Origin of the sequence: Streptomyces sp. ISL-96 (assembly GCF_018614035.1) — a bacterium.
Taxonomy (GTDB): domain Bacteria; phylum Actinomycetota; class Actinomycetes; order Streptomycetales; family Streptomycetaceae; genus Streptomyces.
In genome coordinates, this window is record NZ_JAGGPA010000025.1 from 1 (window position 1) to 112,835 (window position 112,835).

The following is a 112,835-nucleotide window of genomic DNA, read 5'->3' on the forward strand; positions in this document are numbered from 1 at the left end:
GGCACGGGCAGGGGGGACAGGAGGATTCCGGTGAGGAGTGGGTCCGCGGCGATGGCCACCCGCGCGGTGAGGGCGGCGAGGTCCGTGTCGGGAGCGTGGGACTTGGCGACGACATCGTGGTGGCGTACGACCGTGCCGTCCGGCCTGTCGGCCAGGATGTGAGGGTGGGCGCAGGGGCAGGGGGTGGGTGTTGCGCTGCGCGGGGGGCGGGGTGCGGCGTCGTGCGCGGCTGCGCTCAGTGCTTGCGCGACGAGTACGGTCACGGTCCCCCCAGGGTGCGCGGTGCGGTGCGCCCGGGAGCCTACGCGCTGCGCTGGGCCTCTTCCCCACCCCGGGACGGGAAAAGGCGTTGCCCGGACAGCTCCCCAGCTGTCCGGGCAAACGCAGTCGTCCGCCGCACCCCCGTCCCCACGGGGTATTGAAATGGCCGGATGTCCTGGACCGGTCCGCTCTACCGGGCCGTGGGCGCCGCTCAGCGCCCGAGCATCACGCCCACGGACGACGCCTGTGTGACCACTGCTTCCCAGCCTCCGAAGAGGACGACGAGCAGCGCCGCGAGGGGAAGAGCCATGGCCGTCGCCACCAGGGGGTGGCGCGTGCCTGACGGACGGTTGCCGAACGAGGCGAATGCTCTGCGTCCCTGCGTACGGATCATCGTTCGTGATGCCGTGTCCGCCATGGCCCCTCTCCTTTCGTTGTTGGCAGCGGCGGGTGTCTGACCTCGGGGGACGAGTGCTCCACCCGCCGCTTGACCTCAACATTAGGGGCCCGTCGGGACCCGGTCGTCATGCCCGCGTACTGATTGCCGGGCCTCCCGGAGGATGAGCGAGCGCCTTGCGGCGTACTCCCCAGGGTGGAGAGAGCGCCCTACGTCTGGGGGTCTTCCCGGAGGGGACGCTTGCTCGTCGCACGTTCGGAGTGCTCCGAGGCGTCCTCCCTGGGGACCGGCTGTTCGACCAGGGCGAGCACCCTGGTCGCCATGAAGCGCGCGGTGCGCACCACGGAGCCGCTGCGGGTGACTTCGCTCACTTCCACCACACCCCTGCGGACCGCCGTTTCCACCCGCCGGCCGGCCCGGGAAGCCACCACCTCGTACGTACGGGTCGTGTCTCCCGCGTCGACCACTATCTCCACGCGATCGCCCTTCATTGATCCAATCCCCCTTCTGCGACGGACCATTGAGATCTCGCACGGGCCGGAGGCGACGGATCGGCCGCCCCCTGACCACTCTTCAAGTTTCCCACCCGGCACTGACAATCGATCGATTCGCGAGGGCGCGGCCTATGAGCACACCGGGCCGCAGGTACGTAAGCTGTGCGACGTCGGACGGACCGGTCAGCAGCGGGGTGGGGGAGGCCTCACCAGAGGTAGGGGACGGACATGGCGATGATGCGGCTCCGGCGCGAGGACCCGCGTGTCGTCGGCTCGTTCAGGCTTCACCGGCGGCTCGGGGCGGGTGGCATGGGAGTCGTCTATCTCGGCTCCGACCGGCGCGGCCAGCGTGTCGCCCTGAAGGTGATCCGGCCGGACCTGGCGGAGGACCAGGAGTTCCGGTCGCGATTCGCGCGCGAGGTGTCCGCCGCGCGGCGGATCCGCGGCGGGTGCACGGCGCGGCTGGTGGCGGCCGATCTGGAGGCGGACCGGCCGTGGTTCGCGACGCAGTACGTTCCGGGACCGTCACTGCACGACAAGGTTGTCGACGAGGGGCCGCTGGTTGCCTCGGAGGTGGCCTCGATCGGGGCGGCGCTGTCCGAAGGGCTGGTGGCTGTGCACGAGGCGGGTGTCGTCCACCGCGATCTGAAGCCGTCCAACATCCTGCTGTCGCCCAAGGGGCCGCGGATCATCGACTTCGGCATCGCCTGGGCGACCGGCGCGAGCACCCTCACCCATGTCGGTACGGCGGTCGGCTCCCCCGGTTTCCTCGCCCCCGAGCAGGTGCGCGGGGCTGCGGTCACACCGGCCACGGACGTGTTCGCGCTGGGGGCCACGCTGGCGTACGCCGCGACCGCCGACTCCCCCTTCGGGCAGGGCAGTTCCGAGGTCATGCTGTACCGCGTGGTGCATGAGGAGCCGCAGCTGTACGGCGTACCCGACGCGCTCGCACCGCTGGTGCGGGCCTGCCTCGCCAAGGACCCGGAGGAGCGGCCCAGCACGCTTCAGTTGTCCATGCGGCTCAAGGAGATCGCGGCGCGGGAGGCGCAGGGAGTCAGCGAGGCCAGGCCTTCCGCTCCCCGCGGCGATCATGAGCGGCCCACCGGGCGGCTCTCGGAGCGGTACATCGAGCGGTACGTCGAGGAGTACGTCGAACAGGACACAGAGCGGGGGCGCGCGGCGGGTACGCCCGCGCCGCGCGCGCAGGCCCCGCGCGCCTCTACCCCGCGAACGGGTTCGCGCCCCCCGGGCGCGCGCAACACGACCCGTTCCGGCGGCCGTACGGGCGGCCGTACGAACGGGCGCCCCGGGACCAGGCCGGGGACCAGGACGACATCGAGCGGGCGGCGTCCGGCCAACCCGAGGCTACTGCGGCAGCGCCTTGTCGTCTTCGTCGTGGTGACGCTGCTGGTGGCGCTGGGGATCGCGGCGGCGCAGGGGTGTCAGGGCCCGGCCAGGAGTCTCGGCGTATCGCTCGAGGTGGAGACGCGGCCGGGGCCGCAGGGCCCGGTGGCTCTTTGAGCGACAGCCGCTCAGGGGTCAGGGGTCAGGCCGGCCGTACCCGCGTCGCGTAGAAGGCGACGGCTGAGGCGGCAGCCACGTTGAGGGAGTCGACTCCCGCGCCCATCGGGATGCGGACATGCTCGTCGGCCGCCATCAGCGCCTCAGGGGTGAGCCCCACCCCTTCGGTGCCGAAGATGAGGGCCAGCTTCTCGTGCTGCCGCTGGACGAGCTCGTCGAGGGTGATCGACTGCTCGCTCAGGCAGAGCGCGGCGGTCGTGAACCCGGCGGACCGCAGGAGCTCGACGTCCTTCGGCCAGGACGCCAGCCGGGTCCACGGGACCTGGAAGACGGCTCCCATCGAGACCTTCACCGACCTCCTGTAGAGCGGGTCGGCACAACGCGGGCTGAGCAGGATCGCGTCGATCCCCAGGGCTGCCGCGTTGCGGAAGGCGGCCCCGAGATTGGCGTGATCGACGATGTCTTCGAACACCGCTACCCGGCCGCTTCCGCCGAGCAGGTCCTCGGCGGCCGGGAGCGGCTTGCGCTGCATCGAGGCGAGGGCGCCGCGGTGGACGTGGTAACCGGTGACGCGTTCGGCGAGGTCCGGGCTCACGGCGTACACCGGGGCCGGGACCTCGTCGATCACGTCGCGCATGACGTCCAGCCACTTGGCGGACAGCAGCATCGACCGCATCTCGTAACCGGCGTGCCTGGCCCGCCTGATGACCTTCTCGCCCTCGGCGATGAAGAGGCCCTCGGCGGGTTCGCGCTTGCGCCGGAGTTCGACGTCGGTCAGGCCCGCGTAGTCGCTCAGACGCGGGTCTTCGGGGTCGTCGATGGTGATGAGATCGGCCACAGGGTGATACTGCCTTGTCGTGGGTGTGGTGCCAATGGGTGGGCGGCGGGGTTGGGTTACCTCGGGTTACCGTTCCCGTTGGCTCCCGCTTGCCTTGGTTACTTCGCTCGGTTCGGGCCTACGGTGACCACTTCGCCGATGACGATGACCGCCGGCGGGCGTACGTCCTCGGTCCTGGCCTTCTCGGCGACGGTCGCGAGCGTCGCGTCCACGCGGCGCTGGGCCGCCATCGTGCCCTCCTGGATGATCGCCACGGGCGTCTCGGGCGAGCGGCCGTACGCCGTCAGGGCCTCGGCGATCGCGCCGATCCGCTCGACGGCCATGAGGAGTACGAGCGTGCCGCGCAGGCCCGCGACCGCCTTCCAGTCGACGAGGGACCGCGGGTCCTCGGGGGCGACGTGGCCGCTGATCACCGTGAACTCGTGGGCCACGCCTCGGTGCGTGACCGGGATGCCCGCCGCGCCGGGGACGCTGATGGAGCTGGAGATGCCGGGGACCACGGTGCACGGGATGCCGGCCTCGGCGAGGGCTTGCGCCTCCTCCATGCCCCGGCCGAAGACGAACGGGTCGCCGCCCTTGAGACGTACGACCGCCTTGCCTGCCTTCGCGTGCTCGATGAGCGCGTTGTTGATGGCCTCCTGGGCCATGAAACGGCCGTACGGGATCTTCGCGGCGTCGATCACCTCGACGTGCGGCGGGAGTTCGTCGAGGAGGTCGCGCGGGCCGAGGCGGTCGGCGATGACGACGTCCGCCTCGGCGAGGAGGCGGCGGCCGCGGACCGTGATCAGGTCCGGGTCGCCGGGGCCGCCGCCGACGAGGGCGACGCCGGGGGTGCGGGTGCGGTGGTGGGGGGCGACGAGGGTGCCGTCGCGCAGGCCCTCGACGATGGCGTCGCGTACGGCGGCTGTGCGGCGGGGGTCCGGGCCTCCGCTGGTGAGGACGGCCACGGTCACGCCCTCGGAGCGGCCGGTGGCCGGGGTCCAGGCGGTGGCGGCGTCGGCGTCGTCGGAGCGGACGCACCAGGTGCGGGTACGTTCCGCTTCGGCGGAGGCGGCCGTGTTGGCGGCGGTGTCGCTGGACGCGACCAGGGCGTACCAGGCCTCTGCCAGGTCCCCTTCCGCGTACGGGCGGCGCTCCCAGCGGATCTCGCCCGCTTCTGCCATCGCTTCTACGGAGGGCGTGGCGGTCGGCGATACGAGGACGATGTCGGCGCCGGTCGCGATGAGTGCGGGGAGGCGTCGCTGGGCGACCTGGCCGCCGCCGATGACGACTACGCGCCGGCCGGCGAGGCGGAGTCCTACGGGGTAGGCGGGGTGGGGGTCGCTGGCGGCGGCGTGCGGCGCGGTCATGGCGTGCGGCTCCTCGGGGCGGGGAGGTGGGTGCGGCGGCTCGGGGCCTGGCGCCGCTGCGACGGTGAAGCGGCTGGTGGGGGCGGGGGCGGGCCCCAGCGAATACCTTACGGGCCGGGAGCGAGGAGGTCACCGGCGGCCGGGACCGGTCGCGGTGGCGGATCCTGCCCGGCCGGTCGCTCGGGCCCCGGACTTGGGGCCCGGACTTGGGGCCCGGACTTGGGGCCCAAGTCCGGGGCCAGCCCCACTCTCCGCCTCTGGGCACATCCAGTCCCGCCTCTGGCCGCATTCAGCCCGTCCGGCGTTTGAGGACCGGGGTCTGGGGCTGGCCCCAGTTACGGGAAGGGGCGGGGCGGGGAAAAACGCTCCGCCGGGGGCGTCTCCGCTCTTCCGGCCCCGCACAGGGGTCGGTGCCGCGTCGGGGCGTCTCCTCGGGTGCCGAACGTTCCGGTACTCGGCAAGTTCGGGCGCGTTGCGTTCGACACCCTGCGGGGAGCGCCCCGACACGGCCCCTCCTGGCACCGTGGCCGTGTCAGGGCGGCCCTGCTTACCCCGAGGGGCACCGCCGGGCGGGCTACTTTTCGGTTACTCCGGCGGAGTCGAAAGTAGCCACCTCGTGCATCGCCCTTGCCGCACTCTGGACCACCGGCAGTGCCAGCAGGGCGCCCGTGCCCTCGCCGAGGCGGAGGTCCAGGTCGACCAGGGGGCGCAGGCCCAGCTTGTTGAGGGCGGCCACATGGCCCGGTTCCGCGCTGCGGTGGCCCGCGATGCACGCCGCGAGTGCTTCGGGGGCGATAGCCCTGGCTACCAGCGCCGCCGCTCCCGCGCTCACCCCGTCCAGGATGACCGGTGTGCGCAGGGACGCGCCGCCCAGCAGGAAGCCGACCAGTGCCGCGTGCTCCAGGCCGCCGACCGCCGCCAGGACACCGATCGGGTCCGCCGGGTCCGGCTGGTGGAGTTCCAGGGCGCGGCGTACGACGTCTACCTTGCGGGCGTGCATCTCGTCGTTGATGCCCGTACCGCGGCCGGTGATCTCGCCCGGGTCCTGGCCTGTGTAGACGGCGATGAGCGCGGCCGAGACCGTGGTGTTCGCGATGCCCATCTCACCGGTGATCAGCGCCTTGTTGCCCGCCGCCACCAGATCGCGCGCCGTTTCGATGCCCACCTCGATCGCGGCGAGCACCTCCTCGTGGGTGAGGGCGGGGCCCGTGGTGAAGTCCGCCGTGCCCGCGCGTACCTTCCGGGGCAACAGGCCCGGGGTCGAGGGCAGTTCGCCCGCCACGCCGACGTCGACGACGCAGACCTCCGCGCCGACCTGGCTCGCGAAGGCGTTGCAGACCGCGCCGCCGCCGAGGATGTTGGCGACCATCTGGGAGGTCACTTCCTGGGGCCAGGCCGTGACGCCCTGGGCGTGTACGCCGTGGTCGCCCGCGAAGATCGCGACCGCCGCCGGCTCCGGGATCGGGGGCGGGCACATCCGGGACAGGCCGCTCAGCTGCGCGGAGATGATCTCCAGCATGCCCAGCGCGCCTGCCGGCTTCGTCATGCGCTTCTGGCGTTCCCACGCCTCACCGAGCGCCTTGGCGTCGAGGGGGCGGATGTTGGAGACGGTCTCCTGGAGGAGGTCGTGCGGCTCCTCGCCGGGCAGGGCACGGCGGCCGTACGTCTCCTCGTGGACGACCCAGGAGAGCGGGCGGCGCTTCGACCAGCCCGCCTGCATCAGCTCGGGTTCCTCCGGGAACTCGTCTACGTAGCCGACACAGAGGTACGCGACCACTTCGAGGTGCTCGGGCAGGCCCAGGGCGCGGACCATCTCCCGCTCGTCGAAGAAGCTGACCCAGCCGACGCCCAGTCCTTCGGCGCGGGCCGCGAGCCAGAGGTTCTCGACCGCGAGGGCGGAGGAGTACGGCGCCATCTGCGGCTGCGTGTGACGGCCCAGGGTGTGGCGGCCGCCGCGGGTCGGGTCGGCGGTGACGACGATGTTCACCGGGGTGTCGAGGATGGCCTCGATCTTCAGTTCCTTGAACTGCTTCGCCCGGCCCTTGGGCAGCGACTTGGCGTACGCGTCGCGCTGGCGGACGGCGAGTTCGTGCATCGTCCGGCGGGTCTCGGCGGAGCGGATGACCACGAAGTCCCAGGGCTGGGAGTGGCCGACGCTCGGCGCGGTGTGTGCGGCTTCGAGGACGCGCAGGAGGACCTCGTGCGGGATGGGGTCGCTGCGGAAACCGTTGCGGATGTCGCGGCGCTCGCGCATCACGCGCAGGACCGCATCGCGCTCGGCGTCGTCGTAGCCGGGAGCGCGGGGGGTTTCGGTTGCGACTACCACTGGTTCGGGTTCGGGTTCGGGTTCGGGTTCGGGTTCGGGCTCGGGAGCCGCTGCGGGCTCGGCCTCCGGGGCCTGCGGCGCCGGCAGTTCCGCCCCACCGTCGCGCGGGGCCGGAACGGTGACGGAGACCGGGGCAGCGATGGCGGGTTCGGCGAGCTGCTCGGGGGCGGGGTCCGGCTCGGGGGCGGGCTCCGGTTCCGGCTCGGGGGCGGGCTCCGGTTCCATTACTGCGGCGGCCGGTTCGGCCACGGGCTCTTCCGGGGCCGCGACCGCTACAGGCGCCGGTTCCGGCGCCGGAGTCTCGGCGGGTTCCGGAAGGGGTACGGGCATGGGGGCGGGCGCGGGTGCGGCCTCCGCTTCCGGCGCCGCTTCGGGTTCGGGCGCTTCGGCGGCAACTGCGACCGGTTCCGGCAGCGGCTCGGGCGCCGCCTCCGGCTCCGGCTCGGGCTCCGGTTCCGGCTCTTCTGCCGACGCCGGCGCCAGGTGTGGCGTGGTCGGGAGGGAGCCCTCGACCTGGACAAACTGGCCGACGGGCTGGGGCTGGGGTTCGGGGTGCTCCGGTTCGGGAGTGGGCGGCGTCGGTTCGACCGGCTCGGCAGCCACCGGCTCCGGCTCGGCCACCACGCTCACGGCCTCCTCCGCAACCGGCGCAGGCGCCGGAGCGGGCTCCGGCTCCGGCTCCGGCTCCGGCTCCGGGACAGCCTGGGGCTGCGGTTCCGGAGTTACAGCCTCCGGAACGACCGTTTCTGCAGGGGTCTCCTGAGGCGCCTGAGACTCCTGAGGCTGAGGCCACGGCATGGCAGCCTGTGACGGGATCGCGCCGAGCTGCGGCCCGGGCAGCGCAGCCACCTCGTCGCTCGGAATGTCCAGGTACTCAGGGCCAGTGACCGCCGGACTCGGCTGCCGTACGGACACCGGATTCTGCGGCGGCATCGCCACCCCGCCGCCGGCACCACCCGCGGGCCCACGGTCGGCCAGCGAGCGTACGACACCACCTGTCGCCTCCGGCATCGGCGGGCCGAGGTGCAGCGGGCGGCGCGGCGGGGGCGGTGTGTGGACCGCGGTCGGCGCCGGCTGCGGAGTGCGTACGACGCTGAGGTCCAAGGAACCGGAATCGCGGCCACCGGCCTCGTGCGCGCCGGGCTGCCCCGTCTCAGCCTGCGGCTGCGGCTGCGACTGTGCCTGCGGTTGCGGCTGGGCGGCCGGCTCAGGGGCCTCCGGGACGGAGGCCGGCTGCGGCTCCGGAGCCTCTGCCGCCTGGTGCGCCGGCTGCATCTGCGGCAGCGCCTGCGGCTGCTCGGGCGGCTGCTGCTGTGGCTGCGCCTGCGGCATTTCATTTATCTGCTGCTGCGCCTGCGGCGCCGGCACGACCTGAGGGTCGCTCCACGCGCCCTGCGCGCCCGGCATCAGCAGCAGGTCGTCGTCCTCGGCTGCGCTCTCGGAGGGTTCGAGGAAGGTGTACGCGCCCGGAGCTGAGATACCCGGCTGCGCCACCATGCCTGCGTCCTCCGGCAGTCCCTCGCCCGGGACCCGGCCGGTGTCAGTCATGCGTACCCCTCGCCCATCGCTTGTGCTCCTTCGGCCCTTCGCACGGGACGCCCGCTCGCGGCACGTTCGGCACCCGCTTGAAACAACAACGAGCGTCCCCGTCACGCGGCACGAAAGCCCCGCGGACACCATGCATTCTCGCGGCTGTTCGCCGCCAGGGCAGGAAGTCCCGCCACGGTTTGTTGTGGGCTGCGCCACGTTGCGCGCCCCCCGGCTGCGCCGTACCACATAGAGCTCCAAAAGGGGCCCCTTTTCCGAACATTGACGAACGAAGCGCCGAACGCCCGGCTGCGGTACAACGATCGGCCAGCCTACCCCGCGCCGCGCAGCGGCATGGTCACGGGGCGCTGTCCGGACACCCTCACACGCGCCGCTCCTGTACGCCGGAGAGCAGGAAGACCACCGAGCGGTCGCGCTCCGACCAGGCGGCGGTGTCGAGTTCGACGGACTGGAGCAGCGCGCATTCGACGGTGTACCCGCCCTCGGCGAGCGCCCGGCCGATCGCCTCCGCCTCGTCGCGCGTGGATGCGTGCGTCACGATCCGCTCGGGCCTGCGGTCGGCGCACGCGGAGACGACGGGCACTCCCCCGCCCCCGATGCGTACGACATCGGGCTCCGGCAGGTCCTCCAGGATGTACGGCGCACGCCCGTGCACGACATGGAGCTGTACGCCGAAACGCCGTGCGGCGGCCGCCGTACGGTCGCACGCGTCCGGGTCGGCGTCCACGGCGATGACCGCCGCGCCGAACCTGGCCGCCTCTACTGCCAGTGCCCCGCTGCCCGAGCCGATGTCCCAGACCAGGTCGCCCGTACGCGGTCCCAGCCGGGCCAGCTGGGCGGCCCGCAGGTCCGCGGACTCGCCCTCCCCGAGCCCCTGCCCGGGTCCCTGACCAGGTCGCTCGCTCGGCCCGTCGCCGTACTCCCGCGCGGGCAGCGCCCAGCCCCGTACGGCGGGCGGATAGCCGGGATCGCGGCCGCCGATCCAGCCGCCGCCCGGACCGCCCGGGCCGGCGACGGGAGCGGGGGAAGCGGGTCCGGCGCTGCCGCCGATGACTATGACGACATTGGGGTCCCGCCAGGCGTGGTCGGCGGCCTTGTCGGAAGTAAGGACGGTGACCTGCTCGCGGGCCGTGCCCAGTTCCTCGCAGATGACGAAGGTGCGGTGGACTCCTTCGAGGAGGAGCGCGAGTTCGGCGGGCCCGGCGCCCGGGGAGGTGAGCACGGCGACCTTGGTGTGCGCCCGGCACACATTGACGGCGCGGCGCAGCGTGCGGCGGTGGGCGACGACGATCTGGGCGTCGTCCCAGGGCATCCCGGCGCGGGCGAAGGCGGTGGCCACCGATGAGACGGCGGGCACCACTTCGACCTCCAGGCCGTGCTGGGGCGCGCGGAGCGTCCGTACGACGCCGAAGAAGCCGGGGTCTCCGTCGGCGAGGACGACGGCGGTGCCCCGGTGCCCCGCGATGCGGCGGGCGGCGAGGTCGACGCTGCCGAGGCGGATGCGCTCGGCGCCCGGCGGTACCTCGGGGAGCGCCAGGTGGTGTGCGGCGCCCGCGACGAGCGTCGCGGCCGCGAGGGCGGACCTGGCCGCAGCGGTGAGCGGCGAACCGTCCCAGCCGATCACCGTGACCCGGTCGGCCATCCTGTCAGTCTCCTGGAGTCGTCGCTGGTTGGTGCGTGGTCAGTACGGTAGTCGCGGCCGCTGAGGCGTGCGGCGCCGGCAGGGGGGTGACAGTACCTGGTACAGATCAGGACGGCCCTCGGGCGGGCGGTCAGTTCCAGTCGTTGTACGAGCCGTAGCCGCCGGCGTCGGCCATCTGGTCGGCGACGCCTTCCAGATCCTCGGGCAGCAGGCTCCATACGATCAAATCGGTGCGGATGTCGGTCCAGCCGCCGTCCGTGCCGTTCTCGGTCCGTGTACGCGCTATCCAGGCGTTGCGCAGGACACCCTCGCTGATACAGCCGATCTTCTGCGCGACCTGCTGGGAGGCGGTGTTGTCGGCGGCGGTGCGCAGTTCCAGGCGCTCGAACCGCAGGTCGCGGAAGATCCACTGGGCGACGGCGAGCACCGCCTCGGTGGCGTAACCCTCGCCGCGCGCCCACGAGGCCGTCACATAGGCGACCTCGGTGGCACGGGTGCGCCAGTCGGTGTTCTGGAGGTGAACGGTCCCGACGAGCCGCTGGGTGAGGAATTCAGTGACGGCGAGGGCGATTCCGCGGCCCTGGGTGCGCTCCGCAGGAGCGATCCTGCGCACCCAGCGCTCGGCGTCGCGCGTCGTGTACGGGTGGGGAGCCGACGTCCAGGCGGTGACCATCTCGTCGTTCATCATCTCGGTGAGCGCCGGGATGTCCGATTCGTCGAAGGGCCGCAGCACCAGCCGGTCCGTGCTGATGGAGATGTCCGGGAAGGTGGTAGTCATGCTCAGCTCCATGCCGTGGACCGTCGTAAAGGACGTAAAGGCTAAAGGCACAGCATGCAGCATCATCCCCGCCGTGCGCATGGTCGGGTTGCGGCGCCCCGGGCACCCGAAGGCCCCGCGCAGCCTGCGGCGGCTGGCGGGGCCTCGGCTCACAAGGACCGTACGGGCGTCAGGACTTGACGGCGCCGAAGGCCGGCACGATCGAGCCGGCGTACTTGTCCTCGATGAACTTCTTCACCTCGTCGGAGTTGAGGAGCTTGGCGAGCTTCTGCACGCGCGCGTCCGTCTCGTTGCCCTTCTTGACCGCGAGGAAGTTGGCGTACGGGTTGCCTTCGGCCTTCTCGATCGCCAGCGAGTCCTTGGCGGGTTCGAGATCGGCCTCGATGGCGTAGTTGCCATTGATGACCGCCGCGTCGACGTCGTTCAGGGCGCGGGGCAGCGTGGCCGCCTCCAGCTCCTTGAACTCAAGGCCCTTCTTGTCCTTGATGTCGGTCAGCTTGGCGTCCTGGCCCGCGCCGTCCTTCAGCGTGATGAGGCCGTTGTCCGCGAGCAGCTTGAGCGCGCGGCCCTCGTTGGTGGTGTCGTTGGGCACCGCGACCGTCTGGCCGGGCTTGATGTCCTTGATGTCCTTGGCCTTCTTGGAGAAGAGGGCCAGCGGCTCGAGGTGGACGTTGGCGACGGGCACGATGGTCGTGCCCTTCTTCTTGTTGAAGTCGTCGAGGTACGGCTTGTGCTGGAAGAAGTTGGCGTCGACCTCGCCGCTCTGGGTGGCGGTGTTCGGCAGGACGTAGTCCGTGAACTCCTTCACCTCCAGCTTCAGTCCGGCCTTCGCCGCCAGGTTGTCCTTGACGTAGCCCAGGATGTCGGCGTGCGGCGTCGGGGACGCGGCGACGACGAGCGCCTTGGAGGCATCCGCCTTGCCGCCGGACTCGGTCTTGGCGCCCGGGTCGGAGGCGGTGCCACAGGCGGTGAGGCCGAGGGCGAGGGCGGCGGAGGCGGCGGCAGCCGCGGTGATCTTGATGTTCTTACGCACGAAAAGTGCCTCTTTCTGGTGTTGCGGTGGTGGTCGCCCGGACAAGGAGTGCGGGCTTCTTGGGGAGAGGAAGAATCAGGAGGCGGTACGTCCGCGACGGGCCAGCAGCCGGATCGCGCCGTCGCCGACGATCTGCACGATGGTCACGATCGCGATCAGGACGACCACGGTGACCAGCATGAACTCGGTCTCGAAGCGCTGGTATCCGTACGTGACGGCCTTGCTGCCGAGGCCTTCGCCGCCGACCGCGCCCGCCATCGCCGAGTAGCCGACGAGCACGATGACCGTGGTGGTGACGGCCGAGATCAGGGACGGCAGGGCCTGCGGCAGCAGCACCTTGAAGACGACGGTCGGTACGCCGCCGCCCATCGCCTGGACCGCCTCGACCAGGCCGTGGTCGACCTCGCGGATCGCGGTCTCGACGAGCCGGGCGAAGAACGGGATGGCGCCGATGGCGAGCGGCACGATCATCGCGCTGGGGCCGATGAACGTACCGACGACCAGCGTCGTGAAGGGGATCAGTGCGATCAGCAGGATGATGAACGGCAGCGAGCGGCCGATGTTCACGATCACGCCGATGACCTTGTTGACGGCCACGTTCTGGAGCAGTCCGCCCTTGTCCGTGAGGACGAGCAGGATGCCGAGCGGCAGGCCGCCGATGATCGAGACGACGGTGGACCACAGGACCATGTAAAGGGTGTCGATGGTGCCCTGCGTCAGCAGCGGCTGCATCTCCGACCAGTTCACTTGGCACCTTCCTTGACCAGCAGGGGGATCTCCACGGGGGTCTCCGCGAGCCCGCCCTCGTCGACGACTTCCACCTGAAGCCCCTGCTCGCGCAGGAAGCCGACCGGGACGACGTTCTCCTCGTACCGTCCGGGCAGCTCGATGCGCATCCGGCCGATCTGGTTGCCGCCGACGGTGTCCATCGCGGCGCCCAGGATCGAGATGTCGATGTTGTACGTACGCGAGAGCTGGGAGATCACCGGCTGCGTCGCGGCCTCACCGTGGAAGGTGACGTCGATGACGGTGCGGCCGGGGCCCGATGCCTGGCCGCCCACCGGGAACAGCTCATGAGCCAGCTCGGATCCCGGCGTCGCCAGCAGCCCGCTCACCGTGCCGGACTCGATGATCCGGCCCTTCCTCATCAGCGCGGCCGAGTCGCAGATCGTCTTGACGACGTCCATCTCGTGCGTGATGAGCAGGACGGTCAGGCCGAGCTGCTGGTTGAGGTCGCGCAGGAGCTGGAGGATCGAGCGGGTGGTCTCGGGGTCGAGGGCCGAGGTGGCCTCGTCGGAGAGCAGCACCTTGGGGTCGCCGGCCAGGGCGCGGGCGATGCCGACGCGCTGCTTCTGGCCGCCGGAGAGCTGGGCGGGGTAGACCTTCGCCTTGTCGGCGAGGCCGACGAGGTCGAGCAGTTCGAGCGCCTTGCGGGAGCGCGCCTGTCCGGATACGCCGAGGATTTCCAGCGGCAGCTCGACGTTGTCCTTCACCGTGCGCGAGGAGAGGAGGTTGAAGTGCTGGAAGACCATGCCGATGCGGCTGCGCGCCTCGCGCAGCTCCTTGCCGGCGCGCCGGCCGCGGCCGGCGAGTGCGGTGAGGTCCTGGCCGTCGACGGTGACCGTGCCGGCGGTGGGGCGCTCCAGCAGGTTGACGCAGCGGATGAGGGAGGACTTCCCGGCGCCGCTCTGGCCGATGACTCCGTACACCTCGCCCTCACGGACGTGCAGGTCGACGCCGTCCAGGGCGGTGACTTCGCGGCCACGCGATGGGTAGACCTTGGTGAGGCCCGTAGTGGTGATCACAGGGGTTTCCGTCACTGTCGAGTGCGCGGCGAAGTGTCCGCCGGGCACGGGGCATTCGTCTTGTGGACGTGGCACGGCTGGGGCGGCGGGTACCGGAGGCAACGCGTGCGCGGGGCAGGCGGGCCCGGTCCTTCGAGTGAGTACGCACTCGGGTGGACGCGGGGCGCGGCTGTCGGGTCTCGCTTCGGGGCGCGAGGCTCAGGCAGGGGCCCTCAGAAGGCGCACATTCGACACATACAACGAGCACCGGGCGTCATCGTCGCCTCGGTCGCAAGGGTGCGGCTGCTCGTCGTGGTCATGCGATGAGTAAACCAGACGTGCGTACGCATCGATCTACCGTGTCCGAATAGCGGACACTTCTGTCTCGCCTGCGGATACCGGCCGGTCGCGGTCAGTCCGCTACAACGATGTCCACGCCGTCGTGCGTGGCCTGCGCCGACACCGCCGAGAGGTCGTTCACGACGATGTCCGCGACCAGCTCCGAGCGGTCGTGGGTTGTGGCCAATGCCACGGTTTTCATGCCGGCCGCGCGGCCGGCCTGGAGCCCGGCGGGAGCGTCCTCGAAGACCACGCAGCGCGCCGGGTCGACGCCCAGCCTGCGGGCCGCCAGGAGGTAGGGCTCCGGGTCGGGCTTGCCGCGCGTGATGTCGTCCGCGGAGATCATCGCCTTGGGGCGGATGCCGACCGCGTCCAGGCGGGCCTCGGCGAGCCTGCGGCCGGCGGAGGTGACGACGGCCCAGCGATCGGCGGGAACGCTCGCGAGCAGCTCGGCGGTGCCGGGGAGCAGCACGGCGCCCCCGGGCCGGGTCACGTCCTCGACCTCGAGCTGTTCGATACGGGCCACCGCGCCCGGCACCTGATCGGCGGGCAGCAGATCCGCGGCGATCTCGGCGGCGGGGCGTCCGTGCAGTTCTACGGCCGCGAATTCCTCCGCCGATATGCCGTACTCCCCGGCCCAGCGGGTCCAGCAGCGGATCACCGACTCCAGGGAGGAGAGGAGCGTTCCGTCGTTGTCGAACAGGAGGGCTTCGGCGTGGATCTTCATGGGGACCGACCCTAAGCCCACCCGTTGTCGCGGACGTAAACGGCCGTAATACGCTCGTCGTCATGCTTGACGCCCTGACGGTCGCGGTCTCCGTGGCCGCGCTCGTACTCGCCGCGTGGTGCGGTTACGCCGCGTATCGCGATCAGCCCACCAAGGACTGGCACTTCATCGGCATGGCCGTGGTGAGCGTGCTCGCGCTCGCCCAGGTGGTGGTCGGCGTCGTGCAGCTGGCCCGCGGCGAGGAGCCGCACGACGGTGCGGTGATCTTCGTTTCGTACCTCGTCGGGGCGCTCGCGGCGGTACCCGCGGCCGGCTTCCTCTCGCTGGCCGAGCGGACTCGCTGGGGTTCGGTGACGGTCGCGTCCGGCGCGGTCGTGCTGGCCGTGCTCGAAGTCCGGCTCCACGACATCTGGGGAGGCTGACGATGAGGCTGGTGAAGGGGCCGGTGCTGCTGCTGGTGTGGCTGTACGGCGTCATGTCGGTCGGCGCGGTTTCCCGGTCGATCTACCAGATCGCCACGGAGTACGACCGGGCGCCGCTGGCGTACACGCTGTCGGGCGTGGCCGCGGTGGTGTACGCGTTCATTACGTACACCCTGGTACGGGGCGGGGAGGCGGCTCGGCGGGCGGCGCTGGTGTGCTGTGCGGGTGAGCTTGTGGGGGTGCTGGTGGTGGGGACGTGGACGGTGATCGAACCGTCGGCGTTTCCGGATGCGACGGTGTGGTCGGCGTTCGGGATGGGCTACCTGTTCATCCCGGTACTGCTTCCCGTCACCGGGATGGTGTGGTTGCGGAAGGCGCGACAGGGCTGAGTCGCCTGCGGCGGGCTTTCCCCGACCCGCCCCTGCCCGAACTGGGGCAAGCCCCAGACCCCGAACGCCCTACGGGCGTGTCCTCAAACGCCGGACGGGCTGAATTCTGCGGCTAGGGCAGGAAACCCGCCCCTGCCCGCACCATCCAGCCGCCTGCCGGGCACATCCAGCCCCTCCGGCGTTTGAGGAGCGGGGTCTGGGGCGGAGCCCCAGTTCGGGCACCGCCTACGCGCTCGCCGCGTACGCCTCCGCCTCCACCGTCTCCTTCTGGAGGGTGACCACGGCGAAGCCAGGGGCGATCTGCTCCGTGGCGACCGGGGCGTAACCGTGGCTCCGGTAGAGGCGCAGATTGCCCTCGCTCCGGTGCCCCGTGAAGAGCTGGAAGCGCTTCGCAGCCGGCTCCCCCGCGAAGTACTCCTCGATCGCGTCGAGCAGCCGCCCACCGAGCCCGTGCCGCTGCATCCGGGGATGCACGATGAGCTTGGCGATCCTCGCGGTCCCTGCCTCGTCGACCGCCGCGCGCACCGACGCGACCACCTCGTCCCCGAGCCGCGCCACCAGCGCGTGGCTGCGTGCGAGTTCGGCACGCAGGTCGTCGAGGGTCTGGGTGAGCGGCTCGATGCTGTAGTCGCCGTACAGCTCGGCCTCGCTCTGGTAGCACAGGTACTGCAACTTCAGGATCTGCTCGGCATCCTGCGCCGTTGCCGCTGAGATGGTCACGCTCATGCCCATGTGTGCATGCCTCCCGCTCGCCTGATACGCCGGTTGCTTATCGCTCCTTTCCCCTTTGCCCAGGAGCCGCAACCTCCGCCGCCAGCATTCTGCGCAGGCATCCCAGGCAACGGGAACGCATGGGCCCCAAACTGCCTTGTGACATTCCCAACTCCCCTGCGATTTCCCGGTACGTGGGATCAGCCGGCGACAGCATCGCGGCCAGCAGCCGTGGACACCTGCCGGGCAGCCTGCGCACCGCCGCGCGCAGCACGCGCCGCCGCTCGGCGCTCAGCGCGGCGCGTTCGGGGCAGGCGGTGTCCGTCGTCGCGGCCGGCGGGGCGGGGTGGGGCAGTTCGCGCCGCGTCGCACGCCGGGCCAGGTTCGCCTCGGTCCGTACGGCGTGCAGCAGCCAGCCCGACGGGTCGGGCGGCGGGCCCGAACCGTCGAGGAGCTCAAGAAGGCGCAGCCATACGGCCTGTTCGAGGTCGCCTGGCTCGACTCCCCCGCCCGCGGCCTCGGCCACGGCTTCGGCGGCGAGCAGGGGGCGCAGCGTACTGAACAGGGTGTACGACGTGGGCGGGGTGGCCCGGGGCGGGGCGGCAGGTACGGGGTAGGTCATGCCAGGCGGGACGTGGCGCCGGCGGTCGGCGGTTGCCGCGCGGCGCCACAGTCACCCGTCCGTGGCAACCGGCCCCCTCACCATGGTCAACGGCGTGTGAAGTCCGCCGCCGCCAGCAGCGCCGTGTCCGGGTTGTCGGAGAAGATCCCGTCGATGCCCTGCTCGAAGTACATCTGGAAGGCACCGAAGGCGTCTCCGTACGCCGCCGGGTCGGTGCCGCGCCTGAAGTCCGCGGGCAGGAAGGTGTTCTCGTTGCGCATCGTGTACGGGTGCAGGATCAGGCCCTGCGCGTGCGCGTCACGTACCAGCGTCGTCGGCGTGCCCAGCTTGCCCGCCGCGTCCTTGGGGATGATCAGGTCGAGGGTGGGGCCGAGCCCCTGGGCGAAGCCGGCTATCCACTTCAGGCCCTCGGGCTTGACCAGGTCGGCGACCTTGCGCGGGTCGCCCGCGACCTCGAAGTCCCAGGGCCGGGTGCCGGCTCCGGACAGCAGGACGACGCGGGGCGCCGCGACGAGCTCGGCGAGGCGCTGCATGCTGCTGGGCTCGAACGACTGGAGGAAGTTCGGGGAGTTCTTCCTGTGCCGGCCGTACTTGCGCAGGAGCTTGGCGAGCGGCTCTTCGAGCCCCAGGCCGAGGCCGCGGAAGTACGTGGGGTGCTTGGTCTCGATGTGGAGCCAGACCCGCCGGCCGCGGGCCCGTCCCTGCTGCTCGGCCCAGCGCAGTACCTCTTCGAAGGTGGGAATCGTCCAGCGGCCGTCGTAGAGGGTGTTCTCCTGCCGGGTGCCGGGGATGCGCTCCTTGGCGCGCAGCGTCTTGAGCTCGGCGAGGGTGAAGTCCTCGGTGAACCAGCCGGTGAGGGAGACGCCGTCGACGGACTTCGTCGTCCTGCGGGACGCGAACTCAGGGTGCGCCGCCACATCCGTGGTCCCCGTGATGTCGTTCTCGTGGCGGCAGACGAGGTGCCCGTCCTTGGTGGGGACGAGGTCCTGCTCGATGACGTGCGCGCCCATGTCGAGGGCGAGCTGGTACGAGCCGAGCGTGTGTTCGGGGCGGTAGCCACTGGCTCCGCGGTGCGCGACGACGGTCGGTACGGGAAGATCCCGGTACGACGAGGAGCCCTCGGCGGCGCTCGCCGTACCCGGCAGGCCGACGGTGACTCCGCCCGCCCCGAGTACGGCCGCGCCAAGAACCGTGCGCCGCCCGGGGTTTCGCTGTCCGCCCTGTGTCATGAACGCTCCTCTGTCATGTCCCGCACCTGCCAAGGATGAAGGGCCCGATCGTAGGCGCCTACGTCTTACGCGGGCGAGGCCGTGGACGGAACACAGTGGAAACACACGTCAACACTGCGTATCGAAGTGATGAACCCGATGTGCGGTCGGGCGGACACCGCGAGTATCGTCCTCACCTGCACAGACTTCATCCAGAACAGGCCGCCAGCCCGACCCGGCCACGACACCGGAGGAACCGTTGTCCCGTCTCGCGCTCATCAAGGCAGTGCTCGGACCGATCCTGCGCCTGATGTTCCGCCCACAGGTGGAGGGCGCCCAGAACATTCCCGGGACCGGTCCGGTCATCCTGGCGGGCAACCATCTGACGTTCATCGACTCGATGATCATGCCGATCTGCTGCGACCGGCAGGTCTACTACATCGGCAAGGACGAGTACGTCACCGGTAAGGGGCTCAAGGGCCGGCTGATGGCCTGGTTCTTCACCAGCTGCGGCATGATCCCGGTCGACCGGGACGGCGGTCGCGGCGGTGTCGCGGCGCTGATGACCGGCCGCCGGGTCCTCGAAGAGGGCAAGATCTTCTCGATCTACCCGGAGGGCACCCGCTCCCCCGACGGCCGCCTGTACCGCGGCCGTACGGGCATCGCCCGCCTGACGCTGATGACCGGCGCGCCGGTGGTGCCGTTCGCGATGATCGGTACGGACAAGCTCCAGCCGGGCGGCGCGGGCCTCCCGCGCCCCGGCAAGGTGACGGTGCGCTTCGGTGAGCCGATGGAGTTCTCGCGCTACGAGGGCATGGACCGCGACCGCTATGTGCTGCGCGCCGTGACGGACTCGGTGATGGCCGAGGTCATGCGGCTGTCCGGTCAGGAGTACGTCGACATGTACGCCACCAAGGCGAAGGCTGCCTGAGGCAGCGGCTCGTACGTACGTCAGTCCAGGTCCTCCACGATGCCCACCGCCAGCTTCTGGCCCCGCAGCATGAACCACGCGGCAACCGCCGTCGCGAACAACACCACCGATCCCACCCACGCCGCCGCCTGGAAGCCGTCGGTGAAGGCGTCCTGTGCGACGGAGATCAGCGCGGCGGCCCGGTCGGCCGGCAGCGCCGCCGCCGACTCCACGGCTCCGCCGAGCGAGTCGTGCGCCGCGTCCGCCACCTCGGCGGGGATGCCCGGGGGCACCTCGAAACCGCGGTAGATGCCGGTCACGATCGAGCCGAGCAGGGCGATTCCGAGCGCCGCGCCCAGTTCGTACGCCGTCTCGGAGACGGCCGAGGCGGCTCCGGCCTGCTCCTTCGGGACGCTGGACAGGATGACGTCCGCCGTCACGGTGAAGGCCAGGCCCGCGCCGATGCCGCCGACGATCATGGCCGCGACCAGCATGGGTACGCCGGTGTCCGCCGTGGCGATGGTGCAGGTCAACAGACCGAGCCCGAGCGCTATCAGACCGCCGGTCACCGCGGTGCGGACCGAGAGCCTGCGCGCGACATAGCCGGCCGCCAGACCTGCGACCACCGCACCGGCCGCGGCGGGCAGTTCGATGAGGCCCGATTCCAGGGGCGAGCGCTCCTGGACGAGTTGCAGGAACTGCGAGAGGAAGAAGACCAGGCCCGACAGGCCCAGGATGGTCAGCAGGTCGGCGAGGACCGCGCCGGAGAACCCGCGGTGGTGGAACAGGCGCATGTCCAGCAGCGGCGACGGAAGCGTGAGCTGGCGCCGTACGAACCAGAAGAGCCCCGCCACACCGACCGCCGCCGCGAGCCCGATGTCCCAGCGGAAACCGTGCGCCGCCGCCTCCTTGACGGCGTACACGACACACACCATGCCGACGAGTGAGAGCGCGACGCTGAGCAGGTCCCACGGACCCGGCGACGGGTCCTTCGACTCGGGCAGCAGCTTGATGCCGACGATGACCAGGATCACCATCACGGGCACGTTGATGAGGAAGACCGAGCCCCACCAGAAGTTCTCGAGGAGGAAGCCGCCGACTACCGGGCCGACGGCCGCGCCCGCCGAGGCCGCGGCGCCCCAGACACCGATGGCGAAGCTGCGTTCCTCGGCGTCGTGGAAGATGTTGCGGATCAGCGCGAGCGTGGAAGGCATCAGCGTCGCACCGGCCACACCGAGCAGCGCGCGGGCGAGGATCATCATCTCGGGGCTGGTGGCGTAGGCGTTCAGCACGGAGACCGCGCCGAACGCGACCGCGCCGGTCAGCAGCAGTTTCTTGCGGCCGATGCGGTCGCCGAGGCTGCCCATCGAGACGAGCAGGCCGGCGATGACGAACGAGTAGACGTCGCCGATCCACAGCAGCTGGGTGCCGGAGGGCTGGAGGTCCTCGCTGAGGAAGGGCGTCGCGAGGCCGAGTACGGTCGCGTCGACGGCGACCAGCAGCACAGCGAGGACGAGGACCCCGAGCGCGAGCCAGCGGCCGGGATGGTGGACGGCGTTCCGCGCCATCTGATGCCGGCCGCTACTGGTCATTGCTCCACGTTCCGACGCGCTCCGCCGAGCAGCAACTCGACGATCATGTACTGGAAGTCCTTGGCCGCGACCCGGCCGTCCTGGACGGCCCACGCGCCGGTGCCGATGAGCCCGTACAGGGCCTCTGTCAGCCAGGCCGGGGTGAGGTCGATCCTGAACGTGCCCTGCTGCTGTCCGCGCCGGAAATGCGCGGAGACGCGCGCGTCCAGACGGCCCCATCCCTCGTTGACATGGGCGCCCTCGAAGAGCTGGTTCTCGGTGACGAGGAAGGCGAGCAGACCGGCGGCGGGCTCGATCTCGGCGACGAGGCGGCGCAGGCCTTCCTCGGCGGGTCCTTCGTCGAGCCGGGCGGCGTCGAGCGCGGCCTCGAACTCGCGGATGCCGAGTTCTTCGAGCGCCTTGACGAGGGCGTCACGCCCGGCGAAGTGGCGATGCAGGGTGGCCCGGCCGATGCCGGCCGCCTTGGCGACCTCGTCCATGGTCGCGGTCGCCTTGCGGGAGAGGAGGGCGGCCGCGGTGCGGAGCACCTGGTCGCGATCGACAGTCATGAGACAACCATAACCCGAATGAGACATTCATGTCTCGAAATTGGACGCGCACGGCTTCCGCCCCTTCCGGGCCCGTGCGCGTCGCCGGATCTTCCTGCCTCGCACCTACGGTCTATTAGAACGCCCTGCGCTCGCAGTTGGCGGCTATGCGGTCGCCGGGGTTGCCGATGGCGGTGTCGCTGCCACCGCCGCCGCAGCTCGCGGAGTCATTGCCGCCCACACCGTCGCGGAGGTCGATCGTGTCATTGCCGCCCGAGGTCTCCACGATATCGGCGCCGGTTCCCGCGTTGACCGTACTGGCGGTGCTGACCTCGATGAACGCGGTGTCCGTGCCGTCTCGCAGCTGGGCACTGATGCGCGTGACCGTACCGGCCAGATCGCACACGGCGACATTGGGACCATCCTGCTGACAGCCGAAGCCGGCGTCGATGCCCTCCAAGTCCTCGACAACAAGGACCAGGTTGCCGTTCACGTCCGCCTCGGCCCTGACCCTGAGCTTGTTGTCTTCACCGCTGTACGCGGAGTACGCGACCGTCCCGCCGGATCGGGTGACGGTGGAGGCGGGGCCCGGCTGCTGCGCGGCAGACGACGTGGCGAGGGCCAGGGGCAGTGCCATACCCGCGACGAGAGCCGGGACGGCCACGCGCTTCAGGACGCCGCTCGTGATCTTCATTCTGCTTCTGTCTCCTTCGTGCGAAGAGGGCGCTGCGATCTGGCGCCCGGCGACAGTGAAACAGAGAGTGACCAAATATGAGCGTATTGTGATAATGTGTCCGATTTTGACTTCTGGGTCAGTCAGCTCCAGGGCAGCTCCGAGCGGTGCTTCCAGTACGTCGCAGGCTCCTCCACCAGCTCCCCCAGCCGGGCGAGGTGCCCTTCGTCGAGGTCCACCACGGGGGCGTGCAGATTCGACACCAGCTGGACCGCTGTGGCCGCGCCCGACAGGACGACACCGGCCCACGGCAGCCGGAGGATCGCCGCGATGGCGACGGCGTCGCAGGTGGCTTCCGTTTCACCGGCGACGGCCCGCAGCGCGGGTGGCGCGGCGGGACCGGCGAGCCTGCCGTTCGCCAGGGCCTCTTTCACGATCACGGTCAGGCCCGCATCGTGGGCCTCGGCCAGCGCTGGGGCCGCCGACGTCTCCAGCAGGTTGTACGTCGCCTGGACCGTACGGAACAGCGGCTCGCCGTCCACCGTGACGGCGAGCGCCGCCCGGATCGCCTCCGCCTGGGCTGGGCCGCTCGTGGAGATGCCGACGGTGACACCGCCGACGGCCAGCTCCGCCAGCCGGGCATGGAGCGCGGGGTCGGTCAGCGCCGGGCTGTCGGGCGTGACGGAGTGGATCTGGTAGAGGTCGAGGCGGTCGCCCAACAGGGCGGCGGTCTCGGCGTACTGCCGTTCGAAGGCCGCCACGCTGTGCTCCTTGACCTCGTGGACCTCGGCGTCGGTGCGCCAGTCACCGGTGTACGTGTAGCCCCACTTGCTGCCGATCACCACGTCCTGGACGTCGGGATGGGCGCGCAGCCACTCCGCGAGGAATTCCTCCGCCCGGCCGTACGAGCGCGCGACGTCGAAATAGCGCACGCCCTGCGCGTAGGCGGCGTCCAGCAGTTCGTGGGCGCGCTCGCGCAGGGCGTCAGGGGTGCGGCCGCCGGGCAGATCGCGGTCCCGGTCGGGCGTGATGTACGCCGGACGGCCGACGGCCGCGAGGCCGAGTCCGATGTGGGCGGTGGCAGTGGTCGCCGTCGCCAGACGGGCAAAGGGCATCGTGGGCCTCCGCGCGTGTTCGGTCGAGTACGGTTCCTCACCACCGTACTCAACCGGACCGCGCGGTTCAGCTCTTGGCGGTCGCCCAGGCGTGCTGGGTCGCCAAGTCGGCCTTCACCTCGGCGAGCTGGACCGCGACCGCCGACGGCGCGGTGCCGCCGCGTCCGTTGCGGGAGGCGAGAGCGCCGGCGACGTTCAGGACCGTACGCACCTCGGGGGTGAGGTGCGGGGAGATCTTCGCGAACTGCTCGTCGGTGAGCTGGTCGAGCTCGATGCCGTGCAGCTCGCACTCCTTGACGCACTCACCGGCGACCTCGTGCGCGACCCGGAACGGCACACCCTGACGGACCAGCCACTCCGCGATGTCGGTGGCGAGCGAGAAGCCGGCCGGCGCCAGCTCCTCCATGCGCTCGCGGTTGACGGTGAGCGTGGCCATCATGCCGGTGAAGGCGGGCAGCAGGACTTCGAGCGTGTCGCAGGAGTCAAAGACCGGCTCCTTGTCCTCCTGGAGGTCGCGGTTGTACGCGAGGGGCAGCGCCTTCAGGGTCGCCATCAGGCCGGTGAGGTTGCCGATGAGGCGGCCGGACTTGCCGCGCGCGAGCTCGGCGATGTCCGGGTTCTTCTTCTGCGGCATGATCGACGAGCCGGTGGAGAAGGCGTCGTGCAGGGTGACGAAGGAGAACTCCTTCGTGTTCCAGATGATGATCTCTTCCGCGATCCGGGAGAGGTTGACGCCGATCATCGCGGTGATGAACGCGAATTCGGCGACGAAGTCGCGCGACGCCGTGCCGTCGATGGAGTTGCCCGAGGAGCCGTGCTCGAAGCCGAGGTCGGCGGCGACCGCCTCCGGGTCCAGGCCGAGGGAAGACCCCGCCAGGGCGCCCGATCCGTACGGCGAGACGGCCGTTCGCTCGTCCCACTGCCGAAGCCGCTCCGCGTCCCGGGACAGGGACTGGACGTGGGCCAGGACGTGGTGGGCGAAGAGGACCGGCTGGGCGTGCTGGAGGTGCGTACGGCCGGGCATGGCGACGTCCGGGTGCGCCTCGGCGAGGCCGACGAGCGCGTCCTGGAGCTCGGCGACGAGGCCGCCGATGATGCGGGCGTGGTCGCGCAGGTACATCCGGAAGAGGGTGGCGACCTGGTCGTTGCGGGACCGGCCGGCGCGCAGCTTGCCGCCGAGGTCGGCGCCGAGGCGCTCCAGGAGGCCGCGTTCCAGGGCGGTGTGGACGTCCTCGTCGGCGATGGTGCCGACGAACGAGCCGTCCGCGACGTCGGCCTCCAGCTGGTCGAGACCGGCCTGCATGCGCTCCAGCTCGTCCTTGGTGAGCAGCCCCGCCTTGTGGAGTACGCGGGCGTGGGCTCGGGAGCCGGCGATGTCGTACGGCGCGAGACGCCAGTCGAAGTGGACGGACGCGGACAGCTTGGCCAGGGCCTCGGCCGGTCCGTCGGCGAAACGGCCGCCCCAGAGCCGGACGTCACCGTTGTTGCTGCTCACAGCTACTGCTCCTCAAGGGTGGGGATGTGCGACCGCCTCCGCGCCGCGGAGGACGGGGAGGCGGTTGTCGAACGAGTCTTGGTGGCGCGAGGTCACGTCGGGCTAGGCCCTCAGATCACGCCGTGCCGCGATCTTCGACGACAGGCCGAAGATCTCGATGAAGCCCTGCGCCTTGGACTGGTCGAACGTGTCGCCCGAGTCGTACGTCGCCAGGTTGAAGTCGTACAGCGACTCGTCGGACTTCCGGCCGGTGACGACGGCCCGGCCGCCGTGCAGGGTCATCCGGATGTCGCCGGTGACGTACTGGTTGGCCTCGTTGATGAAGCCGTCCAGCGCCCGCTTGAGCGGCGAGAACCACAGGCCGTCGTAGACCATTTCGCCCCAGCGCTGCTCAACCTGCCGCTTGTAGCGGGCGAGTTCACGCTCGACGGTGACGTTCTCCAGCTCCTGGTGGGCGGTGATCAGTGCGATCGCGCCCGGAGCCTCGTACACCTCACGGGACTTGATGCCCACGAGCCGGTCCTCGACCATGTCGATCCGGCCGATGCCCTGCGCGCCCGCTCGCTCGTTGAGCTGCTGGATCGCCTGGAGGACGGTGACGGGCTTGCCGTCGACGGCGACCGGGACGCCCTCCTTGAAGGAGATGACGACCTCGTCGGCCTCGCGCGGGAGCGCCGGGTTCGCGGTGTACTCGTAGATGTCCTCGATCGGGGCGTTCCAGATGTCTTCCAGGAAGCCCGTCTCGACGGCGCGCCCGAAGACGTTCTGGTCGATGGAGTACGGGGACTTCTTGGTGGTCGCGATCGGGAGGTTCTTCTCCTCGCAGAAGGCGATCGCCTTGTCACGGGTCATCGCGTAGTCGCGGACCGGGGCGATGCACTTCAGGTCGGGGCCGAGCGCGGAGATGCCGGCCTCGAAGCGGACCTGGTCGTTGCCCTTGCCGGTGCAGCCGTGGGCGACGATCGAGGCGCCGTGCTTTTTGGCGGCGGCGACGAGGTGCTTGACGATGGCCGGCCGCGAGAGGGCGGAGACCAGCGGGTAGCGGTCCATGTAGAGGGCGTTGGCCTTGATCGCCGGGAGGCAGTACTCCTCGGCGAACTCGTCCTTGGCGTCCGCGACCTCGGCTTCGACGGCACCGCAGGCGAGCGCGCGCTTGCGGATGACGTCCAGGTCCTCGCCGCCCTGGCCGACGTCCACGGCAACGGCGATGACCTCGGCGCCCGTCTCCTCGGCGATCCAGCCGATGGCGACGGAGGTGTCCAGTCCGCCTGAGTAGGCGAGTACGACGCGCTCGGTCACGGGCTTCTCCTTACGATGCATGCGGTGGTGGGTATAAGTATGCAGGCCACCGTATGTTTCGTCAATGCAGACCTGGGGCGCCCGGCCGCACCTCCTCCGGATGACCGGCCGCGGAGGAGGGTCTAGCCTGGAAATGCACGGGGTCATCGCGCCCAACTCCATGTGGCTGGACCGTCCTTGCCGGTGTGAGGGGTCCCTGGTCGGAGAGAAGCCGCTTGACCGGATTGCGAGCAAGGTCTGTCATGTCTGCCGCGTCCGGATTCCGTGAACATTCCAGTACGTCCTTTGCGGCCTGTCGGTGCGTGGCCGCTCCCGCCGATCCGGGAGAAGGAAGGAGGTGTACTGAGATGCGCGCATACGAGCGTCCGACGCTGACTCGGCTCGGCTCCTTTGCGAAGGAGACCGGTAACCCGTTCAGGAAGGGCAAAGGTCCGCCCGACATCCTCATCAAGGGCAACCTCCTCTGAGGTCTGAGGAACGGGGAAATCCGAGAAAAACCGGCGACAGGCGCGTGAGCACCCGTCGCCGGCTTGGATGGAAGGGCGGTGCGCGGTGCCGGAATATTCCGAACCTTCTGCCATTCCCTCCTGGTTCGTGGTTCTTCCGGACTGCCCGTCAGCTGTCGGTGCTGACGAGGCGCTGCGCAGCCGCGCGGAACTGATCGTGCGTCACCCCTCCGGGCGCCCCTGGCTGATGGGGCGTTGGCCCGGTCAACAGCCGGCCGTCGGGCAGGCTGGCGCCAACAAACTGGCGGTGTCTGGGGAGTCGACGCAACCAACGGCCGGCTCGCCGGCGCGGCGGCACACGTGCGTACGGTCGCCGACGCCGACGCGGCCCGCGAACTCGCCGGAAGTTTCCATCTCGTCGCGTCGGTGGACGGGCGGGTACGCGCGCAGGGCTCGGTCACCGGTTTCCGGCGGCTGTTCCGGGCGGAGATCGACGGCATCACGGTGGCGTCCGACCGGGCCGACGTACTGGCCCTGCTCGGTGGGAAGGGACTGGACGAGCAGCGGCTCGCCCTCCATCTCCTGGACCCGCCCGTACTCCATCCGCTCACGTACCGCCCGGTGTGGCGGGATGTGGGCTTCGTGGCGCCCGACAGCTACCTGGTGCTCGACACCGACGGAAGGGCGCGCGAGGTCCGGTGGTGGGCTCCGCCCGCACCCGAACTGCCGCTGGCCGAAGGCGCCGCAGCGCTCAGACAGGCGCTGACAGCGGCCGTGGACGTGCGGGTCGGTGGACGCGAGCTGGTCAGCAGCGACCTGAGCGGTCTCGACTCGACGTCGCTGTGCTGCCTGGCTGCGGCTGCCCGGGCCGGCCCCAAGGTGATCGCGTGCACCGCCGCCAGCCCGGATCCGCTCGACGACGACGTGCAGTGGGCTCGGATCACAGCGGCCGCGATCGGCCGTATCGAGCACCACGTCATCCCGGCCGACGAGATGCCGCTGATCTATCACGGTCTGCTGGACATGAACGAGCCGCTGGACGAACCCTGCGGGGGCATGGCCGACTACGCCCGGGCTCACCATCGCCGGCCGGGCCGCCGGTCACGGATCGCGGCTGCACCTGACCGGCTTCGGCGGTGACGAGACGCTGGGCTGCGCCACATCTCATCTGCGTACGCTGCTGCGCCACCGCCCGCTGACGGCCCTGCTCCAGCTGCGCGGGTTCGCCGCCAAGTACGGGTGGCCGCGCGGCCAGATGCTCAGGCAGCTGTGCGACGGTACTTCGTACAGCAGGTGGCTGAACGGAGCGGCGGACCGGCTCACCCCACCCCCACCGCCCGACACGGCACCCGCGCTCGACTGGGGCCCGACGCCGCGGCTGGCACCGTGGGTCACCCCGGACGCGGCCGACGCCGTACGGGAACTGATCCGGACCGAGGCGGCGGCCGCGCGGCCTCTCGGGCCGCGGGGGCTGCACGACGACCTGGTCGGAATACGTGACTCCGCCCGTCCCGTCCGCCAGATCAGCCGGCTCGCCGCCCGCATCGGACTCACCCTCTCGGCGCCCTACTACGACGACCGGGTGCTCGAAGCGGCGCTCGCGGTGCGGCGCGAGGAGAAGCGCCCCCCATGGGGGTACAAGCCGCTGATCCAGGAGGCGATGCGCGGCGTGGTTCCCGCACAGGTCCTCGGCCGGTAGGTCAAGGCCGGTGGCACCTGCGACCTGGACGCCGCGCTGCGACGCAATCGCGCGCAGCTGCTGGCCCTGTTCGAGGACTCCCGCCTGGGCCGGACGGGGCTGATCGATGCGGCCGCGCTGCGCAAGCTGTGCACCGGACCGCTGCGGCAGCACCCATACGACCTGCACGACGCGCTCTACCAGGCCGTGGCCTGCGAAATCTGGCTGCGCACCTGGGAGCGGGCCGCCACCCACCCGAAAGCGGGAGCGATGCCATGACACTCAAGCTGCGTACGGGCGTTTTCTGCGCCGACACCGAGTACGGGATCGCGCTGCTCGACGAGGACAGCGGCGAGTACTGGGAACTGAACCCCACCGGCGCCCAGGTCGTACGAACGCTGCTGGCCGACGGCACCTCCGAGGAGGCGGTGCGGCAGCTGACCGGTGCCTGCGACGTCGATGCCGAGAGCGCGCGTGAGGACGTACAGGGTCTGATCGAGGCGCTCGACTCGTCCGGGCTGGTGGAACGGTAGACCTCAGAAACCGCCGAAAACCGCAGTAACCGCAGTAACCGCAAAGGAGATTTCCGGTGCCCCTCCCCCAAGCTGTCGCCCACAAGCCGCGTGCGGTGCCGCCCGCGCGCCGGGTCCAGGCGCTCCTTGTCGTGGGCCTTGCCCGGCTGTTGGCCCGCAGGCCCCCGCGGCGTATCCGCGCGGTGCTCGGCCGGGTGAGCAGCGGCGCCCGGCCGGCGAGTTACGGCGAGACCGAGGCGGCCCGCGAGGCGGTGGTCGCGGTCAGCCTCACCTGCGCGGCGCCCGAGGGTTGCCTGCCCCGGTCGCTGGCCACCGCCATGCTGTGCCGCCTGCACGGGCAGTGGCCCACCTGGTGCGTGGGGGCGCGGCGGATACCGCCGTTCGCGGCGCACGCCTGGGTGGAGGCCGAGGGCGTACCGGTCGGTGAGGGCCATCCGCCCGACTACTTCCGGGCCTTCTTCACCGTGCCGTGAGCCGCGAAACGAGCCGCGAAACGATCGGCGACGCGGGCCGCCTCACCGGACCCCGCCAGGTTCTGCGCGTGCTGCGCGGGCACCGGCGGTGGATCGCCGGCGCCGTGGGGCTCACGCTGGTCGCCTCGGCCCTGGGCCTGGCCCAGCCGCTGGTGGTCAGGCGAGTGGTCGAGTCGTCCGGAGCGGGATCGGGCATCGTGGGATCCGTCGGCCTGCTGATCACGCTCTTCCTCGCGCAGGCACTGGTCCAGGCAGTGGCGGGCTACGTCCTCGCGCGCACCGGCGAAGGAGTGGTGCTCGGCATCCGCCTCAACCTCATCGACCGCCTGCTCCGGAAGAGCCGGACTCCGCGCCCCTGCGCGGCGTCGCCCCGTCGGCGGAGGGCGGCCCCCGCCCACCGGTTCTGGAGTTCAGGGACGTGTGGTTCGGATACGACCCGCGCAGGCCGGTGCTGCGCGGCGTTTCCTTTCAGGTGCCGGAGCGCGGCCATGTCGCCCTGATCGGCAGCTCCGGCGTCGGCAAATCCACCGTCTTCGCGCTCGCTGAGCGCTTCTACGACCCCGACCACGGCCTGGTCCTGTTCGAAGGCGGCGACGTACGGACCCTCAGCCGTGCCCAGCACCGCGCCCGGATCGGGCTCGTCGAGCAGCACGCCCCGGTGCTGTACGGCACGCTGCGGGAGAACCTGCTGTACGCCGCACCGGAGGCCGGGGCGGACGAGCTCGCCCGGGTCGTGGAGCTGGCCCAGCTGACGGAGCTGGCGTCCCGGCTGCCACGCGGTCTCGACACGGATGCCGGGGAGCACGGCATGGCGCTCTCGGGCGGCGAGCGCATGCGCATCGACATAGCCCGGTCCCTGCTGACCCGCCCCAGCCTGCTGCTGCTCGACGAGCCGACCGCCCACCTCGACGCCGTCAATGAGGCGGCTCTGCGCCGGTCGATCCGGCAGACCTCCACGGAATGCGCGCTGCTGGTCATCGCTCACCGGTTCTCGACCATCCGGGCCGCGGACCTGATCGTCGTGCTCGACGCGGGTGAGGTGGTCGCCGCGGGAAGCCATGCGCAGCTGATGGAAACCAGCGACCACTACCGGTTCCTGTGCCGCGCCCAGCAGGCGGAGGGCTCCGTCGTCCGCGCAGGCCGCCGCGGCTGACGGCCCCCGAATGCCCTCGTCGGCGCGCGGCTGCCGGCTCCGCCATCGAAGGTGGGACGAGCAGCTGTCGGTAGCCGAGGGAGCAGTGTTCACCATGACGCGACCGAAGATCCTCGTGGTCGGCGCGGGTTTCGCCGGGGTCGAGTGCCTCCAGCGGCTGGAACGCAAGCTGTCTCCCGCCGAGGCCGAGCTGGTACTGGTGTCCCCGTCCGACTACCAGCTCTACCTCCCGCTGCTGCCGCATGTGGCGGCCGGAGTCCTCACCCCGCAGTCGGTCGCGGTGTCCCTGCGCCGCCGGCTGCGCCGCACCAGGATCTGCCCCGGCGGTGCCATCGGCATCGACGCCGAGGCGAAGGTGTGCGTCATCAGGAAGATCACGGGCGAAGTGATCGCGGAGCCGTACGACCAGCTCGTCCTCGCCGCCGGAAGCACCACCCGCACCTTCGACATCCCCGGCCTGCGCGACCACGGGCGCGGCATGAAGTCCCTGGCCGAGGCGGCGCATCTGCGCGACCACGTCATCGCCCAGCTCGACATCGCCGCCGCCACGACCGACACCGCTGAGCGCGAGGCGCGGTTGCGGTTCGTGGTGGTGGGCGGCGGCTACGCCGGCACCGAGACCGCCGCCTGCCTGCAACGCCTCACCTCCGCCGCCGTCGGGCGCTACCCGAATCTGGACCGCGCGCAGATCAAGTGGCATCTGCTGGACGTGGCCCCGCGGCTGCTGCCCGAACTCGGCGAGAAGCTGGGCGAGAAGGCCATGGCAATGCTCCGCTACCGGGGCATCGAGTTCTCCCTGGGCACCTCGGTCGCCTCCGTCGACGCGACAGCCGTCAAGCTCACCGACGGCCGTACGCTGCCGTCGCACACCCTGATCTGGACCGCCGGAGTCGCCGCGAGCCCCCTGGTGGCCACGCTGGGAGCGGAGACGGTACGCGGCCGGCTCGCCGCCACGCCCCGGCTGACGGTCCCCGGCTTCGACGGCCTGTTCGCGGCGGGCGACGCGGCCGCCGTCCCCGACGTCGCGAAGGGCGGCGACGCGCTGTGCCCGCCGACCGCGCAGCACGCCCAGCGCCAGGGCAAGGTCCTCGCCGACAACATCGTCGCCCGGCTGCGCGGCATGCCGCTGAAGCCGTACGTCCACAAGGACCTCGGCCTGGTCGTGGACCTCGGCGGCCGGGACGCGGTCTCCAAACCCCTGGGCCTGGAACTGCACGGCCTCCCCGCCCAGGCCGTGGCCCGCGGTTACCACCTGCTGGCCCTGCCCACCATGACCGCCAGGACCCGGGTCATGACCAACTGGACGCTCAACGCGGTCGCGGGCGACGACTTCGTCCGTACGGACTTCCAGGCCCGCCGGGCAGGCACGCTCCAGGACTTCGAGAACACTTCGGTGTACCTGACGCCGGAGCAGGTCCGGGAACACAGCAGGCCGTTGGCGGCCAAGGCTTAAACCGGTCCGCCACCTGAAACACCCGCACGCCGATAGTAGTTGGGCGCATAATCGTTAGCATGGGCGTCGACGGGCCCGGCGCCCGCTGCATCATCGTGATCCACGCCTGGCGCATCAGTGACGCCTGCGGTTTCGCGGTCCCCTCCATGGAGTACCAGGAGGAGCGCACTCAGCACGCCGAGCACTACGGCCGCAAGACGGACGAGGAGTTCGCGGAGTACTGCGAGAAGAAGGAGTACGTCGGCGTAAGCCTGGACCGCCTGCTGGCGCTGCCCTTGCCGACGCGCACGGACGTCCATTAGTCATCCGGCCACGTCCGTTTGTGAATCCGTGCCGGTCTGGGCGATGCCGCGGACCCTTCGGTGGACGGACCCGACGCGCTCGATACCGCCCCCGCTGCTCACACAGTGGGATCATAACGATGAACGACGGGGGGATACATGGAGCGGGCGCGTACGGCTCTGTTGATTGGGGTCGGCACCACACCGGAGGCGTCGGAGCACTTCGAGTCGCTCGAAGAACCGGTCGCAGCCGACCTGCGCAATCTGGCGGCCGCCTTGAGGGGCTCCGGTTACGAGGTGGAGACCCTCCCCAATCCCACTCGCCGCGACATCACGGCGAGTCTGGCCCGGGCGTCCGGAGATGTGCCGCCTGACGGGACGCTACTTTTGTACTTCTCCGGGCATGGCGTACGCATCGATGACACCGACTACCTGGTCCCGCACGACGCCTCCGCGCCGGTCGGCGAGACCGGCGATTGGCAGCAGCCGCACGTCCTCGAAAGCCTGCTGCCTGCCGACATCAGCCGCTACCTGACGGGTTGTTCGGCGGGAACCGTGCTGTGGCTGGTGGACGCCTGCCGGAGCGGGACGGAAGAGAGCCGGGAGGCGTTCGGCAGCGGCATCCTCAAGGGCCCGCCCAGCGGCCGTTTCGCGGTAATGACCGGTTGCGCCGCCAGGCAGTTGTCCGGTCACACCGCGGAGGGAAGCTTCTTCACGTCCGGGCTGGCGGAGGCGCTGGGCCCAATGACGAACGCGCAGACCGTGCAGGAGGTCTTCGAAGCGGCGAGAGCCCACACCACGAAGTTGGCCCACCGGCACGGTCTCGCCCAACGCGCCACGATCCGTTACGGCAGTGATCACGAGCCCGAGACCCGCACCACGGTCGTCTGCAACGGGCGGCGGCTGCTCGAGACCTGGCGGGCCGCAGTGGTGGGTAGCGGGCTTTGGGACCGCGCGCCGCAGACCGGGGCGGGCGACCTGGAGCGGATACGCGAGGCCCTGCTGGGAGTGGTCGACGAGTGCGCGCGAACGGTCCACCGCGCCCAGGAGCGGCTTCCCGACCCGTGGGCCGACGACGAACTTCCGGTGCGGCTGCTGCGGGACCGGCTGCCGCGGCTGATCGGCGAGTCCGTAGAAATCTCCGCAGTGGAGGCGGCGGCGCTGCTTGCGGCCCCCTTCCTGCACGAAGCGGCCTGGGCGGGCCGGCTCAGCGCTGCCCCGGAGATCCATCCGCAGGCGCTGTTCCGGTGGGAGAACGGTGGTGCGGCACGCCGTCACTACGAGCAGGTGGCCGAGCACCGCCCGGACATCTCCCGAAAACTGCGGGACGCCCGGTCGGACGACGCGGACGCCGTCACCCTGTGGCTGGTGCATCGCTGGATCGCCGAGCAGATGGAGTTGGATGAGCACCCCGTCCCTCTCGCGCTCACCCGCCGGCTGGCCGCCGAGCTGCTGGGCCAGGGGGCCGGGGAGGGTCGCGCCGCCGAGCTGGCGGAGGCACTCGCGGGCATCGCCGCCGGCGTCGCCCTGGGAGAACAGGGTCTGTCGACGACGACGGTCCGGCTGCCGGGCCAGGAAAGAGCGCATCCTCTGCGCGTACGGCCGCTCGCCGCACTGCTGCGCCTCGCTGGACTCCTCGCCCTCGACGTCCGTACGTTCCCCGACGTCCTGGCCGAGCATCTGGCCGTGCCCGACCGGATCATCCCCCCGGACGTGGTCTACGTCGTGCGCCACGCGCAGTGGAACGAGGACGCGGAGCAGCTCCATCTCGACGTGATCTGCCCGCATCCGGCGGTGCACGCCGCGCTGGCCGCGACGGTCGAGCACGCCGACGAGCTCGCCCGCACCCTGAGGGACACGGCCGAGAAACTCGCTCCCCGGGAGGCGGAGCTGCTGGCGGCGGTGCCGACGCGGATCACCGGCCGGCTGCTGCGCCCCGCCGAGGAGCGGGGACGCCGGGTGTACGACGTACCGCTGCTGCGCTTCCAGCTGTCCCAGACCGAAGTCCGCAACCTCCTCATGGGCGAGAAGCTGTACGACGGCGAACCCGAGCTGGCGCTGCGGGAGCTGTACCAGAACGCGATGGACGCATGCCGCTACCGAGCGATGCGGAAGCGGTTCCTGGAGTCCACCGGCCGCCGGCAGCGCGACTGGACCGGGCAGATCCGATTCGTCCAGGGAGAGGACGAGCGCGGTCGCTACGTGGAGTGCCGGGACAACGGTGTGGGGATGGGGGTCGAACAGCTCAAGAACACGTTCACCCGCGCCGGACGCCGTTTCGAGCAGTCTCGGTCCTTCCGTCGGGAGCAGCAGGCGTGGCTGCGGCACGACCGGTCACTGCGGCTGTACCCCAACAGCCGCTTCGGCATCGGTGTGTTCAGCTACTTCATGCTGGCGAAGGAAATGGCCATCGTGACCCGTCCGGTGGACGCGGACGGGAGCGTCGCGAGCAAGGCGCTGCTCGTCCAGATCTCGAGCAGTGGCAGCCTGTTCCGCATCCAGGAGTTCGACGAGCCGGGCGACGGTATGCCGGAGGGCGGCACGCGCGTCCGCCTCTACCTGCGCGACGACATCGCGGATGCCGGGCTCAGTTGCGTGGACACGCTGGGCAACCTAGTTCTGATCAGCGAGTTCGCGCTCGCAGCGCACGATGCGAAGGGTGCGGTGCGGACGTGGACAGCCGGCGAGCTATGGCCGGGCTCGCCCACAGTGTCGTCGGTTGAAGCGGTGCCTGGGGTGCTCTGGTGGGTGAACGGTACTGGTGCGATCGTGTGCGACGGCATTGCCACGGACAAGCGACCCGACGGCTACGTCCTCAACCTCACGGGAGCCCAGGCCGGGGACCTCAGCGTGAACCGGAAGAGGCTCAAGTACTACGACTCCGCGTGGGAAGCGGAGCAATGGCAGAAGGGCGCGAACGCGCTCGCCGGCTGGCCTGAGCTCACCATGGGTTGGCTCTGGCGGCTGGAGTCGAGGAACCTCCGGGCGGCCCGGACGGTCTGGCCAGTGCTCACGGGGCGCGATCTGGTCGTACGGCATGAGCTCGAGTCGCGGTCGCGCACCGTGCGGCTCGACGCCATCGGATGCTTCTCCCTGGACTCCGGCCTTACGAAACTGCGCCCCCTCAAACCCAACGAGTCCCACACCGTCCCATGGCGGGCCTCCGCGCTTGGCATGCCCCGCCTCAGACGGGAGGAGGACAAGCACGTCCGCCCTGCCTCCCTGGCCGGGCACCCCGTGCCGGAGCCGGGATGGGCCGAGGTCGCCACACGGGTGACCCGAGACTGGCGTGATCTCATGCTCATTGCGTACCAGCACGACATAACGGTGAGTGAGGCCATGCGGGTTGCCCGCGCTCTGCGACTCACGCACCCGCAGTTCTCCCCGCCCGCTTCGCGCGCCGGTGATCTGGACTGGACGCCCGACTATCAGGACTTCGCCATCCTGCGGGGACTGGTCGGCGACGAACGGCAGGAGTGGGAAGCGGACATCACGCTCAAGAACGGCTACCGGCACGCACATGACGATCTGGGTGGACTGGTCCGGGCGTCGGCGGCGACTGACTCTTCCCTGGGAGAGCTCGTGGACGCGTGCCGTCGGTACGCGCCTCTGCTGGCCAAGCCGCTGCCGGACGTGCCGGAGCAGATGCGCGACCACGTCTGCGACGAGTTGGATCTCGCTGCGCTCTACGTACGGGAGGCCCGTACCTGGCGCCGCGCCCACCGGTACTGGGACTCGTTCACCAACGCCGATCGCCAGGGCCTATCCCCCCGCGAGGTGCACACGCGGCTGAGCCGGTTCACTTGGTTGGGCTGGAACGTGCCCGATTGGGAGACCGCAATCCTGTGGGGGACTCTTCCCACCGAAGTCGGCGCGACGATCCGGCACTTCGTCTTCCGAGCCGCCGACGGACACCTCACACTGCCTTGGGCCGCCACCCTGGACTACGCGGCCAACGAGGAGATTCCGCTGCGGAAGGCGGAGAGGGATCTCCACCACTGGGCGAACCGGCTCGGGCTTGTCCAGCGTCGCCGCTACACCGAGAAGTCCGGATCGGGCCGCCTGATACCCAGCGGCGGGACTTCCCAGTTCGTCAGCGTGGCGCACAGCGAGGGCATCCAGATCGAGGACGGGATCACCATGCGCGACCTCGCCTGCGCGGAGCCCCGGGGCGTTAACCGCACCGACATGGGCGACGTCCTCGATGAACTGCGCGCCGCCGGTGTCGACGCACCTGACGCGTCCGCACTGCTCCGCTCCTGGAACGAGCTTCCCGTCCCCCACCGCTATTCCTTTTCCGGGCGCGACAACCTCTGGGACGGTTCCAACTACCCCCTGCTGCCGACTTCGGAGGTCCTCTTCGGAGCCAGCCTGGAGCTGAAGCAGTCATTGGCGAAGACCTGGAAGAACGCACGCCGCCGGGCGAAGCCGTTCGGCCTGAATGTCCCTGAGCTGCCGGTCTCCCTCGCGGGCCGGCAGTACGGCCAGGCGGAGGGGGCGGCACTGATCGACTGGGGGTACGACGAGGAGTCCGACAGCGAATGGATGGAGCCTCCCCATTGGACTCCTTTCACCCCCACTCAGCTTGTCGCCTACTCCCGCAGGATGCACACAAGCCCGCGCGCCGCCTACCTCCTTCTCGCCCCTCTGCGGGCCATCGGCGCGCTCGTCCCCGAGCTCTCCGAGGCCGAGGTCAACGCTCTGCCCGATCAGGAGCCGAGTGCCCAGGACTGGGTCGCGGTCAGCGGCGAGTTCCGCGTGTCGGCGCCCGGAGAGCCCCTCGGGCCGCTGGACCTGGTGAGCGTCGCCGGGCGACTGGGCGAGGAGGTGAGCCGTACGTGGAGCCGGATCGCCCCGTACCTTCCGCTGGAACCCGAGACGGGCCTCGTCGCGGTGCCCCTGCCGGACGTACTGCCGTTGTGGCAGGACCTGAGTCTGCTGTCCGTGCACGCCGACGGGCAGCTGCCCGCCCGGCACGGGCGGGTGACGGCGGACGACGCCGCCTTCGCCGCCCAGGCGGTGGGCGAGAGCGAGAGCTGGGTCGTCGACCGCCTGCACCGGTATGCGGAGCTGTTCGAGTTGAATCTGAAGGATCTGGAGCACCATGACTGACCCCGCCGTACCCCAGCATCGCGTGGATCTCGATTACGCCGAGACCTCGCTCGGCGAGACGGACACCCGACCGACCGTGCAGACGTCGCCCGACGGGGCCGGACTGGTCGTATCGGCGATCTGTCCGCGGTGTTTCGGGCCGACCGAGACCGAGTACCGCTACGGCAGTCCGGGGACGGGGGTGAAGAGGAACATCAGATCCCGGTTGGCCGCGCGGCGCACGCGCCGGCCAGCCGGACCGGAGCCGGACCCGGTCGGCTCCGAGGCGCACTACTGCGAGTGCGGGCACATCCATCCCGGTCAGCCGGCGGACCTCGTCTTCTTTGGCTGCGGGGCGAGTTGGCGCGTACGCGGCGCCGTCGGCCGGCCTGGGAGTGGTGGCGTGTGACGGCCCGTTCGGACCGTTCGGACCGCCGATGGGCGGAACTGGCGCGGGAGCTGGAGTTCACCCAGTTGTCGGAATTGCGCCGCCAGGCCGAGGGCTGGCGCAGTGGGCTGACCGGGCTTGCGGGTCTGCTCGCGGTGCTCGCCGTGGTCAAGGGGCCGGACACGGTCGCGAACGCGCCCGAACCGATCGGGACCGTTGCCCTGACGCTGGTGGGCGCCGCCTTCGCGGCACTGGTCTGGGGCGTACTACTCGCCGCGCGGGCGGCGCACGGGCGGCCCGGCGAGAAAATCCTGCTCGCCGGTCAGGCGCTGCGTCGCTGGACGGAGTCGGAGGCCGTACGGATCGCCCGTGCCCTGCGCCGGGCAACCGTTGCCTGCGTCACCGGTGTGCTGTTTGCCGCCGGATCGCTGGTGCTGCTGTGGAGCACCGCGGAGGCCGCATCCACCCACCTGGTGAAGGTGGTGACGGCGGACGCGGCCGAGATCTGCGGCGAGCTGGGCGGCAGCGGACGAGCAGGCGTGATCGTCCGGACCGGCAAGGGGGACGTGAGGAAACGTCATGTCGTACCGCTCGACCGGGTCGTTTCGCTGACTCCGGTTCCCTCCTGCTGACGCCACCGGCGGCGGCTAGCGGTCGTTCTGGGCCAGGCGCAGGAGGTGGTCGGCCAAGGCCTGGCCGCCCGCCGGGTCGCGGCTGATCAGGAGCAGCGTGTCGTCGCCCGCGATCGTGCCGAGGATGGCGTTCAGCTCGGCCTGGTCGATGGCCGAGGCCAGGAACTGGGCGGCCCCCGGCGGCGTACGCAGTACAACGAGGTTGGCCGAGGCCTCCGCGGAGATCAGCAGCTCGCCGGAGAGGCGCCGCATGCGTTCCTCCTTGGCGGACTCGCCCAGCGGCGCGTGAGGCGTGCGGAAGCCGCCCTCGCTCGGTACGGCGTAGATCAGCTCGCCGCCGGTGTTGCGGATCTTCACCGCGCCCAGTTCGTCGAGGTCGCGGGAGAGCGTCGCCTGGGTGACGCTCAGCCCGTCGTCGGCGAGGAGCTTCGCGAGCTGGCTCTGCGAGCGCACCGGCTGCCGGTTCAGGATGTCCACGATCCGGCGGTGCCTGGCAGTGCGGGTCTGCGGCACTGCCTGGCCGCCGTGCTCGTTGTCCTGCGCCTGCGCCTCGGTCATCGGTGTCATTCTCCGGATCGTTGGTCCCCGTGTGCGGTGTCGAGAACGCCGGGCAGGGCCCGGAGGAACGTTTCCACCTCTTCGTCTCCGATGACATACGCCGGCATGAGCCGTACGACATCGGGGGCGGGCGCGTTCACCAGGAGACCGGCGTCCTGAGCCGCCTGCTGCACCTGGGGAGCAAGGGACTCGGTGAGCACGATACCCAGGAGCAGACCCGCACCACGGACGTGGGAGACAAGCGGGTGCCCGAGTGACTCGATTCCGTCGCGCAGCTTCTCCCCGATCCGCTTCACGCGGTCGAGGAGTCCGTCGGCCGCGATGGTGTCCAGTACGGCGAGTCCGGCGGCGCACGCGACGGGGTTCCCGCCGAAGGTCGTGCCGTGCTGGCCGGGCTTGAGCAGGTCGGCGGCGTCGCCGAAGGCGATCGTCGCGCCGATCGGGAGGCCGCCGCCGAGTCCCTTGGCGAGGGTGACGATGTCGGGGTCGACGCCGTCGTGCCCCTGGTGCTCGAACCAGCGGCCCGTGCGCCCGATGCCCGTCTGGATCTCGTCGAGGACGAGCAGGGTGCCGGTGGCGCGGGTGATCTCGCGGGCGGCCTTCAGGTAGTCCTCGGGCGGGACGACGACGCCCAGCTCGCCCTGGATCGGCTCGATGATCAGCAGCGCGGTGTCGGTGGTGACGGCGGCCCGCAGGGCCTCGACGTCTCCGAACGGCACGTGCGTGACGTCACCGGGCAGCGGCAGGAAGGGTGCCTGCTTGGCGGGCTGTCCGGTGAGGGCGAGGGCGCCCATGGTGCGGCCGTGGAAGCCGCCCTCGGTGGCGACCATGTGCGTACGGCCGGTGAGGCGCCCGATCTTGAAGGCGGCTTCGTTGGCCTCGGCGCCGGAGTTGCAGAAGAACACGCGTCCGGGGCGGCCGGAGAGCTGGATCAGCCGCTCGGCGAGTGCGACGGGCGGCTCGGCGATGAACAGGTTCGAGACGTGGCCGAGGGAGGCGACCTGGCGGGAGACGGCTTCGACGATCGCGGGGTGCGCGTGGCCGAGGGCGTTCACGGCGATGCCTCCGACGAAGTCGGCGTACTCCTTGCCGTCGGCGTCCCACACCTTCGCACCCTGGCCGCGTACGAGCGACAGCTTGGGCGTGCCGTAGTTGTCCGTCATGACGGACTGCCAGCGCTGTGTCAGCTCCTGGTTCGCGGTCACTTCGCCGTTCCCCCTTCGTGCTCGTCGGGCACGACCATCGTGCCGATGCCCTCGTCGGTGAAGATCTCCAGCAGGATCGAGTGCTGCACGCGGCCGTCGATCACGCGGGCGGTGTTGACCCCGTTGCGTACGGCGTGCAGGCAGCCCTTCATTTTGGGGACCATGCCGCTGGAGAGGTCGGGCAGCAGCTTCTCCAGCTCCCTGGCGGTGAGCCGGCTGATCACGTCGTCGCTGTTCGGCCAGTCTTCGTACAGACCCTCGACGTCGGTCAGCACCATCAGCGTCTCCGCGCCGAGCGCGGCGGCGAGCGCGGCTGCCGCCGTGTCGGCGTTGACGTTGAACACGTGGTGGTCGTCGGCGCTGCGGGCGATGGACGAGACGACCGGGATGCGTCCGTCGTCGAGCAGGGCCTGGATGGCGCCGGTGTCGATGGCGGTGATCTCGCCGACCCGCCCGATGTCGACGGACTCGCCGTCGATCTGCGGGTAGTGCTGGGTGGCGGTGATGGTGTGCGCGTCCTCGCCGGTCATGCCGACGGCGAGCGGGCCGTGCTGGTTGAGCAGCCCGACGAGCTCGCGCTGCACCTGGCCGGCCAGGACCATGCGTACGACGTCCATGGCCTCGGGCGTGGTGACCCGCAGCCCGGCCTTGAACTCGCTCACCAGACCGTGCCGGTCGAGCTGCGCGCTGATCTGCGGCCCGCCGCCGTGCACGACGACCGGCTTGAGGCCGGCGTGCCGCAGGAAGACGACGTCCTGGGCGAATGCGGCCTTCAGGTCCTCGTCGATCATGGCGTTGCCACCGAACTTGATGACGACGGTCCGGCCGTGGTGGCGCGTGAGCCAGGGCAGCGCCTCGACGAGGATCTGCGCCTTTGGCAGTGCGGTGTGCTTGCGTGTGCTCATGAGCTGTACGCGCTGTTCTCGTGGACGTAGTCCGCGGTGAGGTCGTTGGCCCAGATGACGGCCGACTCGCTGCCGGCGGCCAGGTCCGCGGTGATCTTGACCTCGCGGTAGCGCATGTCGACGAGGTCGCGGTCGTCGCCGACCGAGCCATTGCGGCAGACCCAGACGCCGTTGATGGCAACGTTGAGCTCGTCGGGCTCGAAGGTGGCCCGCGTGGTGCCGATGGCGGACAGCACCCGGCCCCAGTTCGGGTCCTCGCCGTGGATGGCGCACTTGAGGAGGTTGTTACGGGCGATGGAGCGGCCCACCTCGACGGCGTCGTCCTCGGTCGCGGCGTTGATGACCTCGATCCGGATGTCCTTGCTGGCGCCCTCGGCGTCGCCGATGAGCTGGCGGGCGAGGTCGTCGCAGACGGTGCGTACGGCGGCGGCGAAGTCGTCGTACGCCGGTGTCACCCCGGCCGCGCCGGAGGCCAGCAGCAGCACGGTGTCGTTCGTCGACATGCAGCCGTCGGAGTCGACGCGGTCGAAGGTGACGCGGGTCGCCTCGCGCAGCGCCCTGTCGAGTACACCCGCTTCGACGTCTGCGTCGGTGGTCAGGACGACGAGCATGGTGGCGAGGCCGGGTGCGAGCATGCCCGCGCCCTTGGCCATGCCGCCGACGGTCCAGCCTTCGCCGCCCGCCACAGCCGTCTTGTGGACGGTGTCGGTGGTCTTGATGGCGATGGCGGCCTTCTCCCCGCCGTGCGCGGAGAGCTCGGTGGCGGCCTTCTCGATGCCGGGCAGGAGCTTGTCCATGGGGAGGTTGATGCCGATGAGGCCGGTGGAGGCGATGGCGATCTCACCCGCGCTGTGGCCTTCGAGGACCTGCGCGGCCTTCTCGGCGGTCGCGTGGGCGTCCTGGAAGCCCTTGGGGCCCGTACAGGCGTTGGCGCCGCCGGAGTTGAGGACGACGGCGGAGATCCGGCCGCCCTTGACGACCTGCTCGGACCACAGGACCGGGGCGGCCTTCACGCGGTTGGAGGTGAAGACGCCCGCGGCGGCCAGGCGGGGCCCGTTGTTGACCACGAGGGCCAGGTCGGGGTTGCCGCTGTCCTTGATCCCCGCGGCGATGCCCGCCGCGGTGAATCCCTTCGGTGCCGTGACGCTCACGGTGCCACTCCTGTCGTGGAAAGACCTGTGTCCTCGGGAAGTCCGAGGGCGATGTTCATACTCTGCACCGCGCCGCCGGCGGTGCCTTTGGTGAGGTTGTCGATGGCGCTGATCACGATGACACGGCCGGCGCTCTCGTCGTACGCGACCTGGATCTGGACGGCGTTGGACCCGTACACGGAGGCGGTCGCCGGCCACTGTCCCTCCGGGAGGAGGTGCACGAACAGCTCGTCGGCGTACGCCTTCTCATAAGCTTCCCGCACGCCGGCCGTCGTCGCGCCCGGCTTCGCCTTCGCGCTGCAGGTGGCGAGGATGCCGCGGGACATGGGCGCCAGCGTCGGGGTGAAGGAGACGGTGACGCGGTCCCCGGCGGCGGCGCTGAGGTTCTGGATCATCTCGGGGGTGTGGCGGTGGCCGCCGCCGACGCCGTACGGCGACATGGAGCCCATCACCTCGCTGCCGAGCAGATGCGGCTTGAGCGCCTTGCCAGCGCCGGAGGTGCCGGTGGCGGCGACGATCACGGCGTCGGGCTCCACGAGCCGGTCGGCGTACGCCGGGAAGAGCGCGAGCGAGACGGCGGTCGGGTAGCAGCCCGGCACCGCGATGCGCTTCGCGCCTTCGAGCGCGGCGCGGGCGCCGGGGAGCTCGGGGAGGCCGTACGGCCAGGTCCCGGCGTGGGGCGAACCGTAGAACCGGTCCCAGTCGGCCGCGTTCTGGAGCCGGAAGTCGGCGCCCATGTCGACGACGAGCACGTCGTCGCCGAGCTGCTCTGCCACGGCGGCGGACTGGCCGTGCGGGAGCGCCAGGAACACGACGTCGTGCCCGGCGAGTACCTCGGCGGTGGTCGGCTCCAGCACGCGGCCGGCCAGCGGCAGCAGATGCGGCTGGAGAGAGCCCAGTCGCTGCCCCGCGTTGGAATGGCCGGTCAGGGCGCCGATCTCCACGCCGGGGTGGGCGAGGAGCAGACGGAGCAATTCCCCGCCCGCGTATCCACTCGCCCCTGCGACTGCTGCACGTACCACCATCGAGTCCTCCTCGTCGATGGCATGACTATACGCACTACCGCAGTTTTATGCAACGAGTTGAGGGTTGCTGGGATGACGAAGTGAGACTGAGCGGCTGAGTTGGCCCTTTAGCGCTTGAGTTGGCCCCGCTGAGCGTTGTTGTTGGCACGCAGGGTAGCGGTTGGAGCGCTGACCTGCTGGGACTTCGAGAGAAGCCGTACGGGAAGCGGTGCAAGCGCGCTGTTCTGGGGGCATGACGGTTACGGTCCATGCTCCGGAGATCGAATCCCGGCCGATCTGGTCGCACAGCTGCGTTTTGGATGACCTCGTCGCGCCGTACGCCATCGATCCGGCGGTGGCGGAGATGCTGGACACAGAGTCCGGGTGGGCCCGGCGGTGGACGGCGAGGTGGAAGACCGCGCAGGCGGAGGTGATCTGCCCGGTCCAAGAGCTGGCCAGTGTCCCGGCCATTGCGTCGGTGCCAGTTCGCGGGTTCACCTGGCGGGCGGGACAGCGGCACCGTCCCGGACTGCAGTACCTGCTGGCCACGGGTCGAATGCATGGCTTCGAGAGCCTGGCCGAGCGGAATCTGCTGCTTGCCCTGGACTTCGCCGGCGAGGTGGTGGAGGTGTTGTCGCAACCGTTCAAGCTGCGGTTCACCACTGCGGACGGCAGTGAGGACCACACGCCGGACTTCCTGGTGCTCTTGCCCGATACGGCTGTGCTGATCGATGTCCGACCCGGTCATTTGGTCAAGGACAAGGATCTGGTGAAGTTCGCCGCAACGGAGTGGGCGGCCGGTGCGGTGGGGTGGCGCTACCTAGTGGCGTCCGGCTGGCGCCGCCAGGTCCTGACCGGCCTTGATGCGCTGTCCGCACGGAGGCGCCCGATGTCCGACCGCCTCGGGCTTCAGGGAGAACTGCTGGGGCTGGTACGGGAGCGCCCTCGGCGGTTCGGAGAGCTGGCGGAGGAGACGTCGCTGCCTGCGGTGGCCCGCGTACATGCGGTTCACCTGCTCTGGCACCGCCGACTGGCGATGGACCTGACTCAGCCGCTGGACGATGTCACGTGGGTTTACCCGGTGGGGAGGGCCTGATGGCCGCTGCGCGGCAGCGGCCTCGGAATGAGGATCTTGAAGAGCACGACCTGACGCGGGCCCGGATCCGGATGGCGCATCTGCTGGAGGTGGAGACGGGCTACCGCAGTGGCAGCCGGTCATGGGCCAGGCCCGGTGAGCCCAGGGTCGAGTACGACCCGGAGCGGACCACGCTGACCGAGCGCCGACGCGCGAAGGTGGCCGAGCTGAAGGATCTGGACCGCCAGGAGGCCAAACAGCTGGGGCTGGAGTGGATCAGTGAGCGCACGCTGAAACGCATGGCCGCTCAGTACGACGAGAACGGGTTGATGGGGCTGGCGGACGGAAGGTGGACGCCACCCCTGCGAGGCCGCCGGGCGATCGGGGACGAAGTCGCCGAGGCGATCCGTGCTGTTCATGCCGAGTCGCTGCATCGCTCCAAGCTGAGCATGAAGACGAAGGAGAGGTTGATCCACCAGTACGTGCGGGAGAAGTTCGAGACCGAGGGCAAGAGGGTGGAGGTGCCGCACTACACCACGCTGGCGAAGGTGTGGAAGGAGTGGTTCGGCGCCGCAGGGGCCCGGCAGCGATACATTCACTCCGCCGCGGCGGTGGAGACGGGGAAGGCGAAGGTGGTGATCGTCCGGCCGGGGCAGGTGGTCGCGCTGGACACCACGCCGCTGCCGGTGAAGGTGCTCGACGATGTCTTCGGCGCCCCGATCTCCGTCCATCTCACCCTGGCCCTGGACACCTACTCGCATTCGCTGGTCGCGTTCCGTCTCACGCCGGTATCTGACTCGTCGGTGGAGGTGGCGATGCTGCTGCGGGATGTGCTGTTGCCGCTACCGATGCGCCCGGACTGGGGCGAGGAGATGGAGTGGCCCTACCCCGGCGTCCCGGCCGCCTTGGTGGCCGAGTTCGCTGGGCACCGGGTGGCCGGCCTGCCGTTCTTCGCTCCGGAGACGGTGACCAGCGATCACGGCAGCGTTTACAAAAATCACCAGATCGTCCAGGTCGCGCGCACGTTGGGGATTGAGTTGTTGCCGGCCCGTGCGATGCGTCCGACTGACAAGGCTGCCTGCGAACGTGCTTTCGCCGGGATCCAGTCGCTGCTGCTGGAACTCCTGCTCGGGTTCCGCGGCGTCGATGTCGCTGACCGCGGAGTGGACCCGGAGGGGGACGCGGTCTGGACGCTGGCGGAGATGGAGCACCTGTTGGCAACCTGGGTTGTCGCAGTCTGGCAAAACCGGAGACTTGATCAGTATTCGCCTGCTTGGGACCCGGGCGGGCGACACAGTCCGAACACGCTCTTCGCCGCTGCGGCGGCCCGCGACGGGATCAGTCTGGAGATCCCTGAGTCGAGTCTGTACTACGAGCTTCTGCCCGCACACTTCGTGAAGATCGACCGCCGTCGCGGGGTGAAGATCGGCGGACTCTGGTACGGCGGCACCGACCCGGTTCTGGACCCTTATCGCGGCCAGCGCTCCGGCCGCAGCGGACGGCACGAGGGCAAGTGGGCTATCAGTCGCGATCCGAGGGACTGCCGCGAGGTCTATTTCGAGGACCCCGAGCATCCGGGGCTTTGGCATGCCCTGAGTTGGAACGGCCTGCCGCCGGGAGACGACGTCCCGGCCTTCTCTGATACACGCGTACGCGAAGTGCTCGGCGAGGCGGCCCGCGCCGGCCTCAAGCCGCGCGACGATGGTGAACTGCTGCCCGTGCTGCTGAAGTTGGTGGCCGCACGCACGCCGGTTGCGGCATGGCCCACCCAGATGACCGCCAAGCAGAAGAGCGAGCGGGCCCGTGAGCTGGCACGAGCCCGCGCTGCCGCGTCCGACCGGGCGCCGGTTCCGTTGAGCACTCTTCCTCCACCCGCCCCACCATCTGAGCTGGCCGCCACCACTCGGCGAGCCGTCACTGCAGACCGGCAGCGGCGCCGCGAGGCCGCTGTCTCGCAGCCGCCGACAGCGCCTCCTCTGCTGGGCGAGTCCCTGCGGGCCCGCAGCCTGTTCCTGCTGCCCGACGAGGACGTCGACCAGGCCGATGAGCCGGGATCGGGGACCACATGAGTGCCCCGAGCGGCGGAGGATCTGTCCCTTTCGTCCTGCCGGGCCCTCCGCCGATGCGGGATACGGTTGACGGCTGGGAGCGCTGGCGCAGCACTCGCCACGACTTCGTGCCCGCACCTCGGCTGAGTCCGGCTGAATGGCGACTGCTGAGCCCGAGGAAGAAGACGCTGCACGATCTGCACCGCGCGGCTACGCACGCCAATCTCCCGCTGCTACAGACCCCGATGACCAAAGCCGTCACCAAGCTGCTGCACGGACGGGTCATGACCAATGCGCTCAAGCACAAGCCGACCACCCGGGCCGGAGTCATGGTCACGGGCGGGGGATACCAGGGCAAGACAGAGACGGGATGCGAGATCCTGGCGACGTTCGAGGACACCTGGCTGGAACTGCGGCGCCACCTCAATCCAGATGCCGTCGCCGGGGCCCGCGACCTGCACATTCCTGTCGCCTACGTGCAAACCCCGGTGACGGCGAAGCCGAAGAGCCTTTGCAAGGCCATCCTGAACTTCTACGGCGCCCCGATCCACCCGCGCATGGATCTCCCCGAGCTGATCCGGCAGGTCGCCGCTTCCTTGCATGACCATGGAACGAGGGCGCTTCTACTGGATGACATTTCGAGGCTCCGCCTCCATCGAGCCGATGATCAGGACACGCTCGACCTGATCCGGGCCTTCATGAGCATGCACGTCACCCTCGTCCTCATCGGAGTGGACATCCCCGGCTCGGGCCTGCTCCGAGAGGGCCGGCACGATCCCCGCACAGGCCAGGTGATCTTTCCATCCTCCCGGCAGGCCAAAGTCCACGGACTGGAGGCGACGCAGACCGAGCGGCGTTTCGACCTCGTTGAACTTGATCACTTCCGCTACGACACCGACGAACAGATCACCGCCTGGATTGACCACCTCACCGGCGTCGAAGCCCAGCTCAGGCTGATGAACGCCCCCTCGGACATGCTTACCAGGGGACGTATGCCCGAGTATCTCTTCGAGCGCACCAACGGCGTGGTCGGCCTGCTGGAACGGTTGATCGAAGACGGCTGCCAGGAAGCCATCGATTCGAGTAAGGAGTGCTTGACCGAGAGCCTTCTCGAAGGCATCGCCATCACCGTCGACGGGGACACCGCCCGCGATCCCGGAGCCGGAGAAGTCCCTGCTATCCCGTCGGTCAAGAGCAGATCTGCCGCCGACCCTCGCTCGGCCAAACGTAAGCGCCCCAGGAACACCGTGCTCGACGACCACGGCCCGGCAGCCGCGGACACCGGAAGCTGAATACGCCGGTGCCTCCCCTTCCCCGGAGCCTTGATCCGTTGCCAGACGAGTCCCTGCCCGGTTACCTGTTGCGGCTGTCCTACCGGCTCGGTCTGACCCCCGCCGAGCTCGGGCGCACCTCTGGCCTGGTGTCCACCAACGGCGGCCATCTCCCCCGTCGACTCGTCCTAGACCCGTACTTCGCAGGTCACCCGATCGTGAAGATCAACTGGTCACGACCGATCGCCGCTCAGTCCGGTCCGCAACGGCGATCGCAATGCCGGTCCGATCCGGTCGGGTTCGGACGCCGAAGAGCCGCTGCGGCGAACCTTTTCAGCGACCCGCGAAGTCCGGGCCTAGAGCTCCCCGGTCTGTCACTCAACGAGTTCACCCAAGCTACCCGGCTGTCGCGCGAGGAGGCCAGGTCCCTCACGCTGAGCACGTGGCGTCGCAACTACCCGCCGATCCAACGCTGGTTGCCGCCGCTGCACGGCCAAGTCCCACAGATCGACAAATGGATCCTGGGCGGACTCGACCGTTACTGTCCCCAGTGCCTGGCTGGGGATGACAGCCCAATCCAGCGCGAATACGGCGGTCCCTGGAAGAAGGAATGGCACCTTGGAATCGTCTTCGCCTGTCCACAGCACGAGTGCTTCCTCCGTCACCACTGTCCGCAGGGCGGGCAGCCACCGGACTACGACCGAGCGTCCAGACTGATCCCCTTCGACGGCTTTCGCGGTCTCCACCCCACCGCATGTCGCTATCCATTACCCCCTACCGCTCGAAGGCTCAGACGACCTCCTTGCCGGGCCCGGCTCGACCAGGCTCCACTCCCTGCCTTGCGCCCTGGCCCCCGGCTGCTGGCACTGCAACATCATCTTCTCAGCCTCCTCAAAACCCAGGACGTCAATCACGAAGTCCGCGAGTATTTCAGTGACCTGCATCTACTCACTGCGTTGATCACTATCTCGTGGCCCCATGGCAGTCGTCGAGTCGACTCCATATTCGCCGCGGTTGTCGGCATCGAGGCTGACGCCCGAAGGACCTTTGGCGGCATCCGAGTCCACGACACTTCCCCTATAGACCCCATTGCCTGCGGTGCGGTCCTCGACGCTGCCCACTCCTTGCTACAGATCGACAGTCTTCGTGATGTCCTCGCTGAATTCTTCGATTCGGCCCTCACCGGCACCCCTGCTCGCGCGGGATGGGCCCAGATCTTCACCAAGTACGAAAAATCCTGCTCACAGCGTTTGCGCACTGCCGCAGCACCCCTCATCCGCACCTACTCCCCCTCTCCTGGGTGGGCCGCCCCACGTTCCACCCGCGCCGCCGGCTACCGGGCTGAAAACATTCCCGCCCACCTGGAACCGGACTGGTATGCCCGCCACTTCCAGAAACTCGACGGCCCAACCGACCACAAGATCCTCCGACGGATCGCAGCCGTCCAACTCGTCCAGTGGACCACTCAAGCGTCAATCCCCGAAGCCGCCCGCTACCTCGGCGTCGAAGCCGAGAAGGCGCTTTACACCGAAGACAACACTCACATCTGGTTGAATTCCACCCACGAAGTGCAGGAGTTCCGTATCGCCCTAAGCGGCCTCGCCACAGAACTCAGCGACCGAGCCGACGGACTCATCGACTATCAGTACCGCCGCGAAGCCCTCCGCGACTGGTGCCTCGATCCCAGCACCTGGCAGGAGCTGACCGGTCGACTGGAGCCTCTGCGCGGCAAGCAACCCGCCCTCGACGATCGCAAGCGCCAGGACGCGTCCGTGTTCATCTGGGTCCACGTCACGCGTGGTGAGCACCTGTTCGCCCCTCACCCCATCGAAGCCGAGCAACCACTGGACATCCAGCAAGACTGGGCGCGACGCCGGAACACCACATGGTTCCAACTCACCCGCCCCGATCCGATGCATCACTACGCTGACCTGCGGAAAGCACTCACCGATTACGCTCACCAGCTCGCCGCAGACATCGAAGCCGGAGCCGTTTCCACTCGGAAGGCCAGGACCGATGTGACGTGACGAGGTAGTTGGAATCCGCGGACTATGGTGACCTGGCCGTCTCAGTCGTCCATGACATGCCGGTTGCAACTGAGACCAGGGTGCTTGGCACCGAACGGTCGCTTACCCATCCTCGTCCCCCGGCGGCCAGGGTGGCTGCTCTCCCCGACCTTCAGCGGCGCACAGCCGCACCCGGTGACGCTGAAGATCAACCTCAGCGACCTTGACCGTGATCAGCTCACCTTCGCCGACAACTTGGTCAGGCGTCTCAACCGGCTCACTGGTCAGTTCTGAGAGGTGAAGGAACCCTTCGATGTCCGAGGCAAGCTGCACGAACACACCGAAAGGAATGATCTTGGTGATCGGCCCCGTGACGACTCGGCCGACGTGATCGGCAAGGCGAGTGAGTGGATCTTCCTGCAGAGACTTCAACGACAGCGTGACCTGCCCTGAGCGTGTCTCGGCCACGATCACCTCAGCGGTGATCCGCTGGCCCGCTTCGACGGCCTCGGAGGCATGACTGATCCGGGACCACGTCAGGTCCGGCACACGGATGAAGCCGGTGCACAGGCCGTCAGGCTCGCCATCGAGGTGGGTCGCGCCTGGTAGAGGCGTTCGTGCCGGTGAGGCGACGGACCATGACGTGGGTCATCGCCCAGTAGACGCGAGAGGCGGACGAGGACGGATGGTGCTCGTAGTCGCGGACCATACGCCGGTGCAATATCAAGATCCCGTAGGTCTGCTCGACCCTCCACTCATGCCGCCGCCGGTTACAGGCGGTCGATCCGGTCTCCCCGGCAGCGGTTGCGGGCGTCGAAGACATACGTCGCATGGCGCTCCACCAGACCGTAGTCGAAGTCGTCGTGGTCGGTCAGGACTACGACCGCGTCCGTGGCCGCGATCTCCGCCTCGGTCAGGTCGACGCACAGCACCCCGGGCGGCAGCAACTGTGGATCGGCGTGCGGCTCCACGGCCCGGACCCGCGCGCCGCGCCCCATCAGCAGTTCGGCGACGGTGGCGGCGGGAGACTCCCGTACGTCCCCGGTGTTCTTCTTGTACGCGAGCCCCAACACCAGCACCCGTGCGTCGGCCAGCGGCCGTCCGAGTCCGGCCAGGCCGCCTTCGACGCGCCGCACCACGTACTCGGGCATGTGCTCGTTGATCTCGTGGGCGAGGGAGACGAAGCGCACGTCATGCTGAAGCTTCTGCAGTACCTGCCAGGAGAGATACGAGGGATCCACCGGCAGGCAGTGACCGCCCACCCCGGGCCCCGGGGTGAAGGGCATGTAGCCGAAGGGCTTGGTGGCGGCCGCGTCCACCGCCTCCCAGATGTCGACACCAAGGGGCCGGGCGCACATCGCGAGTTCGTTGACGAGCGCGATGTTCACCTGCCGGAAGGTGTTCTCCAGCAGCTTGGTCAACTCGGCGGTGCGCGGGGAGGAGACCGGCACGGTCCGGGCCACAATCCGGTCGTAGAACTCCGTGACGGCTTCGAGGGAGTCGTCGTCGATGCCGGAGACGACCTTGGGGGTGTTCTCCAGATGCCAACGGGTGTTGCCCGGGTCGATACGTTCCGGGCTGTAACCGAGCCGGAATCCTTTGCCGGCCCGCAGCCCGCTGCCCGCCTCCAGGATCGGCAGGAGGATCTCCTCGGTGGTGCCGGGGTACGTCGTCGACTCCAGCACCACGACGGCGCCGGGACGCATCAGCGGGGCGATCGACCGGCCCGCGCTCTCGACGCACCGCAGGTCCGGGGTGCCGTCGCGCAGCGGGGTCGGCACGCTGATCACGCAGACGTCGAAGCCGGCCGCGTCCGCGTAATCGGTGGTGACGCTCAACTGTCCGGAGTCGAGCAGCGGTAGTAGTCGTTCGTCTGGGATGTCCTCGATATACGAGTCGGCGGCCTCCAGCCGTTTGACGCGCTGCTCGTCGCTGTCCAGGCCGGTTACCTGGAAGCCCGCCTCCGCTGCGCGCACCGCCAACGGCAGTCCGACGTATCCCAACCCGACCACCAGGACGACGTTCTGTGGTGCCGAGGTCGCTGTTGATCCCATGTGTGATGTCTCCGATGTCGATGCGCGATGTGAGCCGTGTTGTTCGCTCTATATTGGGATAAAACAGGTAATTTTGCCTGTGTCACATGCCGGATGCCGCTTTGGCGTCACTCGGATACCGCAACCGGACAGGCGGCGTATGAATCCCACGACGTATTTGGTCACTGGCGGTGCCGGCTTCATCGGCTCACATCTCACCGACGCCCTGCTCGCACAGGGCCATACAGTCGTCGTCCTCGACAACCTCACGACTGGCCGTGAGGAGAACCTGGACCATGCCCGACAGAATCCACGCTTCCGCTTCGTCCACGGCTCCGTGCTCGACCGGTTGCTCGTGGACGAACTGGTCCGGCAGTGCGACACGGTGGCCCATCTCGCCGCAGCCGTCGGCGTCCGGCTGATCGTGGAGCGGCCGCTGCAGTCCTTCACCACCAACATCTGCGGCACCGAGACGGTCATCGAGGCGGCTCACCGCTACCGCCGCAGGGTGCTCCTCGCCTCCACCTCGGAGATCTACGGGAAAAACTCCTCGGGACCGCTCGCCGAGAACTCCGAACGGATCCTGGGCAGTACGAGCGTGGCGCGCTGGTCGTACTCCACCGCCAAGGCCGTCGACGAGATCCTCGCCTTCGCCTACCACCGCGAACTGAACCTGCCCACCATCGTGGTGCGGCTGTTCAATACGGTCGGACCGCGGCAGAGCCCTGCGTACGGGATGGTCGTGCCCCGGCTGGTACGCCAGGCCGTGCACGGGGAACCGCTCACCGTGCACGGCGACGGCAAGCAGCGGCGCTGCTTCGCGCACGTCGCCGACGTCGTCGACGCCCTGCTGCGGCTTCTCGCCCATCCGGACGCGGTCGGCAAGGTCTTCAACATCGGTACGAACGAAGAGACCACCATTGCCGGGCTGGCCGCCCGTGTCATCGCACGCAGCGCCAGCGACTCCGAGATCCGGCTGGTCCCCTACCACCAGGCGTACGGCGAGGGTTTCGAGGACATGGAGCGCCGACTGCCCGACACCGAGCGGATTCGTGCCCTCACCGGCTGGCGGCCGCAGCGCACCCTCGACGACATCCTCGACGCGACCATCGCCGAGGCGCGCGTCGAACGCGCAGCGGTGCCAGCCTGACCCTGGTCTGAGAGGACCTTCACCGTGCCCTACACGCTAGCGGCCGCAGCGGCCGCCCTGCTGCTCACCGCTGTACTGACCGGACTCCTGCGTGCCCTCGCGCTGCGGTGGGGACACACCTGTGCCGGTCTCCTGGACCGTCCCGCCGGTCACAAGGCGCACACTCGCCCCATCCCCCACCTCGGCGGGGTCGCAGTGGTCGTGGGGACCCTCGGCGCGGCCTCCTCGGGGCCGTGGACCGGGCAGGCGTTGCTGGGCCGGGAGGTCGGCACGCTGCTCGTGGCCGGAGCCGCCGTCGCCGTGCTCGGGCTGGTCGACGACTTGCGGCAGCTGGGACCCCGGGCGCGACTCGTCGTCGAGACGGGTGCCGCGGGGACCGTCGCGTACGGCAGCGGACTGGGGCTGGTGACCGGAGCCCTCGCCGTGCTGTGGATCGTCTTCATCACCAATGCCTTCAACCTGCTGGACAACTCGGACGGTGCGATGGGGACAGTCGCGGCCCTCACCGCGCTGGGGCTCGCCATCTGCGCGATCACCGAGGGCCGTACCGGCCTCGCCCTCCTGCTCTGTGTACTGGCCGCCGCCCTCACCGGCTTCCTGTTGCACAACTGGCATCCCGCCCGGATCTTCCTCGGCGACTGCGGCTCGCTGTTCACCGGTTTCGTGCTGTCCTCCGCCGCTGTACTGCTGCACGCCGGCCACACCCCGGCCCGCACCACGGGCGCACTGCTCGCCTTCACCCTCGTCGTCACCGCCGACACCGCGCTCGTCCTCGTCTCCCGTCACCGGCGGGGCCGACCGTTGCTGCTCGGCGGCACCGACCACATCGCGCACCGGCTGCGGCGGCTCGGGCTGACGGCGCCCGGAACGGCTGTGGTACTGGGCGTCATCGCGTTCGTCGAGACGCTCATCGGGCTGCTGATCCACCATGCCTGGCTGCCGCCCTCCGCCGTGCTGCCGGTGGCGGGCGCCGCGGTGCTGGCCTGCGTCAGCATGCTCAGGGTGCCTGTGTACGGACCCGGCCAGCTCGGCCGGCTCAGGCGCCGGGACCGCCGGACTGCTAACAGCCCCCGTGCGGCCAGGGCTATCGATGCGGCACGCGGATGACGGGCAGGGACGTGCGCCTGCCGGCCACAACGCGCAGGGATGTGTCCACCGGCCTGCCTACCGTCCTGTGTGCCGGAGTTCCCGTGGCCGCTGCGACTCCGGAGGCCGCGGCCGCAGCGGTGGTCCGTCTCGCCGCCGAAGGCGTGGCGGCCGACGTCCACCTCTGCAACGCGTACACCCTCGCCCTCGCCGACGGGGATTCGCGACTGGCACAGGCGCTGCGGACGGCGACCCTCAACCTCCCCGACGGGCAAGGGGTGGTCTGGGTCAACCGGATCGTCCACCGGAGCCGCTCCGTGCCGCCGACGCGGGTGTACGGACCCGACCTCTTTCTGGACGTCTTCCGTAACGGTCAGGACGTGGGCATCCGCCATTACCTCCTCGGCTCCACCCCGGCGGTACTGGAACGGCTGGCCGCCGAACTGCGGGCCCGTTTCCCGCGCGCCCGGATCGTAGGCATCGAGTCACCGCCGTTCCGCGAACCGACCGACGCCGAGCGACAGTCGCAGCTGGAACGGATCCGCGCCAGCGGCGCCCAGATCGTCTGGCTCGGCCTCGGCACCCCCAGACAGGACTACGAGGCCGCCCGGCTGGCCACCGCGCACCCCGCGGTGTTCGCCGCCGTCGGCGCCGCCTTCGACTTCGTTTCCGGCAACAAGCCGCAGGCCCCGCTGTGGATGCAGCGGCACGGCCTGGAATGGCTCTTCCGACTCTGCAGCGAACCGCGCCGACTGTGGCGCCGGGTGCTGTGGGGGCATCCCCGTTTCCTCTGGGCAGCATACAAAGGAGCACGACAGTGACCCTCCTTCACCGCGCGCAGCGCCCTGCAGCGCCTGGGCATCGACGTCGCCCGCTATCCGGCGAGCTGGTCCGGGCGGCAACTGGTGCAGCTGTTTCAGAAGTTCGATGTCGGCCTCGTCATCGATGCCGGCGCACACGCCGGTGGATACGGCACGATGCTCCGCCGCTCCGGCTACCGCGGCCGTATGGTCTCCTTCGAGCCGCTCACCGGCCGGCGCGCGGAGCTCCATCGCAGGGCGGCGTCGGACCGGGCCTGGGCGGTCCTGCCGTGCGCGCTCGGCGACCACTCCGGCACGGTGACCGGCGGTTGGCGGCAGTTGCCGCCGTCCGGCGCTCTCCACGCCTCACCGGCCGTCATTAACGTCGCGGACAACGCCGGTGCCAGCAGCTCCGTCCTGCCCATGCTCGGCCGCCACCGCGCGGCCTACCTGAGCGAACAGACCGCATCCGTGCCGGCCGCAGCCCGGGACGCGGTCACGGACGGCGAATCGGCAGGTGTGCGCGAGTGGTACGGGCCGACCGGGCCTTGCTCAGCCGAGCTGGTTGGCCGGCCTGCGGGGCTCCTGCCGTACGGACGCAATGCGTTACACGGTTGAGGGAATGGCCGCCAGGGTCACCCTTGGAGTGGAAGGGCTCTTCCATGGCAGTGCGTGATCTACGCTTCAGACCCTTCCTCTGCGTCGTCGGCCTCGGCGCGACCCTTCTCCTGGCCGTCACAGGCGGCGTCGGCTGGGTCCTCTATCAACGCCTCGACGGCAGTATCCGTACGGACGAAAAGACCGCCCGCGCGCTCGCGACCGACCACGGCTCCCGTCCCCGGGCCGTTGCGCACGGCGCCGAGAACATCCTGCTTCTCGGCTCCGACCGGGAGGGCAACTACGGCGGCGAGCGCAGCGACACAACGATCCTGCTCCATCTCTCGGCAGACCGCCGCAGCGCCTCGCTGGTGAGCGTGCCGCGCGACATGATGGTCGAGATCCCCAGCTGTCTGCAGCCCGACGGGACGCGCAGCCGGGCGCAGTACGCGCAGTTCAACTGGGCCTTCCAGTTCGGCGGGGCTGCCTGTGCGATCCGCACCTTCGAGATGCTCACCGGCGTCCGCGTCGACCACCATCTCGTCGTCGACTTCACCGGCTTCGAGAAGGTCGTGGACGCGGTCGGAGGCGTGGAGGTCGAGGTCCACGAGCCAATGAGCGTGCCGGACTCCACCGTCGAGCTCAGCCCGGGCAGACAACTGCTCCGCGGCGACCAGGCGCTCGTGTTCGTACGCGCGCGAACGGGCGTCGGTGACGGTAGCGATCTGCAGCGCATCGAGCGCCAGAAGGAGTTCATCGACGATCTGCTGCGGGAGCTGCGCGGCAGCGGCACGCTCACCAACCCGGCCCGCCTCTATCCGGTGCTGAACGCGGTCACGTCCTCGCTGGTCGCCGACCGCGGGCTCGACTCGCTCGGTGAGCTGTACGGCCTGGTGGAAGGGGCCCGTGGCATCCCCCCGAAGCGGACTTCGCTGGTCACGATTCCCTGTAACCCCGGCTACAGGGGTGGCTACATGATGGTCGTGGACCAGGCGGAGGAGCTCTTCAAGGCTCTTCGTGACGACAAGCCGCTTCCGAAGCGCCTGTACAACGCGTACGACAAGACGCAGGACGAGCTCTAACAGGCTTGGCCGGGTTCACTCGCTGATGGCGTGCGGGGCTGTCAAAATGAACGGCGGATACTGCTCTGGTCGTTACCGCTGTTCCACACAGAGGTGGGGTTTGGCGATCACCAGTCGGCGGTGCGCGGAGGCCGAACGCATGAACTCCCAGCGATCCTCCCCTCGAATTCCGGAAGACGGAACGTGAAACGCATACTTTCCCCCGCATGACAGTCATTCCAGCGAATCCCTCCATGGGGACGCTCCAAGAGCAGGGGCATGATGCCGGCCACGACTACGCGAAGGGTTCACCGCACATCCGTCACCACAGCGTCCGCGAGCGTGTGATCGCGGGCGTGCACGCCGTGGTAGGTGATGTCATCGAGCGGAACGGCGCATGCCACGTTTTGGAGCTCGGCGCCGGGCACGGCACCTTTACCGATCACGTGGTGGCGGCCGGCGCCGACGTCGAGGTGACGGAGATGAGCATGCCGAGTGCGATGGTCCTCCGGAGCCGCTTCCGAAACAATCCGAAGGTCACTGTGACCTTCGACCGCGACGGGCAAGCGGATCGCAACGGAGGTCCGCTCGGCGCGGCTGTGTGCATCTCCGTACTGCACCATATTCCGGACTATCTTGAGACGGTAAAGTGGCTCGTAGAGCGCATCCAGCCCGGTGGCGGGTTCTTCAGCATTCAGGACCCGCTCTGGTATCCACGGCGGTCTCGGACGTCTATGAGCCTGGACCGCAACGCATATTTGCTCTGGAGACTCGGCCAGGGCGAATTCCGCCGCGGCCTGGCCACCCGGATGCGTCGGCTGCGCGGCGTCTACGACGAGACCAATGAGGCCGACATGGTCGAGTACCACGTAGTACGCAACGGGCTCGACGAACAGGCATTGTGCGCGCTGCTGGAACCCGCCTTCGAGAAGGTGGAGCTGCAGCGCTACTGGTCTACTCAGTCCGGGCTGCTGCAAGCAGTCGGAGACAGGTTCGGCCCGCCGAACACCTTTGGGATCCTGGCCCAGAACCGTCGCTGAGAAGGTGCCGGGCTTCTGAGGAGGGCGCTTTCGTCACGAGGCCGTGACCGCCCGCGCTGCCTACGGCAAGACCATCAGCAGCGGCGCCCACGGTCACGTGTCGCCAGTAAAGCCGTGGCCCCAGTAGGCGTCGGTGCCGACCGTCACCACCTCGGCCCGCCTGGACCGCCTCGGGTGCACCATCGGGGCTGCCCGCGTCGACGAGGTGGATCGGTACCTCGCGGCGATTGTGACTGGCAATCAGCACAGCGATACGGGATGGCGACGCGCAGGACTCTTCCGATCAGACTCCCATCATTGGCGGACAAACAGCGCAAATACGTCTAACCTGGCCGGGCGCTGCCCCGAACGACCGGATGAGGTGTACAGCTTGGAACTCCGCAGCATCCTGAAAGCGCTGGCCCGGAGCTGGCCCGTCGTCCTCGCCTGCATCCTGCTGGGCGTCGCGGCCGGCTGGGGGGCCACCACCCTGTCGACGCCCGTCTACCAGGCGCGCGCCCAGCTGTTCGTCTCCGCGCAGTCCGGTGGCGACACCATGGCGCTCCAGCAGGGCAACAGCTTCTCACTGGCCCGAGTCCAGTCGTACGCATCGATCGTGACCAGTCGTCAGGTCACCCGGCACGTCATCTCCTCCCTCCGCCTCGACACCAAGCCGGACGAACTCGCCGGCCGGATCACCGCGGAAGCCCCGATCGGTACCGTGCTGGTCAACATCACGGTCAGGGACACGGAGCGGCGTCGCGCGGCGGACATCGCCAACGCCGTTGCCTACCGCTTCAGCGACGTCGTTGGGCGCTTGGAGAGCCTCGATCCCGCGCCCCCCGACAAAGTGGCCACGTCCCCGGTGAAGCTGAGCGTCACCCAGACCGCCTCGGCCCCCTCGGCCCCGGTCAGCCCGCGCCCCGCTCTCAACCTCGCCGCGGGCCTGCTCGCCGGGCTGCTGCTGGGCGCAGGCGCCGCCGCCCTCCGGGAGACCCTCGATACAACCCTCAAGACCGCGGACGCCGTGGCTGCCCTCACCAGCCTGCCCGTGCTCAGCTCCATTCCGTTCGACAAGGAGAGTCCACAGCAGCCGCTGGCCTACGGTGCCAAGGCGCACTCGGCGCGAGCCGAGGCCTACCGCCATCTGCGGACGAACTTGCAGTTCGCCCAGATCGGCGACCGGCCCCGGGTCATCGTCGTCACCAGTTCGCTGCCCGGCGAGGGCAAGACCAGCACGGCGGCCAACCTCGCCCTCTCGCTCACCCAGGGCGGCACCTCCACCTGCCTCGTCGAAGCCGATCTGCGCCGCCCCTCCGTGGCCGACACCTTCGGGCTCGTCCAGGACGCCGGCCTGACCAGCGTGCTGATCGGCCACGCGCGGATCGAGGACGTGATGCAGGCCGCTGGCGGACTCTCCGTCCTGACCAGCGGCCCCCTGCCGCCCAACCCCACCGAGCTGCTCGCCTCCGACCGGATGGCCGAGTTGCTGAGCGAACTCGCTGGACGGTACGAGGCCGTGATCGTCGACACCGCCCCGCTGCTGCCCGTCGCCGACACGGTCGGGCTCGCCACCTCCGCCCACGGCGCAATCCTGGTCGTACGGGCCAAAAAGACCCCGCGCGACCAGGTCAGGGCGGCCGCCGAAGCCCTGCACGCGGTGGGAGTGCGGACCCTCGGCACGGTCTTCAACATGAGCCCGATGGCAAGTTACTCAGCATATGGATACGGCTACGGAAACCCGCCGGCCGCGTTGCGGACCCCGGCTCCCGCGCCGCCGCGTCCGCGCACCGGGTCGGTGCTGTCCCGCGGGGCGGCACGGCTGCGAGGTGGCGACAAATGAGGCGCCTCGACCGCTCGGCCCGGGTTCATGTCGCCGGGCACCAAGGACTCGTCGGTTCCGCCGTCGCACGGTATCTCACCGCCGAGGGCTTCACCGATCTTCTCGTGCGCAGTTCCCGCGAGCTCGACCTGCGCGACCGGGAGGCGGTACGGGCCCTGTACGCCGCCGAGCGTCCGCACACCGTCGTCCTGGCCGCCGCCCGCGTCGGCGGCATCGCGGCCAACGCCGGCCGGCCGGTGGAGTTCCTCTCCGACAATCTCCGGATCCAGCTCAATGTCCTCGACGCGGCGCGCGAGTACGGCGTCGAACGGCTGCTGCTGCTCGGCTCCAGCTGTATCTATCCCAAGCACGCCCCGCAGCCGATCCCTGAGAGCGCCCTGCTCACCGGCCCGCTGGAGCCCACCAACGACGCCTACGCCATCGCCAAGATCGCCGGGATCATTCATGTCCAGGCGCTGCGCAGGCAGTACGGGCTCCCGTACATCTCGGCGATGCCCACCAACCTGTACGGGCCGGGCGACAACATCGACCCGCGCACCTCCCACGTCCTGCCGGCCATGCTGCGGCGTACGCACGAGGCACACATGCGCGGCGAGAGCCGGCTCACCCACTGGGGCACCGGCACCCCGCGGCGCGAGTTCCTGCACACCGACGACCTGGCCAGGGCTTGTCTCTTCCTGCTGGAGGAGTACGACGGTGACCAGCCCGTCAATGTCGGTACGGGCGAGGACCTGGAGCTGCGTGAACTGGCCCGGCTGGTGGCCGAGGTGGTCGGCTATCGCGGGACGATCGACTGGGACAGTTCCAAGCCGGACGGCACCCCGCGCAAACTGCTCGACACCACCCTGATCAATTCCCTGGGCTGGAAACCGAAGACTGGACTGCGCGAGGGAATCGAAGAGACCTACGTATGGCTGACGTCGCGGCTCGGCTGACCATCCTCTTCGTCTGCACCGGCAATGTGCACCGCTCCCCGCTGGCCGAGCGACTGCTGGCGGCCAGGCTCCCGGAAGCACGGGTGGGCAGTGCGGGCACCAGGGCCCAGCACATCTCGGGCATGCACCCGGCGACCCGTTCCGTGCTGGAGCAACTGGGCGGAAACGGTGCGGAGTTCACGTCCCGGATGCTGAGGCCGGAACTGGTGGCGGAGGCCGATCTCGTACTGGGTCTTGACCGGGAGCACCGGGAGACGGCCGTACGGCTGTGGCCGGTTGCTCTGCGCAAGTGCTTCACGGTCAGGGAGTTCCTGCGGCTGGCCCACGGGGGGGCGGCACCGCCCCGGGAAGCGATCTCCCGGGCCGCCGCCGCCCGCGGCAGCCTGGCGCCGGTCTCGGGGGCCGCGGACGGGATCGCCGATCCCTGCGGAGCCCCCTACGACGTACTGCTGGCCTGCGGGCAGGAAATCGACGGGGCGGTCGCAACCCTGGCCGCACTGCTGCAGGAGCGGGGTCGCGCACAAGGGACCGAGTGCTGAGCTTCCACAGCCTCCAACCCCCCATCTCGGTGCAGGTCATCATCCGGATCTGGCCCACGCCACCACAACCGCCGACGGACGCCGAGCGCAGCGTTCCGGTGACACTTGCCTTGCCGATGAGCACACTGGAGCGCGGCGGCGGTACTGGTCTTCCCCTCGCCGGACAGCGAGCTGGTGACGATGACGACTTTCGGCCGCTGCCCGGTCTGGGGGAATGCCGCAACGCCTCGGCTCGCGCGGAGTGTCCCAGAGCACCCGCCGCGGGAGGCTGCCCGCCCGTGCTCCTTGTCGAACGGGATGGAGGCGACTGCCTGCCGGTGATCCGGCGGCATCCGCAATAGCTGGATTCCGGTGAACTAGCCGAGGGTCAGGGTGTAGTTGCGGCCTTCTGTCCGGCGGACGACGTATCCGACTGCCTCAAGGCGACCCAGTCGCCGACGCAGGACCCAGGGATTCTCCGGTGCGTCGAACTCCACGCAGAGCACCCGGGGCAGGATTCTCTCTGCCGCGATCCAGTCCAGCACTGCGCCCTCCGCACCTTCGATATCCATCTTCAGCAGGTCGACATGGTCGTGTCCCAGCTTCTCGGTGAACGTCGCCAGCGAATGGCATTGGGCGTCGAACCCCGGACCGCTGCCGCGGACCTCCGTCGCGGAATGGGAGACATGCGCGGAGTCGGCGGGCGGGTGGAAGTGCAGAATGGCGTCCTCCTTCCACAGCCCGAAAGGGAGGAAGTGCCATCGGGGTTCGGTGATTCGGCTCGCGTACTCGATGGAGCGCGGCGTGGGATCCATCGCCCACACCTCACAGCCGAACCGTTCAATGAGGGCGAGGTCGAAACTCGCGTCCTCACCGACCCCTGCCGCGTAGACGACCGAGTCCTCGGCGATCAGGCCGGTGGGGATCCACCAGCCCCCGTAATCACTGCCCAGACGTTCCAGATCGTCGCGAGGCAGAATCCGGGTCAGCCGGGGTACGACAACCTCCGCCGCCTTGAGTTTGATCCGTCGGACTAGAGGTGTCACCGCGGCCCTTTCGATGGCAGTTCTCGACAACAGCCGGACGAAGCTCGTCGTTCCGCGTCACCGCGCACCCGGATACTTCCGAACCTCGGTGCTGAGCGCGCGGAATGCCACTGGAGTGACCGTCATGACCGGAACCCTAAGCAGCGTGCGGAAACCCTCCCGGTATTCAAGAACGCTTCCACGAGGGAATCACACCGTCGGCGTATGAGGTCGCCGGGGCGCCTCGCCGGCCCGGCCACCCGGCTCCGACCGGAGTCGGCCCGGCAAGCGGCGCGGTTTATCGGACTCGGATCAGCGCCCCGGCCCGGTTTGACGCTTACGCACCGTTCGTCTGGTAATGATGGGATGCGCGAGTTGAGGAGTGTTCCGTGCCGTCAGTCCGCATCGCCGTGTTGATGACCAGTCACAATCGACGCGAAAAGACCATGTCGGCGCTTGCCGCGCTCGCAGAACAGCATGGAATGCCGGAGGACACGGCCGTTCGTACCTATCTGGTTGACGCGGGCAGTACCGACGGCACCCCCTGCGCGGTCCGCGCCACCCACCCGGGAGTACAGGTCACCACGGTCGGCAGTGATGTCTTCTGGGGCCACGGCATGCGCATCGCCAGCCGCGGCAGCCGACGGGCCGACGAGCCGGAATGGGACTACCAGCTCTGGCTCAACGACGATGTGACGCTGGACGGCGACGCCCTGGCCGTGCTGCTCGAAACCGCCCGCGCGGTCGGGTCCGGCAAGGTTGTCGTCGGCGCCGTACGGGCGCGGGACGGCCTCCGCACGACGTACTCCGGGCGCCGAGGCCGGGCCCTCGCGCTGGTCGAACCCACTGGACGGCCCGAGCCCTGCGACACGTACAACGGGAACGTGGTGCTCCTGCCCCGCGCCGTGTGGGAAAGGGTCGGGGACATTGACGAGGTCTTCCGCCACGGCATGGGGGACTACGACCACGGACTGCGTGCCCGCCGAGCCGGCATCCCCACCTATGTGACCCCACGCCACGTCGGCAGCTGCGATTACGGCCCGCCCCTGACCGGCTCCCGTGAACCGGGCATCGGGGTGCGGGAGGCGCTGCGCCGTGTCACCTCACAGCGCGAACTGCCGCCCCGCCAATGGTGGGTCTACTGCCTGCGGCACTCGTGGCCGTGGGCCCCGTTGCTGCTGTTCTCGCCTTACGCGAAGACCGCGGCGCGAGCCGCGGTCCGCCGCTCCTACGCGGAGGGCTGATCCCTTGTCCTTCGACCCGACGACACCGCTGTTCGGCTGCACCGCGTTCCTGCTCGGGGCCGCCCTCATCGCGAGCTTCGTCCGCTGGCCCGGCTGGGCCATCGGTTTGTACACCACCATCCAGCTCTGGCAGTCGTATCAATCCATGCCCGGATCCCAGTCGAGCGCGGGCGTGGATCTGCTTCCCACCGACGTGCTGACGATGTGTCTGCTCGCGGCGTCCCTCATCATCCTGGCGAGGAGGAGGGGGTACCGCGCCCCGTTGGCACTCCTCGCCCTGCTGTCCCTGACCGCCTGTGCGCTGCTCCGCGGATTCGGACGCTTCGATGCCCAGACGGTGGGCAACGAGGCCCGGACCCACTTCATCCAACTCCTGTGCGTCGCGTTCTTCGTCGCCGTCCTCTCTCCTGGCCGGCCGCTGGTGCGCACCGTGGCCCGCGTCTGGGTCGCGGCCGCCTGCGTTCTGTCCCTGCTGGCGCTGCTGTGGTGGCTGAAGGCCGGTATCGGCTCCAACTCCGAACAGGTCATGGTCGACGGGGTGCTCACCAACGCCCGTGCGCTGGGCCCGGCCGAAGCCCTGATCATCGGCCAGGCGGCCATTTTCCTGCTGTGCGGCCGGGGCCTCGCGGGCCCCGGCTTCCTGGCCTGGCCGCTGCTGATGGTCGTCGTCCTGATGCAGCACCGCACCGTCTGGCTGGCCGTCGGCATCATGTTCACGGGCTGGCTGCTGTCGCGCCGACATCAGGGGGGATCCCGTCTCGCGGCGCTCACCGTCCTGGGTTCCCTGAGCACGCTCGGCCTGCTGGCTGTCTCCTGGGGTGTTGCCGAAGGGGTTACATCGAGCCTCGGGGCTTCCAGTGCGGACGACACGACGCTCGTGTGGCGCGCGGACGGCTGGCTCGCGCTGCTGCCAAGGCTCGATGGAGTGCTGGACTGGCTGGTGGGGCTGCCGTTCGGCTCGGGCTATGACCGCATGATGAACGGGGTCCTCATCACCTTCTCCCCGCACAACTACTACCTGGAAGTGCTGCTGCGCCTCGGGCTCCTCGGCGTCGCGGCACTCCTGGCGCTGTACGCGACGGCCGGGCGCGCGGCCGGCGCGGACCGCGAGCACGGGCTGCTGATCCGGCTGCTGATCTGCGGCCACCTGATCTTCATGACCACCTACCCGCTCTTCCCCGAACAGGCCGTGATCCTCGGCCTGCTGGCGGCCTGCGCACGGCCGCGCAACGACGCACCCAGTCCCCGTACGACCCAGGAGTCGCCGTGCCCAACAAGACCGCACTCATCACCGGCATCACCGGTCAGGACGGCTCGTATCTAGCCGAGCTCCTGCGCTCCAAGGGCTATCTGGTGCACGGCCTCGTCCGACGCTCGTCCACCATCACGACCCAGCGGATCGACCACCTCTACCAGGACCCGCACGAGCCCGACGCCCGGCTGCAACTGCACTACGGCGATCTCGCCGACGGCTCCCGCATCGCCGCGCTGCTGGAGCGCATTCAGCCCGAGGAGGTGTACCACCTCGCCGCCCAGTCGCACGTCCGGGTCTCCTTCGACGAACCCGAGTTCACCGGCAGCACCACCGGACTGGGCACCACCCGTCTGCTCGAAGCCATCCGGATGACCGGGTTGCCGTGCCGGTTCTACCAGGCATCGAGCTCCGAGATGTTCGGGACGACCGCACCCCCGCAGTCCGAGGGGTCACCCTTCCACCCGCGATCCCCGTACGCGGCCGCCAAGGTGTACGCGTACTGGATCACCCGCAACTACCGTGAGGCGTACGGCATCCACGCCGTCAACGGCATCCTCTTCAACCACGAGTCCCCGCGCCGGGGCGAGACCTTCGTGACCCGCAAGATCGCCCGCGCCGCCGCGAAGATCGCCAGTGGCAAGCAGCAGTTCCTGCATCTGGGCAATCTTGAGGCGCGCCGCGACTGGGGGTACGCGCCTGAGTACGTGGACGCGATGTGGAGGATGCTCCAGCGCGACCAGCCCGACGACTATGTCGTCGCCACCGGTACGAGCTACAGCGTCCGGGACTTCCTCACCTTCTGTTTCGAGCGCGCGGGACTGGACTGGGAGCGCCATGTACGGTTCGACGAACGGTACTTGAGACCGTCCGAGGTCCCCGCCCTCATTGGCGACGCGTCCAAGGCGGAACGCGAGCTTGGCTGGCGGCCGACCGTTCTGGCTCCCGAACTGGCCCGCATCATGACCGACGCCGAGCTGGGCGCCGCGATGCCGGGGGCTCGGACGCTGTGACCCGGCTCGCCGGCCTGGATCCCAGCGACGAGCCCGCGCCACGGCCGACGGGTGCGAGACCGTCCGTGCCGGCGCCAGGCGTCGGCACGGCGCGGACCCTCTCCCCACCGGACTACGGCCCGGCGTCGCTCTTCGCGCGGCGCCCGCTCCCGGCCGGCGAACCCACCGGATGACCACCGCCCACTCCGCCGTGCACAGCCTGCTGTGGAACTTCGCGGGCGCCGCGCAGGCCGTCATCCTCCAGCTCGGCTACACCGCTGTGACCGCACGGCTCGTGGAGCCCGCCGCCTTCGGGGCGTACGCCATCGCGACCGCCGCAGTCGGAATCCTCGCCTACTTCGCCAACGGCGGCGTGTCCGTCTGCCTGCTCCGAGCTCCCCGGCTCACCCGGCCGCTCACCCGCCTTGCCCTGCGCACGACCGCCGTCACCGGCTGCTGCTGCTTCGTGGCCGCGCAGCTCGCCGCACCGGCCGTCGGCCTGCTCTGGGACATGGAAGGGCTGGTATCACTGGTGCGGCTGTTGAGCACTCAGTTCCTCGTCACTCCCATGTCCCTCGCGGCCACGGCCGCCCTGCGGCGCTGCGGACATGCGGCGCGAGTGGTCCGTCTGGAACTGCTGGGCCAGGCCTCGGGGTTCGGCCTCTCCCTCGCACTGCTGGTAGCCGGCTGGAGCCCGTACGCCCTCGCCGTGGCCACACCGCTCGCCGCATCCGTGGTACTCGCCGGATCGCTGCGGCTGCTGGCCGCACAACCGCTGCCGGACGGGCCGCGTCCGCCACTGGCGGAGCTGCTCGGTCCGTCCACCTTCTTCACCGGTTTCAGCCTGGTGCAGTACGGGTGCAACACCGCTCCCCTCTGGCTTGTCGGCGCCATGTTCGGCCCGGCCGCAGCCGGGTACTACTCGCGGGCATCCCTCTTCACCCAGCTTCCGGTGGCGATGCTGGCCCAGGGCATCAACCGTGCGGCCGCGCCCGCCCTCACCGAGTCGCGCGGCAGCAAGGGCGAGTACGACACGCTGTGCGGGGCCTCGGCGATCGGCCTGATCGGGTTCGGCGCCATCGCCGGTGTCGGTCCCGCCCTGCTCGGTGTGCTGCTCGGCCCCGGCTGGGAGTCCGCCGGGCGGCTCGTGCCGCTGCTCGCGGTGGGCGCGGCGTTCTCCCTGCTGGCCTGGGTCGGTGACTCCATCAACCACGTGCGGCAGGCTCCGGGCGCCATGGTGGGTTCCCAGCTCGCTGCCGTGCTGGCGATCGCGTGCGGCCTGGTCGCCGCGTTCCGGCAGGAGAGTCTGTCCGTGCTCCTGGCAGCCGCGGTGGCCGGCCCGGTCGCCGCGCACGCCGTCCAGCTGGTGTGCTGGGGCGGCCCTCTGGCGATCTCCGTGCTGCGGGCGCACGCAGCGCATGCCGCGGTGGGCGGTGCCGTCTTCGGGGTCTGCCACGCGGGCCTCGTCCAGGGCCCGTACCTCGGACTCGTGGCCGCACTGCCGCTCGCCGCCGGGGTCGCGCTCCTTCGGGACCGGCTGCCCGCCTACGCGATGGCGCGCCGACGAGGCCTGATCCGTTTCGGCAGAGGCACCATTGGCTCGCATGCCGTCGCCCGCTCCTCGGACCGGCCGTGAGACGGCCGGCCCGGCCCCACCCTGTGCGCGTGCTTTGTGTCAAGCCGATGGAGGACGTCCGGGTCCGCGCCCGGGAGCTGTTCGCTGTGTCCGGTCACGCACTGCCGTGGACGAGGCATTCCAGACCACGGGCGAACCTGTTGGCCATCGCTTCGACCGTGTAGCGCGTCGCGTCGGCGCGGCAGGCGCGCCGCAGGGAAGCCAACCGGCCGGGATCGGCGAGGAGCGCGGCCACGGCCGCCGCGTAGCAGTCGGCGTCGCCGTCGACCACCAGGGCGTTGCGCCCGTCCTCCAGATACTCGAACTCTGGGCTGTGCAGGGGCCAGACACAGGTCACCAGCGGTGTTCGGAGCGCGAAGGAGTCCACCGCGCAGAGTCCGACGGTTCCCGGCATCAGCATGACGTCGGCGGCGGCGCCGAGCAGCGCCTTGTCCCCGTCATGGGCGTGCCCCACATGGACGACCGGGCCGCCGGCGGCCGCCACCAGATCGCGTTGGGCGCCGTCGCCCGCGACCAGCAGCCGGAAGCCGGGGACACGGTGGGCGATCGCCTCGGCCGCGGCCAGCAGGAAAGGGATTCGCTTGTTCCGGTCGAGCCCGCCGATGTACAGCCCGGTCAGCCCGGGGTTCAGCCCGTACCGCTCACGCAGGGCCGCCACCTCGGCGTCCGTGACCGCGTCGCGCGCCGAGGCCAGCGACCGGCTGTCGAGTGCGTTCTGCACTACCGTGACCCGCTGCGGCGGCATCCCGGCCCGCACCGCGTACTCACCGCCCGCGTCGGTGTACGCGAAGAACCAGTCGGCCCTGCGGGTCAGCGCCGCCTTGGCCCATCGCTCGGGCAAGCGGTGCCGCATGCTGTAGGTCCGCCCGTGCCCCCACAGTGCGACCGGCGTCCTGCGGCGTCGACGGGCGAGCAGCGGGTACGCGTCGATCTGGTGCAGCGCCTGGGGCAGCACGAGCGCGTCACAGGAGCGCGCCAGCGCGCCGAGCGGACGCCACACGATGCGGCGCCCGCCGATCCACAAGTCGCGCTGTGGTAGCTCGATCGCGCCGGGCAGCGTGACACTGTCGCGGCGGTCCACCCAGTAGCCGGTCGGCGTACCGTGGGCGATGGCCAACTCGATGTCGCGCTCGGCCAGTTGATCGGCGAGCCGGGCATAGAAAGGCAGCCGGTACGAGGTCATGTACGGCTGCACGAAGACGACACGAGCCCTTTTCATACCGGCTCCAGGGGCATGGCCGTGCCGCGGAGTTCTTCGTAGAGCCGCACCATCCGTCCGGTCCAGACCTCTTCGCTGTACGCCTCCTCGTACACCCGCCGGCAGTGGGCACGCAGAGCCGGGAAGCTGCTGCCCACCTCGCGCAGCACTCGGTCCAGCGGCTCCTCCCAGCCGGTGACGGCGCCGGTGCCCTCGGCCCGCACCGCGTCGTGCGTCGCGGAACCTTCGAAGGCGAGTACGGGAAGGCCGGCGGCGAGCGCCTCGATGTACACCAGCGGCATGCCCTCGTACCAGCGGCTGGGGAAGACGAGGCCGCGGTAGCCCGGCAGTCTGTGCCGCAGCTCGGTGCGGCCGAGCACGCCGTGGAACCGCACCGAGCGTGGTGCGGCGGCGCGGCAGTCCTCCTCCAGCGGACCGTTGCCGATGACGTCCAGCGGTGCGTCGGCCGGCCAACGGCGGAGGAGGTCGAGGATGCCCTTCTCCGCGGTGAGCTTGCCCGCGTACACCCAGCGTTCCCCGGCCTCGACGGCCGGGCCGTCCACCGACGGCACGAAGTTGGGGATGAGCGCCATGCGCCGCTCGTCCACCCCGGCGCGGGCATAGGTGGTGCGGCCGAGCTCGGAGAGGACCACGATCCGGTCGGCGCGGCGCAGCAGCGGGTCGGCGGCCGCTCCGCCACGTCCCGCCCAGGTCAGCGGCAGTGTGGCGAGCCGGGAACCGCGGTAGCAGCCGGCACGCAGCCCGGCCCAGCGGTCCCCGTCCACGCACCTGGTGCAGATCGCGCCGTCGCGGTAGAGCGTCGCCGCCGCGCAGATCGGGCGGAAGTTGTGCAGCGTCGTCACGAGCGGACCGCGCCATCCGGTCAGCCAGTCGCGGCCGAAGTTGGGGAAGAGGTTGTGTACGTGCACGATGTCCGGGGAGAAGGCCCGCAGTTCGGGAAGGGGGGAGCGGCCGCGCCCGCCGGCCACCGTGACCGCGCACCGGACCGCGTGCAGCGGGCGGGTCCGCAGTTCGTCGGTGTGCGCGGCGACCATCCGTACTTCGTGCCCGGCCCTGCGCAGCGCCTCCGCATGGTCGAGGGGGGCCTCGTTCTCACCCCCGGGGGCGGAGGTGCTGTAGAAGCTGTGGACCAGGGCGATCCGCAGCGGCCTCATACGTGTGCCGCCTCTCGTGCGCGGAAGAACACCACGTCGCACTGGAGCATCTGACCGGACTGCGGGTCGGTGAAGCCGGGGATGACGGACATCGGGGTGAGACCGAGATCCGACTGGAGTAGGTTCAACGCCTCGTTGAAGAGCAGCCCGCCCTCGTACAGCGGAACGAAGGACGTCTCGGTCTGGATGCCGAGGCAGTCCGCCGCGTGGGCGCCCGCACCGCGCAGCACGTGTGCCTCGTATCCCTGGACGTCCATCTTGAGAAAGACCCGCTCGCCCGGGACGACGATCTGCTCCCACAGATCGTCGAGCCGGCGGATCTCGGCCGTCTGCTCGCCGGTGTAACCGGCGTGCGGGGCCGCCTGCGAGTGGCGTTCCAGCATCGGGAGCACCGAACTGCTGGCGCCCGCGTTGCCGGCGACGTTCATCACGATGGTGCCGGTGCGCTCGCCGAGCGCGTACGGCAGCACGGTCCAGGCGGGGTCGGACGCTGCCAGGCGGCGCAGTTCCGCACGCGGCCCGCTCAGCGGCTCGAAGGAGACGATGCGGCCCTGATAGCCGCTGCGACGCAGTATCGTCCCGTATCCACCGCAGTGTGCGCCCGTGTCGATGACCAGGTCGATCCCGAACTGTCCCATGAGCTGGACGAGTTGCGGACCTGACCAGGTCGCCGGGTAGCGGGCGATGTCGATGCCGAGACGCTGTACGGCGCTGCGTACGCGGTGGAGGAGGGTCACGGTCGTACTGCTCCTTTGCATGGCTGCCCAGAGAAGTCGGCGATTTCCCCACAGCACCCGCCGCCGTGGGTGGCCAAGAATGTCGAGGATTCGCGCATCGCCGTGTCGGGCCGAGGTTCGAGTGATGCCGGAGCCGAGCTGGAACGGCATCTCCGTGAATCATCCACACCTTAGTGTCCTTTACTCGCGTGCATGGCACATAACACGACTGGCTTCCCACCCATCCAGAAACCCGTCACGTTCAAACAGGTGGTGAATTGCATCCCCCGGCGGAATCAGGAAGCACCTTGGGGTGACGGCGGCCGGGGAACGTGTGGCGGCCTGAAGGCCATCGAAAGATCGGCCTAGCGTGCTGGGCGTGGCCAATGCGAAGAGCGTCATCAAATCAGTGATCGGTCCGCTGAACCGTCCGGTTGCCCAGTCCCGGCTTGCCCTGGCCGTGAAGTCGCCGAATCCCTTGAAGATCGAAATCGGCAGCCACGCAGCCCGACGTCCGGGCTGGATCTGCACCGATATCTCCTGGCGCACACGGCACTACCTGGATGCCACGAGGAGGTGGCCGGTCCCCACCGCCTCGGCGAGCCATGTCTACGCGGACAACATGATCGAGCACATCCGTCTGGAGCCCAATCGCCGCATGTTCCGTGAGGCGCATCGCGCACTCGTCCCGGGTGGACGCATCAGGTTGTCCACTCCGGACGTGGAGCACGTGGTCCGGCTTTACACGGCACACGACCAGGAGACCCGACTGGAGATGGAGAGGTGGCGCCGGAAAGGCTACGAGATCCATCACCCCATCGATCTGCTGCGCACGACTTTCCAGGATTGCGGCCATCACATCGGATACCTGTGGGACTTTCCCACTCTGACGACCGAACTCGAATCGGCCGGTTTCAAGAATGTCCGCCGCTGTGAGCCAGGAAAGAGCGACGACCCCGATCTCAGGAACCTGGAGGTCCGCCCCGACTTTGCTCTGACCGTGGAGGCGGAGGCGACCGGCTGAGAGCCGGACGAACTCGCCGGCCGGATCACCGCGGAAGCCCCGATCGGTACCGTCCCGGTCAACATCACGGTCAGCGACACGGAGCGGCGTCGCGCGGCGGACATCGCCAACCCACCGGTACCCCGCGGCGCGAGTTCCTGCACACCGACGACCTGGCCCGCTCCAGCGCGGCAACTTCACGCGCGAAGCGGCGCCGGAACTCGTCCTGCGCGGCGAGTTCGGCGTGCACCACTTTGACGGCGACGGTACGTCCGCCGGCGGACCGGGCGAGATTGACGCGGCCCGTGCCGCCGGACCCGAGCGTGCCGTGGAGGCGGAACGGGCCGATCTGGGCCGGATCTTCGGGCGTCAGGGCATTCACGCCCGGATCTCCACACAAAGCCTGGTCTAGACCTTGACAGGTACAGACCATTGCGGTTCGGTATGGGACACCCCCACGAAAGGGCTACCCCCATGAATGCCCCACGCGTGTCCCCGTGCTGCGACGCCTGGCCACCCTGTTCGCCGCGCTCTGTACGGCTGTTGGGCTGGCCGTGTTCCTCCCCGCCACCTCCGCCTTGGCCGCCGAATGCGCGGCCGGGTGGAGCTCGTTGACCGTCTACACGGGCGGCAAGACCGCCTCGTACAACGGCCACAACTGGATGGCCAAGTGGTGGACCCAGAACGAACGCCGCGGTTCCGCGGACGTCTGGTCCGACCAGGGCGCCTGTGGTTGTTGCCACCTGCGCCTGTTTCGCGTGGCGATTGGGCCTCAACTCTTGACGGCCTCTGCGATCTGCAGGGCGGCCTGGGCGGGCGTGAGGTGCGTGGTGTCGACGACCTCGGCCTCGCCGTGTAGCCACGTGCGGGCCGCCTCGGCGTAGGGCTCAAGGTATTTGAGACGGAATGGGGAGGGGCCAAGAAGAGTGTCGCCCTCGATGCGCCCGCGGAGGGTGTCTTGGTCAGCGTGGAGGACGAAGTGCCGTACGGGAATGGCATGTTGGGCGAGGCCCGTGCTGATCTCGCGCCAGTACTGCTCGACCAAGATAGTCATGGGCATCACCAGAGTGCCGCCGGTGTAGTCGAGTACGCGGCGGGCGGTCTCGACTACGAGCGGCCGCCACGGCGGCCAGTGCTGGAAGTTGTCCGTCCCGGGCAGCCCCGGCGTGATGTCCATGAGTGTCTCGCCGACCTTCTCGGCGTCGAACACCCGTGAATCCGGGATCAGCTGCTGCACGAGTGCGCTGGTCGTCGTCTTGCCTGCGCCGTGGGTGCCGTTGAGCCATACGATCACGGGACCCAACGCTAGCGCTGTGCGGGCCGCGGGAACGGGCACAGCAGAAATCCGGTACGGCTTCGGCGTTTCTCAGGGGTGGTGTCAACCACCAAGATCAGGGGTCACCTATCTCGAAAAGTCGCAGGATGGGCCAACCCCGGCGCTCAGACGGGCCAACTCAAGCGCTAAAGGGCCAACTCAGCCGCTCAGTCTCACGAAGTCACGCCTTCCAGGCGCGCGCGGAGCCCTTGCGGGCCGCGACGATGGCCGCAGGCGCAGCCACGAAGGCGAGGCCGGCGCACAGGACGGCGAGGATCGGGTAGCTGGTGATGGCGACGACGATGCCGGAGGCCAGGCCGCCGACGGCGCCCGCGACGGCGATGGCGACGTCGACCAGTCCCTGGACCTTGGCGCGGGTGGCCAGGGGCGTGCTGTTGGTAACGATCGCGGTGCCGGTGACCAAGCCGAAGCTCCAGCCGATGCCGAGCAGGACGAGGGCAAGGGTGATCAGAGTGAAGGAGTGGCCGGGCGCGAGGGCGGCGACTACTCCCGCGGTGAGCAGCGTGCCGGCCGTCGCCACGCTCTTCGGGGAGGCCGGGGTGGAGGTTTTACCGGGCGGGGCGGTCCGGTGGTCATCAGGCGGTGGTCAGGTGTGCGCGGGACGGGAGAGCGCGGGCGAACTGGCCGGTGAAGCCGGCCAGTTGCCGCTCGTCATCGTGGTCGGGGGTCAGCGCGCCGTCCGGGGCGGTCGTGATGTGCCGGTCCAGGACGAACCGGCCCTGGCAGACCTGGGCGCCGAGCGAGGTGAGGACCGGGCGCAGGGCGTAGTCGGGGGCGAGGACGTGGGCCGGGCTGCCGCCGGTGGCCAGGGGAAGCACCGGTTTCCCGGTGAACGCGTGCTGGGGCAGCAGGCCGGAGTAGGCGGCCTTGGAGATGGGGGTGGCCACGACGAGGGCGTCGGCCTGGGCAACCAGGCTCACGGCGCGGGCGAGGGACGCTTCGCGGTGTCCGCGGTGAGCAGCGGGGCCGCAGGCAGGCCACGCAGGGCGAGTACGTGCGTCCGGTGGCCGCGGGCCCGCAGGCCCGCGGCGGTGTGCTCGGCCAGGAGGGCGGTACGGGACGTACGGGAGGGGCTGCCGGACAGGGTGAGGACAGTGGCCAGGGGAACTCCTCGGGAACTCCTGCGGGATCAGGGGGACTTGCCGGTGAAGGGTGGTGGGCGTTGGTGGGCGGAGGTCCGCCCGTCCGACGTCAGCGCGGGCTGTCGGGCATGCCGTAGGCGTCGGCGATCAGCTCGGTGGAACGCAGCCGGGCCTGGAGGGAGTGGCCGACGCTGCCGATCATGAGCTCGTCGGCGCCGGAGTCCCGCTGGACCTGGTTCAGGTGGGCGGTGACCTGCTCGGGGGTGCCGTGCGGGACGTGGTTCAGCCAGCTGTCGACGGCCTGGCGTTCCTGGGCGTCGTAGGTGTAGGCGTCCACTTCCTCGGGGGGCGGCAGCAGGTAGGACTTGCGCTGGAACATGCGGAGCATGGCGTGCGCGAGGGTGCCGGCCTGGCGGCGGGCCTCACGTTCGTCGTCGGATGCCGCGACGGTGAAGCTGACCAGCGCGTACGGCTCGGCCAGGGCCTCGGACGGAGTGAACCGCTCGCGGTACAGACGCAGGGCGGCCACGACATCGCGCGGGTTGAAGTGCGCGGCGAAGGCGAACGGCAGGCCTAGCCGGGCGGCGAGCTGCGCCGAGTAGCCGGACGAGCCGAGCAGCCACACCGGCAGTCGGCCGGTGGGCGGGGTGACGCCGTTGAGCCGGTCCTGGGCGGGCCCCGGCACGGCGTACACGCGGTCGGCGTAGGGGTGCTCGGCCGGGAAGTCGTCGCCGAGGAAGTGCAGCAGCTCGGCCACCTGCTGGGGGAAGTCCTCGTCGCCGCTCGCGCCGCGGCGCAGGGCGGCGGCCGTGGCGTGATCGGTGCCCGGGGCGCGGCCCAGACCCAGGTCGATACGGCCGGGGGCGAGGGCCTCCAGCATGCCGAACTGTTCGGCGACGACCAGCGGCGGATGGTTGGGCAGCATGATCCCGCCCGCGCCGAGCCGCAGCTTGCTGGTCTCCGCGGTGAGCCGGGACAGCAGGACGGGAGGGCTGGAGGTGGAGACGCCGGGCATGGCGTGGTGCTCGTTCATCCAGTAGCGGGTGAAGCCGCGCCGGTCGGCGAGCCGGGCGAGTTCGATACTGCCGGCCAGCGCCTCTGCGGCGGTCTGGCCGGTGCCGGTCATGGCGGAGTCCAGTACGGACAGGGCGGTGGGGGCGGAGCCATGGCGGGTGCCGCGGATCGGGTCGGTCATGGTCGTGCGGTCCTTCAGTTTCGAGGTGCGCGGCGTGCAGTGAGTGGGGGGCCGGGCGCCGGCCGACAGTCGCGGCGGGTCTCTGTCGGTCGGCGCCCGGCCGTGTCCGGCGTACGTTCCCGACGAACGTGGGGTCAGCCGCGGACGCCGAAGTCGACGCGGTCGGCGAGACCGGCGGCGGCAAAGGCGGCGACGAGCTCGTCGCGGCCCTCGGTGAAGTGGGCCCAGCTGTCGTAGTGGACGGGGACCACGCGGCCGGCGTCGAGGATCTTCGCGGCCTCTGCGGCCTGGGGGCTGTCCAGGACGATCAGCCCGCCGTCGAAGACATCGGAGAAGCGGGGCGCTCCGGCGAAGAGGAGGGCCGTGTCCACCGGGGCGAAGCGCTCAGCGATGCCCTTGACCGCCTCGAGCGAGGCGTTGTCGCCGCTGACGTAGACGGTGGGCAGGCCCTCGCCGGTCAGGACGAACCCGACGACCTCACCGCAGATCGGCTCGACCTCCTCGCGCGGGCCGGGGCCGTGGATGGCGGGCACGCCCGTCACAGTGACCGTGCCGGGTCCGCCGTCCCGGCGCTCAAGCTCGACCGACTGCCAGTCGGCGAGGCCGGTGGCCGCCTCCCCGAGACGCTCCCCACCGCCGGGGGTGGTGAGCGTCAGCGGGACGTCGGCGAGCAGGGCCCGGCCGGAGATGTCGAGGTTGTCGGCGTGCTCGTCGTGCGAGAGCAGGACCACGTCGACGCGGCCGAGATCGGCCGGGCTGCCGTCAGCCGCCGCCGTCTTCGTCAGCACGACGGCCGGTGCCTGGTGGTCGCCGGGGCCGTCGAAGGTCGGGTCGGTGAGAATGCGCAGGCCGCCGTACTCGAAGAGGGCAGTCGGGCCGCCGAAAACGCGGACGGGGAAGGGGGCAGTCTGCAGGGTCGGGGAAGGCACGAAAAGAGTTCCTCACGGATAGATTGCGTGTTAACCGTGAATCGACTGTATGCCTCACGGATGAATGCAACCCGTACCATGAGAAGCATGGAAGAGTTCGTGATGGAAGAAGCCGCCCTGTCGTCGGCGCCGGGCGAGGCGGAGCACCCCTCCCTGGCCCTGGCCAACAGCGCCGTCGCGCTGCCCGGCGGGCACACGGCCGACCTCCTGGGAACCCCGGCGCAGGCCGAGCGGTGGCTGGCGCGGCGCGACCTCGCCCCGGACGGTGCCGGCTTGGCGGAGGTATGCGCGACGCAGCTGCGCGCGTTGCGTGAACAGGTCAGGTCGCTGCTGGCCTCCCGTGTCGCCGGGCAGCCCGCCCTGCCCGCCGCCGTCACGGCGGTCAACGACGCGATGACCCGCGTCCCCACCGCATCCCTGCTGCTGTGGGACGAGAAGACCGGGCCTTACCGCGCCACGCCCCACCCCACCACCGCGATCGTCGAGCACGCTCTCGCGGTCATCGCCGCCGACGCCGCCGACCTGCTCACCTCCCCCGACGCCGCCCGCCTGACCGCCTGCGCCTCCCCGCCCTGCAACCGCTTCCTGCTCAAGCACGGCCGCCGCCAGTGGTGCTCCACCCGCTGCGGCGACCGCGCCCGCGCCGCCCGCGCCTACGCCCGCCGCACCACGACGGAGTGATGCGTCGTCGCCGAGCGTTCTATCTGGCGCTTCATGCGAGTACTGGTGGTCCGACGAGGCGGCACTGCGGCTGCGCCGCGATTGCGTCGCCTTCCCGAAACTGAGCGCGGCACTTGGCGATCGGTGCCAGATAGAGCGCTCTGGAACACCTGGAAGTGGACCACCGTGACCTCGTCGAGAGGTACGTCACCGTGCGTCGCGTAGCTGAAGAAGGTACGTCGCAGTCAGCGCAACGGCACGGTCCTCGTCATGCGACAACTCCACGAGGGCACGTGACGCCGTCGTCCCCGGGACGGCCGCCAATGCCTGGGTCAGTCGTCCGCGCGCAGGGGCTTTGGTGGCGTTGTGGGCGAGGCGGTCGACGAGCCTGGTCGCGAGCTGATCCGCCGTCGCGGTGTCGCTCGCCAGCACGCTCAGTGCATCGGCCGCATCGGTATCGTTTCTTCCCTCCACGATCATGTCGATGAGCGTCGGGACCGCTTCGGCCACTCCACGTGTCCCGAGCGCCAGAGCCGCATACCCGCGGACCACGACGTCGGGGTTCGCGAGAGCGTCCCGCAGCTGCGCGGCAGCCTCACCACCGGGCATCTCGGCGAGGGACTGAACAGCACGTTTCCGCACCGCGGCCACCGGTGAGCCCAGGCCCTCCGCCAGCAGTGCCGGGCCGCCGTCGCCCGATCGCGACAGCGCCCAGCGAAGGGCTCCGGCGACGTTCGGCTCCGTCTCGCTCAGTGCCGCCTCGACCAGGGCCTCCACCGGCACCGGAACCTCGCCGACCGAGGAAAGGGCCGCGCGCTGGCGCGCGTCGGCGCTCTTCGACCCCAGTGCCTGGAGGAGCGCGACAACCTGGAGGACGTCCTCCCAGCCTGCCGGTTCCGTGGCATCGATCCGGCGCAGCCGCGTGAGCAGCTCGGTCTCGGCCGCGATGCGTTCGCGTGTCTGGCGGATGAGGTCGCCGACGAGCGCCGAGGGCGTGAAGCCGGGATCGTCGAGCGCGCGCCCGATCTCACGCAGCGACAGCCCCAGCGACCGCAGGCTCTCGATATGGAAGATCCGACGGATGTCCTCGCCGGAGTACTCCCGATAACCGGAGCCCGTACGACCGGAAGGCCGCACCAGGCCTAGCGATTCGTAGTGCCGGAGCATGCGGGCGCTGACCCCGGACCGTCGCGCCACCTCACCGATCAACACGTCCTATCGTCCCTCCCGGCCGGACCCGCCGAGGGCCACGACGCGCTTGGCCGCCTCGATCGCGAACTCGAATCCGGCGTCCGGCTCGCGCAGCAGCCGTTGTGTGGCGAGCGCGTGCGCGCGCACGCGCGGTTCAGGGGCCGTCGTCGCGGCACGCAGAGCGGGCACAATCGCCTCACCCAGCGCGACCAGTGCCCGGCTGAGACTCAGCTGCGTCTCCCGCTCACCGCGCCCGAGCTGCGTCGCCAGCACCGCGGCCAGTGCGGACTCCTCGCCTTCCGGTACGAGCACGACCGCGGCCCGCCAGGCGCTCCGCGCCACCTCGTCGTCGTCGGACAACAGCGCCCGTGTGATCGCCGGCCACGCCTGCCGGTCCCCGATCTTGGACAGCGTGTGCAGCGCCTGGCTCCGTGCCTGCGCATGCTCCGAGCGGACTTCGCGGACCAGCGCGGGGAGCGTCATGGACACCGGGTGGCGGGTGAGCGCCCAGGTCAGCATGTCGCGGACGAGGAACTCGGGCTCGATCGCGCATCGCTCGATGAGCTTGCCGACGAAGCGCGGGTCAGTCGTCGTGCCGACCGCCAGAGCAGCCCGCAGTCGCACGGACGAACGGCCGTCCTCCAGCCCTTGGAACGCTCGTATCGCATCCGTGTCCTGTCTCATGGTCGTCATCGAGACCACCTCCTTGGCAAGCAGTGAAGGCCCTGTCACCGTGTCAAGGTCAAGCGGCGCCCCGGGGTCAGCGGCGCTTTCTCCGCCCTGCAGGCCAACCATGATGTAGACGAATGCGTATGGAAGCGAGCGTGCTCGCCATGGCTGTCGCAGGTCGCGCCTGGTTCGCTGGAGCGCATGAGTGACGAGACGATTTTGGTGACAGGCGGTACGGGCAAGACGGGCCGCCGGGTGGTGCGGCTGCTCCAGGAGCGGGGCGTGCCGGTGCGGGCGGCGTCCCGTTCGGGTGCGACGCGTTTCGACTGGACGGACCGCGCCACCTGGGAGCCGGCGCTGCGGGGCGTCGCGGCGGTGTATCTGGTCGCGCCCGACCTCGGTGGCCCGCAGGCCGCGGAGGCCATCGCCGCCTTCACGCGGCAGGCCGCGGCGGCCGGGGCGAGGCGGGCGGTGCTGGTGTCCGTGCCCGAGACCGGGGGCCTGGACGACGAGCACGTCCTGGCCGCGGAGCGGGCGCTGGGCGAAGCGGGCCTGGACTGGACGGTGTTGCGGCTGCGCTGGTTCTTCCAGAACTTCAGCGAGGACTTCTTGCGTGACCCCGTCCTGAGCGGCGAGGTACGGGTGCCTGCCGGAGACGGCAAAGAGGGGTTCATCGACGCCGAGGACATCGCCGAGGTGGCGGTCGCCGCCCTGACCGAGGACGGGCACGCCGGGCGGCACTACGAACTGACCGGCCCCCGGCTGATGACCTTCGCGGACACGGTCGCGGAGATCGCCCGGGCCACCGGCCGCGACATCCGTTACGTGCCGTTGACCACGGAGGCGTACGCGGACGAACAGCGCGCGCAGGGCGTGCCTGAGGAATGGGTGCGGGTGCTGGCCGGCCCGTACGAGCAGGTGCGTTCCGGCCGCCTCGCCCGGCTCACCGACGATGTACGCCAGGTACTCGGCCGGGCGCCCCGGGACTTCTCCGACTACGCCCACAGCGCCGCCGCACAGGGAGCCTGGGCCACCTGACCGTGCCCCGAGCGCGAGGCGCCGTACAACCCGAGCCCCCGTCCGGTGGTCATACCGGCGTGGCTTCATCGATGATCCTCCGTGGCCGGGGCAGCAGCGCCATCCTCCAGGACGGCAGTACCCTCGCCGTCGACGAGATCGTCCTCACCGACGGCGCCACCCACCGCCTGAGCGGCCTCAACGCCACCGCCACGGCCGCCTTCACCGAGGCCTCGGCGGCGCCCTGCTCCACGCCGTGATCGACGAGGTGCTGCGCAGGGTTGTCGTGCGACGCCGGGGTATCACCGTCCGCGCCCGGGCCGTGGGCAAGTACAGCAAGAAGACGACGCTGTACGCCTACACCGACGCGAACGGCGTGGAGCACGAGTACAAGAGCCGGCTGAGCGTTGCGGACATCGACGTCACGTACGACCCCGAGAAGCCGTCGCGGGCCGCCTCGCGGGTCTCTTCGGCCGCCGTCGTCCCGAAGCTCGTTTCGATGGCGGTGGCCTCCGCCTTCTGCCTGTTCGTCGCGTACCACATGGTGCTCGGAATGCTCGGCTGACTCAGCCGGGCCCCTCACCGTCCGCCAGCATGTGCAGGGCTCTTTGGAGCCGGATCCGCCTGCTGTCCGGCGTGCGCGCCTGAAGCAGCGGCAGGATCACCAGATAGCGCCCGGTCTTGTCGAACGCCCCGAACGCCTTCTTCGCCTCAGGGTTCGCATCGAGCGCCGCCGCGAGGTCGGGTGGCACCGTCGCCGTCTTCTGCGACTCGTACGCCGCCGCCCAACGCCCGTCCCCCTGCGCCTTGCGCACCTCGGCCAGCCCTGGTTCACGCATCCGCCCCGTGGCCGCGAGGATCGCGACCTTGTCCACGTTCACCTGCGACCACAGGCTTCCCGGCCGGCGTGGCACATACTTCTGCAGGTAGTACTGCTCGTCGAGAGACCGGCGTTGCCCGGAGATCCAGCCGTAGCACAGACCGATGTCGACCAACTCGTCGCTGGTGACCGTCGCGATGCCGGACTTCTTCTTGGCGACCTTGACCCACACACCCTCGTGGCGCGTGTGATGCCCGGCCAGCCAGCTCTCGAACGCCCGGGCGTCCGCGAAGGCGACGATCTCCACTCCGTCGAGCTCATCCATGCGGCTCAGGCTATCGCCCGCCCATACATGAGTACTTCTACGGATTGCGGGAACGCCGCCGTGATCAAGAGAATGGCGCCATGAGTGAGCACGAGCGTTCTCCCGGAGTTCCCGCGTGGCCCGTCCGCCCCGCCCGTCGGCCCATAGAGACGGTGATGAAGGTGATCCTCGTGGTGGTCGGCGGGGCGATCGCGGCCATGCTGCTCTACGTGGCCTTCTTCGTCGCCGTCTTCTCCCTGTCCACCTGACCGCCCCAGGTAGGCCAGAAGCTGTCCTATACCGGGCCTAGCCTCGACGTACCAGCCCCGGACAGCAGGAGCAGCGATGAGCCTCGTCGACAGCAACCAGCCTGACTCCACGCCCACTTGGATCGACCTCGACGTCCCCGACCTGGACCGCGCGACGGAGTTCTACCGCGCGCTGTTCGGCTGGGACTTCCACACCGCCGCCCCCACCGCCGAGACCGGCGGCTACACCACGTGTCTGCTGCGCGGCCGGGCCGTGGCCGGCTTCGGGCCGGCCTCCGAGCGGGACCCGGCCCCCGGTTTCTGGCGCATGTACTTCGCCACCCAGGACTGCGACGCCACCGCCAGGCGCGTCGTCGACGCGGGCGGCACCCTGACGCAGGCTCCGCTGGACATCGCGGACCGGGGGCGCGTGGCTCTCGCCGTGGATCCGGTGGGTGCCCGGTTCGGCCTCTGGCAGGGCCGCACGCACCCCGGCTGCCGGATCGTGAACGAACCCGGCTCCCTGGTCCGCAACGATCTGAGTACGCCCGACCCCGACCCCGCGCGGGACTTCTACACGGCGCTCTTCGGCTTCACCCTCGACGGCAACGACGACCTCCCCGGCCTCGACTTCACCTTCCTGCGCCGGCCCGACGGTCACGAGATCGGCGGCATCTTCGGCGACCCCGCCGCCGCCGCCTCCGCCTGGCAGACCACCTTCGAGGTCGCGGACACCGACGCGGTGGCGGAGCGTGCGGTCGCCGCGGGAGGCGCGGCCGGTGAACCGACGGACTTCCCGTACGGCCGGTACGCGGAGATCACCGATCCGTTCGGCACCGCCTTCAGTGTGATCACCAGGCCGCCGTCCCGGCGTGAGTGAGGCGCGGACGGGCGCTCGGCTAGCCTGAGGGCACAATGAACCATTTGACGACGTCACTGGGCGAGTACGACCTCGTTCGCTTCCCCGAGGATCCTCGCGACAGGCTGCGCGCCTGGGACGCGGCGGACGAGTATCTGCTGCGGCATCTCGAAGGATCCGGCGACGGAACCGGCGATGGAACCGGCGACGCTCCCCCCGTGGACCTGTCCGGCACCGTCGTCGTGGTGGGCGACCGCTGGGGCGCCCTGGCCACCGCGCTCGCCGCCCACCGTCCCACGCAGATCACCGACTCCTTCCTCACCCAGCAGGCGACCCGGGTGAACCTGGAGCGCAATGGGATCGATACGTCGGCGGTGCGTCTGCTCTCCACCCGGGAGGCCCCGCCGGAGCGGATCGACGTACTGCTGATCAGGGTGCCGAAGAGCCTCGCACTCCTCGAGGACCAGCTGCACCGGCTCGCTCCGCACGTCCACGCGGGCACGGTCGTCGTCGGCACGGGGATGGTCAAGGAGATCCACACCTCGACGCTCAGGCTGTTCGAGCGGATCCTCGGTACGACGCGGACGTCGCTGGCGGAGAAGAAGGCGCGGCTCATCTTCTGTACGCCGGACCCTGGGCTCGCCAGGGGCAGCGACCCGTGGCCGCACAGCTATGCGCTGCCGTCCGACGTCGGTGTGGTGTCCGGTCTTACGGTCACCAACCACGCGGGCATCTTCTGCGCCGAGCGACTCGACATCGGCACGCGATTCTTCCTGCGCCACCTCCCCCGGCGCCGTGGCGCCGAGCGCGTCGTGGACCTGGGCTGCGGCAACGGTGTGGTGGGGCTGGCGGCGGCGCTGGCCAACCCCGAGGCGGAGGTGGTGTTCACCGACGAGTCGTTCCAGGCGGTGGCGTCCGCGGAAGCCACGTTCCGGGCGAACGCCGGGGCGGACCGCAAGGCGGAGTTTCAGGTGGGCGACGGTCTGTCGGGCGTGCCGGACGGGACGGTGGATCTCGTGCTGAACAATCCGCCGTTCCACAGCCATCAGGCGACGACGGACGCTACGGCGCGGCGGATGTTCGGCGGGGCGCGCGATGCGCTGCGTCCCGGTGGGGAGCTGTGGGTCATCGGCAACCGGCACCTTGGTTACCACGTGACGCTGCGGCGGATCTTCGGCAACAGCGAACTGGTGGCGAGCGACCCGAAGTTCGTCGTGCTGCGCGCCGTCAAGCGGTAGCCGCTGGAGCGGGGCCCGGGGCAGCGCCCCAGCTGGCCCCCGCAGGGCCTACCCGCCCGCCAGCAGCCCCGAGCACGCGCCCCGCAGCCGCCGTACGCCCTCCGTGATCTCGGCCGGGCCCGCCACGCCGGCGAAGCTCAGCCGGACGTGTCCCGCGCTCGGCTCCGCGCTGAAGTACGCGCGCCCCGGCGCGATCGCGACGCCCGCCCGGAGGGCCGCCGAGACCACCGCGCTCTCGTCCGCGCCGTCCGGCAGGCGCAGCCACAGGTTGTAGCCGCCCGCCGGGATGTGCGGGAGGGCGAGTTCGGGGAGGTCGAGGCGCAGGGCGGCGGCGAGGGTGTCGCGGCGGCCCCTCAACTCCGCGGCGACCGTGCGCAGGTGGCGCGGCCAGGCCGGGGAGCCGACCAGCTCGACAGCCGCCTCCTGAAGGGGCCGCGGCACGAAGAAGCTCTCGACGACCTGGATGGCCCGCAGCCGTTCCAGCACGGGCCCGCGCGCAGCCAGCGCGCACACCCGGAAGCTGGGCGAAGTCGCCTTGGTCAGGGAACAGACGTGCACGACCACACCGTCGTGGTCGTCCGTGGCGAGCGGCAGGGGCAGCGGCCCCGCGTCGTCGTGGACGAGCCGCCGCACGAAGTCGTCCTCGATCACGAAAGCCCCGGCCTCCCGCGCGATGCGCAACACCTCCGGGCGGCGCTCCGCCGAGAGCACCGCCCCGGTCGGGTTCTGGAAGAGCGGCTGGCAGACGAAGACGCGCGCACCAGTGGCCTTGAAGGCCGCGGCGAGGAGTTCGGGGCGTACGCCGTCCGAGTCGACCGGCACCGGTACCGGACGCAGTCCCGCCGCGCGGGCGATCGCCAGCATGCCGGGATACGTCGGCGACTCGACCAGCACCGGTGCGCCGGGCGGGGCCAGCGCGCGCAGGGCGGTCGTCAGCGCGCTCTGGCCGCCGGCGGCCACCAGGACCTCGGCGGCCGTGATGGCCCCGCCGATGCCCCGGGCGAACCATTCGCGCAGCTCGAAGACGCCGTCGATCGGGGGACGGCCCCAGGCGCCGGGGCGCCGGCCGGCCCGCGCCAGCGCGGCTGCCATCGCGCGCTCCGGCTGGAGGGAGGCGTGGAGGTAGCCGCTGTTGAACTCGATGACGCCGGGCGGCGGGGCGGCGAGGGTGACCAGGACGCCGGAGGCGTCGACCGAGCGCGGTACGAGTTCGCTGGTGGCGTTGGCACTGAGCGCGACCTCCTGCCAGGAGGTGTCGCCGGGCGCCGCCGTGTCCGGACGCGGCTGTGTACGGAACGCGCCCGCGCCGGGCCGGGTGACGACCAGCCCCTCGGCGGCGAGCTGGGCGAGGGCCCGCGCGACTGTCACGGGACTCACCCGGTAGCGCTCCACGAGCATCCGGCTCGACGGGAGCTTTCCACCGGGAGAGTAGTGGTTGAGTTCACGCCTGAGGGAATCGGCCAGTTCCGCGACACTGCTACGCTCGTGCATGACAGTACAGAATAGCGCTATCGACACCACGGCAGTAGCAGTAGGCACTAACGGAGCGGCCCGCAGCGGAACGCTCCTCGCCGCGCTCGGTGTCGTCGCCTTCTCGCTCACCTTCCCGGCCACCGCCTGGGGTCTCGAAGGTTTCGGCCCCTGGTCGCTGGTAGCCGTACGCAGCGTCCTCGCCGCCCTGGTCGCCGGCGCCGCGCTGCTCGCCCTGCGGATACCCGTACCGGCCCGCCGCCACTGGGCGGGCCTCGCCGTGGTGGGCGGTGGCGTGGTCCTCGGCTTCCCGATGCTGACCACGCTCGCTCTCCAGACGTCCACCACTTCGCACGCCGCGGTGGTGGTCGGGCTGCTGCCGCTGACCACCGCCGCCATGTCGGCGCTGCGCACCGGGGCCCGCCCGTCGCGCGCGTTCTGGCTGGCGGCCCTCGCCGGCGCCTCCGTGGTGATCGCCTTCACGGTGAGCGAGAGCGGCGGTGCGCTGTCCACCGGCGATCTGTACCTCTTCGGCGCCCTGCTGGTCTGCGCCGCCGGCTACACCGAGGGCGGCAGGCTGGCCCGCGAGATGGCCGGCTGGCAGGTCATCGGCTGGGCGCTGGTCATGTGCCTGCCGCTCGCCGTACCGGCTGCCGCCGTCGCGCTGGCCTTCGAGCCGGTGCACTTCACGGCACACAGCGTCGCGGGGCTCCTGTGGGTGGCGATCGGATCGCAGTTCCTGGGCCTGGTCGTCTGGTACCGCGGCATGGCGGAAATCGGCGTGTCCAAGGCCAGCCAGATCCAGCTCGCCCAGCCGCTGCTGACCCTGTTCTGGTCGGTCGCCCTCCTCGGCGAGCAGCTGTCCCCCGCCGCCCCGCTCGCGGCCGTCGGCGTACTCGTGTGCATCGCGGTCACCCAGCGCGCGCGGACCTGAACGGCGCAGCAGCGCGAGCGCCAACTCGGGCCCCCGGTCATAGACTGGCCTTACCTAGAGAGCCGGCCTCAAGAAGGGCACTTCCGATGCGAGCGAGCGTGGGCGACCAGCTGCTGGTGCACGGCAGGACCGTGGGTCACGAGGACAAGGTCGCGAAGATCGTCGAGGTGCTGGGGTCCGAGGGCAACCCGCCGTTCCGTGTCCGCTTCGACGACGGACACGAAGCGCTGGTGTCGCCGGGTCCGGACTCCGTCGTAAAGCACAAGAGTCCGACGGAACCCCCAACCCCGCAGTGAACCGACCGCCGGGTCAGCGGGGTGGTTCCACTCTGTCCGGGTAGTGGTCCGCCACTACCCGGTCCATCGCGCCGATGCGGTCCGCCGCGACCTCCTTCGCCGAGAAGAAGACGTGGCCCCGCACCTCGGCGTAATCCTTGCCGAGCGTGAGATGGCGCGAGAGCTCCGCCGGATCCTGCCAGGCCGCGGGCTGCGCCGGGTCACCGGCCTTGTAGAGGGCCTCGCCGGCGTACAGGTCGACCTTCGTGCCGCGTGCGACGTCGGCCCACCAGGGCAGCAGCGTGGCGTAGTCGGCCGCCGCGAAACCGATGTTCCAGTAGAGCTGCGGCACGATGTAGTCGATCCAGCCCTCCTTCACCCACTTCCTGGTGTCGGCGTGCAGATCGTCGTACGTCTGCACCCCGGCCCGGGTCTGTGAGCCGAGCGGGTCGGTCGCGGCGTTGCGCCACACCCCGAAGGGGCTGATCCCGAAGCGGACCTTCTTGTCCTTCTTCTTGACCGCCTTGATCCGGGCGGCCATCTCGCTCACCAGCCGGTCGGTGTTGTCGCGCCGCCAGGCGGCCCGGTCCGGGAAGCCGGCGCCGTGGCGCGCGTACGCGTCGTCGTCGTCGAAGACCTGCCCCGCCACCGGATACGGGTAGAAGTAGTCGTCCCAGTGCACGGCGTCGATGTCGTAGCGCTGTACGGCGTCCATCATCGCGTCCTGCACGAAGCTCCTGACCTCCGGCAGCCCCGGGTTGTAGTAGAGCTTCCCGCCGTACGGCAGGACCCACTCCCGGTGCACGCGCGCCGGATGCGAGGCGACCAGCCGCGACGGATCCGTGTGATTGGCCACGCGGTACGGGTTGAACCACGCGTGCAGCTCAAGATCCCGCCGGTGCGCCTCCTCCACCGCCGTCCCCAGCGGGTCCCAGCCCGGATCCTTGCCCTGTACGCCGGTGAGGTACTGCGACCAGGGCTCGTACGGCGAGGGCCACAGGGCGTCGGCGGTCGGCCGTACCTGGAACATCACCGCGTTCAGCCTGCGCCGTACCGCCGTGTCCAGATGGGCCAGCAGCTCGGCCTTCTGCTCGTCGGCGGTCAGGCCGGCCCTGGAGGGCCAGTCGCGGTTGGCGACGCTCGCCAGCCACATCCCCCGCAGCTCGCGCTTCGGCGCCCGGCGGCGGGCGGTGGCCGCCGCGTCCCCGGTGACCGCGAGCACGGACAGCGCCCCGGCCGCTGCCGCCAACAACCCTCTTCGACCGATCTGACCCATATGTCGCCCCTTACTAGGTGCATACGTCCCGTCGTATCCGCAGAGCATGCCCGCCCCGGCCCCTCACGCACACGTGGGTCCGGAGTAACGTCGGGGGCCGAGGCGGGCACCGGCACGGCCGGATGCCTGCCGAACTATTGATCAGCGAAAGGCACGATGTGACGGACTCCATGGCGGATGTGCAGCGCGTCGGAGTAGTGGGCTGCGGCCAGATGGGCGCAGGCATTGCCGAGGTGTGTGCCCGCAGCGGCCTCGAGGTGAAGGTCGCCGAGACCACGGGCGAGGCCCTGGAGATCGGCCGCACCCGGCTCTACAACTCCCTCTCGAAGGCCGCCGAGCGCGGCAAGATCACCGATGAGGAGCGGGACGAGACACTCGGCCGCCTCAGCTTCACGACCGACCTCGGCGAGTTCGCGGACCGCGACCTCGTGATCGAGGCGGTCGTCGAGAACGAGTCGATCAAGACCGAGATCTTCCAGGTCCTCGACCAGGTGGTGACCCGCCAGGACGCGATTCTCGCCTCCAACACCTCCTCGATCCCGCTGGTGAAGCTGGCCGTCGCGACCTCCCGCCCGGACCAGGTCATCGGCATCCACTTCTTCAACCCGGCCCCGGTGCAGAAGCTCGTCGAGCTGATCCCGGCGCTGACCACCTCCGAGGAGACCATCAAGCGCTCCGAGGCCGTGGTGCAGAACGTGCTCGGCAAGCACCCGATCCGCGCCCAGGACCGCTCGGGCTTCGTGGTCAACGCGCTCCTCATCCCGTACCTCCTCTCGGCGATCCGGATGTTCGAGTCAGGCATCGCCAGCCGCGAGGACATCGACAACGGCATGGAGATGGGCTGCGCCCACCCGATGGGCCCGCTCAAGCTCGCGGACCTGATCGGCCTGGACACGGTCGCCTCGGTCGCCGACTCGATGTACGACGAGTTCAAGGAGCCGCTGTACGCCGCTCCGCCGCTGCTGCAGCGCATGGTGGACGCGGGAAGGCTCGGGCGCAAGACGGGCTCCGGGTTCTATCCCTACTCCTGATTCGCACGGAGTGTGCGGGGCGTACACGCATATGCCCCGCACACACGCTCCCGCCATGGGCACAGGGCGAGTTGGCTCAGTGCCACATGCACAAGGCCGCCGGGCGGCCTTGCCGACAGAAGGAGCGGACCGTGAGTATCGACACCGATCAGACCGTGGTCGTCGAGGAGTACGCCGAGTTACGTCGCCGCCTCGACGTGGGGCTCACCAGGATCGACGGAAATCTGGCGCTGCTGGCCCACCGGGGCGACCAGGCCGACAGCGACCTGGCCGACCTGGCCGCGCGTGTGACGGCCCTGGAGCACCACCGCTGGCCGCTGCCCACCATCTCGGCACTCACCGCGGCAGGGGCTCTCGCGGTGACCCTCTGGCAGGCCCTCGGCCGCTAGGAACGCCGGCGCTCTAGCCGAGGCGCAGGTGGTGAAGCATCAGCAGCCCGGCCGCCATGTTGGCGGCCGGGACTTCGCCCCTGGCCACCATGTCGGGGACGAGTTTGAGCGGGACCCACTCGCGCCGCGAGGACTCGAAGTCGTCCTCGGGATGGCCGGTGTACGTCGCTTCCTCGGCCCAGTAGAGGTGGTGCCGGGCGTCGGTGAGGCCGTTGGACGGCTCGACGGTGAGCAGATGGCGCAGCGGCCCGGGCCGCCAGCCGGTCTCCTCCTCCATCTCCCGCGCCGCGGCGCTCTCGATGTCCTCCCCGTCCTCGACGACTCCGGCGGCGAGTTCCCAGCCCCAGCTGTCGGTGATGAAGCGGTGCCTCCAGAGCAACAGCACCTCGTTGGCCTCGTTGACCGCCGTCGCCACGGCCACCGGACGCAGTCGTATGACGAAGTGGTCGAGGTGCCGGCCGTCGGGGAGTTCGACGTCCGCGAGGTTGATCCGGAACCAACGGTTCTCGTACACAGCCTGTTCGCTTAAGTTCGTCCACTGCACTGTTTTGCCACCTTCCGACAAGTAGATGGCAACATCGCAGCAGGATCACGGTCACAGCGGAACGCGCAGAGCCCCGTCGATCAGTTCGGCCGCCTCTTCGGCACCGGAGCACCCGCTTCCCACCAGATGCTCGCGCACCGCCCGCAACCGGTCGCGCAGCCGCTGCGACTCCATCCCCTGGGCCCGCTGCGCCATCTCCGTCGCGATCTCCACCGCCCGGTCGGCCATGCCCTGCCGCAGCTCGATGTGGGTGAGCATGGCGAGCCGGTGCACCCGGCCCCTGTCGTGCGCGGGAGAACCGACCGCCGCGTCCGCGTGCTCGCGCGCGGCAGGCAGATCACCCAGGCTCAGCAGCGCCTCGGCCACCTGCACGTTCACCAGGCCGGGCTGGACGTAGCCGGTCTCGTCCGGTTCGCTGCCCGGTCTGATGCGCTCGGCCTCGCTCTCCGCACGCCGGATGCACGACAACGCGCCCTTGCCGTCACCGAGATGGGCGTACGCCTTGGCCTGCATCGCGTGCAGATCGGCGGCCAGCGCCGGCGTGATCTGCTTGCCCGCCGTGCGCAGCGCCGCCTCCGCGAAGGCCACCGCCTGCCGGTATTCGGCCATGAACAGCGACTGGTTGACGAGCAGCGCGATGATGTACGCGCCAAGTCCCCGGTCCCCGCTGGCCTTCGCGAGCCGCAGAGCCTGGTGGAAGTACCGCTGAGCGAGTCCCTGCGCGTCCGAGTCGTACGCGCAGATGCCGGCCACCGCCACCAGCCCCCCCGTGGCGCGGTGCAGGTGGCGTCCCATGGCGTTGGAGTAACTGCCCCTCAGCAAAGGCGCGGTCTCGGCGTTGAGGAAGCCCACGATGCGCGACCGGGTCGCGATGCCGCCGGCCTTCCGGTACATCAGCTCGTAGTGCGCTCTGGCCGCCCGCAGCATCTGTATGTCGGCGACGCTGACGCGCGTCTGCCCCTTGCGCGACACGTCCGCGTCCTCCGGCGGGTTCTCCCACTCCCATACGGGCATCACCGCCGGAGTCCCGGTCACAGCCGGCGCGCCGAGGATGTGCGGCCGCTGCTGCTCGTCGGAACGCCACAGCGCGGTGGCCCGCTCCACGAAGCCGGTCAGCGGGGAGCCGTGCGGCATGGCTTCCTCACCCGGCATGCCGAACCCGATGTCGTCCAGCGTTATCGGCCGGTGCAGCCGGGCCGCGAGGACCTCGCAGATCAGGTCGGGCACCTGGCCGCGCGGGCGCTGGCCCTTCAACCACCGGGCGACGGCGGTGTGTTCGTACCTCAGCGCCAGACCTCTCGCGCTGCCCGCCTGGTTCACATGGGCGGCGAGGCCGGCGTTGGAGATGCCCGCCTCGTCGAGCAGAGCGTCGAGCAGGGTATTCGGCTGCATGGGCCTCTCCGGTGGCTCGGTGGGGCCAATCGTAGTAGGGGTGCTTTCACACGGGGTGTGAACCAAGTGCCCGCGTTCGTGCCCCGCGTACTCTGCCGTACCACACCCGCATCCGATTGACTCTCAACCGCCTCCTAAAAGAGGCGGCCGGGCCGCCGGCTCCCCCTCGTACAGTGCGGCGGCCCGATCCCGCACCGTCCGCCCTGCCGGTCTGCCCGACACTCCGCGGCAGGGCGGACGGAGCTGTTCCGGCGGGTACCGGAGCGACGGCCGGTCACCGATTGGAGGATTCCGCGCGCGAACGGCGCAGCCCCTGATCCCCGGGCTGCGCCGGCATGCGCCTGCGGTCGTTGCGCACGACCAGCAGGGCGACGTCGTCGGCGAGCCGCCCGCCCGTGTGCCGCAGCAGCGCCGTGTGGACGCGCTGCACCACCACGGCCGGCGATACCGGCGAGCCCAGTGCGGCGGCCTCGGTGAGCGCCCGCTGGAGGCAGAAGAACGCCCCGGCGGCGTTCCGGGCGTCCTCCGCCCCGTCGGTGTGCAGAACGAGCGCGTCGCCGGGAAGCAGGCGCGTACAGCGGTGTACGGACAAGTCGGCGGGCAGTGGAAACATGCCGAGCGGCGGCATCGGGTCGCCGCCCGCGAGCTGTTCGGCGGTCCTGCGCAGCCGGTAGGGCCACGGGTGGCCGCAGTTGAGCGCCAGTACCTCGCCGTCCTCGTGGATTTCCAGCAGCAGTACGGTGACGAATTCCTCGGCCACCGGATTGTCCGGGTCCGCGCCGCTCACCGACGGGTGCTCGGACCGCGCCCGCTCCCGCAGGTGCCGTTGCAGCGCCCGCTCCAGCCGCCGCATGACGCCCGCCAGTTCGGCCTCGTCGTGCGCGGCCTCGCGGAAGCTGCCGAGCAGCGCGGCGACCGTCCCGATGGCGGCGAGACCGTGCCCCCGTACGTCACCGATGACGACCCGCACCCCGTGCACGGTGGCGACGGCCTCGTACAGATCGCCGCCGACCGTCGCCCCGGGGCTCGCGGACAGCTGCCCCGCCGCGAGGGCCAGCCCGTCGAGCCGGGGCGGCAGCGGCCGCAGCAGCACCTGCTGGGCGGCGCGCGCGACCTCACGGGCCCGGCGCAACTCCCGTACGAGGCCGAGCCGGACGCCGGTCAGCAGGTAGGCGACCAGCGCGAGGAAGGCCGCGCACGTGACAAAGCGGGGCGCCATCCCCTCATGCGACGCGAACGGGCAGGTCAGCTCCCAGACGGTCGCGGCGACGAGCCAGACGGCGGGCAGTCCGAAGACGAGGGCGCGCCGCGCGTACGGGACGCATGCGCGGCGTACGCTCCGCCAGGTCTCTGTACGGATCATCCCGACGGCCCCCTAGGCCCTGTACGACGCTGTCTGTACGACGCCGGCCCTCGTCGGCCGGAATGATTGTGCCGACCGTCCGTCCCTGTTCGCGCACCCCACCCCCACTTCTCACCCGAATGAGTGAGGGGCGCATCCGTAACTCCGGACACGCCCCTCAGTACTACCGCTTCACCAGGTGTTACGCCCCGCGCAGCACCGCGCCCGTGCGCTCGCCGGCGAGCGCGACGGCGGCGTCGCGGGCGGCCGTGGCCTCCTCGACGGTCAGCGTGCGGTCGGCGGCGCGGAAGCGCAGCGCGTACGCGAGCGACTTCTTGCCCGCGCCGAGCTGCTCACCCGTGAAGACGTCGAACAGCCGCAGCGATTCGAGGAGTTCACCGGCTCCTTCGCGCAGCGCCGCCTCGACGTCCACCGAGGGCACGCCCTCGTCGACTACCAGCGCGACGTCCTGGGTCGCCACCGGGAAGGTGGAGATCCGCGGAGCCTTCAGTGGTCCGGTACCGGCCTGCTCCAGCAGGTCGGTCTCGACCTCCATCGCGCAGGTGCGTTCCGGCAGGTGGAGCGCCTTGATGACGCGCGGGTGCAGCTCACCGGCGTGCCCGACGAGGGTCTCCTCGCCGTTCACGGTGACGTACAGCGCGGCGCAGCGGCCGGGGTGCCACGGCGCGTGCTGGTCGGCGCGCACGATCAGCTCGACACCGGCCTCGCGGGCGAGCGTACGAGCGGCCTCGACGGCGTCCGCCCAGGTGCCCGGACGGCCCTTGCCCCACCAGCCGGCCTGCTCGCGGGCGCCCGCGAGGACGACGGCGGCGCGGCGCGGCTGACGCGGCAGCGTGGCGTTGAGACCGGCGATCTCCTCGTCGGTGGGCCGGCGGTCGACGGGCAGCCGAGCGGCCTCGTGCTCTTCACCCGTGGGCCGGAAGACGAGACCGGTCTCGAAGAGTGCCAGGTCGTGCGAGCCGCGGCCGTCGTTGCGGCGCAGCGCGCCGAGGAGGCCGGGCAGCAGCGTGGTGCGCAGCGCCGGCTCCTCGTCGGAGAGCGGGTTGACGAGCTTGACCGTGTGGCGGCGGTCGTCGTCGGCGGCCAGGCCGAGCTGGTCGAGGACGGCCTCGCCGATGAACGGGTAGCTCAGCGCCTCGACGTAACCGGCGCCCGCCAGCGCACGGCCGAGGCGGCGGTGCAGCCGCTGCCGGTCGGTGAGCCCGCGGCCCGAGGGCGGCGTCGGCAGGGTGGAGGGCAGGTTCTCGTAGCCCTCCAGCCGGATGACCTCTTCGGCCAGGTCGTTCGGGAAGGACAGGTCGGGACGCCAGGACGGCACCGTCACGACCAGCTCGTCCTGCCCGTACACGTCGCAGCCGACCTCCTGGAGGCGGCGTACGACGGTCTCGCGGCCGTAGTCGACACCCGCCACCCGGTCGGGGTGGTTCGCGGGCATCGAGATCGTGCGGGGCGCGGAGGGTGCGATGACCTCGGTGACGCCGGCCTCGGCGGTGCCGCCCGCGAGCAGCACCAGCAGGTCGACGGTCCGCTGGGCGGCCGCGGAGGTGGTCTGCGGGTCGGTGCCGCGTTCGAAGCGCTTGGACGCCTCGGACGAGAGCTTGTGCCGGCGCGCCGTACGGGCGATGGAGAGCGCGTCGAAGTGCGCCGCCTCGATGACGACCTCGGTGGTCCCGTGCACCTGGCCGGTCTCGGCGTCGGTGGTGGAGTCGGCGATCTCGGTGTTGGCGCCGCCCATGACACCCGCGAGACCGATCGGACCGCGGTTGTCGGTGATCACCAGGTCCTCGGGGTCGAGGACGCGCTTGGTGCCGTCGAGCGTCGTGAACTTCTCGCCCGGCTCGGCCCGGCGCACACCGATCGGCCCGTCGATGCGGGACCGGTCGTACGCGTGCAGCGGCTGACCGAGCTCCAGCATCACGTAGTTGGTGACGTCGACCGCGAGCGAGACGGTCCGCATCCCGGCCTTCTGCAGCCTGCGCCGCAGCCAGATCGGGGAGCGGGCCTCGGGCTCCAGGCCGACGACCGTACGCGCGGTGAAGCGGTCGCAGCCATGCGGGTCGGCGACCTTCACGAGGTAGCCGTACGAGTTCGGGGCGGGTACGTCGAGCAGCGCGGGGTCGCGCAGCGGCAGCCCGTACGCGGTGGCGACCTCGCGGGCGACGCCGCGCATGGAGAGGCAGTAACCGCGGTCGGGCGTGACGGCGATGTCGAGGACCTCGTCGACGAGCTCGAGCAGCTCGATGGCGTCGGTGCCGACCTCGTACTCGGGCGGCAGCACGATGATGCCGTTGCTGCCGTCGTCGCCCATGCCCAGCTCGTCGCCGGAGCAGATCATGCCGTGCGAGGTCTTGCCGTACGTCTGGCGCGCGGCGATCGCGAAGTCGCCGGGCAGGACGGCGCCGGGCAGGACCACGACGACCTTGTCGCCGACGTCGAAGTTACGGGCGCCGCAGACGATCTCCTGCGGCTCACCGGTGCCGTTGGCCATGCCGACGTCGACGGTGCAGAAGCGGATCGGCTTCTTGAACTCGGTCAGTTCCTCGATGGTGAGGACCTTGCCGACGACCAGGGGGCCCTTGAGGCCGGCGCCGAGCTGCTCGACCGTCTCGACCTCAAGGCCGGCGGAAACGAGCTTGGCCTGTACGTCACGGCCGGTCTCGGTGGCGGGGAGATCGACGTACTCCCGCAGCCAGGAAAGCGGGACCCGCATCAGATCTCCATCCCGAAGGGCCGAGTGAACCGGACGTCACCCTCGACCATGTCTCGCATGTCTTCTACGTTGTGGCGGAACATGATCATCCGCTCGATGCCGAATCCGAAGGCGAATCCGCTGTACTTCTCGGGGTCGACGCCGCAGGCGGTGAGCACCTTCGGGTTGACCATGCCGCAGCCGCCCAGCTCGATCCAGCCCTCGCTGCCGCAGGTGCGGCAGGGACGGTCCGGGTTGCCGACGGACTCGCCGCGGCAGACGTAGCAGACCATGTCCATCTCGGCGGACGGCTCGGTGAACGGGAAGTAGTTCGGGCGCAGCCGGGTCTTCATGCCCTCGCCGAAGAGCGCCTGGACCATGTGGTCGAGGGTGCCCTTGAGGTCGGCCATGGTGAGGCCCTCGTCGATGGCGAGAAGCTCGATCTGGTGGAAGACCGGGGTGTGCGTGGCGTCGAGCTCGTCCGTGCGGTACACGCGGCCGGGACAGACGACGTACACGGGCGGCTCTCGGTCGAGCAACGCGCGGGCCTGGACGGGAGAGGTGTGCGTACGCAGCACGACACCGGACTCGTCGGACTTCGACCCGTCTGCGCCCTGTACGAAGAAGGTGTCCTGCATCTGGCGCGCCGGGTGGTCGGGCACGAAGTTGAGGGCGTCGAAGTTGAACCACTCCGCCTCGACCTCGGGGCCCTCGGCGACCTCGTACCCCATGGCCACGAAGACGTCCGAGACGCGCTCCATGAACGTGGTCAGCGGGTGCCGGGCGCCGGCCGGTACACGGTCGTACGGCAGCGTGACGTCCACCGCCTCCTCGACCAGTACGCGCTCGTCGCGCTCGGCCTCCAGGGCGGCGAGTCGGGCGGCGAGGGCCTTGTTCACGGCGCCGCGCGCCATACCGACGCGCTTGCCGGCCTCGGCCTTGGCGGCCGGCGGCAGGGCGCCGATCTCACGGTTGGCGAGCGAGAGCGGCGAGGTGGGGCCGGTGTGCGCGGTCTTCGCGTGGGTGAGCGCGTCGAGATCCGCCGCGGCGTCGAAGGCGGCGAGCGCCTCGTCCCGCATGCGCTCGATCTCTTCCGGTTTCAGCGCCTCGACCTCAACAGGGTCGTACGACTTATTGGGTGCGGACATCTCTTCCCGTACTTCCGATTGGCTGGTGGCGTGGCCCCCGCTCGACGACTGAGGACGCAAAGGTGCCAAAGGTCGAGTCTAAAGGCCGCGAGAGGTGAAGAAGCCCGTGGGCCGCTCAGGCGAGATAGGCCGGAGCGCCGACGGGCAGGATAAATCGGAACTGGGCGCCGCCACCGGGTCCGCGCCCGACGGTGATCGAGCCGCCGTGCGCCTCGACGATGCCCTTGACGATGTACAGACCGAGACCGGTGCCGCCGCGCTTGCTGCCCCGCCAGAACCGGGTGAAGACACGGCCCATCGACTCCTCGGGAATGCCGGCGCCTTCGTCGCTCACGGTCACGGCTGTTCCCTTCGCAGAGTCGTCGGCGGTCTTCATCGGGGCTGCGCTCACCTCAATGGTGACCGTTCCCTCCCCGTGCCGCACCGCATTTTCCAGCAGGTTGCCGAGGACCTGGTCGATCTTGTCCGGGTCTGCCCAGAGATCGGGCAGCGGCTGCTGGATACGGACCAGGAAGCGGTCCGGCGGCTGGCCGTTGGAGATGTGCGCCTGGATGTGGCGCCCGACGGCCGTCGGTATGTCCACCGGCTGCCTGCGCACCTCAAGGCGCCCGGAGTCGATGCGCGAGATGTCGAGCAGCTCGGCGATCAGCCGGGTGATCCGGCCGGCGTCGGCGTCGACGGTCTCCAGCATCAGCTTCTTCTGGTCGTCCGTGAACCGCTCCCATTTGGCGAGCAGTGTCGCCGTGAACCCCTTGACCGAGGTCAGCGGGGAGCGCAGCTCGTGGGCGACGGTGGCGATCAGCTCGGCGTGGCTGCGCTCGGTGCGCCGTCTGGCCTCGGTGCCGCGGATGGACACGACGACCCGCCGCACCGGCCCGGTGGGCTCGTGGCGTACGTACCGTGCGGAGACCAGTACCTCGCGGCCGCCGGGCAGCAGCAGATTGCGTTCGGGCTGCCCGCTCCGGGTGGCGAGTCCGCCGTACGGGTCGGTCAGGCTCCACCAGCGCCGGCCTTCGAGGTCTTCGAGGGGCAGCGCGGTCTCCAGGGGTCTGCCGAGAGCGGCGTCCTTGGTGATGGCGGTGATCCGCGCCGCCGCGGCGTTGAAGCAGACAACGCGGCCGCTCTCGTCGGCGACGGCGAGGCCGTCGGGGAGGTCGTCGGGATCGATGCCGTTGCCGTCCTGCGCGTACGGACGCGGTAAGGCGTGACCGCCCGCCTTCGACGGGCTCGACGGACCATTCGTGCCGACAGCCATCCCCGTATCCCACCTCTTCCGAAGAGCGGAGGGGGTACCTCCCTGCTCGAGCGGAGCCGAGAGCTTGGGGGAGGGCCCCCCGAGCCCGCCACACTACTAGCTGGAGGTAACGCTGCGGCACCCTCCGGAAGCACGCTGCGCACGCGCGGACGCGTAGAGGCACACGGCGGCCGCCGTGGCGAGGTTGAGGCTTTCGGCCCTGCCGTGGATCGGAACGCGCACCACGGCGTCCGCGAGTGCGCGGGTCTGCGCCGGCAGGCCCCAGGCCTCGTTGCCGAAGACCCAGGCCGTGGGCCCGCCCATGGTGCCCGCGTCGAGTTCGTCGTCGAGGTCGTCGTCGCCCGCGCCGTCGGCCGCCAGGATGCGTACGCCCGCGCTCTTCAGCCCGCTGACGGCCTGCTCGACGGGAACGCCGACGGCGACCGGCAGGTGGAAGAGCGAGCCGACGGAGGCCCGTACGGACTTGGGGTTGTAGAGGTCGACGGACGCGTCGGTGAGGACGACCGCGTCGGCGCCGGCGGCGTCCGCGCAGCGCAGCACCGTACCGGCGTTCCCGGGGTCGCGGACGTGCGCGAGGACGGCTACGAGCCGGGGCTTCGCGGCCAGGATCTCCTCGAAGGGCGAGTCCAGGAAGTGGCAGACGCCGACGATGCCCTGCGGGGTGACGGTCTGCGAGACCTCGGCCAGCACCTCGTCGGGCGCCAGGTGCACGCGGACGCCGGTGGCGCGGGCGGCGTCGACGATGCCGGCGTACCGCTCGGCGGCCTCGACGGTGGTGAACAGCTCGATCAGGGTCGGCTCGCCGCTGTCGCCGCGGTGCTCGACGGCCTCGCGCACGGCCTGCGGTCCCTCGGCGATGAACCGGCGCTCCTTGCCGCGGAAGCTCCGCTTGGCCAGCCGCTTGGCGGCGGTGACGCGCGGGGATCGCGGGGAGATCAGCTCGGGGGTGCCCATGGTCGGCGGCTCACTTCTCTGCGTATCTCTACGTACAAAAGGGGTCGTGCACGTGCGGTACAACGCACCGGACCCGCAGGCGGCGAACGCCTGCGGGTCCGGTCTGAAGACGGTGTCGCTCGCCTGGATCAGGCGGCGGTCTTCGGGGCGTTGACGTCGCTCGGGAGCGCCTTCTGGGCGACCTCGACGAGAGAGGCGAACGCGTTCGGGTCGTTGACCGCGAGCTCGGCCAGGATCTTGCGGTCCACCTCGATGTTGGCGGCGTTCAGACCCTGGATGAGGCGGTTGTACGTCATCCCGTTCTCGCGGGCAGCGGCGTTGATGCGCTGGATCCACAGCCGACGGAAGTCGCCCTTGCGCTTCTTGCGGTCGTTGTAGTTGTAGACCAGGGAGTGGGTGACCTGCTCCTTGGCCTTGCGGTACAGGCGCGAACGCTGACCGCGGTAGCCCTTGGCCGCCTCGAGAATTGCCCGGCGCTTCTTGTGGGCGTTGACTGCCCGCTTGACGCGTGCCACTTGTTAACTCCTTGTAGCGGGGCCGCGGGTGAACTCACACGGCCCGGAAACGTATTGGTCTCGGTCTCGACGTCGTGCCCCGGTCGCCCGGAGCCGCGACATCACTTGCCGAGAAGCTTCTTGATCTTCGGGGCGTCCGCCGGGGACACCACGACAGCGCCGGTCAGCGAGCGGGTCTTCTTGGAGGACTTGTGCTCCAGGAGGTGGCGCTTGCCGGCCTTCTCGCGCATGATCTTCCCGGAACCGGTGACCTTGAAGCGCTTGCTGGCACCGCTGTGCGTCTTGTTCTTCGGCATAGCGCCGTTCTCTCCTCGTCAGTGCCGCTCCCCCGGTGCGTACCGGAAAGCAGGGAGCGTCAGTCGGTGGTATATGGGGGCTGTGGCTTCCTGGCCGAACCCGGGGCCGCCTGGAGGGCAGCCCCTGGATCACGCCTCGGAAGGAGTCTCGGTCTGTGCCTCGGCCGGGGCCTCGGCGACCTCGTCCGTCGACTCGGCCTGCTCGGCGTCGTCGGTGGCGTAGCCCTGGCGTTCGGCCTTGCGGGCCGCCTGGGCCTCGCGCGCCTCGGCCATGGCCTCGGTCTTCTTCTTGTGCGGGCCGAGAACCATGATCATGTTCCGGCCGTCCTGCTTGGGATTCGACTCGATGAAGCCAAGGTCCTCGACGTCCGAAGCCAGACGCTGAAGCAGTCGGAAGCCGAGCTCGGGGCGGGACTGCTCACGACCACGGAACATGATCGTGATCTTGACCTTGTCGCCCTGCTTGAGGAACCTGACGACATGACCCTTCTTGGTGTCATAGTCGTGCGGGTCAATCTTCGGCCGGAGCTTCATTTCCTTGATGACCGTGTGCGCCTGGTTCTTGCGCGCCTCACGGGCCTTCATGGCCGACTCGTACTTGAACTTCCCGTAGTCCATGAGCTTGCACACGGGCGGACGGGCGGTCGCCGCGACCTCGACCAGGTCGAGGTCGTACTCCTGCGCAAGCTCCAGGGCCTTCGCAAGAGGCACAATGCCGACCTGCTCGCCGCTGGGTCCGACGAGTCGCACCTCGGGAACGCGAATCCGGTCGTTAATGCGGGGCTCAGCGCTGATGGATCCTCCTCAGTAGCACCACACGACTGTCTGGCAGACAGCCGCGTAACGTCTGTTTCGTGAGACCAACCTCAGGGAGCCATGAAAAATGCCCCGGACGGGAACACAGGCGGGGCTCCTGGATGTACCGGAGCACCACCGCGCATCAACCGCGGGGCGCAATATCGAGCGGCGCTCCATCGTCCGTACGGAACGATGGGGACCGCCTGACCGGTGACCCGCCGTCCGTGAGGACAGCCAGGTGGGAGATCGGAGCCTCCACTTGTGGGCCGGGCACACAGGTGTCCGGCCGGTCGTTACACAAGGTTAGCAGCTCTTGGGGGGAGGGGCGACCCCGGCCGGACTGGGGCCAGAGCCTTACTGTCCGGGGCATATCGTGTGGGTCATGAGTGACGCGACCTCCCCCAGTGAATCCCCCGACGAAGCCCCCGACTTCGACGCCATGACGCGCGACATCGCGGAAGTACCGGCCGTCGAGGTGATCGTGACGGTGGCGGTCAACCTGATGAGCGCCGCCGCGGTGAAGCTCGGCCTGACCGAGGACGGCGACAAGCACAAGGACCTCGACGAGGCCCGCAAGCTGGTGCACGCGCTGGCCGGCCTGCTGGACGCCAGCGCGACCGAGATCAGTTCCTTCCACGCGGCGCCGCTGCGGGACGGGCTGAAGTCCCTGCAGCTGGCGTTCCGCGAGGCGTCGGCCGTGCCGGACGAGGTGGGCCAGGGCCCGGGCGAGAAGTACACGGGCCCGGTTTACGGCTGAGCGAGGAATTATCCCCGTACGAACAAGGGCTCGCCCGGAGGCGTGACCCCGGCCGGCAGCAATGCCAGGTCGAGGCCGCGCACCAGGCGGGCCCTCAGCGTTTCGTCGGCGGCCAGTGCCTCCGCGACGCGGCGGGCCGCCTCGGCCGGTTCGGCGCCGGGGGCGAGGACGAGTGCGAGGGTGCCGTCGGCGCTGCCCGGGCCGAGGTGGGCGCGCAGCACGGCGGGCTCCGCGGCGACAGCGGCCCGTACCGCGTCGGTGACGGCCGGGTCGCTGAGCGGTACCGCGCTGGTGCGGCCCTCGGCGGCGGCGAGCAGCGCGGACCCGGTGAGCTGGTACGGCACAGGGCCGGCCAGGTCGAGGACCAGCGTGTCGGCCCGCTCGTGGGCGACGGCCTGGAGCGCCTGGTGCAGCGGTACGGCGACGGGGCGCGCCTCGGGGTTCCAGCGGGCCAGGGCCTCGGTGGAGGTGAAGGCGGGGAGGGCGCGGCGGTCGCCGGCCTGGAGGGTCGGCACGGCCATGTCGCTGCTCTTCTCTCGGCGCAGCCCGGTGGTCTCGTCGGTTTCGACTTCTCCGAGTACGGCGACGACGGGGACCAGCAGCCGGGCGGCCTTGAGCGCCTCCAGGACCTGCGGTTCGGCCGATCTGTCGGCGGACCAGGCGGCGAGGGCCGCCGCCAGCCGGGGGTCGGCGGTGCCGTCGTCGTCGGAGAAACCGGGGTCAGGGATGTTCTTGAGCGCCACGCGTCGAGCCTAGCCGCCGGGCGGTGAGGGTTTTCTCATCGGGGTTGATCTGCGGCACAGCCGAACGGGCGGGTCTCAGGGCTGTCGGCCGGGCGCGCCGACCCGGGCGCTTCGCCACAGGGCCACGGCGCCGGCCAGCAGGAGGACGCCGAGGCCGCCGGCGACGGGGGCGAGCCAGCCGGCCGGTTCGCCGCTCTCGCGCAGGGGGCCGGGGCCCGCGCCGAAGTACTTCTTGCCGTACGGGGCCGGGGCCGGGCGCAGGTGCGCGGGGCGGAGCTTGCCGGCCGCCTCGATGGCGGCGGCCGGATCGACGAAGCCGTAGCCGCGGGCGTCGTCGCGGCCGCCCGCGGGGGCGTTGCGTGCGGTGTCCGCGAGGAGCTTCTTGACCTGGGCGGGGGTCAGGTCCGGGTAGGCCGAGCGTACGAGCGCGGCGGCGCCGGAGACGAAGGCGGAGGCGGCGCTGGTGCCCCAGCCCTCGTAGTAGCGGCGGTCGGGGTCGGCGATGATCACATCGACGCCGGGGGCGCTGACCGTCGCGTACCAGCGGCTGGTGGAGAAGGAGGCGTGGGTGCCGGCGCTGTCGACGGCGGCCACCGCGATGACGCCGGGGTAGGCGGCGGGGTACGAGATGTGGTCGCCGTCCTCGCCGCTGTTGCCGGCGGAGGCGACGACGACGGCGCCCTTGGCGAGGGCGTACTGGACGGCGGCGTCCTCGGCGGGCTCGGGGTGGGCGGACTTGCTGTCGTCGCCGAGGGAGAGGTTGATGACGTCGGCGCCGTGGTCGGCGGCCCAGCGGATGCCCTGGGCGAGGGCGTTGCCGCGGGTGCTGCGGGCTCTCTTGCGGGCGGGGTCGCCGCCTTCGAGGATCACCCGGACCGGGAGGATCTTCGCCTCGGGCGCGATGCCGACGACGCCGTCGGCGCGGCCGGGGCCGCTTCCGTGACCGGCGATGATCCCGGCCATGGCGGTGCCGTGGCGGGCCCAGGCGCGGTCGCCCTTACCCGCGCCGAAACCTATGAGGTCCTTGCCCGCCAGCACCCGGCCTTCCAGGTCGGGGTGGCTGCCGTCGACGCCGGTGTCGAGGACGGCGACGGTGATGCCCTTGCCCTTGGTCGTACGCCAGGCCTCTTCGGTGTGCAGCGCGTCGAGCGCCCACTGCTGGGCGCGGATGCTGTCGGCGTGGGCGGCGGGGGGTGCGGGGACCAGGGCGAGGGCGGTGGCCGCGAGGGTGGCGGCGACGGCGCGGGTGCAGGTGCGGCGGGGGGCGTGGCTGGGTTCGGCGCCGGTTACGTGGTTCATCGGGGAGGCTCCGTGGCCGGGCGTGCGGCTGTGCGCAGGCCGCGTTCGACCCGCTCGGCGATGCCCTCGGCCTCGTGGCCGAGGCCCGCCTCGGCGGGGGCGTTCGTCGCACCCGCGGTGGTGGCGCGGCTGGCGGGCTGCGGGTCGGCGACGGTGCGGCCGTCGGCGAAGCCGGAGACGGCGTACACGACGACGGGTACGTCGGTGAGCACGCTCACCGTCCAGCTCGCGCGCTGCCGGTCGCCGAAGCCGGCTGCGACGGTGCCCTTGGCCGGGTAGGTGCGGGGCATCAGGTCGGCGCGGTCGGTGAGGACCTCGTTGGTGAAGCGGGCGCGCAGGGCCTTCATGGCCGGCGCGTCCGCCTCGGTGAAGATCATGCCGACCGTGGTGACGCTGCTGGTGGTGGCGTCGGTGTAGGTGGCGCGCAGGAGGCGCAGGCAGCCGACCGGCTGGAGCGCCTTGAGCAGCAGCGGGTCGAGGGCTTTCGCGCAGCCGCTGTCGGGGGCGACGGCGACGCGCGTCCAGACGCGGTCGGCGCCGCCGGGGCCCGCGCCGTCGCCCTTGATCTTCGGCGGGAAGAGGGTATCGACGGGTGCGCTGTGCCAGAGGCCGCGTGCCTCGGCGTAACCGGTGGGAGCGGCGGCCTCGGCGTCCGCGCCGCCGGTGAGCCAGCTGCCCGTGACGGCGCCGCCGATCAGGCCGAGCCCGAGTACGAGGCAGGCCGCGGCGGCCACGACGCGGGCGGGGCGTCGGGGACGGACGGGACGCAGCCGGGTGGTGGTCTCGGCCGGCGTCTCCGGCGCGCCGGTCCCCCACGGCCGTGGCGCGGCGAACTGCGCGGGCCGGGGCGCACCGAGCTGTGGGCCCGGGTCGATGGCGCCGGCGGGCCTGCGCCGGGTGGAGCCGGGCAGCGGCGTTACGGGCAGCCCTGCCGGCGGCGGCGGAGCCTCGGGCGGCAGCGCCCCCGGCGCAGCGGGCACGGGCCTCAGCCGCGCAGTGGTCTCGACGGCCGGCACGTCCCCCGTGCCCTCTGGGGGTGGTGGCTGCGGTGCCCGCGCGGGGCGGTCCGGGGCGTGCCAGGAGGGCGGGAGTGGTGGGGTGGTGGGGCGGGGTGGGAGAGGGGCACGGTGTGCCTCGGTGCTCATCCGCCCCCCTGTTCGTGGTTCGCCCGGCCTGTCCCCGCGATGCCCGATCGCCTTTCGGGGCAGGTCCGTTCGAGTCGTCCTCACCGCGTGAGCGTCACTCTACGGGCTGCCGCGGGCCAGGCGGGAACCAGTCCCCGGGGTCGCGGCATCTGACCGGATCATCCCCCTACCCAGCGGTAATCAGCTCTGGCAAGCTCTGGCCATGACACCGCGCGCTGCCGACCGGGCCAGGTACGACCGGGCCACTGCCCACCTCGACGCTCCCGTCGCCGTCGTCGACTTGGAGGCGTTCGACGACAACGCCGCCGACCTGGTCCGCCGGGCCGCCGGCAAGCCGATCCGGGTGGCGAGCAAGTCCGTGCGCTGCCGGGCGCTGCTGGAGCGCGTACTGGCACGGGACGGCTTCGCGGGCATCATGTCGTTCACCCTTGCCGAGTCGCTGTGGCTCGCGCAGTCGGGGTTCGAGGATGTGCTGCTCGCCTATCCGTCGGCGGACCGAGGTGGGTTCGCCGAGCTGGCCGCGGATCCGAAGCTTGCCGCCGCCGTGACCGTGATGGTCGACGATCGTGCACAGCTGGAGCTGATCGACCGGGCCAGGGAGGGCGGCCGGGAGGAGATCCGGGTCTGCCTGGAGCTGGACACGTCGTTGCGGCTGCTCGGGGGCCGCGTACGGATCGGAGCGCTGCGTTCGCCGCTGCGCGAACCCGCCCAGCTCGCCGAGCTGGCCCGCTCGGTGGCCCGCCGGCCGGGATTCCGGCTGGTCGGCATCATGGCGTACGAGGGGCATGTCGCCGGGGTCGGTGACGCGCTCGTGGGACAGCCGCTGCGTTCCCGGGCGATCAGGGTGATGCAGGGCGCGGCGCGCAGGGAGCTGGCGGTACGGCGGGCGGCCGTCGTACGGGCGGTACGAGCCGTGGCGCCGGACCTGGAGTTCGTCAACGGCGGCGGCACCGGGAGCGTCCAGCACACCGCCGCCGAGCGGTCCGTGACGGAGATCGCCGCGGGCTCCGGGCTGTTCGTACCGCGGCTCTTCGACAACTACACGTCGTTCACGGGACGGCCCGCCGCCCTCTTCGCCCAGCCCGTCGTCCGCAGGCCGGGTGTGGGCGTGGTGACGGTGCTGGGCGGCGGCTATCCCGCTTCGGGGGCCGCGGGCCCGGACCGGTCGCCCGTCCCGTATCTCCCGGAGGGACTGCGGTACGACCCCCAGGAGGGGGCCGGTGAGGTGCAGACACCGCTGATCGGCTCCGCCGCCGACGATCTGCTGATCGGCGACAAGGTGTGGTTCCGGCACGCGAAGGCGGGCGAGATGTGCGAGCGGTTCGACGCGCTTGAGCTGATCGAGGGCGATGCGGTGACGGCGACCGTACCGACGTACCGCGGCGAGGGCCGCACGTTCCTGTAGGCCGGAGGCCGGGCCGAGGTCTTCAGCCCGGCCTCCGGCAATCCGGGCTAGAGCGGGGTCACGTACGCCCCCGCGATGCCCCCGTCCACCAGGAAGTCCGTCGCGTTGATGAACGACGAGTCGTCGCTGGCCAGGAACGCCACCGCCGCCGCGATCTCGTCCGCCTCCGCGAAACGGCCGACCGGGATGTGCACGAGCCGGCGCGCCGCCCGCTCCGGGTCTTTGGCGAACAGCTCCTGGAGGAGGGGCGTGTTGACCGGACCCGGACAGAGCGCGTTCACGCGGATGCCCTCGCGGGCGAACTGCACGCCCAGTTCGCGCGACATGGCGAGGACGCCGCCCTTGGACGCCGTGTACGAGATCTGGGAGGTGGCCGCGCCCATGATCGCGACGAACGACGCGGTGTTGATGATGGAGCCGCGGCCCTGGCGCTGCATGTAGGGGATGGCGGCCTTGCAGCACAGGTAGACGGAGGTGAGGTTGACGTCCTGGACGCGCTTCCACGCCTCCAGGCCCGTGGTGAGGATCGAGTCGTCGTCGGGCGGTGAGATGCCCGCGTTGTTGAAGGCGATGTCCACCGAGCCATAGGTGTCGTACGCCGTCTTGAACAGCGCGTCGACCTGCTCGGCGTCGGTGACGTCGACCCGTACGAACGTCCCGCCCACCTCGTCGGCGGCGGCCTTGCCCGCGATCTCGTCGATGTCGCCGCAGACGACATGCGCGCCCTCGGAGGCCAGGCGGCGCGCGGTCGCGAGACCGATGCCACTGCCGGCGCCCGTGATGACGGCCGTACGTCCGACCAGGCGGCGGCACACGATGGAGTCGGTCGATTCGGTCGAGTCGGTCGAGTCGGTCGAGTCGGTCGCAGTCATGGTCTCAGGCCTCCGTGCTGATGAAGATGTTCTTGGTTTCGGTGAAAGCGGTGAGCGCGTCGGGGCCCAGTTCGCGGCCGAGCCCCGACTGCTTGTAGCCCCCGAACGGGGTCGAGTAGCGCACGCTGCTGTGGGAGTTGACGGACAGGTTGCCCGCCCTGACGGCCTGGGACACGCGCAGCGCGCGGCCCACGTCCCGTGTCCAGATGGAGCCGGACAGGCCGTACTCGGTGGCGTTGGCGAGGCGGACCGCGTCCTCCTCGTCGTCGAAGGGGAGGACCACGGCGACGGGGCCGAAGACCTCCTCCGTCGCGGCGGCCGCGTCCGGGCCGACGCCTGTGAGGACGGTCGGCGCGAACCAGAAGCCCGGCCCCTCGGGGGCGCTGCCGCGAATCGCCTCCACGCCCTCAGGGACGTACGAACGTACCCGCTCCAGCTGGGACTTGGAGATCAGCGGGCCCATCTGTGTCTTGTCGTCCGACGGGTCGCCGACCACCACGCCCTCGATCGCGGGGGCGAGGAGCTCCAGGAAGCGGTCGTACGCCGAACGCTGGACGAGGATGCGCGTACGGGCGCAGCAGTCCTGCCCGGAGTTGTCCAGGAAGGACATGGGGGTGGCGGCGACGGCGGCCTCGATGTCGGCGTCGGCGAAGACGATGTTGGGGCTCTTGCCGCCGAGTTCGAGGGTCACGCGCTTCACGCGGTCGGCGCACTTGGCCATGATCTGCTTGCCGACGCGGGTCGAGCCGGTGAAGACGATCTTCGCTACGCCGGGATGCTCGACCAGGGCGCTGCCCGCCACGTCGCCGGCTCCCGGCAGGACCTGGAAGAGGTTGTCGGGGAGCCCGGCTTCGAGGGCGAGTTCGGCGAGACGCAGGGCGGTCAGTGGGGTGGTCTCGGCAGGCTTGAGGATGACGGCGTTACCGGCGGCGAGCGCGGGGGCTGTTCCCCAGGCGGCGATCGGCATGGGGAAGTTCCACGGTGCGATGACCCCGATGACGCCGAGCGGTTCGAGGAGGGTGATGTCCAGGCCGCCGGCGACCGGGATCTGCCGCCCGCTGAGGCGTTCCACTCCCCCGGCGGCGAAGTCGAGCAGATCGCGTACGTTGCCCGCTTCCCAGCGGGCGTTGCCGACAGTGTGGCCGGCCTCGCGGACCTCCAGCTGGGCCAGTTCCTCGATATGCTCGTCGACCTTGGCCGCGAAGCGGCGCAGCAGGCGGGCGCGGTCGGCGGGGGCGGCGGCCGCCCAGGCGCGCTGCGCCCCGGTGGCACGTACGACAGCCGCGTCGACGTCGGCGGCGGTCGACGCCGCGACGGTGGCGATGACCTCTTCGGTGGCCGGGTTGAGGACGTGGTGCTCGAAGGACACTGCGGGCCTCACAGTCGTTCGAAGGAGCGGCGGAGCTCCCAGTCGGTCACCGCGGAGTCGAACGCTTCGAGTTCGACCCGCGCCATGTTGCGGTAGTGCGCGACGACTTCGTCGCCGAAGGCGGCCTTGGCGATGGGGCTGTTCTCCCAGAGTTCGGCGGCCTCGCGCAGCGAGGTGGGGACGTGCTCGTAGCCGCCGGTGTAGGCATTGCCCGTACAGACCTCGGGGAGTTCGAGTTTTTGCTCGATGCCGTAGAGGCCGGCCGCGACCAGGCCCGCGACGGCGAGGTGCGGGTTGACGTCGCCGCCGGGCAGCCGGTTCTCGAAGCGCATCGAGCGGCCGTGGCCGACGACGCGGAGCGAGCAGGTGCGGTTGTCGTGGCCCCAGGCGACGGCGGTCGGGGCGAAGGATCCGGGCTGGAAGCGCTTGTAGGAGTTGATGTTCGGCGCGTAGAGGAGCGCGAAATCGCGGAGGGCGGCCAGCTGTCCTGCGAGGAAGTGCCGCATGACGGGGGACATTCCGTCGGCGGCGTCGTCACCCGCCATGACGTTGCGGCCGTCCGCATCCTGCAAGGAGAGGTGGATGTGGCAGGAGTTGCCCTCGCGCTCGTTGTACTTCGCCATGAAGGTGAGCGAGACGCCCTCCTGCGAGGCGATCTCCTTGGCACCCGTCTTGTAGATGGCGTGCTGGTCGCAGGTGACGAGGGCTTCGTCGTACTTGAAGACGATCTCGTGCTGGCCGGGATTGCACTCACCCTTGGCCGACTCGACGGTCAGGCCCGCGGCGGTCATGTCGTTGCGGATGCGGCGCAGGAGGGGTTCGATGCGGCCGGTGCCGAGGACCGAGTAGTCGATGTTGTACTGGTTGGCGGGTACGAGGTCCTTGTAGCCGCGGTCCCAGGCTTCCTCGTAACTGTCCTTGAAGACGATGAATTCGAGTTCGGTGCCGACGTGCGCGGTGTAGCCGAGCTCGGCGAGGCGCTCCAGCTGGCGGCGCAGGATCTGGCGGGGAGCGGCCACCACCGGTGAGCCGTCGTTCCAGGCCAGGTCGGCGATGAGCATGGCCGTGCCGTCGTTCCAGGGAACGCGCCGCAGGGTGGAGAGGTCGGCGTGCATGGCGAAGTCGCCGTAGCCGCGGTCCCAGGAGGCCATCTCGTAGCCGTCGACCGTGTTCATCTCGGTGTCGACGGCCAGGAGGTAGTTGCAGCCTTCGGTGCCGTGGTCCAGTACGTCGTCGAGAAAGAACTGGGCGGCGAACCGCTTGCCCTGGAGGCGCCCCTGCATGTCGGGGAAGGCCAGGACGACTGTGTCGATCTCACCGCTCGCCACGAGGGCACGGAGCTCCTCAAGAGCTAGCGGGGGTGTGCGGTCTGCCACGGAAAGTTCCTCCTTCGGTCAGCCGGAAGCCATAAGGTATTGCTGAAGACCATTGCTTGGGAAGGGGAAACCGCAACGTGGCGAATGAAATCGGCTCGATGGACCCTCTGACACCCGTCCTGCGGCCCGTCCGGGCGGGGAACGGGTTCGAGGAGGCGCTGGAGCAGATCCTCCAGGTCCTGCGCCTGGGCCTGGTGCCCGTCGGGGAGAGGCTGCCCGCCGAGCGTGAGCTGGCCGACCGCCTGCGGATCAGCAGGGTCACACTGCGCGAGGTCCTGAAGGTCCTCCAGGACCAGGGCCTCGTCGAGAGCAGGCGCGGCAGGTACGGCGGAACGTTCGTGCTGCCGCACCCGGACGCCTCGGGGGAGGGCGAGCTGCGCCGGCGCGTGGAGGCCGTCGACGTGGAGGACACGCTGCGCTTCCGTGAGGTGCTGGAGGTCGGTGCGGCCGGGCTGTGTGCGGCGTACGGGCTCGACGACGACGGCGCGCGGCGGCTGCGGGCGGCGCTCGCGGCGACGCACGACGCGCCGCTGGCCGACTACCGCCGGCTGGACACCCTGCTGCATCTCACGCTCGCCGAGCTGTCCGGATCGCCGACGCTGACCGCGCAGTACGCCGCCGTACGCGCCACGGTGAACGGGCTGCTCGACTGCATCCCGCTGCTCGTACGCAACCTGGAGCACTCCCAGCAGCAGCACACCGCGCTGGTCGAGGCGGTGCTCGACGGCGACGCGGACGGGGCGCGGGAGGTGATGCGCGAGCACTGCTCGGGCACGGCCGCGCTGCTGCGGGGATTCCTCACCTGACACATGACGTGTAACGCCGGGCGATGCGGATCCGTAACAGCGGCTTAACGCACAGGTCTTGCGCTGGGACCGGCCGAACCACAAAGGTATGGCCACCCACCATTGAACCGAGCATTGACCCGAGGCAGGAGCGGCTCATGGCCGACAGCACCGACTCGCGCACCCCACCACCCACAGCACCACCCGCCTCCCCCGATGCCGATGCCGGTGCCGGTGCCGGCTATCTGCAACGCCGCACCCTGCGCCGCGGCAGCGCCGGCTGGCTGCTGCTCACCGGACTCGGCGTCGCGTACGTCGTCTCCGGCGACTTCTCCGGCTGGAACATCGGGCTCGCCGAAGGCGGCTTCGGCGGGCTCGCGATCGCCACCCTCCTGATGGGCGTCATGTACGCCTGCCTGGTCTTCTCACTCGCCGAGCTCTCCGCCATCCTGCCCACGGCCGGCGGCGGCTACGGCTTCGCCCGGCGCGCGCTGGGCACCTGGGGCGGCTTCCTGACCGGCACCGCGATCCTGATCGAGTACATCCTGGCGCCCGCGGCCATCTCCATCTTCATCGGCCAGTACGTCGAGTCGCTGAACCTCTTCGGGCTCACCGCCGGATGGCCGGTCTACCTGGCCTGCTTCGTCATCTTCATCGGCATCCACCTGTGGGGCGTCGGCGAGGCGCTGCGCTTCAGCCTCGTCGTGACCGCCATCGCCGTGGCCGCGCTGCTGATCTTCGCGGTCGGCGCGTTCACCGAGTTCAGCGCGGACAACCTCAACGACATCCCGGTCGACAAGGAAGCGCTCGGCGCCAACTCCTGGCTGCCGTTCGGACTGCTCGGCATCTGGGCCGCCTTCCCCTTCGGCATGTGGTTCTTCCTCGGTGTGGAAGGTGTTCCGCTGGCCGCCGAGGAGGCCAAGGACCCCGTGCGTTCCATGCCGCGTGCCCTGGCCATCTCCATGGCCGTCCTCGCGCTGCTCGCCCTGATCACCTTCTTCGCGGCCACCGGCGCTCGCGGCTCGGCCGCGGTCCAGGACGCGGGCAATCCGCTGGTCGTGGCGCTCCAGGGCGACGGCGATCCCACACCGCTCAGCCGCTTCGTCAACTACGCGGGACTGGCGGGCCTCGTCGCCTCGTTCTTCTCGCTCATCTACGCCGGATCGCGGCAGCTCTTCGCGCTCTCCCGGGCCGGCTACCTGCCCCGCTTCCTGTCGCTGACCAGCCGCCGCAAGGCCCCGTACCTCGGGCTGCTCATCCCCGGCGCGATCGGCTTCGCACTGGCGGCGGGGACGGGCGACGGCGCCCGGATGCTGAACATCGCGGTCTTCGGCGCCACCATCTCGTACGCCCTGATGGCGCTCTCCCACATCGTGCTGCGCCGCCGTGAGCCCGCACTCCACCGCCCCTACCGCACGCCGGGCGGCATCCTCACCTCGTCCGTGGCGTTCGCACTGGCGCTGTCCGCGCTGGTGGCGACGTTCCTGGTGGACAAGGACGCGGCGTTCATCGCGCTGGGGGTGTACGTCGTCGCTCTCGCCTACTTCGCGTTCTACAGTCGGCACCGGCTCGTCGCCGCGGCTCCCGAGGAGGAGTTCGCCGCACTGGCGGAGGCCGAGGCCGAACTCGAACGCGGCTGATCACCACCGATCACCACTGAGCACCACTGCGCCCACACCGACCGGAGGACCCGTGTCCAAGCCGCTCATCGGCATCAGCACCTACCTGGAGCCCGCCAAGTGGGGCGTGTGGGACATGCCCGCCGCCCTGCTCCCGGCCGGGTATCCGCGCCTCGTGCAGGCGGCGGGCGGCCTCGCCGCGATGGTGCCGCCCGACTCGCCGTCGTACGCCGGGGAGGTCGTGGCCCGCCTCGACGGCCTGGTCGTGGCGGGCGGCGCCGATGTGGAGCCCGTACGGTACGGAGCCGAGCCGCACCCCCGCACCGGGCCGCCGGCGCGGGAGCGGGACGCGTGGGAACTCGCCCTGATCGAGGCTGCTTTGGCGTCCGGTACGCCGCTGCTGGGCATCTGCCGCGGCATGCAGCTGCTGAACGTCGCGCTGGGCGGCACCCTTGTGCAGCACCTGGGCGGCCACACCGGCGGCCCGGGGGCCTTCGGCGAGCACACGGTGAAGCCTGTGCCCGGCACGCGCTACGCCTCGGTCGTACCGGAGGAGACCGGCGTACCGACGTACCACCACCAGGCCGCCGACCGGCTCGGTGACGGCCTGGTGGTGTCGGCGTACGCCGCTGACGGGACGCCCGAGGCGCTCGAACTGCCCGGCGAGCAGTGGGTGCTCGGCGTCCAGTGGCACCCGGAGATGGGCGGGGACCTGCGGGTGATGGAGGCGTTGGTGTCGGCGGCCGCGGTCACCGCCGGGTAAGCGGCAGCTCCGGACCCGACAAGGCGAGCCTGGACGGCCTGCCGTGCGCGCACGTCAGATACGGCCGGCCAGCAGGCGGGTGACCGGGCCCAGGCTGCGCTGTTCGGCCTTGCGGCCCGCCACGAACGAGGCGGCGCCGATCGCCACCGCGCCGGCGCTCGCGCCCGCGATGACGGCCTTGCGGGCGTTGAGCAGCACCCACGCGGTGGACGCGGTCGACGCGACCTTGCCCGCCGCGGAGTCCAGGGCCTGACGGCTGACCTCGACTCCCTTGATTCCGGCGGCCTTCGCGGAACCGAGCGCGTCCGTGGCCTTCGCGGTGGTGTCGGCGGCCGCGGCCTTCGCCGTGCCCGCCGTGTCCGAGGCCTTCGCGGTGGCGTCATTGGCCGCGGCCTTCGCGGTGCCCGCCGTGTCCGAGGCCTTTCCGTTGGTCCTGGAGGCGGTGGTCCTGGAGGCGGCGCGGGCCGTTGTGTTGTTGGCGTTGGGCTTGGACTTGGTGTTCTTGTCCTGTTCAGTCATGCCCTTCGGGTATCCGCTACGGGCCATGACAAACAGTTAGGCCTTCTCCGGCGTCGGGCGCGTCAGCCCCAGCAGGTCCCGCGCGGGCCCCGTGGGCCGCGGTCCCGTCGGCCAGACCGCCCGCAGGTCGCGGCGCAACCGCACGCCTTCGACCGGGATTTCCACGAGTCGGCGGGAGGCCAGCTCCTCCCGCACGGCGAGCTCGCTGAGCACGCTGGGGCCCGCGCCGCTGACGGCCGCCGCCTTCACCGCTGTCGTGGAGGCGAGTTCGAGGAGGGGGTCCGCCAGGCCGCCGTACCCGGCGAGCGCGGCGTCCAGGACCTGCCGGGTTCCGGAGCCCCTCTCGCGCAGGATGAGTGACGCCTCGGCCAGTTCCCTCGCCTCCACCGGGCGGCGCCGGCGCGCCCAGGGGTGGTTACTGGCCGCGACCACGACGAGCCGGTCGTGGCCTATGACGACACCGTCGAGCCCGTCCGGTATGGCCAGGCCCTCCACGAAACCCAGGTCGGCCTCACCGGTGAGCAGCCGCTCCGCGACGGCGGCGGAGTTGCCCGCCAGCAGCGACACCGCCGTACCGGGGCGCTGTCCGCTCAGTGCTATCAGCCAGCCCGGCAGCAGGTACTCGGCGATCGTCATGCTGGCCGCGACGCGCAGCCGCGAGTCCCGCCGTCCTCGCAGCGCCTGCGCCCCCGCGTCGAAGGCCTCGGCCGCCTCCACCACCCGGCGCGCCCAGTCCGTGACGAGCGCTCCCGCCTCGGTGAGGCGCGAGCCGCGCGGCGAACGGTCGACGAGGGCGACACCGAGCTGGCGTTCCATGGAACGGATACGGCTGCTCGCGGCAGGCTGGCTGATGCCGAGCTCCCGCGCCGCGCGTCCCAGGCTGCCGAGCCGGGCGACACCGAGCAGCAGTTCCATGGCGCCGAGGTCGGGCACCCGGTGGGCGAGCGGCGCCCTGTCGCCGGAGGCCGGGGCGGGGGCGGAATCATCGAAAGCCATAAGGTCAGTTTATGACCTCATAGGAATACCGTCCCTGGTGGGGGCCGCCGGGTCCGTCCAGTGTGGGCGTATGGCCACTTATGCGCAGCCCCGCTCGCTCCGCGCCGCCCCCGCCGGACGGCGGCTCCCCGCGCTGCGCCATCTCGGCCCCAACTGGTACGCCACGGTCATGGGCACCTCCATCGTCGCCAACGCCGGCGCCGCCCTCCCCTTCGCCGTCCCCGGCCTGCGCCCCGCGCTCACCGTCGTCTGGGGGCTGTCCGCGCTGCTGCTCGGCGCGCTGCTGCTCGTGCGCGCCGGGCACTGGGCGTACCACCGCGACCAGGCGGGGGCCCACCTCCTCGACCCGGCCGTCGCCCCCTTCTACGGCTGCCTGGCCATGGCGCTGCTCTCGGTCGGCGGCGGCACGGTGACGGTCGGCGGGGACGTCATCGGCCTCGACGCCGCCCTCACCGCCGGCACGGTGCTGTGGGGCGCGGGCACGGCCGTCGGGCTGGGGGCCGCCGTCGCGGTCCCGTACCTGATGGTCGTACGTCACCGTGTCGAGCCCGGCAGTGCCTCGCCCGTGTGGCTGCTGCCGGTGGTGGCGCCGATGGTCTCGGCCGCGCTCGGGCCGCAGATCGTCCCGTATCTGCCCGAGGGCCAGTGGCGGGAGTCGATGCTGCTCGGCTGTTAC

The 112,835-nt window shown here is 70.4% G+C and carries 110 protein-coding genes and 4 pseudogenes (1 of these 114 running past the window's edge); 52 read left to right on the top strand and 62 right to left on the bottom strand.

Features of this window, described 5'->3' with window-relative positions; translation table 11 throughout:
* From J7E96_RS16545 to J7E96_RS16555, 3 genes and pseudogenes are all read right to left on the bottom strand, one after another.
* Positions 1-263 (bottom strand): annotated as a pseudogene (locus tag J7E96_RS16545) (aminoglycoside phosphotransferase family protein); the annotation flags it as partial.
* 209 nt (positions 264-472) lie between these two features.
* On the bottom strand, positions 473-679 hold the full coding sequence (locus J7E96_RS16550) for a hypothetical protein (protein ID WP_215132187.1): 207 nt from the start codon (positions 677-679) through the stop codon (positions 473-475).
* A 188-nt stretch (positions 680-867) separates the two neighbouring features.
* The gene (locus J7E96_RS16555) at positions 868-1,149 is read right to left on the bottom strand and encodes a hypothetical protein (RefSeq protein ID WP_215132189.1); all 282 of its coding nucleotides are present in this window, start codon (positions 1,147-1,149) and stop codon (positions 868-870) included.
* Between the two features lie 231 nt (positions 1,150-1,380).
* On the opposite strand from J7E96_RS16555, the gene J7E96_RS16560 reads away from it, so the two are divergent.
* Entirely contained in the window at positions 1,381-2,673 is a 1,293-nt protein-coding gene (locus J7E96_RS16560; protein WP_215132191.1) for a serine/threonine-protein kinase, read from the top strand.
* 25 nt (positions 2,674-2,698) lie between these two features.
* On the opposite strand, the gene J7E96_RS16565 is transcribed toward J7E96_RS16560, so the two are convergent.
* The 9 genes from J7E96_RS16565 to J7E96_RS16605 form a co-directional block, all read right to left on the bottom strand.
* Positions 2,699-3,511 carry an RNA methyltransferase gene (locus J7E96_RS16565; RefSeq protein WP_215132193.1) on the bottom strand — a complete coding sequence of 271 codons (813 nt, stop codon included), beginning with the start codon at positions 3,509-3,511 and terminating at the stop codon, positions 2,699-2,701.
* A gap of 98 nt (positions 3,512-3,609) precedes the next feature.
* On the bottom strand, positions 3,610-4,860 hold the full coding sequence (gene cobA / locus J7E96_RS16570; protein WP_215132195.1) for a uroporphyrinogen-III C-methyltransferase: 1,251 nt from the start codon (positions 4,858-4,860) through the stop codon (positions 3,610-3,612).
* 574 nt (positions 4,861-5,434) lie between these two features.
* Positions 5,435-8,734, bottom strand: a complete 3,300-nt coding sequence (gene cobT / locus J7E96_RS16575) for a nicotinate-nucleotide--dimethylbenzimidazole phosphoribosyltransferase (protein ID WP_215132197.1) — start codon at positions 8,732-8,734, stop codon at positions 5,435-5,437.
* Positions 8,735-9,095: 361 nt separating this feature from the next.
* Complete coding sequence (gene cbiE, locus J7E96_RS16580) at positions 9,096-10,376, bottom strand: precorrin-6y C5,15-methyltransferase (decarboxylating) subunit CbiE (protein WP_215132199.1); 1,281 nt, start codon at positions 10,374-10,376, stop codon at positions 9,096-9,098.
* 130 nt (positions 10,377-10,506) lie between these two features.
* On the bottom strand, positions 10,507-11,154 hold the full coding sequence (locus tag J7E96_RS16585; protein WP_251070009.1) for a GNAT family N-acetyltransferase: 648 nt from the start codon (positions 11,152-11,154) through the stop codon (positions 10,507-10,509).
* Positions 11,155-11,323: 169 nt separating this feature from the next.
* On the bottom strand, positions 11,324-12,187 hold the full coding sequence (locus J7E96_RS16590; RefSeq protein WP_215132203.1) for a MetQ/NlpA family ABC transporter substrate-binding protein: 864 nt from the start codon (positions 12,185-12,187) through the stop codon (positions 11,324-11,326).
* Between the two features lie 75 nt (positions 12,188-12,262).
* A complete protein-coding gene (locus J7E96_RS16595) occupies positions 12,263-12,934 on the bottom strand; it encodes a methionine ABC transporter permease (RefSeq protein WP_215132205.1) in 672 nt (223 codons plus the stop codon).
* Positions 12,931-13,992, bottom strand: coding sequence for a methionine ABC transporter ATP-binding protein (locus tag J7E96_RS16600; RefSeq protein WP_215132207.1), 1,062 nt, complete (start codon positions 13,990-13,992; stop codon positions 12,931-12,933). Before J7E96_RS16600 ends, J7E96_RS16595 begins: the two co-directional genes overlap by 4 nt.
* 391 nt (positions 13,993-14,383) lie before the next feature.
* Complete coding sequence (locus tag J7E96_RS16605; protein ID WP_215132209.1) at positions 14,384-15,037, bottom strand: HAD family hydrolase; 654 nt, start codon at positions 15,035-15,037, stop codon at positions 14,384-14,386.
* Positions 15,038-15,099: 62 nt separating this feature from the next.
* On the opposite strand from J7E96_RS16605, the gene J7E96_RS16610 reads away from it, so the two are divergent.
* Together J7E96_RS16610 and J7E96_RS16615 are read left to right on the top strand one after the other, a co-directional pair.
* The gene (locus J7E96_RS16610) at positions 15,100-15,459 is read left to right on the top strand and encodes a hypothetical protein (RefSeq protein ID WP_215132211.1); all 360 of its coding nucleotides are present in this window, start codon (positions 15,100-15,102) and stop codon (positions 15,457-15,459) included.
* A gap of 2 nt (positions 15,460-15,461) precedes the next feature.
* Positions 15,462-15,848 carry a hypothetical protein gene (locus J7E96_RS16615; protein WP_215132213.1) on the top strand — a complete coding sequence of 129 codons (387 nt, stop codon included), beginning with the start codon at positions 15,462-15,464 and terminating at the stop codon, positions 15,846-15,848.
* Positions 15,849-16,073: 225 nt separating this feature from the next.
* Here J7E96_RS16615 and J7E96_RS16620 read toward each other — a convergent pair whose 3' ends face one another.
* The 3 genes from J7E96_RS16620 to J7E96_RS16630 all read right to left on the bottom strand — a co-directional run bounded on the left by J7E96_RS16620 (position 16,074) and on the right by J7E96_RS16630 (position 18,410).
* The gene (locus tag J7E96_RS16620; RefSeq protein WP_215132215.1) at positions 16,074-16,580 is read right to left on the bottom strand and encodes a GNAT family N-acetyltransferase; all 507 of its coding nucleotides are present in this window, start codon (positions 16,578-16,580) and stop codon (positions 16,074-16,076) included.
* A 37-nt stretch (positions 16,581-16,617) separates the two neighbouring features.
* Positions 16,618-17,181 carry a sigma-70 family RNA polymerase sigma factor gene (locus J7E96_RS16625; protein ID WP_215132217.1) on the bottom strand — a complete coding sequence of 188 codons (564 nt, stop codon included), beginning with the start codon at positions 17,179-17,181 and terminating at the stop codon, positions 16,618-16,620.
* 86 nt (positions 17,182-17,267) lie between these two features.
* The gene (locus J7E96_RS16630; RefSeq protein ID WP_215132219.1) at positions 17,268-18,410 is read right to left on the bottom strand and encodes a glycerophosphodiester phosphodiesterase; all 1,143 of its coding nucleotides are present in this window, start codon (positions 18,408-18,410) and stop codon (positions 17,268-17,270) included.
* A gap of 238 nt (positions 18,411-18,648) precedes the next feature.
* On the opposite strand from J7E96_RS16630, the gene J7E96_RS16635 reads away from it, so the two are divergent.
* Positions 18,649-19,320, top strand: coding sequence for a 1-acyl-sn-glycerol-3-phosphate acyltransferase (locus tag J7E96_RS16635; protein ID WP_069929641.1), 672 nt, complete (start codon positions 18,649-18,651; stop codon positions 19,318-19,320).
* A 20-nt stretch (positions 19,321-19,340) separates the two neighbouring features.
* On the opposite strand, the gene J7E96_RS16640 is transcribed toward J7E96_RS16635, so the two are convergent.
* The 6 genes from J7E96_RS16640 to J7E96_RS16665 all read right to left on the bottom strand — a co-directional run bounded on the left by J7E96_RS16640 (position 19,341) and on the right by J7E96_RS16665 (position 26,000).
* Positions 19,341-20,891, bottom strand: a complete 1,551-nt coding sequence (locus J7E96_RS16640) for an MFS transporter (protein WP_215132221.1) — start codon at positions 20,889-20,891, stop codon at positions 19,341-19,343.
* Positions 20,888-21,439 (bottom strand): TetR/AcrR family transcriptional regulator, encoded by a 552-nt coding sequence (locus tag J7E96_RS16645; RefSeq protein WP_215132223.1) that lies wholly within the window; start codon positions 21,437-21,439, stop codon positions 20,888-20,890. Before J7E96_RS16645 ends, J7E96_RS16640 begins: the two co-directional genes overlap by 4 nt.
* A gap of 115 nt (positions 21,440-21,554) precedes the next feature.
* Entirely contained in the window at positions 21,555-22,112 is a 558-nt protein-coding gene (locus J7E96_RS16650; protein WP_215132226.1) for a hypothetical protein, read from the bottom strand.
* 122 nt (positions 22,113-22,234) lie between these two features.
* A complete protein-coding gene (locus tag J7E96_RS16655) occupies positions 22,235-23,206 on the bottom strand; it encodes an aldo/keto reductase (RefSeq protein WP_215132228.1) in 972 nt (323 codons plus the stop codon).
* 67 nt (positions 23,207-23,273) lie between these two features.
* Complete coding sequence (argH, locus tag J7E96_RS16660; RefSeq protein WP_215132230.1) at positions 23,274-24,701, bottom strand: argininosuccinate lyase; 1,428 nt, start codon at positions 24,699-24,701, stop codon at positions 23,274-23,276.
* Positions 24,702-24,803: 102 nt separating this feature from the next.
* Positions 24,804-26,000, bottom strand: a complete 1,197-nt coding sequence (locus J7E96_RS16665) for an argininosuccinate synthase (RefSeq protein WP_215132232.1) — start codon at positions 25,998-26,000, stop codon at positions 24,804-24,806.
* 347 nt (positions 26,001-26,347) lie between these two features.
* Here J7E96_RS16665 and J7E96_RS16670 point away from each other — a divergent pair, with 347 nt between their 5' ends.
* The 12 genes from J7E96_RS16670 to J7E96_RS16715 all read left to right on the top strand — a co-directional run bounded on the left by J7E96_RS16670 (position 26,348) and on the right by J7E96_RS16715 (position 38,128).
* Positions 26,348-26,467, top strand: coding sequence for a keywimysin-related RiPP (locus tag J7E96_RS16670; RefSeq protein WP_215132234.1), 120 nt, complete (start codon positions 26,348-26,350; stop codon positions 26,465-26,467).
* Between the two features lie 339 nt (positions 26,468-26,806).
* The gene (locus J7E96_RS37440; RefSeq protein WP_308295994.1) at positions 26,807-27,586 is read left to right on the top strand and encodes an asparagine synthase-related protein; all 780 of its coding nucleotides are present in this window, start codon (positions 26,807-26,809) and stop codon (positions 27,584-27,586) included.
* Positions 27,567-28,145: an asparagine synthase-related protein gene (locus tag J7E96_RS37445; protein ID WP_251070037.1), complete on the top strand. Its 579-nt coding sequence runs from the start codon at positions 27,567-27,569 to the stop codon at positions 28,143-28,145. Before J7E96_RS37440 ends, J7E96_RS37445 begins: the two co-directional genes overlap by 20 nt.
* Before the next feature lie 254 nt (positions 28,146-28,399).
* Positions 28,400-28,657, top strand: a complete 258-nt coding sequence (locus J7E96_RS16680) for a lasso peptide biosynthesis PqqD family chaperone (protein ID WP_215132235.1) — start codon at positions 28,400-28,402, stop codon at positions 28,655-28,657.
* Between the two features lie 56 nt (positions 28,658-28,713).
* The gene (locus J7E96_RS16685; protein WP_215132236.1) at positions 28,714-29,130 is read left to right on the top strand and encodes a lasso peptide biosynthesis B2 protein; all 417 of its coding nucleotides are present in this window, start codon (positions 28,714-28,716) and stop codon (positions 29,128-29,130) included.
* Entirely contained in the window at positions 29,127-29,630 is a 504-nt protein-coding gene (locus J7E96_RS37450; protein ID WP_251070011.1) for a hypothetical protein, read from the top strand. The genes J7E96_RS16685 and J7E96_RS37450 overlap by 4 nt, the downstream gene beginning before the upstream one ends.
* Positions 29,549-30,283, top strand: coding sequence for an ABC transporter ATP-binding protein (locus J7E96_RS37455; RefSeq protein WP_308295995.1), 735 nt, complete (start codon positions 29,549-29,551; stop codon positions 30,281-30,283). The genes J7E96_RS37450 and J7E96_RS37455 overlap by 82 nt, the downstream gene beginning before the upstream one ends.
* Positions 30,284-30,377: 94 nt before the next feature.
* Positions 30,378-31,736, top strand: a complete 1,359-nt coding sequence (locus J7E96_RS16695) for an NAD(P)/FAD-dependent oxidoreductase (RefSeq protein WP_215132237.1) — start codon at positions 30,378-30,380, stop codon at positions 31,734-31,736.
* 59 nt (positions 31,737-31,795) lie between these two features.
* A complete protein-coding gene (locus J7E96_RS16700) occupies positions 31,796-32,038 on the top strand; it encodes a hypothetical protein (protein ID WP_251070012.1) in 243 nt (80 codons plus the stop codon).
* Between the two features lie 138 nt (positions 32,039-32,176).
* The gene (locus J7E96_RS16705) at positions 32,177-37,129 is read left to right on the top strand and encodes a caspase family protein (protein ID WP_215132238.1); all 4,953 of its coding nucleotides are present in this window, start codon (positions 32,177-32,179) and stop codon (positions 37,127-37,129) included.
* Positions 37,122-37,517, top strand: coding sequence for a hypothetical protein (locus J7E96_RS16710; protein ID WP_215132239.1), 396 nt, complete (start codon positions 37,122-37,124; stop codon positions 37,515-37,517). Before J7E96_RS16705 ends, J7E96_RS16710 begins: the two co-directional genes overlap by 8 nt.
* Positions 37,514-38,128, top strand: a complete 615-nt coding sequence (locus J7E96_RS16715) for a hypothetical protein (RefSeq protein ID WP_215132240.1) — start codon at positions 37,514-37,516, stop codon at positions 38,126-38,128. The genes J7E96_RS16710 and J7E96_RS16715 overlap by 4 nt, the downstream gene beginning before the upstream one ends.
* Before the next feature lie 15 nt (positions 38,129-38,143).
* Here J7E96_RS16715 and J7E96_RS16720 read toward each other — a convergent pair whose 3' ends face one another.
* Genes J7E96_RS16720 through argC form a run of 5 tightly spaced genes read right to left on the bottom strand, consistent with a single transcriptional unit; the run spans position 38,144 to position 42,972 of the window.
* Positions 38,144-38,686 carry an arginine repressor gene (locus J7E96_RS16720; protein WP_069929634.1) on the bottom strand — a complete coding sequence of 181 codons (543 nt, stop codon included), beginning with the start codon at positions 38,684-38,686 and terminating at the stop codon, positions 38,144-38,146.
* 5 nt (positions 38,687-38,691) lie between these two features.
* Positions 38,692-39,849 (bottom strand): acetylornithine transaminase, encoded by a 1,158-nt coding sequence (locus J7E96_RS16725; protein WP_251070040.1) that lies wholly within the window; start codon positions 39,847-39,849, stop codon positions 38,692-38,694.
* A gap of 38 nt (positions 39,850-39,887) precedes the next feature.
* Positions 39,888-40,796, bottom strand: coding sequence for an acetylglutamate kinase (argB, locus tag J7E96_RS16730; protein WP_215132242.1), 909 nt, complete (start codon positions 40,794-40,796; stop codon positions 39,888-39,890).
* Positions 40,793-41,947 (bottom strand): bifunctional glutamate N-acetyltransferase/amino-acid acetyltransferase ArgJ, encoded by a 1,155-nt coding sequence (argJ, locus tag J7E96_RS16735; RefSeq protein ID WP_215132243.1) that lies wholly within the window; start codon positions 41,945-41,947, stop codon positions 40,793-40,795. Before argJ ends, argB begins: the two co-directional genes overlap by 4 nt.
* A complete protein-coding gene (gene argC, locus J7E96_RS16740; RefSeq protein ID WP_215132244.1) occupies positions 41,944-42,972 on the bottom strand; it encodes an N-acetyl-gamma-glutamyl-phosphate reductase in 1,029 nt (342 codons plus the stop codon). The genes argJ and argC overlap by 4 nt, the downstream gene beginning before the upstream one ends.
* Before the next feature lie 232 nt (positions 42,973-43,204).
* Between argC and J7E96_RS16745 the strand changes: the two genes are divergently transcribed.
* The 4 genes from J7E96_RS16745 (at position 43,205) to J7E96_RS16760 (ending at position 49,372) form a co-directional block, all read left to right on the top strand.
* Positions 43,205-44,047, top strand: a complete 843-nt coding sequence (locus tag J7E96_RS16745; RefSeq protein ID WP_251070013.1) for a TnsA-like heteromeric transposase endonuclease subunit — start codon at positions 43,205-43,207, stop codon at positions 44,045-44,047.
* On the top strand, positions 44,047-46,095 hold the full coding sequence (locus J7E96_RS16750; protein ID WP_215132245.1) for a DDE-type integrase/transposase/recombinase: 2,049 nt from the start codon (positions 44,047-44,049) through the stop codon (positions 46,093-46,095). The genes J7E96_RS16745 and J7E96_RS16750 overlap by 1 nt, the downstream gene beginning before the upstream one ends.
* Before the next feature lie 224 nt (positions 46,096-46,319).
* Positions 46,320-47,366: a TniB family NTP-binding protein gene (locus J7E96_RS16755; RefSeq protein WP_251070014.1), complete on the top strand. Its 1,047-nt coding sequence runs from the start codon at positions 46,320-46,322 to the stop codon at positions 47,364-47,366.
* Between the two features lie 8 nt (positions 47,367-47,374).
* Complete coding sequence (locus J7E96_RS16760) at positions 47,375-49,372, top strand: TniQ family protein (RefSeq protein WP_308295996.1); 1,998 nt, start codon at positions 47,375-47,377, stop codon at positions 49,370-49,372.
* A 102-nt stretch (positions 49,373-49,474) separates the two neighbouring features.
* Here the strand turns inward: J7E96_RS16760 and J7E96_RS16765 are convergent, their stop codons facing one another.
* The 3 genes and pseudogenes from J7E96_RS16765 to J7E96_RS16770 all read right to left on the bottom strand — a co-directional run bounded on the left by J7E96_RS16765 (position 49,475) and on the right by J7E96_RS16770 (position 51,405).
* Positions 49,475-49,900 carry a S1 RNA-binding domain-containing protein gene (locus J7E96_RS16765; RefSeq protein WP_308295997.1) on the bottom strand — a complete coding sequence of 142 codons (426 nt, stop codon included), beginning with the start codon at positions 49,898-49,900 and terminating at the stop codon, positions 49,475-49,477.
* Positions 49,901-49,925: 25 nt separating this feature from the next.
* Positions 49,926-50,105 (bottom strand): annotated as a pseudogene (locus J7E96_RS37460) (IS5/IS1182 family transposase); the annotation flags it as partial.
* A 16-nt stretch (positions 50,106-50,121) separates the two neighbouring features.
* Positions 50,122-51,405, bottom strand: coding sequence for a nucleotide sugar dehydrogenase (locus J7E96_RS16770; RefSeq protein ID WP_215132249.1), 1,284 nt, complete (start codon positions 51,403-51,405; stop codon positions 50,122-50,124).
* A gap of 139 nt (positions 51,406-51,544) precedes the next feature.
* On the opposite strand from J7E96_RS16770, the gene J7E96_RS16775 reads away from it, so the two are divergent.
* From J7E96_RS16775 to J7E96_RS16815, 9 genes are all read left to right on the top strand, one after another.
* A complete protein-coding gene (locus tag J7E96_RS16775; RefSeq protein WP_215132253.1) occupies positions 51,545-52,534 on the top strand; it encodes an NAD(P)-dependent oxidoreductase in 990 nt (329 codons plus the stop codon).
* Between the two features lie 24 nt (positions 52,535-52,558).
* The gene (locus J7E96_RS16780) at positions 52,559-53,641 is read left to right on the top strand and encodes an MraY family glycosyltransferase (protein WP_215132257.1); all 1,083 of its coding nucleotides are present in this window, start codon (positions 52,559-52,561) and stop codon (positions 53,639-53,641) included.
* Between the two features lie 83 nt (positions 53,642-53,724).
* Positions 53,725-54,441 (top strand): WecB/TagA/CpsF family glycosyltransferase, encoded by a 717-nt coding sequence (locus tag J7E96_RS16785; RefSeq protein WP_215132262.1) that lies wholly within the window; start codon positions 53,725-53,727, stop codon positions 54,439-54,441.
* Between the two features lie 84 nt (positions 54,442-54,525).
* Positions 54,526-55,038 (top strand): hypothetical protein, encoded by a 513-nt coding sequence (locus J7E96_RS16790; protein WP_215132267.1) that lies wholly within the window; start codon positions 54,526-54,528, stop codon positions 55,036-55,038.
* A 44-nt stretch (positions 55,039-55,082) separates the two neighbouring features.
* On the top strand, positions 55,083-56,099 hold the full coding sequence (locus tag J7E96_RS16795) for an LCP family protein (protein WP_215132270.1): 1,017 nt from the start codon (positions 55,083-55,085) through the stop codon (positions 56,097-56,099).
* A gap of 206 nt (positions 56,100-56,305) precedes the next feature.
* Positions 56,306-57,118, top strand: a complete 813-nt coding sequence (locus J7E96_RS16800) for a methyltransferase domain-containing protein (protein WP_251070016.1) — start codon at positions 56,306-56,308, stop codon at positions 57,116-57,118.
* 370 nt (positions 57,119-57,488) lie between these two features.
* The gene (locus tag J7E96_RS16805) at positions 57,489-58,940 is read left to right on the top strand and encodes a polysaccharide biosynthesis tyrosine autokinase (RefSeq protein WP_215132280.1); all 1,452 of its coding nucleotides are present in this window, start codon (positions 57,489-57,491) and stop codon (positions 58,938-58,940) included.
* A complete protein-coding gene (locus tag J7E96_RS16810) occupies positions 58,937-59,875 on the top strand; it encodes a GDP-L-fucose synthase (RefSeq protein WP_215132285.1) in 939 nt (312 codons plus the stop codon). Before J7E96_RS16805 ends, J7E96_RS16810 begins: the two co-directional genes overlap by 4 nt.
* The gene (locus J7E96_RS16815; protein ID WP_215132290.1) at positions 59,851-60,414 is read left to right on the top strand and encodes a low molecular weight phosphatase family protein; all 564 of its coding nucleotides are present in this window, start codon (positions 59,851-59,853) and stop codon (positions 60,412-60,414) included. Before J7E96_RS16810 ends, J7E96_RS16815 begins: the two co-directional genes overlap by 25 nt.
* 356 nt (positions 60,415-60,770) lie before the next feature.
* On the opposite strand, the gene J7E96_RS38215 is transcribed toward J7E96_RS16815, so the two are convergent.
* Positions 60,771-61,439, bottom strand: a complete 669-nt coding sequence (locus J7E96_RS38215) for an FkbM family methyltransferase (protein ID WP_215132294.1) — start codon at positions 61,437-61,439, stop codon at positions 60,771-60,773.
* Between the two features lie 395 nt (positions 61,440-61,834).
* Between J7E96_RS38215 and J7E96_RS16825 the strand changes: the two genes are divergently transcribed.
* The 4 genes from J7E96_RS16825 (at position 61,835) to J7E96_RS16840 (ending at position 66,542) form a co-directional block, all read left to right on the top strand.
* Entirely contained in the window at positions 61,835-62,662 is an 828-nt protein-coding gene (locus tag J7E96_RS16825) for a glycosyltransferase family 2 protein (protein ID WP_251070044.1), read from the top strand.
* A 4-nt stretch (positions 62,663-62,666) separates the two neighbouring features.
* Positions 62,667-63,986 carry a hypothetical protein gene (locus tag J7E96_RS16830; protein WP_215132304.1) on the top strand — a complete coding sequence of 440 codons (1,320 nt, stop codon included), beginning with the start codon at positions 62,667-62,669 and terminating at the stop codon, positions 63,984-63,986.
* Entirely contained in the window at positions 63,929-64,927 is a 999-nt protein-coding gene (gene gmd, locus J7E96_RS16835; RefSeq protein ID WP_215132309.1) for a GDP-mannose 4,6-dehydratase, read from the top strand. The genes J7E96_RS16830 and gmd overlap by 58 nt, the downstream gene beginning before the upstream one ends.
* A gap of 169 nt (positions 64,928-65,096) precedes the next feature.
* Positions 65,097-66,542: an oligosaccharide flippase family protein gene (locus J7E96_RS16840; RefSeq protein WP_215132310.1), complete on the top strand. Its 1,446-nt coding sequence runs from the start codon at positions 65,097-65,099 to the stop codon at positions 66,540-66,542.
* A gap of 94 nt (positions 66,543-66,636) precedes the next feature.
* Here J7E96_RS16840 and J7E96_RS16845 read toward each other — a convergent pair whose 3' ends face one another.
* Genes J7E96_RS16845 through J7E96_RS16855 form a run of 3 tightly spaced genes read right to left on the bottom strand, consistent with a single transcriptional unit; the run spans position 66,637 to position 69,652 of the window.
* Positions 66,637-67,761, bottom strand: a complete 1,125-nt coding sequence (locus J7E96_RS16845) for a glycosyltransferase family 4 protein (protein ID WP_215132322.1) — start codon at positions 67,759-67,761, stop codon at positions 66,637-66,639.
* Positions 67,758-68,915 (bottom strand): glycosyltransferase family 4 protein, encoded by a 1,158-nt coding sequence (locus J7E96_RS16850; RefSeq protein WP_215132327.1) that lies wholly within the window; start codon positions 68,913-68,915, stop codon positions 67,758-67,760. The genes J7E96_RS16845 and J7E96_RS16850 overlap by 4 nt, the downstream gene beginning before the upstream one ends.
* The gene (locus J7E96_RS16855) at positions 68,912-69,652 is read right to left on the bottom strand and encodes an FkbM family methyltransferase (RefSeq protein WP_215132333.1); all 741 of its coding nucleotides are present in this window, start codon (positions 69,650-69,652) and stop codon (positions 68,912-68,914) included. The genes J7E96_RS16850 and J7E96_RS16855 overlap by 4 nt, the downstream gene beginning before the upstream one ends.
* Before the next feature lie 358 nt (positions 69,653-70,010).
* Between J7E96_RS16855 and J7E96_RS16860 the strand changes: the two genes are divergently transcribed.
* The gene (locus J7E96_RS16860; RefSeq protein WP_215132338.1) at positions 70,011-70,655 is read left to right on the top strand and encodes a hypothetical protein; all 645 of its coding nucleotides are present in this window, start codon (positions 70,011-70,013) and stop codon (positions 70,653-70,655) included.
* Positions 70,656-70,812: 157 nt separating this feature from the next.
* On the opposite strand, the pseudogene J7E96_RS16865 reads toward J7E96_RS16860, so the two are convergent.
* Positions 70,813-71,067, bottom strand: a pseudogene (locus tag J7E96_RS16865) (hypothetical protein); the annotation flags it as partial.
* Between the two features lie 121 nt (positions 71,068-71,188).
* Between J7E96_RS16865 and J7E96_RS38835 the strand changes: the two are divergent.
* Positions 71,189-71,518 carry a carbohydrate-binding protein gene (locus tag J7E96_RS38835; protein ID WP_374196690.1) on the top strand — a complete coding sequence of 110 codons (330 nt, stop codon included), beginning with the start codon at positions 71,189-71,191 and terminating at the stop codon, positions 71,516-71,518.
* On the opposite strand, the gene J7E96_RS16870 is transcribed toward J7E96_RS38835, so the two are convergent.
* The 5 genes and pseudogenes from J7E96_RS16870 to J7E96_RS16895 form a co-directional block, all read right to left on the bottom strand.
* Entirely contained in the window at positions 71,407-71,928 is a 522-nt protein-coding gene (locus J7E96_RS16870) for an AAA family ATPase (RefSeq protein ID WP_215132343.1), read from the bottom strand. The genes J7E96_RS38835 and J7E96_RS16870 overlap by 112 nt on opposite strands.
* A 202-nt stretch (positions 71,929-72,130) precedes the next feature.
* A complete protein-coding gene (locus J7E96_RS16875) occupies positions 72,131-72,490 on the bottom strand; it encodes a hypothetical protein (RefSeq protein ID WP_215132348.1) in 360 nt (119 codons plus the stop codon).
* Between the two features lie 55 nt (positions 72,491-72,545).
* Positions 72,546-73,072, bottom strand: a pseudogene (locus J7E96_RS37470) (NAD(P)H-dependent oxidoreductase).
* Positions 73,073-73,161: 89 nt separating this feature from the next.
* Entirely contained in the window at positions 73,162-74,247 is a 1,086-nt protein-coding gene (locus J7E96_RS16890) for an LLM class flavin-dependent oxidoreductase (protein WP_215132357.1), read from the bottom strand.
* A gap of 134 nt (positions 74,248-74,381) precedes the next feature.
* Positions 74,382-75,176, bottom strand: a complete 795-nt coding sequence (locus tag J7E96_RS16895) for an MBL fold metallo-hydrolase (RefSeq protein ID WP_215132362.1) — start codon at positions 75,174-75,176, stop codon at positions 74,382-74,384.
* Between the two features lie 87 nt (positions 75,177-75,263).
* On the opposite strand from J7E96_RS16895, the gene J7E96_RS16900 reads away from it, so the two are divergent.
* Positions 75,264-75,857 (top strand): ABATE domain-containing protein, encoded by a 594-nt coding sequence (locus J7E96_RS16900; protein ID WP_215132364.1) that lies wholly within the window; start codon positions 75,264-75,266, stop codon positions 75,855-75,857.
* Between the two features lie 186 nt (positions 75,858-76,043).
* On the opposite strand, the gene J7E96_RS16905 is transcribed toward J7E96_RS16900, so the two are convergent.
* Together J7E96_RS16905 and J7E96_RS16910 are read right to left on the bottom strand one after the other, a co-directional pair.
* Positions 76,044-77,048: a MerR family transcriptional regulator gene (locus J7E96_RS16905; RefSeq protein WP_215132365.1), complete on the bottom strand. Its 1,005-nt coding sequence runs from the start codon at positions 77,046-77,048 to the stop codon at positions 76,044-76,046.
* Positions 77,049-77,051: 3 nt separating this feature from the next.
* Entirely contained in the window at positions 77,052-77,720 is a 669-nt protein-coding gene (locus tag J7E96_RS16910) for a HEAT repeat domain-containing protein (RefSeq protein ID WP_215132369.1), read from the bottom strand.
* 177 nt (positions 77,721-77,897) lie between these two features.
* Here J7E96_RS16910 and J7E96_RS16915 point away from each other — a divergent pair, with 177 nt between their 5' ends.
* The 3 genes from J7E96_RS16915 to J7E96_RS16925 are packed head-to-tail and all read left to right on the top strand — an operon-like array spanning position 77,898 to position 79,278.
* A complete protein-coding gene (locus J7E96_RS16915) occupies positions 77,898-78,734 on the top strand; it encodes an NAD(P)H-binding protein (protein ID WP_215132370.1) in 837 nt (278 codons plus the stop codon).
* 59 nt (positions 78,735-78,793) lie between these two features.
* Positions 78,794-78,973: a hypothetical protein gene (locus J7E96_RS16920; protein ID WP_215132374.1), complete on the top strand. Its 180-nt coding sequence runs from the start codon at positions 78,794-78,796 to the stop codon at positions 78,971-78,973.
* Positions 78,970-79,278 carry a hypothetical protein gene (locus J7E96_RS16925; RefSeq protein ID WP_215132379.1) on the top strand — a complete coding sequence of 103 codons (309 nt, stop codon included), beginning with the start codon at positions 78,970-78,972 and terminating at the stop codon, positions 79,276-79,278. Before J7E96_RS16920 ends, J7E96_RS16925 begins: the two co-directional genes overlap by 4 nt.
* Before the next feature lies 1 nt (position 79,279).
* On the opposite strand, the gene J7E96_RS16930 is transcribed toward J7E96_RS16925, so the two are convergent.
* Positions 79,280-79,858, bottom strand: coding sequence for a YdeI family protein (locus J7E96_RS16930; RefSeq protein WP_215132384.1), 579 nt, complete (start codon positions 79,856-79,858; stop codon positions 79,280-79,282).
* An 80-nt stretch (positions 79,859-79,938) separates the two neighbouring features.
* Between J7E96_RS16930 and J7E96_RS16935 the strand changes: the two genes are divergently transcribed.
* The 3 genes from J7E96_RS16935 (at position 79,939) to J7E96_RS16945 (ending at position 82,182) form a co-directional block, all read left to right on the top strand.
* Entirely contained in the window at positions 79,939-80,106 is a 168-nt protein-coding gene (locus J7E96_RS16935; protein WP_215132388.1) for a hypothetical protein, read from the top strand.
* A 76-nt stretch (positions 80,107-80,182) separates the two neighbouring features.
* On the top strand, positions 80,183-80,965 hold the full coding sequence (locus J7E96_RS16940) for a VOC family protein (protein WP_215132393.1): 783 nt from the start codon (positions 80,183-80,185) through the stop codon (positions 80,963-80,965).
* A 35-nt stretch (positions 80,966-81,000) separates the two neighbouring features.
* The gene (locus tag J7E96_RS16945; protein ID WP_215132399.1) at positions 81,001-82,182 is read left to right on the top strand and encodes a methyltransferase; all 1,182 of its coding nucleotides are present in this window, start codon (positions 81,001-81,003) and stop codon (positions 82,180-82,182) included.
* 48 nt (positions 82,183-82,230) lie between these two features.
* Here J7E96_RS16945 and J7E96_RS16950 read toward each other — a convergent pair whose 3' ends face one another.
* Positions 82,231-83,673: a PLP-dependent aminotransferase family protein gene (locus tag J7E96_RS16950; RefSeq protein WP_215132404.1), complete on the bottom strand. Its 1,443-nt coding sequence runs from the start codon at positions 83,671-83,673 to the stop codon at positions 82,231-82,233.
* Here J7E96_RS16950 and J7E96_RS16955 point away from each other — a divergent pair.
* The gene (locus tag J7E96_RS16955) at positions 83,672-84,586 is read left to right on the top strand and encodes a DMT family transporter (protein WP_215132407.1); all 915 of its coding nucleotides are present in this window, start codon (positions 83,672-83,674) and stop codon (positions 84,584-84,586) included. The genes J7E96_RS16950 and J7E96_RS16955 overlap by 2 nt on opposite strands.
* A gap of 86 nt (positions 84,587-84,672) precedes the next feature.
* A complete protein-coding gene (locus J7E96_RS16960) occupies positions 84,673-84,882 on the top strand; it encodes a DUF1918 domain-containing protein (protein ID WP_215132409.1) in 210 nt (69 codons plus the stop codon).
* Positions 84,883-84,895: 13 nt separating this feature from the next.
* On the opposite strand, the gene J7E96_RS16965 is transcribed toward J7E96_RS16960, so the two are convergent.
* A complete protein-coding gene (locus tag J7E96_RS16965) occupies positions 84,896-86,137 on the bottom strand; it encodes a glycoside hydrolase family 10 protein (protein ID WP_215132411.1) in 1,242 nt (413 codons plus the stop codon).
* A 170-nt stretch (positions 86,138-86,307) separates the two neighbouring features.
* On the opposite strand from J7E96_RS16965, the gene J7E96_RS16970 reads away from it, so the two are divergent.
* Positions 86,308-87,168: a 3-hydroxybutyryl-CoA dehydrogenase gene (locus J7E96_RS16970; protein WP_215132412.1), complete on the top strand. Its 861-nt coding sequence runs from the start codon at positions 86,308-86,310 to the stop codon at positions 87,166-87,168.
* Between the two features lie 131 nt (positions 87,169-87,299).
* A complete protein-coding gene (locus tag J7E96_RS16975; protein WP_215132414.1) occupies positions 87,300-87,557 on the top strand; it encodes a hypothetical protein in 258 nt (85 codons plus the stop codon).
* Positions 87,558-87,570: 13 nt separating this feature from the next.
* Here the strand turns inward: J7E96_RS16975 and J7E96_RS16980 are convergent, their stop codons facing one another.
* The 10 genes from J7E96_RS16980 to infC form a co-directional block, all read right to left on the bottom strand.
* The gene (locus tag J7E96_RS16980; RefSeq protein WP_215132416.1) at positions 87,571-88,101 is read right to left on the bottom strand and encodes an NUDIX hydrolase; all 531 of its coding nucleotides are present in this window, start codon (positions 88,099-88,101) and stop codon (positions 87,571-87,573) included.
* 51 nt (positions 88,102-88,152) lie between these two features.
* Positions 88,153-89,493, bottom strand: coding sequence for a transcriptional regulator (locus J7E96_RS16985; RefSeq protein ID WP_215132418.1), 1,341 nt, complete (start codon positions 89,491-89,493; stop codon positions 88,153-88,155).
* Positions 89,494-89,767: 274 nt separating this feature from the next.
* On the bottom strand, positions 89,768-90,856 hold the full coding sequence (locus J7E96_RS16990) for a PP2C family protein-serine/threonine phosphatase (RefSeq protein ID WP_215132420.1): 1,089 nt from the start codon (positions 90,854-90,856) through the stop codon (positions 89,768-89,770).
* Between the two features lie 181 nt (positions 90,857-91,037).
* Positions 91,038-93,566, bottom strand: a complete 2,529-nt coding sequence (gene pheT / locus J7E96_RS16995; protein WP_215132422.1) for a phenylalanine--tRNA ligase subunit beta — start codon at positions 93,564-93,566, stop codon at positions 91,038-91,040.
* Complete coding sequence (pheS, locus tag J7E96_RS17000; protein ID WP_215132423.1) at positions 93,566-94,693, bottom strand: phenylalanine--tRNA ligase subunit alpha; 1,128 nt, start codon at positions 94,691-94,693, stop codon at positions 93,566-93,568. The genes pheT and pheS overlap by 1 nt, the downstream gene beginning before the upstream one ends.
* 115 nt (positions 94,694-94,808) lie before the next feature.
* Entirely contained in the window at positions 94,809-95,948 is a 1,140-nt protein-coding gene (locus J7E96_RS17005; RefSeq protein ID WP_215132425.1) for an ATP-binding protein, read from the bottom strand.
* Between the two features lie 96 nt (positions 95,949-96,044).
* Positions 96,045-96,902, bottom strand: a complete 858-nt coding sequence (locus J7E96_RS17010; protein WP_215132427.1) for an RNA methyltransferase — start codon at positions 96,900-96,902, stop codon at positions 96,045-96,047.
* Positions 96,903-97,030: 128 nt separating this feature from the next.
* On the bottom strand, positions 97,031-97,417 hold the full coding sequence (gene rplT / locus J7E96_RS17015; protein WP_138898714.1) for a 50S ribosomal protein L20: 387 nt from the start codon (positions 97,415-97,417) through the stop codon (positions 97,031-97,033).
* Positions 97,418-97,518: 101 nt separating this feature from the next.
* Positions 97,519-97,713 carry a 50S ribosomal protein L35 gene (gene rpmI / locus J7E96_RS17020; RefSeq protein ID WP_215132429.1) on the bottom strand — a complete coding sequence of 65 codons (195 nt, stop codon included), beginning with the start codon at positions 97,711-97,713 and terminating at the stop codon, positions 97,519-97,521.
* A 129-nt stretch (positions 97,714-97,842) separates the two neighbouring features.
* The gene (gene infC, locus J7E96_RS17025) at positions 97,843-98,508 is read right to left on the bottom strand and encodes a translation initiation factor IF-3 (RefSeq protein WP_308296014.1); all 666 of its coding nucleotides are present in this window, start codon (positions 98,506-98,508) and stop codon (positions 97,843-97,845) included.
* 385 nt (positions 98,509-98,893) lie between these two features.
* Here infC and J7E96_RS17030 point away from each other — a divergent pair, with 385 nt between their 5' ends.
* Positions 98,894-99,268, top strand: a complete 375-nt coding sequence (locus J7E96_RS17030) for a DUF1844 domain-containing protein (protein ID WP_214976569.1) — start codon at positions 98,894-98,896, stop codon at positions 99,266-99,268.
* Between the two features lie 8 nt (positions 99,269-99,276).
* Here the strand turns inward: J7E96_RS17030 and J7E96_RS17035 are convergent, their stop codons facing one another.
* From J7E96_RS17035 to J7E96_RS17045, 3 genes are all read right to left on the bottom strand, one after another.
* On the bottom strand, positions 99,277-100,011 hold the full coding sequence (locus J7E96_RS17035; RefSeq protein ID WP_215132431.1) for an SseB family protein: 735 nt from the start codon (positions 100,009-100,011) through the stop codon (positions 99,277-99,279).
* 75 nt (positions 100,012-100,086) lie between these two features.
* Complete coding sequence (mycP, locus tag J7E96_RS17040) at positions 100,087-101,310, bottom strand: type VII secretion-associated serine protease mycosin (RefSeq protein ID WP_215132433.1); 1,224 nt, start codon at positions 101,308-101,310, stop codon at positions 100,087-100,089.
* Positions 101,307-102,185, bottom strand: coding sequence for a hypothetical protein (locus J7E96_RS17045; RefSeq protein WP_374196691.1), 879 nt, complete (start codon positions 102,183-102,185; stop codon positions 101,307-101,309). The genes mycP and J7E96_RS17045 overlap by 4 nt, the downstream gene beginning before the upstream one ends.
* A gap of 472 nt (positions 102,186-102,657) precedes the next feature.
* On the opposite strand from J7E96_RS17045, the gene J7E96_RS17050 reads away from it, so the two are divergent.
* Positions 102,658-103,860 (top strand): amino acid deaminase/aldolase, encoded by a 1,203-nt coding sequence (locus J7E96_RS17050; protein WP_215132437.1) that lies wholly within the window; start codon positions 102,658-102,660, stop codon positions 103,858-103,860.
* Positions 103,861-103,907: 47 nt separating this feature from the next.
* Here J7E96_RS17050 and J7E96_RS17055 read toward each other — a convergent pair whose 3' ends face one another.
* From J7E96_RS17055 to J7E96_RS17065, 3 genes are read right to left on the bottom strand one after another with little or no spacing between them, the layout of a single operon-like run.
* Positions 103,908-104,732: a 3-oxoacyl-ACP reductase gene (locus tag J7E96_RS17055; protein WP_215132439.1), complete on the bottom strand. Its 825-nt coding sequence runs from the start codon at positions 104,730-104,732 to the stop codon at positions 103,908-103,910.
* A 4-nt stretch (positions 104,733-104,736) separates the two neighbouring features.
* Positions 104,737-106,143 carry an aldehyde dehydrogenase family protein gene (locus J7E96_RS17060; RefSeq protein WP_215132662.1) on the bottom strand — a complete coding sequence of 469 codons (1,407 nt, stop codon included), beginning with the start codon at positions 106,141-106,143 and terminating at the stop codon, positions 104,737-104,739.
* Positions 106,110-107,477, bottom strand: coding sequence for a glutamine synthetase family protein (locus tag J7E96_RS17065; RefSeq protein WP_215132441.1), 1,368 nt, complete (start codon positions 107,475-107,477; stop codon positions 106,110-106,112). The genes J7E96_RS17060 and J7E96_RS17065 overlap by 34 nt, the downstream gene beginning before the upstream one ends.
* 98 nt (positions 107,478-107,575) lie before the next feature.
* On the opposite strand from J7E96_RS17065, the gene J7E96_RS17070 reads away from it, so the two are divergent.
* The 3 genes from J7E96_RS17070 to J7E96_RS17080 all read left to right on the top strand — a co-directional run bounded on the left by J7E96_RS17070 (position 107,576) and on the right by J7E96_RS17080 (position 110,644).
* Entirely contained in the window at positions 107,576-108,283 is a 708-nt protein-coding gene (locus J7E96_RS17070; protein ID WP_215132663.1) for a FadR/GntR family transcriptional regulator, read from the top strand.
* 137 nt (positions 108,284-108,420) lie between these two features.
* Positions 108,421-109,902, top strand: a complete 1,482-nt coding sequence (gene eat, locus J7E96_RS17075; RefSeq protein WP_215132443.1) for an ethanolamine permease — start codon at positions 108,421-108,423, stop codon at positions 109,900-109,902.
* Between the two features lie 52 nt (positions 109,903-109,954).
* On the top strand, positions 109,955-110,644 hold the full coding sequence (locus tag J7E96_RS17080; RefSeq protein WP_215132446.1) for a gamma-glutamyl-gamma-aminobutyrate hydrolase family protein: 690 nt from the start codon (positions 109,955-109,957) through the stop codon (positions 110,642-110,644).
* Positions 110,645-110,698: 54 nt separating this feature from the next.
* Here J7E96_RS17080 and J7E96_RS17085 read toward each other — a convergent pair whose 3' ends face one another.
* Together J7E96_RS17085 and J7E96_RS17090 are read right to left on the bottom strand one after the other, a co-directional pair.
* Positions 110,699-111,163: a hypothetical protein gene (locus J7E96_RS17085; RefSeq protein WP_215132448.1), complete on the bottom strand. Its 465-nt coding sequence runs from the start codon at positions 111,161-111,163 to the stop codon at positions 110,699-110,701.
* 36 nt (positions 111,164-111,199) lie between these two features.
* Complete coding sequence (locus tag J7E96_RS17090) at positions 111,200-112,159, bottom strand: LysR family transcriptional regulator (protein WP_215132450.1); 960 nt, start codon at positions 112,157-112,159, stop codon at positions 111,200-111,202.
* 70 nt (positions 112,160-112,229) lie between these two features.
* Between J7E96_RS17090 and J7E96_RS17095 the strand changes: the two genes are divergently transcribed.
* Positions 112,230-112,835, top strand: partial view of a TDT family transporter gene (locus J7E96_RS17095; RefSeq protein ID WP_215132452.1) — the 5' portion only. The gene runs 543 nt beyond the window's last position; the window shows 606 of its 1,149 coding nt (coding positions 1-606); it begins with the start codon at positions 112,230-112,232; its stop codon lies beyond the right edge, outside the window.

Coding starts and splice junctions, on each gene's coding strand:
- J7E96_RS16550 (WP_215132187.1), bottom strand. CDS start 679: ATGGCGGACACGGCATCACGAACGATGATCCGTACGCAGGGACGCAGA.
- J7E96_RS16555 (WP_215132189.1), bottom strand. CDS start 1,149: ATGAAGGGCGATCGCGTGGAGATAGTGGTCGACGCGGGAGACACGACC.
- J7E96_RS16560 (WP_215132191.1), top strand. CDS start 1,381: ATGGCGATGATGCGGCTCCGGCGCGAGGACCCGCGTGTCGTCGGCTCG.
- cobA (WP_215132195.1), bottom strand. CDS start 4,860: ATGACCGCGCCGCACGCCGCCGCCAGCGACCCCCACCCCGCCTACCCC.
- cobT (WP_215132197.1), bottom strand. CDS start 8,734: ATGACTGACACCGGCCGGGTCCCGGGCGAGGGACTGCCGGAGGACGCA.
- cbiE (WP_215132199.1), bottom strand. CDS start 10,376: ATGGCCGACCGGGTCACGGTGATCGGCTGGGACGGTTCGCCGCTCACC.
- J7E96_RS16585 (WP_251070009.1), bottom strand. CDS start 11,154: ATGACTACCACCTTCCCGGACATCTCCATCAGCACGGACCGGCTGGTG.
- J7E96_RS16605 (WP_215132209.1), bottom strand. CDS start 15,037: ATGAAGATCCACGCCGAAGCCCTCCTGTTCGACAACGACGGAACGCTC.
- J7E96_RS16610 (WP_215132211.1), top strand. CDS start 15,100: ATGCTTGACGCCCTGACGGTCGCGGTCTCCGTGGCCGCGCTCGTACTC.
- J7E96_RS16615 (WP_215132213.1), top strand. CDS start 15,462: ATGAGGCTGGTGAAGGGGCCGGTGCTGCTGCTGGTGTGGCTGTACGGC.
- J7E96_RS16620 (WP_215132215.1), bottom strand. CDS start 16,580: ATGGGCATGAGCGTGACCATCTCAGCGGCAACGGCGCAGGATGCCGAG.
- J7E96_RS16625 (WP_215132217.1), bottom strand. CDS start 17,181: ATGACCTACCCCGTACCTGCCGCCCCGCCCCGGGCCACCCCGCCCACG.
- J7E96_RS16630 (WP_215132219.1), bottom strand. CDS start 18,410: ATGACACAGGGCGGACAGCGAAACCCCGGGCGGCGCACGGTTCTTGGC.
- J7E96_RS16640 (WP_215132221.1), bottom strand. CDS start 20,891: ATGACCAGTAGCGGCCGGCATCAGATGGCGCGGAACGCCGTCCACCAT.
- J7E96_RS16645 (WP_215132223.1), bottom strand. CDS start 21,439: ATGACTGTCGATCGCGACCAGGTGCTCCGCACCGCGGCCGCCCTCCTC.
- J7E96_RS16650 (WP_215132226.1), bottom strand. CDS start 22,112: ATGAAGATCACGAGCGGCGTCCTGAAGCGCGTGGCCGTCCCGGCTCTC.
- J7E96_RS16655 (WP_215132228.1), bottom strand. CDS start 23,206: ATGCCCTTTGCCCGTCTGGCGACGGCGACCACTGCCACCGCCCACATC.
- J7E96_RS16670 (WP_215132234.1), top strand. CDS start 26,348: ATGCGCGCATACGAGCGTCCGACGCTGACTCGGCTCGGCTCCTTTGCG.
- J7E96_RS16680 (WP_215132235.1), top strand. CDS start 28,400: ATGACACTCAAGCTGCGTACGGGCGTTTTCTGCGCCGACACCGAGTAC.
- J7E96_RS16695 (WP_215132237.1), top strand. CDS start 30,378: ATGACGCGACCGAAGATCCTCGTGGTCGGCGCGGGTTTCGCCGGGGTC.
- J7E96_RS16700 (WP_251070012.1), top strand. CDS start 31,796: ATGGGCGTCGACGGGCCCGGCGCCCGCTGCATCATCGTGATCCACGCC.
- J7E96_RS16705 (WP_215132238.1), top strand. CDS start 32,177: ATGGAGCGGGCGCGTACGGCTCTGTTGATTGGGGTCGGCACCACACCG.
- J7E96_RS16710 (WP_215132239.1), top strand. CDS start 37,122: ATGACTGACCCCGCCGTACCCCAGCATCGCGTGGATCTCGATTACGCC.
- J7E96_RS16720 (WP_069929634.1), bottom strand. CDS start 38,686: ATGACCGAGGCGCAGGCGCAGGACAACGAGCACGGCGGCCAGGCAGTG.
- J7E96_RS16725 (WP_251070040.1), bottom strand. CDS start 39,849: ATGACGGACAACTACGGCACGCCCAAGCTGTCGCTCGTACGCGGCCAG.
- argB (WP_215132242.1), bottom strand. CDS start 40,796: ATGAGCACACGCAAGCACACCGCACTGCCAAAGGCGCAGATCCTCGTC.
- argC (WP_215132244.1), bottom strand. CDS start 42,972: ATGGTGGTACGTGCAGCAGTCGCAGGGGCGAGTGGATACGCGGGCGGG.
- J7E96_RS16745 (WP_251070013.1), top strand. CDS start 43,205: ATGACGGTTACGGTCCATGCTCCGGAGATCGAATCCCGGCCGATCTGG.
- J7E96_RS16750 (WP_215132245.1), top strand. CDS start 44,047: ATGGCCGCTGCGCGGCAGCGGCCTCGGAATGAGGATCTTGAAGAGCAC.
- J7E96_RS16755 (WP_251070014.1), top strand. CDS start 46,320: ATGACCAAAGCCGTCACCAAGCTGCTGCACGGACGGGTCATGACCAAT.
- J7E96_RS16770 (WP_215132249.1), bottom strand. CDS start 51,405: ATGGGATCAACAGCGACCTCGGCACCACAGAACGTCGTCCTGGTGGTC.
- J7E96_RS16775 (WP_215132253.1), top strand. CDS start 51,545: ATGAATCCCACGACGTATTTGGTCACTGGCGGTGCCGGCTTCATCGGC.
- J7E96_RS16795 (WP_215132270.1), top strand. CDS start 55,083: ATGGCAGTGCGTGATCTACGCTTCAGACCCTTCCTCTGCGTCGTCGGC.
- J7E96_RS16800 (WP_251070016.1), top strand. CDS start 56,306: ATGACAGTCATTCCAGCGAATCCCTCCATGGGGACGCTCCAAGAGCAG.
- J7E96_RS16810 (WP_215132285.1), top strand. CDS start 58,937: ATGAGGCGCCTCGACCGCTCGGCCCGGGTTCATGTCGCCGGGCACCAA.
- J7E96_RS16815 (WP_215132290.1), top strand. CDS start 59,851: ATGGCTGACGTCGCGGCTCGGCTGACCATCCTCTTCGTCTGCACCGGC.
- J7E96_RS16825 (WP_251070044.1), top strand. CDS start 61,835: ATGACCAGTCACAATCGACGCGAAAAGACCATGTCGGCGCTTGCCGCG.
- J7E96_RS16840 (WP_215132310.1), top strand. CDS start 65,097: ATGACCACCGCCCACTCCGCCGTGCACAGCCTGCTGTGGAACTTCGCG.
- J7E96_RS16845 (WP_215132322.1), bottom strand. CDS start 67,761: ATGAAAAGGGCTCGTGTCGTCTTCGTGCAGCCGTACATGACCTCGTAC.
- J7E96_RS16850 (WP_215132327.1), bottom strand. CDS start 68,915: ATGAGGCCGCTGCGGATCGCCCTGGTCCACAGCTTCTACAGCACCTCC.
- J7E96_RS16890 (WP_215132357.1), bottom strand. CDS start 74,247: ATGACCGACCCGATCCGCGGCACCCGCCATGGCTCCGCCCCCACCGCC.
- J7E96_RS16900 (WP_215132364.1), top strand. CDS start 75,264: ATGGAAGAGTTCGTGATGGAAGAAGCCGCCCTGTCGTCGGCGCCGGGC.
- J7E96_RS16910 (WP_215132369.1), bottom strand. CDS start 77,720: ATGACGACCATGAGACAGGACACGGATGCGATACGAGCGTTCCAAGGG.
- J7E96_RS16915 (WP_215132370.1), top strand. CDS start 77,898: ATGAGTGACGAGACGATTTTGGTGACAGGCGGTACGGGCAAGACGGGC.
- J7E96_RS16930 (WP_215132384.1), bottom strand. CDS start 79,858: ATGGATGAGCTCGACGGAGTGGAGATCGTCGCCTTCGCGGACGCCCGG.
- J7E96_RS16935 (WP_215132388.1), top strand. CDS start 79,939: ATGAGTGAGCACGAGCGTTCTCCCGGAGTTCCCGCGTGGCCCGTCCGC.
- J7E96_RS16940 (WP_215132393.1), top strand. CDS start 80,183: ATGAGCCTCGTCGACAGCAACCAGCCTGACTCCACGCCCACTTGGATC.
- J7E96_RS16945 (WP_215132399.1), top strand. CDS start 81,001: ATGAACCATTTGACGACGTCACTGGGCGAGTACGACCTCGTTCGCTTC.
- J7E96_RS16955 (WP_215132407.1), top strand. CDS start 83,672: ATGACAGTACAGAATAGCGCTATCGACACCACGGCAGTAGCAGTAGGC.
- J7E96_RS16950 (WP_215132404.1), bottom strand. CDS start 83,673: ATGCACGAGCGTAGCAGTGTCGCGGAACTGGCCGATTCCCTCAGGCGT.
- J7E96_RS16960 (WP_215132409.1), top strand. CDS start 84,673: ATGCGAGCGAGCGTGGGCGACCAGCTGCTGGTGCACGGCAGGACCGTG.
- J7E96_RS16965 (WP_215132411.1), bottom strand. CDS start 86,137: ATGGGTCAGATCGGTCGAAGAGGGTTGTTGGCGGCAGCGGCCGGGGCG.
- J7E96_RS16970 (WP_215132412.1), top strand. CDS start 86,308: ATGGCGGATGTGCAGCGCGTCGGAGTAGTGGGCTGCGGCCAGATGGGC.
- J7E96_RS16985 (WP_215132418.1), bottom strand. CDS start 89,493: ATGCAGCCGAATACCCTGCTCGACGCTCTGCTCGACGAGGCGGGCATC.
- J7E96_RS16990 (WP_215132420.1), bottom strand. CDS start 90,856: ATGATCCGTACAGAGACCTGGCGGAGCGTACGCCGCGCATGCGTCCCG.
- pheT (WP_215132422.1), bottom strand. CDS start 93,566: ATGCGGGTCCCGCTTTCCTGGCTGCGGGAGTACGTCGATCTCCCCGCC.
- pheS (WP_215132423.1), bottom strand. CDS start 94,693: ATGTCCGCACCCAATAAGTCGTACGACCCTGTTGAGGTCGAGGCGCTG.
- J7E96_RS17005 (WP_215132425.1), bottom strand. CDS start 95,948: ATGGCTGTCGGCACGAATGGTCCGTCGAGCCCGTCGAAGGCGGGCGGT.
- J7E96_RS17010 (WP_215132427.1), bottom strand. CDS start 96,902: ATGGGCACCCCCGAGCTGATCTCCCCGCGATCCCCGCGCGTCACCGCC.
- rpmI (WP_215132429.1), bottom strand. CDS start 97,713: ATGCCGAAGAACAAGACGCACAGCGGTGCCAGCAAGCGCTTCAAGGTC.
- J7E96_RS17030 (WP_214976569.1), top strand. CDS start 98,894: ATGAGTGACGCGACCTCCCCCAGTGAATCCCCCGACGAAGCCCCCGAC.
- mycP (WP_215132433.1), bottom strand. CDS start 101,310: ATGAACCACGTAACCGGCGCCGAACCCAGCCACGCCCCCCGCCGCACC.
- J7E96_RS17050 (WP_215132437.1), top strand. CDS start 102,658: ATGACACCGCGCGCTGCCGACCGGGCCAGGTACGACCGGGCCACTGCC.
- J7E96_RS17055 (WP_215132439.1), bottom strand. CDS start 104,732: ATGACTGCGACCGACTCGACCGACTCGACCGACTCGACCGAATCGACC.
- J7E96_RS17070 (WP_215132663.1), top strand. CDS start 107,576: ATGGACCCTCTGACACCCGTCCTGCGGCCCGTCCGGGCGGGGAACGGG.
- eat (WP_215132443.1), top strand. CDS start 108,421: ATGGCCGACAGCACCGACTCGCGCACCCCACCACCCACAGCACCACCC.
- J7E96_RS17085 (WP_215132448.1), bottom strand. CDS start 111,163: ATGACTGAACAGGACAAGAACACCAAGTCCAAGCCCAACGCCAACAAC.
- J7E96_RS17090 (WP_215132450.1), bottom strand. CDS start 112,159: ATGGCTTTCGATGATTCCGCCCCCGCCCCGGCCTCCGGCGACAGGGCG.